This is a genomic window from Segetibacter sp. 3557_3 (genome assembly GCF_004354985.1).
Classification (GTDB): Bacteria; Bacteroidota; Bacteroidia; order Chitinophagales; family Chitinophagaceae; genus Segetibacter.
In genome coordinates, this window is record NZ_SMSK01000005.1 from 173015 (window position 1) to 288357 (window position 115343).

91 protein-coding genes (2 of these 91 running past the window's edge) are annotated in these 115343 nt (G+C 45.7%); 39 read left to right on the plus strand and 52 right to left on the minus strand.

Annotated features, from left to right (window positions below):
• Positions 1 to 1887 carry the 3' portion of a TonB-dependent receptor gene (locus EXU57_RS10330; RefSeq protein ID WP_133268122.1) on the plus strand. 498 nt of this gene lie to the left of the window's left edge, so only the last 1887 of its 2385 coding nucleotides appear in the window; the start codon falls outside the window, past its left edge; it ends in the stop codon at positions 1885 to 1887.
• A gap of 242 nt (positions 1888 to 2129) precedes the next feature.
• Here the strand turns inward: EXU57_RS10330 and EXU57_RS10335 are convergent, their stop codons facing one another.
• Positions 2130 to 2963 carry a S1 RNA-binding domain-containing protein gene (locus EXU57_RS10335; protein WP_133268123.1) on the minus strand — a complete coding sequence of 278 codons (834 nt, stop codon included), beginning with the start codon at positions 2961 to 2963 and terminating at the stop codon, positions 2130 to 2132.
• 91 nt (positions 2964 to 3054) lie between these two features.
• On the opposite strand from EXU57_RS10335, the gene EXU57_RS25075 reads away from it, so the two are divergent.
• Positions 3055 to 3219, plus strand: a complete 165-nt coding sequence (locus EXU57_RS25075) for a hypothetical protein (protein ID WP_165958098.1) — start codon at positions 3055 to 3057, stop codon at positions 3217 to 3219.
• Positions 3220 to 3233: 14 nt separating this feature from the next.
• On the opposite strand, the gene EXU57_RS10340 is transcribed toward EXU57_RS25075, so the two are convergent.
• Positions 3234 to 3605: a DMT family protein gene (locus EXU57_RS10340; RefSeq protein ID WP_133268124.1), complete on the minus strand. Its 372-nt coding sequence runs from the start codon at positions 3603 to 3605 to the stop codon at positions 3234 to 3236.
• On the minus strand, positions 3598 to 4767 hold the full coding sequence (gene nhaA, locus EXU57_RS10345) for a Na+/H+ antiporter NhaA (RefSeq protein ID WP_133268125.1): 1170 nt from the start codon (positions 4765 to 4767) through the stop codon (positions 3598 to 3600). Before nhaA ends, EXU57_RS10340 begins: the two co-directional genes overlap by 8 nt.
• A gap of 147 nt (positions 4768 to 4914) precedes the next feature.
• Here nhaA and EXU57_RS10350 point away from each other — a divergent pair, with 147 nt between their 5' ends.
• Positions 4915 to 5247 carry a hypothetical protein gene (locus EXU57_RS10350; protein ID WP_133268126.1) on the plus strand — a complete coding sequence of 111 codons (333 nt, stop codon included), beginning with the start codon at positions 4915 to 4917 and terminating at the stop codon, positions 5245 to 5247.
• 170 nt (positions 5248 to 5417) lie between these two features.
• Positions 5418 to 6386: a YitT family protein gene (locus EXU57_RS10355; RefSeq protein WP_133268127.1), complete on the plus strand. Its 969-nt coding sequence runs from the start codon at positions 5418 to 5420 to the stop codon at positions 6384 to 6386.
• 39 nt (positions 6387 to 6425) lie between these two features.
• Here EXU57_RS10355 and EXU57_RS10360 read toward each other — a convergent pair whose 3' ends face one another.
• Positions 6426 to 6809 carry an SET domain-containing protein gene (locus EXU57_RS10360; protein ID WP_133268128.1) on the minus strand — a complete coding sequence of 128 codons (384 nt, stop codon included), beginning with the start codon at positions 6807 to 6809 and terminating at the stop codon, positions 6426 to 6428.
• Between the two features lie 80 nt (positions 6810 to 6889).
• Between EXU57_RS10360 and mgtE the strand changes: the two genes are divergently transcribed.
• A complete protein-coding gene (gene mgtE / locus EXU57_RS10365) occupies positions 6890 to 8278 on the plus strand; it encodes a magnesium transporter (protein WP_133268129.1) in 1389 nt (462 codons plus the stop codon).
• A gap of 60 nt (positions 8279 to 8338) precedes the next feature.
• Entirely contained in the window at positions 8339 to 8995 is a 657-nt protein-coding gene (locus EXU57_RS10370; RefSeq protein ID WP_133268130.1) for a YdeI/OmpD-associated family protein, read from the plus strand.
• 37 nt (positions 8996 to 9032) lie between these two features.
• On the opposite strand, the gene msrA is transcribed toward EXU57_RS10370, so the two are convergent.
• The gene (gene msrA, locus EXU57_RS10375) at positions 9033 to 9689 is read right to left on the minus strand and encodes a peptide-methionine (S)-S-oxide reductase MsrA (RefSeq protein WP_133268131.1); all 657 of its coding nucleotides are present in this window, start codon (positions 9687 to 9689) and stop codon (positions 9033 to 9035) included.
• Positions 9690 to 9865: 176 nt separating this feature from the next.
• On the opposite strand from msrA, the gene EXU57_RS25080 reads away from it, so the two are divergent.
• Entirely contained in the window at positions 9866 to 10012 is a 147-nt protein-coding gene (locus EXU57_RS25080) for a hypothetical protein (RefSeq protein WP_165958099.1), read from the plus strand.
• 12 nt (positions 10013 to 10024) lie between these two features.
• On the opposite strand, the gene EXU57_RS10380 is transcribed toward EXU57_RS25080, so the two are convergent.
• Positions 10025 to 10609, minus strand: coding sequence for a peptidylprolyl isomerase (locus EXU57_RS10380; protein WP_133268132.1), 585 nt, complete (start codon positions 10607 to 10609; stop codon positions 10025 to 10027).
• Positions 10610 to 10789: 180 nt separating this feature from the next.
• Here EXU57_RS10380 and EXU57_RS10385 point away from each other — a divergent pair, with 180 nt between their 5' ends.
• Entirely contained in the window at positions 10790 to 12772 is a 1983-nt protein-coding gene (locus EXU57_RS10385) for a KUP/HAK/KT family potassium transporter (protein WP_133268133.1), read from the plus strand.
• Positions 12773 to 13068: 296 nt separating this feature from the next.
• Here the strand turns inward: EXU57_RS10385 and EXU57_RS10390 are convergent, their stop codons facing one another.
• Together EXU57_RS10390 and EXU57_RS10395 are read right to left on the minus strand one after the other, a co-directional pair.
• Entirely contained in the window at positions 13069 to 17601 is a 4533-nt protein-coding gene (locus EXU57_RS10390; RefSeq protein WP_165958100.1) for a T9SS type A sorting domain-containing protein, read from the minus strand.
• A gap of 68 nt (positions 17602 to 17669) precedes the next feature.
• Entirely contained in the window at positions 17670 to 18113 is a 444-nt protein-coding gene (locus EXU57_RS10395; RefSeq protein ID WP_133268135.1) for a hypothetical protein, read from the minus strand.
• A 1761-nt stretch (positions 18114 to 19874) separates the two neighbouring features.
• Here EXU57_RS10395 and mutS point away from each other — a divergent pair.
• Entirely contained in the window at positions 19875 to 22487 is a 2613-nt protein-coding gene (mutS, locus tag EXU57_RS10400; protein ID WP_133268136.1) for a DNA mismatch repair protein MutS, read from the plus strand.
• Positions 22488 to 22703: 216 nt separating this feature from the next.
• The gene (locus tag EXU57_RS10405; protein WP_133268137.1) at positions 22704 to 23216 is read left to right on the plus strand and encodes a hypothetical protein; all 513 of its coding nucleotides are present in this window, start codon (positions 22704 to 22706) and stop codon (positions 23214 to 23216) included.
• On the opposite strand, the gene pepT is transcribed toward EXU57_RS10405, so the two are convergent.
• Positions 23217 to 24464: a peptidase T gene (pepT, locus tag EXU57_RS10410; RefSeq protein WP_133268138.1), complete on the minus strand. Its 1248-nt coding sequence runs from the start codon at positions 24462 to 24464 to the stop codon at positions 23217 to 23219. It abuts the gene before it with no gap.
• Between the two features lie 164 nt (positions 24465 to 24628).
• Between pepT and EXU57_RS10415 the strand changes: the two genes are divergently transcribed.
• A complete protein-coding gene (locus EXU57_RS10415; protein ID WP_133268139.1) occupies positions 24629 to 25552 on the plus strand; it encodes a CPBP family intramembrane glutamic endopeptidase in 924 nt (307 codons plus the stop codon).
• A gap of 7 nt (positions 25553 to 25559) precedes the next feature.
• Here the strand turns inward: EXU57_RS10415 and EXU57_RS10420 are convergent, their stop codons facing one another.
• Positions 25560 to 26015 carry a peptidylprolyl isomerase gene (locus EXU57_RS10420; RefSeq protein ID WP_133268140.1) on the minus strand — a complete coding sequence of 152 codons (456 nt, stop codon included), beginning with the start codon at positions 26013 to 26015 and terminating at the stop codon, positions 25560 to 25562.
• 554 nt (positions 26016 to 26569) lie between these two features.
• On the opposite strand from EXU57_RS10420, the gene fmt reads away from it, so the two are divergent.
• The 4 genes from fmt (at position 26570) to EXU57_RS10440 (ending at position 32979) form a co-directional block, all read left to right on the plus strand.
• The gene (gene fmt / locus EXU57_RS10425; protein ID WP_243745566.1) at positions 26570 to 27514 is read left to right on the plus strand and encodes a methionyl-tRNA formyltransferase; all 945 of its coding nucleotides are present in this window, start codon (positions 26570 to 26572) and stop codon (positions 27512 to 27514) included.
• Positions 27515 to 27736: 222 nt separating this feature from the next.
• Positions 27737 to 28711: a Gfo/Idh/MocA family protein gene (locus EXU57_RS10430; protein ID WP_133268141.1), complete on the plus strand. Its 975-nt coding sequence runs from the start codon at positions 27737 to 27739 to the stop codon at positions 28709 to 28711.
• Between the two features lie 8 nt (positions 28712 to 28719).
• A complete protein-coding gene (locus EXU57_RS10435) occupies positions 28720 to 30144 on the plus strand; it encodes a sugar transferase (RefSeq protein ID WP_133268142.1) in 1425 nt (474 codons plus the stop codon).
• A 51-nt stretch (positions 30145 to 30195) separates the two neighbouring features.
• On the plus strand, positions 30196 to 32979 hold the full coding sequence (locus EXU57_RS10440) for a M1 family metallopeptidase (RefSeq protein WP_133268143.1): 2784 nt from the start codon (positions 30196 to 30198) through the stop codon (positions 32977 to 32979).
• A gap of 156 nt (positions 32980 to 33135) precedes the next feature.
• On the opposite strand, the gene EXU57_RS10445 is transcribed toward EXU57_RS10440, so the two are convergent.
• From EXU57_RS10445 to EXU57_RS10460, 4 genes are all read right to left on the minus strand, one after another.
• Positions 33136 to 33453: a rhodanese-like domain-containing protein gene (locus tag EXU57_RS10445; protein WP_133268144.1), complete on the minus strand. Its 318-nt coding sequence runs from the start codon at positions 33451 to 33453 to the stop codon at positions 33136 to 33138.
• Between the two features lie 18 nt (positions 33454 to 33471).
• The gene (locus EXU57_RS10450; RefSeq protein WP_133268145.1) at positions 33472 to 34311 is read right to left on the minus strand and encodes a PASTA domain-containing protein; all 840 of its coding nucleotides are present in this window, start codon (positions 34309 to 34311) and stop codon (positions 33472 to 33474) included.
• A 24-nt stretch (positions 34312 to 34335) separates the two neighbouring features.
• On the minus strand, positions 34336 to 35322 hold the full coding sequence (locus EXU57_RS10455; protein WP_133268146.1) for a D-alanine--D-alanine ligase: 987 nt from the start codon (positions 35320 to 35322) through the stop codon (positions 34336 to 34338).
• 508 nt (positions 35323 to 35830) lie between these two features.
• Positions 35831 to 36178, minus strand: a complete 348-nt coding sequence (locus EXU57_RS10460) for a 4Fe-4S dicluster domain-containing protein (RefSeq protein ID WP_133268147.1) — start codon at positions 36176 to 36178, stop codon at positions 35831 to 35833.
• A 61-nt stretch (positions 36179 to 36239) separates the two neighbouring features.
• Between EXU57_RS10460 and EXU57_RS10465 the strand changes: the two genes are divergently transcribed.
• Both EXU57_RS10465 and EXU57_RS10470 read left to right on the plus strand, forming a co-directional pair.
• Positions 36240 to 37262 carry an acyl-CoA reductase gene (locus EXU57_RS10465; protein ID WP_133268148.1) on the plus strand — a complete coding sequence of 341 codons (1023 nt, stop codon included), beginning with the start codon at positions 36240 to 36242 and terminating at the stop codon, positions 37260 to 37262.
• Between the two features lie 200 nt (positions 37263 to 37462).
• Positions 37463 to 38974 carry a trypsin-like peptidase domain-containing protein gene (locus EXU57_RS10470; protein ID WP_133268149.1) on the plus strand — a complete coding sequence of 504 codons (1512 nt, stop codon included), beginning with the start codon at positions 37463 to 37465 and terminating at the stop codon, positions 38972 to 38974.
• A gap of 115 nt (positions 38975 to 39089) precedes the next feature.
• Here EXU57_RS10470 and EXU57_RS10475 read toward each other — a convergent pair whose 3' ends face one another.
• Positions 39090 to 40358, minus strand: coding sequence for an alpha-amylase family glycosyl hydrolase (locus tag EXU57_RS10475; RefSeq protein ID WP_133268150.1), 1269 nt, complete (start codon positions 40356 to 40358; stop codon positions 39090 to 39092).
• A 162-nt stretch (positions 40359 to 40520) separates the two neighbouring features.
• Between EXU57_RS10475 and EXU57_RS10480 the strand changes: the two genes are divergently transcribed.
• The gene (locus EXU57_RS10480; protein ID WP_133268151.1) at positions 40521 to 41747 is read left to right on the plus strand and encodes a 4-hydroxy-3-methylbut-2-enyl diphosphate reductase; all 1227 of its coding nucleotides are present in this window, start codon (positions 40521 to 40523) and stop codon (positions 41745 to 41747) included.
• 219 nt (positions 41748 to 41966) lie between these two features.
• On the opposite strand, the gene cmk is transcribed toward EXU57_RS10480, so the two are convergent.
• Together cmk and EXU57_RS10490 are read right to left on the minus strand one after the other, a co-directional pair.
• The gene (gene cmk / locus EXU57_RS10485; RefSeq protein ID WP_133268152.1) at positions 41967 to 42662 is read right to left on the minus strand and encodes a (d)CMP kinase; all 696 of its coding nucleotides are present in this window, start codon (positions 42660 to 42662) and stop codon (positions 41967 to 41969) included.
• 127 nt (positions 42663 to 42789) lie between these two features.
• The gene (locus EXU57_RS10490; RefSeq protein ID WP_133268153.1) at positions 42790 to 45318 is read right to left on the minus strand and encodes an ATP-dependent Clp protease ATP-binding subunit; all 2529 of its coding nucleotides are present in this window, start codon (positions 45316 to 45318) and stop codon (positions 42790 to 42792) included.
• Between the two features lie 92 nt (positions 45319 to 45410).
• Here EXU57_RS10490 and EXU57_RS10495 point away from each other — a divergent pair, with 92 nt between their 5' ends.
• The 4 genes from EXU57_RS10495 to EXU57_RS10510 all read left to right on the plus strand — a co-directional run bounded on the left by EXU57_RS10495 (position 45411) and on the right by EXU57_RS10510 (position 50308).
• On the plus strand, positions 45411 to 45815 hold the full coding sequence (locus tag EXU57_RS10495) for an STAS domain-containing protein (protein ID WP_133268154.1): 405 nt from the start codon (positions 45411 to 45413) through the stop codon (positions 45813 to 45815).
• Between the two features lie 233 nt (positions 45816 to 46048).
• Positions 46049 to 46954: a ribonuclease Z gene (locus EXU57_RS10500; RefSeq protein ID WP_133268155.1), complete on the plus strand. Its 906-nt coding sequence runs from the start codon at positions 46049 to 46051 to the stop codon at positions 46952 to 46954.
• Between the two features lie 1070 nt (positions 46955 to 48024).
• Positions 48025 to 49011, plus strand: coding sequence for a 3-dehydro-L-gulonate 2-dehydrogenase (yiaK, locus tag EXU57_RS10505; protein WP_133268156.1), 987 nt, complete (start codon positions 48025 to 48027; stop codon positions 49009 to 49011).
• A 55-nt stretch (positions 49012 to 49066) separates the two neighbouring features.
• A complete protein-coding gene (locus tag EXU57_RS10510; RefSeq protein WP_133268157.1) occupies positions 49067 to 50308 on the plus strand; it encodes a multidrug effflux MFS transporter in 1242 nt (413 codons plus the stop codon).
• Positions 50309 to 50477: 169 nt separating this feature from the next.
• Here EXU57_RS10510 and EXU57_RS10515 read toward each other — a convergent pair whose 3' ends face one another.
• Together EXU57_RS10515 and glgB are read right to left on the minus strand one after the other, a co-directional pair.
• The gene (locus EXU57_RS10515) at positions 50478 to 50750 is read right to left on the minus strand and encodes an acylphosphatase (protein WP_133268158.1); all 273 of its coding nucleotides are present in this window, start codon (positions 50748 to 50750) and stop codon (positions 50478 to 50480) included.
• A 112-nt stretch (positions 50751 to 50862) separates the two neighbouring features.
• The gene (gene glgB, locus EXU57_RS10520; RefSeq protein WP_133268159.1) at positions 50863 to 52923 is read right to left on the minus strand and encodes a 1,4-alpha-glucan branching protein GlgB; all 2061 of its coding nucleotides are present in this window, start codon (positions 52921 to 52923) and stop codon (positions 50863 to 50865) included.
• A gap of 238 nt (positions 52924 to 53161) precedes the next feature.
• Between glgB and EXU57_RS10525 the strand changes: the two genes are divergently transcribed.
• Positions 53162 to 55951, plus strand: a complete 2790-nt coding sequence (locus EXU57_RS10525; protein ID WP_133268160.1) for a TonB-dependent receptor — start codon at positions 53162 to 53164, stop codon at positions 55949 to 55951.
• A gap of 65 nt (positions 55952 to 56016) precedes the next feature.
• A complete protein-coding gene (locus tag EXU57_RS10530; RefSeq protein WP_133268161.1) occupies positions 56017 to 56769 on the plus strand; it encodes a GLPGLI family protein in 753 nt (250 codons plus the stop codon).
• 159 nt (positions 56770 to 56928) lie between these two features.
• Here the strand turns inward: EXU57_RS10530 and EXU57_RS10535 are convergent, their stop codons facing one another.
• The 4 genes from EXU57_RS10535 to EXU57_RS10550 form a co-directional block, all read right to left on the minus strand.
• Positions 56929 to 58776: a glycoside hydrolase family 13 protein gene (locus EXU57_RS10535; RefSeq protein ID WP_133268162.1), complete on the minus strand. Its 1848-nt coding sequence runs from the start codon at positions 58774 to 58776 to the stop codon at positions 56929 to 56931.
• Complete coding sequence (locus tag EXU57_RS10540) at positions 58773 to 60179, minus strand: MFS transporter (protein ID WP_133268163.1); 1407 nt, start codon at positions 60177 to 60179, stop codon at positions 58773 to 58775. Before EXU57_RS10540 ends, EXU57_RS10535 begins: the two co-directional genes overlap by 4 nt.
• Before the next feature lie 177 nt (positions 60180 to 60356).
• Positions 60357 to 61637: a glucose-1-phosphate adenylyltransferase gene (locus EXU57_RS10545; RefSeq protein WP_133268164.1), complete on the minus strand. Its 1281-nt coding sequence runs from the start codon at positions 61635 to 61637 to the stop codon at positions 60357 to 60359.
• Positions 61638 to 61716: 79 nt separating this feature from the next.
• Positions 61717 to 63132, minus strand: a complete 1416-nt coding sequence (locus tag EXU57_RS10550; RefSeq protein WP_133268165.1) for a glycogen synthase — start codon at positions 63130 to 63132, stop codon at positions 61717 to 61719.
• A gap of 457 nt (positions 63133 to 63589) precedes the next feature.
• Between EXU57_RS10550 and EXU57_RS10555 the strand changes: the two genes are divergently transcribed.
• Positions 63590 to 64570, plus strand: a complete 981-nt coding sequence (locus EXU57_RS10555) for an ROK family protein (RefSeq protein ID WP_133268166.1) — start codon at positions 63590 to 63592, stop codon at positions 64568 to 64570.
• A gap of 23 nt (positions 64571 to 64593) precedes the next feature.
• On the opposite strand, the gene EXU57_RS10560 is transcribed toward EXU57_RS10555, so the two are convergent.
• The 3 genes from EXU57_RS10560 to EXU57_RS10570 form a co-directional block, all read right to left on the minus strand.
• Positions 64594 to 65562, minus strand: a complete 969-nt coding sequence (locus tag EXU57_RS10560) for a phosphodiester glycosidase family protein (protein ID WP_133268167.1) — start codon at positions 65560 to 65562, stop codon at positions 64594 to 64596.
• A gap of 276 nt (positions 65563 to 65838) precedes the next feature.
• Positions 65839 to 66774, minus strand: a complete 936-nt coding sequence (lipA, locus tag EXU57_RS10565; RefSeq protein WP_133268168.1) for a lipoyl synthase — start codon at positions 66772 to 66774, stop codon at positions 65839 to 65841.
• A 151-nt stretch (positions 66775 to 66925) separates the two neighbouring features.
• Positions 66926 to 67735 (minus strand): hypothetical protein, encoded by an 810-nt coding sequence (locus tag EXU57_RS10570; protein WP_133268169.1) that lies wholly within the window; start codon positions 67733 to 67735, stop codon positions 66926 to 66928.
• Positions 67736 to 67779: 44 nt separating this feature from the next.
• Between EXU57_RS10570 and EXU57_RS10575 the strand changes: the two genes are divergently transcribed.
• Positions 67780 to 68193 carry an OsmC family protein gene (locus tag EXU57_RS10575; RefSeq protein ID WP_133268170.1) on the plus strand — a complete coding sequence of 138 codons (414 nt, stop codon included), beginning with the start codon at positions 67780 to 67782 and terminating at the stop codon, positions 68191 to 68193.
• A 215-nt stretch (positions 68194 to 68408) separates the two neighbouring features.
• Here the strand turns inward: EXU57_RS10575 and EXU57_RS10580 are convergent, their stop codons facing one another.
• The 5 genes from EXU57_RS10580 to EXU57_RS10600 all read right to left on the minus strand — a co-directional run bounded on the left by EXU57_RS10580 (position 68409) and on the right by EXU57_RS10600 (position 73152).
• Positions 68409 to 69686 (minus strand): DUF2851 family protein, encoded by a 1278-nt coding sequence (locus tag EXU57_RS10580; protein WP_133268171.1) that lies wholly within the window; start codon positions 69684 to 69686, stop codon positions 68409 to 68411.
• Between the two features lie 272 nt (positions 69687 to 69958).
• Positions 69959 to 70549, minus strand: coding sequence for a Maf family nucleotide pyrophosphatase (locus EXU57_RS10585; RefSeq protein WP_133268172.1), 591 nt, complete (start codon positions 70547 to 70549; stop codon positions 69959 to 69961).
• 152 nt (positions 70550 to 70701) lie between these two features.
• Complete coding sequence (locus EXU57_RS10590) at positions 70702 to 71640, minus strand: geranylgeranylglycerol-phosphate geranylgeranyltransferase (protein WP_133268173.1); 939 nt, start codon at positions 71638 to 71640, stop codon at positions 70702 to 70704.
• A 53-nt stretch (positions 71641 to 71693) separates the two neighbouring features.
• Positions 71694 to 72215: a KdsC family phosphatase gene (locus EXU57_RS10595; protein ID WP_133268174.1), complete on the minus strand. Its 522-nt coding sequence runs from the start codon at positions 72213 to 72215 to the stop codon at positions 71694 to 71696.
• A 148-nt stretch (positions 72216 to 72363) separates the two neighbouring features.
• Positions 72364 to 73152: a Rossmann-like and DUF2520 domain-containing protein gene (locus EXU57_RS10600; RefSeq protein WP_133268175.1), complete on the minus strand. Its 789-nt coding sequence runs from the start codon at positions 73150 to 73152 to the stop codon at positions 72364 to 72366.
• A 25-nt stretch (positions 73153 to 73177) separates the two neighbouring features.
• On the opposite strand from EXU57_RS10600, the gene EXU57_RS10605 reads away from it, so the two are divergent.
• Positions 73178 to 74056 (plus strand): alpha/beta hydrolase, encoded by an 879-nt coding sequence (locus EXU57_RS10605; RefSeq protein WP_133268176.1) that lies wholly within the window; start codon positions 73178 to 73180, stop codon positions 74054 to 74056.
• 303 nt (positions 74057 to 74359) lie between these two features.
• Positions 74360 to 76702: a type I DNA topoisomerase gene (gene topA, locus EXU57_RS10610; protein WP_133268177.1), complete on the plus strand. Its 2343-nt coding sequence runs from the start codon at positions 74360 to 74362 to the stop codon at positions 76700 to 76702.
• Positions 76703 to 76823: 121 nt separating this feature from the next.
• Here topA and sppA read toward each other — a convergent pair whose 3' ends face one another.
• Positions 76824 to 78578, minus strand: a complete 1755-nt coding sequence (sppA, locus tag EXU57_RS10615) for a signal peptide peptidase SppA (RefSeq protein ID WP_133268178.1) — start codon at positions 78576 to 78578, stop codon at positions 76824 to 76826.
• A gap of 64 nt (positions 78579 to 78642) precedes the next feature.
• Between sppA and folK the strand changes: the two genes are divergently transcribed.
• The 3 genes from folK (at position 78643) to EXU57_RS10630 (ending at position 81219) form a co-directional block, all read left to right on the plus strand.
• Entirely contained in the window at positions 78643 to 79125 is a 483-nt protein-coding gene (folK, locus tag EXU57_RS10620) for a 2-amino-4-hydroxy-6-hydroxymethyldihydropteridine diphosphokinase (protein ID WP_133268179.1), read from the plus strand.
• A 210-nt stretch (positions 79126 to 79335) separates the two neighbouring features.
• Positions 79336 to 79968 carry a deoxynucleoside kinase gene (locus EXU57_RS10625; RefSeq protein ID WP_133268180.1) on the plus strand — a complete coding sequence of 211 codons (633 nt, stop codon included), beginning with the start codon at positions 79336 to 79338 and terminating at the stop codon, positions 79966 to 79968.
• A gap of 3 nt (positions 79969 to 79971) precedes the next feature.
• Positions 79972 to 81219 carry an MFS transporter gene (locus EXU57_RS10630; RefSeq protein WP_133268181.1) on the plus strand — a complete coding sequence of 416 codons (1248 nt, stop codon included), beginning with the start codon at positions 79972 to 79974 and terminating at the stop codon, positions 81217 to 81219.
• A 228-nt stretch (positions 81220 to 81447) separates the two neighbouring features.
• On the opposite strand, the gene EXU57_RS10635 is transcribed toward EXU57_RS10630, so the two are convergent.
• The 7 genes from EXU57_RS10635 to EXU57_RS10665 all read right to left on the minus strand — a co-directional run bounded on the left by EXU57_RS10635 (position 81448) and on the right by EXU57_RS10665 (position 91255).
• The gene (locus EXU57_RS10635; RefSeq protein WP_133268182.1) at positions 81448 to 81933 is read right to left on the minus strand and encodes a YkgJ family cysteine cluster protein; all 486 of its coding nucleotides are present in this window, start codon (positions 81931 to 81933) and stop codon (positions 81448 to 81450) included.
• Positions 81934 to 82298: 365 nt separating this feature from the next.
• Positions 82299 to 84701, minus strand: coding sequence for an endopeptidase La (lon, locus tag EXU57_RS10640; RefSeq protein ID WP_133268183.1), 2403 nt, complete (start codon positions 84699 to 84701; stop codon positions 82299 to 82301).
• Positions 84702 to 84876: 175 nt separating this feature from the next.
• Positions 84877 to 85458 (minus strand): porin family protein, encoded by a 582-nt coding sequence (locus EXU57_RS10645; RefSeq protein ID WP_165958101.1) that lies wholly within the window; start codon positions 85456 to 85458, stop codon positions 84877 to 84879.
• 495 nt (positions 85459 to 85953) lie between these two features.
• Positions 85954 to 88218 (minus strand): ATP-binding protein, encoded by a 2265-nt coding sequence (locus EXU57_RS10650; RefSeq protein WP_133268185.1) that lies wholly within the window; start codon positions 88216 to 88218, stop codon positions 85954 to 85956.
• Positions 88208 to 88837, minus strand: coding sequence for a biliverdin-producing heme oxygenase (locus EXU57_RS10655; protein ID WP_133268186.1), 630 nt, complete (start codon positions 88835 to 88837; stop codon positions 88208 to 88210). The genes EXU57_RS10650 and EXU57_RS10655 overlap by 11 nt, the downstream gene beginning before the upstream one ends.
• Positions 88838 to 88846: 9 nt before the next feature.
• Positions 88847 to 89272, minus strand: a complete 426-nt coding sequence (locus EXU57_RS10660) for a response regulator (protein WP_133268187.1) — start codon at positions 89270 to 89272, stop codon at positions 88847 to 88849.
• Between the two features lie 186 nt (positions 89273 to 89458).
• A complete protein-coding gene (locus tag EXU57_RS10665; protein WP_133268188.1) occupies positions 89459 to 91255 on the minus strand; it encodes a right-handed parallel beta-helix repeat-containing protein in 1797 nt (598 codons plus the stop codon).
• A 146-nt stretch (positions 91256 to 91401) separates the two neighbouring features.
• On the opposite strand from EXU57_RS10665, the gene EXU57_RS10670 reads away from it, so the two are divergent.
• From EXU57_RS10670 to EXU57_RS10685, 4 genes are all read left to right on the plus strand, one after another.
• Positions 91402 to 92397, plus strand: coding sequence for an SDR family oxidoreductase (locus tag EXU57_RS10670; protein WP_207955457.1), 996 nt, complete (start codon positions 91402 to 91404; stop codon positions 92395 to 92397).
• A 201-nt stretch (positions 92398 to 92598) separates the two neighbouring features.
• A complete protein-coding gene (locus tag EXU57_RS10675; protein WP_133268189.1) occupies positions 92599 to 93288 on the plus strand; it encodes a helix-turn-helix transcriptional regulator in 690 nt (229 codons plus the stop codon).
• Positions 93289 to 93391: 103 nt separating this feature from the next.
• Positions 93392 to 93889: a DinB family protein gene (locus EXU57_RS10680; protein WP_133268190.1), complete on the plus strand. Its 498-nt coding sequence runs from the start codon at positions 93392 to 93394 to the stop codon at positions 93887 to 93889.
• Between the two features lie 276 nt (positions 93890 to 94165).
• Complete coding sequence (locus tag EXU57_RS10685) at positions 94166 to 96934, plus strand: glycoside hydrolase family 127 protein (RefSeq protein WP_133268191.1); 2769 nt, start codon at positions 94166 to 94168, stop codon at positions 96932 to 96934.
• Positions 96935 to 97065: 131 nt separating this feature from the next.
• On the opposite strand, the gene EXU57_RS10690 is transcribed toward EXU57_RS10685, so the two are convergent.
• Positions 97066 to 97707: a DNA-3-methyladenine glycosylase gene (locus EXU57_RS10690; protein ID WP_133268192.1), complete on the minus strand. Its 642-nt coding sequence runs from the start codon at positions 97705 to 97707 to the stop codon at positions 97066 to 97068.
• Between the two features lie 71 nt (positions 97708 to 97778).
• Here EXU57_RS10690 and EXU57_RS10695 point away from each other — a divergent pair, with 71 nt between their 5' ends.
• Together EXU57_RS10695 and EXU57_RS10700 are read left to right on the plus strand one after the other, a co-directional pair.
• Entirely contained in the window at positions 97779 to 98540 is a 762-nt protein-coding gene (locus EXU57_RS10695; protein WP_133268193.1) for an EI24 domain-containing protein, read from the plus strand.
• Between the two features lie 283 nt (positions 98541 to 98823).
• A complete protein-coding gene (locus EXU57_RS10700; RefSeq protein ID WP_133268194.1) occupies positions 98824 to 99534 on the plus strand; it encodes an SAM-dependent methyltransferase in 711 nt (236 codons plus the stop codon).
• A gap of 10 nt (positions 99535 to 99544) precedes the next feature.
• On the opposite strand, the gene EXU57_RS10705 is transcribed toward EXU57_RS10700, so the two are convergent.
• The gene (locus tag EXU57_RS10705) at positions 99545 to 99943 is read right to left on the minus strand and encodes a hypothetical protein (protein ID WP_133268195.1); all 399 of its coding nucleotides are present in this window, start codon (positions 99941 to 99943) and stop codon (positions 99545 to 99547) included.
• 90 nt (positions 99944 to 100033) lie between these two features.
• A complete protein-coding gene (locus EXU57_RS10710; RefSeq protein WP_133268196.1) occupies positions 100034 to 101407 on the minus strand; it encodes a M20/M25/M40 family metallo-hydrolase in 1374 nt (457 codons plus the stop codon).
• 264 nt (positions 101408 to 101671) lie between these two features.
• Between EXU57_RS10710 and bshA the strand changes: the two genes are divergently transcribed.
• The gene (gene bshA, locus EXU57_RS10715; protein WP_133268197.1) at positions 101672 to 102805 is read left to right on the plus strand and encodes an N-acetyl-alpha-D-glucosaminyl L-malate synthase BshA; all 1134 of its coding nucleotides are present in this window, start codon (positions 101672 to 101674) and stop codon (positions 102803 to 102805) included.
• A 96-nt stretch (positions 102806 to 102901) separates the two neighbouring features.
• Here bshA and EXU57_RS10720 read toward each other — a convergent pair whose 3' ends face one another.
• The 6 genes from EXU57_RS10720 to EXU57_RS10745 form a co-directional block, all read right to left on the minus strand.
• Positions 102902 to 104269, minus strand: a complete 1368-nt coding sequence (locus tag EXU57_RS10720; RefSeq protein ID WP_133268198.1) for a murein hydrolase activator EnvC family protein — start codon at positions 104267 to 104269, stop codon at positions 102902 to 102904.
• 47 nt (positions 104270 to 104316) lie between these two features.
• Positions 104317 to 105138 carry a DUF4292 domain-containing protein gene (locus EXU57_RS10725; protein ID WP_133268199.1) on the minus strand — a complete coding sequence of 274 codons (822 nt, stop codon included), beginning with the start codon at positions 105136 to 105138 and terminating at the stop codon, positions 104317 to 104319.
• Positions 105139 to 105144: 6 nt separating this feature from the next.
• On the minus strand, positions 105145 to 105588 hold the full coding sequence (gene dut, locus EXU57_RS10730; RefSeq protein WP_133268283.1) for a dUTP diphosphatase: 444 nt from the start codon (positions 105586 to 105588) through the stop codon (positions 105145 to 105147).
• Between the two features lie 57 nt (positions 105589 to 105645).
• On the minus strand, positions 105646 to 106128 hold the full coding sequence (gene ispF, locus EXU57_RS10735) for a 2-C-methyl-D-erythritol 2,4-cyclodiphosphate synthase (RefSeq protein WP_133268200.1): 483 nt from the start codon (positions 106126 to 106128) through the stop codon (positions 105646 to 105648).
• A 274-nt stretch (positions 106129 to 106402) separates the two neighbouring features.
• Positions 106403 to 107572, minus strand: coding sequence for a type IX secretion system outer membrane channel protein PorV (gene porV / locus EXU57_RS10740; RefSeq protein WP_133268201.1), 1170 nt, complete (start codon positions 107570 to 107572; stop codon positions 106403 to 106405).
• Between the two features lie 377 nt (positions 107573 to 107949).
• The gene (locus EXU57_RS10745; protein WP_165958102.1) at positions 107950 to 108537 is read right to left on the minus strand and encodes a YhcH/YjgK/YiaL family protein; all 588 of its coding nucleotides are present in this window, start codon (positions 108535 to 108537) and stop codon (positions 107950 to 107952) included.
• Between the two features lie 247 nt (positions 108538 to 108784).
• On the opposite strand from EXU57_RS10745, the gene EXU57_RS10750 reads away from it, so the two are divergent.
• A complete protein-coding gene (locus tag EXU57_RS10750) occupies positions 108785 to 110011 on the plus strand; it encodes a PQQ-dependent sugar dehydrogenase (RefSeq protein ID WP_133268203.1) in 1227 nt (408 codons plus the stop codon).
• Between the two features lie 476 nt (positions 110012 to 110487).
• Here the strand turns inward: EXU57_RS10750 and EXU57_RS10755 are convergent, their stop codons facing one another.
• From EXU57_RS10755 to EXU57_RS10770, 4 genes are all read right to left on the minus strand, one after another.
• Complete coding sequence (locus EXU57_RS10755; protein WP_133268204.1) at positions 110488 to 112068, minus strand: DHA2 family efflux MFS transporter permease subunit; 1581 nt, start codon at positions 112066 to 112068, stop codon at positions 110488 to 110490.
• 218 nt (positions 112069 to 112286) lie between these two features.
• Positions 112287 to 113399: an HlyD family secretion protein gene (locus EXU57_RS10760; RefSeq protein ID WP_133268205.1), complete on the minus strand. Its 1113-nt coding sequence runs from the start codon at positions 113397 to 113399 to the stop codon at positions 112287 to 112289.
• A gap of 20 nt (positions 113400 to 113419) precedes the next feature.
• Positions 113420 to 114754: a TolC family protein gene (locus EXU57_RS10765; protein ID WP_133268206.1), complete on the minus strand. Its 1335-nt coding sequence runs from the start codon at positions 114752 to 114754 to the stop codon at positions 113420 to 113422.
• Positions 114744 to 115343 carry the 3' portion of a TetR/AcrR family transcriptional regulator gene (locus EXU57_RS10770; RefSeq protein ID WP_133268207.1) on the minus strand. It continues 30 nt past the right edge of the window, so 600 of the gene's 630 nt are visible here — the last part of the coding sequence; its start codon lies beyond the right edge, outside the window — the gene reads right to left on this strand; its stop codon occupies positions 114744 to 114746. The genes EXU57_RS10765 and EXU57_RS10770 overlap by 11 nt, the downstream gene beginning before the upstream one ends.

Sequence of the window (115343 nt, forward strand, 5' to 3'; positions counted from 1 at the left end):
ATTCGCATCCGCGGAAGCGACGGCACCCGGGTAAACGTTACCATGAACGGAATACCTTATAATGATGCGGAAAGCCAGGGCAGCTATTTTGTAGACCTGCCGGATATTGCATCATCGCTCAACAGCATACAGATACAAAGAGGGGTCGGAACATCTTCCAATGGGGCAGGTGCATTTGGCGGAACAATTAACCTGAGCACCAATGAATTCAACGAAAAAGCGTATGGTTCTATAAGCAACACCTTTGGCTCGTTCAACACCTGGAAGCATACCTTACGGGCCGGAACCGGATTAATAGATGAACATTTTACCGTTGATGCCCGGCTAAGCAAAATATCTAGTGATGGTTTTATAGACCGCGCCGCCACCGACCTCAGGTCATTGTACTTATCTACTGCTTACTTTAATAAAAAATCGTCGGTTCGATTTAACCTGATTACCGGCACCGAAAAAACTTACCAGGCCTGGAATGGTATACCGGAAAGCATGTTGCATACCAACCGTACCTATAATTCAGCAGGCACCGAAAAACCGGGTGAGCCTTATGAAAACGAAACCGACAACTACCAGCAGGATCACTACCAGTTGTTTTTCAACCACCAGTTCGATGAACGGATTTCATTTAACACTGCGGTGTTCCTTACTAAAGGAAGTGGATATTATGAACAGTTTAAGGCAGGTGCAAAATTTTCAGGTTACGGTCTTACTAACCCGATCGTAGGCGGAACGACTTTAGATCGCACCGACCTGGTAAGACAGTTGTGGCTCGACAACGACTACTATGGCCAGATTGCTGCACTCAGGTATAAGAAAGACAAAAACGAGATTAATATCGGCGGCGGGTGGAACGTTTATGATGGCCGTCATTTTGGTACAGTTATCTGGGCCGGTACCAGTATACCAAAAGACTATGAATGGTATAGACTACCTGCTAGGAAGAGCGATGAGAATATCTATGCCAAGTGGCAGCACAATGTCGACGCCAGGTGGCAGCTTTTTGCGGACCTGCAATACCGCCACGTTAATTACAAAATTGATGGCTTTCGCGACAACCGCGACGCAAGGATAAACCGCAACTTTAATTTTGTAAACCCGAAAGCCGGTGTATCGTATACTTCCGGCGGAATGCAGGCTTACTTCAGCTATGCTGTCGGCAACAAGGAGCCAAATCGTAATGATTACGAAGCAGGTATATCTGAACAACCAAAACACGAGACCTTACACGACTTTGAACTTGGTATAGATAAAAAGACCACAATCTACAGCTGGGGGGCAACTGCCTACTATATGCACTACAAAAATCAACTGATTCTTACTGGCAAGATCAACGACGTAGGGGCATACACAAGAACAAATACACCGGCGAGCTACCGGCTTGGCATTGAGCTCCAGGGTGGGGCCACCTTTGCTCAATGGATTAATGCAACGGGAAATCTTGCCTTCAGCAGGAATAAAATCAGCAACTCCAATGAATTTGTCGACGACTATGATAATGGCGGCCAAAAGCTGATCGTGCATGGAAACAAGGACATCTCCTTTTCACCCTCCGTGGTTGGTGCACTGTCCCTTAACCTCTTGCCGGTAAAAAATCTTGAAATCAACCTGCCGGCCAAATACGTAAGCAGGCAGTATCTTGACAATACCCAGGATATCGCAAGAAGTCTAAACTTTTACTATGTGCAGGATCTTCGGGTGGCATACACCTTGAAAAACAAGCTATCGAAACAGTGGAGTTTAGCAGCCCAGGTTAACAACGTGTTCAACAAGATGTATGAACCAAACGGATATACTTTTAGCTATATCTCCGGGGGCGCTCTCTCAACAGAAAATTATTATTTTCCTATGGCAGGAACGAACTTCCTCCTTGCACTTAATGTTACTTTCTAATAAGATTTTGAAGGAACAAGGGCCCTTAAGCACATGCAGGCAATTAAGGATAACCTTCAGTCCTGAATGGTTCAACCGCCCACGGGTTAACTAACAACAAAGGGTATAAACCAGCAAGTAAGACATATAGCTTTTAAGATAGCAGTATAGCTATTGCAAACTGATGAAAAACCAAACGCCAGGTTAGCCCTTCGCAACCTGGCGTAATTCGTTATAGAAACGGACTTTTGGTAAACCTGCCATTAGTCGTCGATGAGTTTTATGCCGGTTTGCGCAAAAATGATTTTTCGATCTTTATAAAGTTTTCCGGTGGTCATTTTAAAGGTCTTTTTACTCATACCGAAAAACGAATAGATGTCAGCAGGATCAGACTTGTCGTTATAAGGAAGGTAGCCATTGCTCTCGCGTAACAATCGAAGTACCTTATCTGTTTCGCCCTCAACACGCTCATATCCTGGTTTGCCAACAACCACATCTATGGTATTTTCGGGACCAATCTTTTTAATGTAGCCACTAAAGCGGTCCCCAAGCTGGATATCACGATAAATTTCATTGAAGTGAAGCACACCCGTATGCTGGTTGTTGATGATGACGACATAGCCAATTTCCGACTTACGGTAGACCAGCAAGTCTACCTCATCCATCTCCTTAACGGTTAACACCTCGTTGCTCAACAGGGTTTCTATTTTCTCTGTCGCAGCAACCCGGCCGGTTTTTTCGTCTATATATAACTTAACGATGTAGTCACCACCGGTCCGCATTCCCGATAACTGTTTCGACTTGGGAACAAAGATGTCTTTCATAAGCCCCCAGTCGAGGAATGCTCCCTGTTTCGTTACCGAAACCGCCCGAAGCATCGCGATGTCACCCACCCTTGCTTTTGCTTTCTGGGTTGTTGCAATAAGCCGGTCCTCGCCATCATGGTAAACAAATACATTGATCTCGTCGCCAATTTTTGCGCCTGCAGGAGCGAACCTTTTTGGAAGTAGTATCCCTTCGTTGCCATCATCGAGAAAAAGACCGAAATCAACGGTTCGTAAAACCTTCAGGTTATTATAATCACCCACGTTAACCATGTGCATTGTTATTTATGTAAAAGCAAAATCTTTGTTTCAAGGCTGTGGAATTGCCAGCCAACTATGAACCCTAAAATATCCTGCCGGGTAAATGATACCCTCGCCGTTGAAAGTGCTTCACCGTTTTTCGGTAACGGTGATATGGTTTGGGAAAGATGCCGGCTGTACCGCCGTTGAACGCAGCGTCGCCCGTCCGAATGGCGCAGCCGGGCGGGCAAGCAAAGTAGCCAGGCCAACTACTGCCGGTTACAAATAAAGTGTCAGAGCAATTCACTTCTTAAATATAAAGTAAACTGCTGCGATGAGCAGGCAAAATCCGATGAGATGATTTAATCTCAAACTTTCATTCTTGAAAAAAATAAGGGCAAATGTGGTAAATACAACCAGCGTTATTACTTCCTGTATAACCTTTAGTTGCCACAAATTAAAGGGACCACCATTCTCTGAAAAGCCGATTTTATTTGCGGGAACCTGGAAGATGTACTCAAATAATGCAATCCCCCAACTAATAAGAATAATACTGGCCAGGCCAAGCTTTCCAAACCAGGGCAAGTCTTTCATTCGTAAATGACCGTACCAGGCAAGTGTCATGAATACATTTGAGATTACCAGCAGACCGACGGTAATAATTGATTTACTCATACTTTCTCTTTAGCGATCTTAAGATAAGCACGCCAACAACTGCTGCGATTGTTGAAGCAACCAATATGCTAAGTTTTGCCGACGAGATGATTTCAGGATCGGAGAAAGCAAGATTTGTGATGAAGATGCTCATCGTAAAACCAATACCCGCAAGTATACCCGCGCCGATCATATGAACTTTGTTGATTTCAGGTGAGATGCTGGCTAATTTTGTCTTTAGGGCGATAACAGAAAAGAATATAACACCCACAACTTTGCCAATCAGCAGGCCCGCCAGAATACCCAGACTACTTCGGGATTGCAGCGAACGGAGGACATCTCCGGGAATTAAGATGGCTGTATTTGCAAGCGCAAAAAGCGGCAGGATTACAAATGCGACAGGAGCATGCAGCCAGTTTTGCAACTTATAGGAAGGATTGTCTTCATCGTTTTTTGTAAACGGCACTGCAAAAGCCAGCAGGATACCGGCAATAGTGGCATGTATACCTGACTGCAACATCAGGTACCAAAGAACAACACCGGGTACCAGGTACCACTTTAGCGCCGATACACCCATACGGTTTAGCACGAGGAGAAATGCAAAAACCACCAGCGCCAACCCAAAGTAAAGCAATGAAAATCCCTGGGTGTAAAATATGCCAATGATCAGTATTGCACCGATATCATCGATGATCGCAAGCGCCGTTAAAAAAACCTTCAGCGAAGCCGGAACCCGTTTACCGGCAAGGGAAAGCATTCCTAATGCAAAAGCGATATCAGTGGCCATTGGAATTCCGAAACCCGACTGGGTGGGCAACTTGTAATTCAGGGCAAAATAGATCACTGCCGGGATCAACATGCCGCCTATTGCTGCAAATATGGGGAGAAGCGCCTTTTTTAAATTTGAAAATTCTCCAACATAAATCTCGCGTTCTATCTCCAGCCCCACCAACAAAAAGAATATCGACATCAACCCGTCGTTTATCCAGTGCTCGACCGTTGACGGCAGTTGTAAAAACCATGGAGAAGGTGCATCACTGTGCCAAAAATGAATATAATTTTCGCCGATGCTGCTATTTGCGACGATGATCGTGACGATGGTGCAAAAGATTAAAACAAATCCTCCCGCCATTTCACTGCGAAAAAAACGCTTAAATACTCCCTGGCTGATTGATGACTCCATACGATGATTATTTCCGGGAAGAGAACGACAAAACGCTTCCCCCAATGTATATTGATCTTGTTTGGTATCTACCAGATTGACGGTTGCATCACCGGATATTACACCTATTTTCACAGCGTGAAAGTCTTCCTGCAAATAACATTCATTATGCTCCTCGCCAATTTCGGCGGAGGAGTTAATAAATGTTATGGATCAGGTCACCAGAAAATATCGGCCTCGCCAACTGGATTTCTTCCATTTTGCCGCGAAGGTCGGGTATTCCCGGAAAAAGACCTTTATCATTCGGCAATAGATATTGTATCAGCAGTATTCCGGGTGCCCTCATTCCCGCCCGTTGAAAAAAAGCACCCTCCAGCTGATAACAGCCGGCTAAGCACGTCTACACTTGTTTGCTGTGGCACTTCCCCGTCCGGCCATCAGAATCATCACCATCAATCGGGCACTTTCGCCATCCTGTTTCCATTTCACTATTATTGGTAGCAAAACCCTAAATCATCAACTTTTGTAAGCGGCAGCTCAACAAACACGAATTGTCCGCAGGTCACCCCCATTAATCAATAACCTTCTTTTCTATTCAGCGGCCATTGGCCTGCCTACAGGTTTTTTGATAGCAACGCTGATTAGGCTCGAAATCAAATAATCTGCAATGAATGCGTCCCATATTTAAAAGAATAATCATCAGTACCATTTTGCGCGATCAGGTATCGGGCAATGCGGATGTATCGTCGTACCAGCTTTCGAAAGCATTCATGCAATTCAAAACGCTAACGATCCGCATGATCAAGGACGTTATGCAATTGCTCCTTGGGATCAGTTTTGCCACACTGGGTTTACGGGGATTCCTCATGCCAAATGAAGTTATCGATGGTGGTGCAACGGGAATGGCGTTGCTCGCCAGGGAAATAACAGGTACCAAGCTTGCCGTTTGGCTGGTATTGATTAATCTTCCCTTTGTGTTCCTCGGTTCTCAAATTATCGGGAGGGAGTTCGCCATAAAAACGGTGTTGGCAATTATCGGCCTTGCATTGTGCGTCACCTTTATCGAGGTCCCGCGTATCACCGAGGACAAACTGCTGGTCGGCGTTTTTGGCGGCATATGTCTGGGTGCCGGCATTGGGCTTGCCATTCGGGGCGGAGCGGTAATTGATGGCACCGAGGTGCTTGCGATTTACCTGAGCCGCAAACTTGGTACTACTATCGGCGACATCATTATCCTCATCAACCTCCTGGTCTTTAGCGCAGCTGCTTACCTCTTGTCGGTAGAAACTGCGCTGTACTCTATGATAACATACCTATCGGCTGCAAAAACGATGGACTTTGTAATCGAGGGAATCGAAGAGTATATCGGCGTAAATATCATTTCGCTAAAGCATGTCGAAATCAGGAACATGATCATCAACAAAATGGGCAGAGGGGTTACCGTTTATCCGGGAACTCATGGCTATGGAAGAAGTGGAAACATCAAAGACACCAATGTTCTGTACACGGTAATTACAAGACTGGAACTTAGTAAATTAAACGCCGAGATCGAACGTATAGACAAGGACGCATTTGTAGTGATGACAAGTATCAAAGACACCAAAGGCGGCATGATTAAGAAGCGGCGGTTGAAGCATTAAGCCATAAAGTAACAACCCCGGTCTTGCCGGGGTTGTTAACTATTTCGCATCAAACCACACCGGTGTGGTATCATTTGGAACCGCGTTGTAATTCAGGTAAAGCTCTTCCCCTTTTGATACTTTGCGAACAGTACGTACGGTAATAAGCTCAGCTTCAAAGTCCATTTCATATTCGCAGTTGGCATCGTACGAATGATTATACATCGACACATAACCCAGTGCCATACAAATCTTTTTACGGGTTTTGCCCCATTCGAAAACATAATGGTACAACTTAGTCTGCTCAATAAAAGTTCTGTCTTTTGCTGATAATACAATTACAGGAGAGATTTCGATGTTCGTGCCAGCGGGTATTGTTTTGGTGGTAAAAACCCCACGGCCCCTGCTTTCGGATGGCGCTACAGTTAAATAAGGTTGCAACATAGTTTTTTGTTAGCGGTGAAGATAAAGAAAAGGAAAAAAGGCCTGCAAAATATTAACGGGGCAAAATACTAATTTGCAGCATGTCTTTGGAAATAGAACAACACTCGATCAGCGAACAGTTTGAAGAACTGATCGCGCGTAATGACAGCCTCGCGATAAGAGAATTCCTCGACGATCAAAATATTGCCGACGTGTCGGAATTAATATATGAGTACCCAGACTTTGAGGCACAGATTATTGCAAACCTTTCCATCCACCGTGCTGCAAGCACTTTCAAAATCCTGGATTTCCCCACACAGAAGCGTATTGTAACCGAATTACCTTCTTTTAAAACGGCTGAACTGCTTAATGAACTCCAGGCCGACGACCGCACCGACTTTCTGGAAGACTTACCCAAGGAGGTGCTTAGGGACCTTATCAAACTCCTGGAACCCGAAGAACGAATGATCACCCTTTCGCTGCTCGGGTATCCCGAAGGTAGCGTTGGCAGACTAATGACCCCTGACTATGTTTACGTTTATGAACACAACACCGTTCAGGAGGTATTTGGCATCATCAGGAAATATGCAAAAAACAGCGAGACCATCGATGTCATTTACGTGATCAACGAAAAAGGCGAATTGATCGACGATTTACGGATTAAGGAATTCATACTGGCAGCCCCCGATAAAAAGGTAAACGAGCTCATGGATGAACGGGTGATTGCATTGAATGTAAACGACGACCAGGAGCACGCCAACCAGGTTTTTAAAATGAACAACCGTGTAGCATTACCGGTGGTAGACGATAACAATGTACTGCTGGGTATCATCACCATTGACGATATCCTGTGGGTAGCCAGCGAAGAGTTTAGCGAAGACATGCAGAAGATGGGGGGTACCGAAGCGCTGGATGCACCCTATCTCGAAATGCCGATATTCCGGCTTTTTCGCAAACGCATTGGATGGATGATTGTATTGTTTCTTGGTGAAATGCTTACGGCAACTGCCATGGGTTACTTCGAAGACGAGATCGCCAAAGCCGTCGTACTTGCCATGTTTATTCCATTAATCATATCAAGTGGTGGCAATAGTGGTTCGCAGGCCTCTACCCTTATTATTCAGGCAATGGCGGTTGGCGAAATTTCGCTCGAGGATTGGTGGCGGGTTTTACGTCGGGAAATTATAAGTGGACTTATGCTCGGCAGCGTATTGGGCGTTGTTGGTTTTATAAGGGTAGCCGTTTGGCAGCAGTTTACCCATATTTACGGAGCGCATTGGATGGGTGTAGGCCTGACGGTAGGGGTTTCCCTGGTGGGCGTAGTACTGTGGGGTACTTTAAGTGGCTCAATGCTCCCCCTGTTACTCAAAAAGCTGGGCGCTGATCCCGCCGTATCTTCCGCACCCTTTGTTGCGACCCTTGTAGACGTGACGGGCCTCGTAATCTACTTTAGTGTCGCCTATATTTTCCTTGCCGGGCTCCTGCTCTAATGCAGTTGAAAGCAGACACGTGACCACGTGAGTTCCGACACTGAATAATAAACGATCCACATGCCAAATACAACTACACAGAAGCTCAAGATTAAACCCGGTATGGTGCTAAGGCTACTGCATGCACCCGACGACTTCGAGCGGAAGCTGCATGAACTGCCGGCAGGGGTAAAAACCAGCACCACTGCAACAAATTTCGACCAGGTGCATTGGTTTGTCCGCGATAAAAGCCAGTTGCTTAAAGAGATTAACCAGGTAACGGGTATGTTAGCAGCAAACGTATTGGCATGGATATATTTTCCCAAGGGCAGCTCCGGCATTCAAACCGATTTAACAAAAGACACCGGCTGGGAGGTATTGCAAAAGAATACTGACCTGAAATTTTTGACGCTGATCTCCTTCGACGGAACCTGGTCAGCCTTTGGTTTCAGGCTGAAAACAGCAGCTGACGAAGTCAAGGCTGCCGTCCCAAAAACCAGGGAAATCTTTAAATATGTTGATCCCTTGAACAAAACGATTACTCTTCCTGAAACATTGGAACAGGCACTTGCAGCCGACGTTGCGGCCAAAAAGACCTTCGATGCGCTATCTTTTACAAATAAAAAGGAATATGTAGAATGGATCGTTTCCGCTAAAAGAGCTGAAACTAAACTTGAGCGGGTGACAAGCAGCATCGAGCGGTTGCAGAAAGGATGGAAAAATCCTGCAAACAGGTAGCGAACGAACAACCTATAACAACGTAATACAGGACAGCTTAATATACGGCTTCGGGCTTCACCAATTGAGGAAACGCCTTTTGTACCTTTTTAATCTCGGGAATACTAACCATCTGAACATAGCCGCCTCCGGGGTTTTGTTCAATATAGTTCTGGTGATAAGCCTCCGCCTCCCAGAATTTTGTCAGGGGCATCAGCTGTGCCGCAATCGGTTTTCGATATTGGGGCTGTAGTGCCTTGATATAATCTTCTGCAAGTTTTTTCTCTCCTGCATTGCGGTAAAACAATATCGAACGGTATTGGGTTCCACGATCTGGTCCCTGGCCGTTTACCTGGGTAGGATCCTGCCCGGCAAAGTACAGCTTGAGCAAAGTTGGGTAAGTGATGATGGTGGAGTCATAGTAAACATTTACTGTTTCAGCATGACCGGTGTTTCCCGTTTCTATGCTTTCGTAAGTTGGATTCTTGGTGCTGCCGCCGGCGTAGCCAGATACGACTTCCTTTACTCCCTTGATGCTCTCAAACATCGCTTCTTCATGCCAAAAACAACCGGCTGCAAACGTAGCCTGGCTGTATTTCTTCAAATCTTTTGCAGGCGGATGTTTTGTTTTAACGGGCAGCTTGCCTCGCTGACCACAAGCATCGAGTGCAACCACCATAGTAAAGGCAATTAAAAATGTAGCAATTGATTTCATGATCAACAATTTTAAAAACTTACGAAGCAGGTAAGGAAAGGGTTGTTAAAGCGGTTAAAACAAATGCAAACTGCAGTCAGCATAAAAAGACGGCTTTGTCTGAAATTCAAATTAAAAGCACACCTGTTTGAAATAATCTACCAACGAATGAAGTTATAGGTTGAAACCGTACCCATATGAGCTCCTGGAAAACCACCCAATACGAACACTTCATTGGCAAGAAAATCCTGTTTTGTCACCGGTATAAAGTAGATAAGTTCTATGTAACCTACCAGCGTTACGACGTTTGGTTCGAAATGAAATTTGAGCACAACCTCAATTAACTTACCAACGGCTTAGAGCCGCTTTATATCAAATATTTCAACAGGGGGATCAAAAGCCTGTTCATATTCCCTTCGATGATATATCGCCATAACCACGTCGAAACCCTTTACTACCCTTCCGAATGCAGCATAACCTTGTTTATCGGGGTTGTTGCCTCCGCCATAGTCGAGCCCCGGCTGATTGCCGATACAAATAAAAAATTCAGTCGTCGCCGTTCCCGGCTCCAGCCTTGCCATCGAGATGGTTCCATTTTCGTGTTTTAGCCCCGACTGGGCGGTAGTTTCATGCGGCAAACCCGGCAGCCTCGACGAAAGCTTATTGTTCGTATGGTAGATGCCACCCTGGATCAACTCGGTCTTTTCAGCATCAATCGGCTGATTATCCTGGCTGAGCACCCGGTAAAAATTTGAATTGTTGTAAAATCCCGAGTCTATATAAGATAGAAATGCTGCTACCGTCTTTGGCGCCTTATCCGGGTAAAGCTCCACCTCAATATCACCCAGCTTAGTTTGTATTTCTATATGCGGATTTTTATAGTCCTTCCCTCCGCAGGCAGTAAGTAATGCGATCCAAATTAATAAGGAGAATACTTTCATTTCACATCATTTAATGAGTAGCCGGTAAATGTAAATGCAATAGCCAACCGGCTGCCGGCGAACAGGTCAACGTAAGTTTTCAAGGTAAGTTTTTCCGGCTTAAGCAGAAAATCCATAGTACTATTCAAGACCATACCTTTGCGCCTCAATTCATACCAGGCTGCTTAAATTTTTTAACCTATGAGTTCCCACGGTAATAGCAAAGTTTCGGCTGCAGGGGTGTTAATAGCTTTAGGAATCATCTACGGCGATATCGGCACCTCTCCTTTGTACGTATTAAATGCTATTTTAAAAGATCGCCTGGTTACAGATACGCTTATCCTTGGGTCGCTTTCCTGTGTCATCTGGACCTTAACATTACAAACCACCATCAAATACGTCATTCTTACCTTAAGGGCCGACAACCGTGGGGAGGGTGGAATTTTCTCACTGTTCGCGCTCGTTCGGCGAAGGCGCAAATGGCTGGTGTACACTGCAATGATCGGTGGAGCCGCCCTGCTTGCCGATGGTATGATTACCCCACCTATCTCCGTTACTTCTGCCGTAGAAGGGCTTAGAAACATCGAAATTCTTAGTGAGATCACCGATACCACGATCGTGTGCATCGTATTGGGCATCATATCAGGCCTATTTTTTCTCCAGCAGTTCGGTACGGCGTCGATCGGGAAACTTTTCGGGCCCATCATGACCCTCTGGTTTGTAATGCTGGGCATACTCGGGACCGCACACCTGGTTGATTATCCGGGTATATTTAAAGCGTTCAACCCGTACTATGCCATCAACGTTCTGACCAACTACCCCGAGGGCTTTTGGTTGCTGGGTGCGGTCTTTCTATGCACCACGGGGGCTGAAGCATTATACTCCGACCTTGGACACTGCGGCAGAAGCAACATCAGGGCTTCGTGGGTATTTGTAAAAGCTTGCCTCATTTTAAATTACCTCGGCCAGGGTGCATGGCTGCTTGCAAACCACAAAGACAAACTGATATCTGAAGCAATGATCACCGAGGGGTTTAACCCTTTTTATGGCATCATGCCTTCATGGTTTGTTATCGCCGGAATTATTATCGCCACCAGTGCAGCAATCATTGCTAGCCAGGCTTTGATCAGTGGTTCGTTCACCCTTATCAGCGAAGCCATCCGGCTCAACCTGTGGCCGAAAATGCGGATCAAGTACCCTTCGGAAGCACGGGGTCAGCTTTATGTTCCCGGCATAAACACCATGCTTTACATTGGCTGCTGTGCAATCGTATTGCACTTTCAAAAAGCAACCAATATGGAAGCAGCTTATGGCCTCGCAATTACCATGTGCATGTTGTCCACAACAATTTTGTTTGCCAACTTCCTCGTACTCCATCGCGCCCGGCCTGTCTTAATCTACCTCTTCCTTACCGTTTACTTCTCCATCGAAATTGCCTTCCTCATTGCCAATCTCGAAAAGTTCCCGCATGGCGGCTATGTTACCCTGGTTGCGGGCGGTGCCCTTTTTATCATTATGTATGTTTGGTTCCGGGCAAGAAAGATCAAAAACAGGTATGTCGAATTTGTTCGTCTTGAAGATTATGTTCCCAACATCCGCGACCTGAGTGGCGACCGGAGCATACCCAAATATGCTACCCACCTCGTTTACCTGACCAGTGCAGACAATCCACGCGAAATTGAGCATAAGATTATCTATTCGATACTCAACCGAAAGCCCAAGCGTGCCGACATCTACTGGTTCATTCATGTCGACACCCTCGACGATCCCTACACTATGGAATATAAGGTCACGCATGTAATGCCGAACGACATCATCAGGGTAGAGTTCCGCCTTGGTTTCCGGGTTCAGCCACGCATCAACATCCTTTTCCGAAAAGTTGTAGAGGACCTTGTGAAGAATAAAGAAGTAAACATCACCAGCCGCTACGAAAGTCTTGAGCGCAGTAATGTTGTTGGTGATTTCCAGTTCATCGTGCTGGAAAAATACCTCAGCCAGGATAATGAATTACCGTGGATAGAACGGTTAATCATGCGACTACACCTCTGGATTAAAGATCAAAGCCTGTCAGAAGAACGGGGCTTCGGACTCGACACCAGCAACGTTGTGGTGGAAAAGTTCCCGCTGATTGTAACTGCGGTTACAAGGCCAAACCTGCACCGAGTTTTCGACGAAGAACAGTAGGCTTTAGCTAATCAGATGCAGCAACGCTGCCGCCAATCAGGTATGCACTAACTTTTATAAAACAACAAGAGGCTGCTCCATGGGCAGCCTCTCGTTTTGGATCTTTACTCAGTCCCGCATATGCAGGTTCTTTTTTGAGACGGGCAGAGGAATCTCTATTGAACATCCTTGCGTCGCACTCTTGTACTTTGGTTCTGGCACGCAGCTTTAAGCTTTCGAACCGACCGCAAAAACAAGGTTGTAAAATCGACAGCGTTTTAAAAGCGATGGCCCGGTCACCAACACCATAAATCGTTTTAGTGTTGTAAGATAACCCGCTTGGTCTGCTGGTAACCGGCACCCGTAATCTTCACCAGATAAACGCCCGCAGGATGCTTCGATATATCAAATTGCATGGTCAAGGATGCTGTTTTACCCGTAAGCCGGGTGGACTGCTGCTCAACCACAGAACCGTTTTGATTGAGTACCTGCACGAAAACCTGCGGGCTTTTCAGATCAAACAGTTTCAGCGTAAACCTTCCCGATGTAGGATCAGGAAAAACAACCGGTTCCCTGCTGCTGTTACCGCCGGGGCTTACAACGGCGCTCACAGGAGTGGCTTCCCTGGTGGGCGCCACCATAGTTAACCGGTTAGGGTTTGACGTGCAGGCACCTGTAGGATCCGTCACCGTTACGTTTGCAGTTACCCGTGTGGTATTTCCGTGTACATCACTTGCTGATATCAATACCTGGCTTACAGACGGTCCAACGGGATTGTAAAGAAATGTTCCGGCAAGATAGGGTACCGGCTTGCCGGCATCTCCTGAAAAAGTCGGGAACCCAAAACCCTGCACGTCATTCGGACCCCAGTAAGCCGTCGTTAGAAAGCTGATGCTTCCGGAACCGTTATCCCCTGCCGGGTATTGAGCACCGTTTAGGTTCGCGTTTCCATTTAACTCTTCAAGGTTGTACCCCTTTGCAACAAGCACATACTCGCCGGCCGGCAAACGAACAGGCGCGATATCTTTCAACCTGAAATTGTACGAATATTGATCAGCCTGGCCTATGATAATTGCATCAAGGCCTGGCACAATGGTGCGGGTATCTTTATTAAAGATCGCTACCCTCACTCCTCCATTCTGTGTTCCCTTAATGCCATTGCCAAGGTGGTCGAAGGCGCCCAGTTGGTTAATCATGATACCCATCGCGGAGTTTACCCTAAAGGCAACGCCCAGTTCGCCAGCGAAAACCTGGTTACCCGTATTCGTATTAGAAGTGTACGCCTGGTATGTGTTGCCGGAACCACCTCCCGAAAGGCTTGAACAATTAAACCGACTTGGGGTGAGGGTGATACTTGAGGCCTCTACTTCGCAGTTGTCCCTTACAGAACGGATTACGTCAACAGCACTAATGGTTGCGTTACCGGAAGCATCCAGTTTAACAACAATGTCGCTTATGGGTACGATAACCGGCGGGGTATTGTCTACTACGTTTACGAATGCGGTTGCTCTCGTGGTATTGCCGTTGATATCGGTGGCTGTGATTGTCACGGGTACTCCACTTCCACCCGAACCCGCGTAAACAAAAGTTCCTGCAAGGTAAGCATTGGTTGTACCAAGGTTTGCCGTGTAGCGTGGAAAACTGAAACCGGCACTGCTGTTTTCGCCATAGTAAGCTGTACTAAGGAAACTGATTTTTCCGCCATCGTTGTTTCCCTGCGGGTAAGTGATACCTGGTTGCTGGTTAACATTGCCGTTTAATTCTGCAGCATTGTAACCCTTTGCAACCACAACATATTCACCGGCAGGCAGCAGTACGGCTTGAATGTTCACGAGCCTGTAGTTACCGGAGTACTGGTCTCCATTACCGCTTATAATGGCTTCGAGACCGGGTACAATCGTGCGGCTCGTCTTATCGAAAATGGCCACCCGCACTCCACCATTTTGCGTTCCGGCGATCCCATTTCCCTGGTGATCAAAGGCACCCAGTTGCGTGATGGTAATACCACCTGGATTGTTCACCCGGAAGTCCAGGCCCAGTTCACCTCCAAAGTTTTGGTTACCCATATTGGAGCCTGCGATATATGCCTGGCGGGCAGGTCCGGCGTTTCCACCCTGCCCTACATTAGAACAGTTGAAGGTAGAAGGGCTTATGGTAATTTGTGCATTGTTGATCGCACAATTATCGGTAACACTTTGTATTACATCTGCCGCAGCAATGGTCACTTGCCCGCTTTGATCCAGGTAAACGGTGGCATTTTTGGGTACGATTACAGGAGCCACAACATCATTCAGACCGCATCCTGCCGGGCCGCTGCATGAGCCTGGCACAGGTTGAAAACCCGGCTGCCCCGGATCATTGTCATTGCCGGTAGTTACAAATGGAGTAAAGTTAACCGGGCCGTTCATCCTGGCAGACACGGCGGAAATATCAGCTGATCCGTTCCAATTGCAGCTTGCATTTAAGGTGCCTGTTCCCCCGTGATAAATAGCTTTATTTGCATTTGACAAGTCGAAAGCGTTATTGTTAACCTGGATGTTTTTACCCGAAAGGTTCTCATTGTTCAATACAGCAAATCCGTTGTATGATGTTTTAACCAGGTTATTGGTCACGGAAACGGTTCCGCTAAATGCTGATCCATGGATTTTAATACCGCCTGCATCTGCAACCTTATCGGTGTTGGTGTTTTCAATGGTATTCTGGCTTACAAGGGCATTTGCCATTCCGCCGGCAAGCAGTATACCGGTATGCCTGGTATTGGAAATGGTGTTGCGCAATACTTCGGCATAAAGCAGGTTATCCAGCAGGATACCACCAAAGTTGGTTCCCGAAATCACGTTATCGGTGATTGAAGCAATCACGGTAGGTCCGTGCTGGGGCGCCGGCGGGGGTTCATTAAAATCATGAAGCCTGATGGCACTGGTAAAGGGTTCGGCGAACATATTCTCAAACAGGTTATCCCTGATGCTCACATTTTTCCACCTGGTTAATGTTCCGGCAAACAGGTTAATTCCATTACTTACCCGGTTCTTTTCAAAAACAACCGTGATATCCTGGAGGGGATTGCGATGCACATTACCATCGGTCAGTGGATAACCGTTCACCAGCGTAAAGCCTTTAATCTCAACTGAAGTACCAGGTGTGTGTACATCGAAAACAGTGGGACCGGCAATCAAGGGTGTTTTCACCGCACTGATAATTGCCTCGGGTTGACGCGTACCAGAACCATTGGGTGAATGCAGGTAATTTGGCCCGAGTATCTTTAACGACTTGGTTACATTTACATATTCAGCATAGCTTCCGGCAAGCACTAATACGGTATCTCCACTTTTTACACCCGAAAAATCATTTGCGTATTGAATCGTGCTCCATGCTGTCGCAGGCGACTTTCCGTCATTTGCGTTATTTCCAGTGGTCGAAACATACCAACGTTGATTGCTGATTGAAACAGCTAGGATGGAAACCAATTTTGATGCGGGTGCGCTGTTGGCAGTACCATCGTTCACCACGAAACTAATGGTGCGGTCACCGGTAGTCGGTGAAATAGCGCTATTGCTGTAGGTTACCGCACGCAGCGCCTGTTGCCATTGCTGGATTGTTGCTGTCTGACCGGCAGAAATGAGGGTGAGTACACCGGTAGAAGGGTCGTAAACCCCGGTAATGTTCCCCGTGTTTGCATTCGGGTTAAAACCAAGCAGGTCTTCACCCGCGCGAAAATTGTTCGAGACAGATACCGATGCTCCGGCAAGGGTTGTATGATCAAGATCTGTTACAGAAATCAATGTGTCGACAATTACCGGCACAGCGGGCACATTAACCACCTTTGAAAATGCAGTCGTTCCGGGAGAGGTTATTACCATCGGATCGTCGTTGACCGGCACGGCAATTATCGGCCTCAGTGGACCGAAAATCGTGAAGTTTGAATTATCCAGGGCGACCACCTGTACGAAGGCGGTAGTTCCCAAAGGGTTATTGGAGTTATTATAAAACATTATCGCCCTTAGAGCGGCCTGCCATTGTGCAAGTGTGGCGGTTGCGCCGGGTGATGTTAATTGTAAAGGGGGCCCGGTTGTGTTTGCAACAATGTTCCCCATAGTAGCAGGATCACTCACAAACAATAAGGAGTCGTTCCTGTCGCGGGAGGTAAGGTGAACCACTGCAAGCGTCAACGTGCTGTTACCATCAGGATCAGTTAGTGTATAAGCAGGATCCACAGGAACCGGAGGTTGAATTACATTGTTCCCTTCATTGAAGATCAATGGCGCCGGCGTACCCGTTAATGTCGGAGGTGCATTGAATGGCAAAACCGCAACCTGCTTGTGGGCCGGGCTGCTTTCCCCGGTTCCATCGTTTACCACAAAAGTTACCATCCGGGTAGCAGTGTTCCTGTTATTGAAAGCTGTTGAAAAATAAACCCTTCTGAGCGCATCCTGCCATTGGGCAACTGTTGCGGGCGCACCCGACGTGGTCATATTCAGCGTGCCGGTTGCGGCATCAAATACCGCTGTAATGCTCCCAGACACCCCGCCATGAAGAAAGCTTAACCGGTCATCTGCAGCCACATAGTTGCCGGTGATCTGAACAGTGGCAGAGACCAGCGTTGATTGGTCAGCATCAACAACAGTAATTGCGGTGTCGACCGGTACTGAACCAACCGAAAAAGTAGATGAACCCGGAGAGGTTGTAATTATGGGGAGGGTGTTCGTGGTTCTTGTGGTTTCGCCTGCAAGAAACGAAGGAGTAGTTAATTGTGCATGGGTGACGGAGATAAGTACGATCAACGCCAGCAATAAGGTAAAGAATTTAAAAGTTTGGGGTAGATTTTTAATGCATGTAGATGTTTTTTTCATGGTGGTTTTTTTATGAATGGCAGGGTTTGCACCTGCCATAAGGGTACGGTTAGGGAATGTATTCCAGGTCAGGCAAACGCCAGATTGGAAACCGGATAGCGCATATGGTGAACAACATTGATAGTGCTGCACAAATTCATAGTTGAAGCATTTACATTTAGGTCAATAGGGCAGTGCGCAGTTTGCATATCCTTCCTTGAAAAAGCAGCTCCGGGCATAAACAATAAAACCGAACGAAACAGCGTGAGGATAAGGGATCCTAAAATTAAGAAGGCGATAGTAATCAGTCCTATACCACGAAATTCGCTGACAGCGCACTTAGGGTAATTTCCAGTTTGTCGAAATTCAACTCTCCATAGCAACGATAATGCCATGAAAACGTTAATTGCAAAGAATGAAGAATTAAATATTTGCCATTGATCGGCAGTTTTAATTTTCGTCAACAGACTCAAACAAACAAATCCATCAGCATCTGCAAAAGCGTTATAAAGCATGACAAGTATCGTCGACAATTCGGTATAAATAGGTTCAGGTGACTCAATAGTAATCCATTGTAATCGCCATATATTTTTAGACAGCCAGGTTATCGCATATAGTAAAATGTTTTATAGATTGATAAAACAAAATATAACCGGGCGATTGGCTTTAATTAATTTTCTAAACCTCCAGTCGCGCCCGCTATCAAAGAAAAGTTGATATAAACCAAAACTTTATACAGATGGTTAGCAGTAATTATGCACTAACGAAGTTCAGCCGTCTGCAATACTACAAAACCAGGATCAATTATGCTTGGCCACCAGTAGCGTAATACCATGCCTTAAAGATGTGAGAAGCCTGTTTTCCGTTGCTTAAGCTATATAGATTATTGGACTACCAAATCCCATGGATATTTTATTCAATGGTTTCCGGAAATTTGGCACCAGCACGTTGGTTCATGGATGTACATTGAAGCTGACTAGTCAATGATCGATTTTGTTGATTGAGTTTGTCGCCTAACGTATAAATACCAACCTTGAATTGTAGTCTGTATGCAGCGCAATAAGCTCCCCTACTCACTTTTGTAAACCATTTCGCTCGAAAGTTGCTGATTACCAGTAATGGTCTAAACAAACAGCTATGATTTTAAAACCGGGCTAATTCATGTATTCCGAATCATCGTCGTTTAATTAAGGACTTTATCATCCAAACGAGAATTAAATACGCTGAACATTCCGCGATACACCTTAACGAAATTTACCAGAGCAAGCATCGATAATTTCGACCGTCAAACAAAAGAATTCTGAAGTAAACGACATTATGATCGAAAAGAATACCACCCCTGATGAAAACCCGCAAACACGCATTTTCGCGAATGTACCCGGCAATCTAATTTATTAATCAAAGCAATATTGAACAATCAGGCAGAAAGATCGACCCAGGGATATCCCACGCTTAAAACATAATTCCAAGCTTAAATTCAATTCACAACAAATCGCTTAACGCTTTATCAAAAATAGCCGTAATCGCATCCTCTTTTATAAACCTAATTAAACAACCGGCTGCGATCATATTGATCAAACTTTAACTCAGCGATGGATAGTTATCGTAAATACACCAGCTTCCAGGCGCTGAACATTACGCGTATTTTTACTGGCGAAAAACAAAATCACGCTACATTAATTGCGTGTTTAAACATCAAAACTATAGCCGGTGCTAAATATCGTTTTTTAAACTTCCCGGGATTTTTCTTCCCGCAGTTATGTGGTAAATACTAGCCCGGATTGCTATACAATATACTTAATGTTTGTGCAGCAGCCAAGATTAATCAACGACCGTTTTAAGGGACCGTTCGCGCACTAGAATAAACTTTGCCCCTTGCTGTAATTACATCGCAACGCTGGTTTAAGGTGCTTGTATGCCGTAAAATTACCAGCCACATTGGCACCGTAATATGACATTTACGGTGCAGGTGGGTACGGCCGGAAATCATTCCGCGGCGGTTAATATCCGTATTTCAGCGTTTCTACTTTCCAGGATATCAGGGAAAATATCCGGCGGGTCGTTAGAACCCTTGGGCGGCCAGGACCCACCAATGCTTCATTTTGATCCCGGGTGAGTTCACAGTATCTGTCCCCAGTGGTGATAATTGTAAGCCAGGCCTGAAACGGCATTTACTTTGTCTGTTTCAACCTTGAAATTGACATTGCCAACACCAGTTTTCAAGCAATTGCAGGGGATCCACCTTACGAATGATTGACCTGAAAAGTAGTGGGCAATCTATTATTTTTGCCGCTATGGCAAAGAACAGCCCCGAAACTCCCTTAATGCAACAGCATAACGCCATCAAAAAGCGATATCCTGACGCAATCTTGCTGTTTAGGGTGGGAGATTTTTATGAAACCTTTGGTGAAGACGCTATCATTACCAGCAGGGTTCTGGGCATTACCTTAACAAAAAGAAATAACGGTGCGGCATTTAGCAGTGAACTGGCCGGGTTTCCCCATCATGCGCTCGACACCTACCTCCACAAGCTGGTTAAGGCTGGTTACCGGGTGGCCATTTGCGACCAGCTCGAAGATCCAAAACTGGCGAAAGGTATCGTAAAAAGGGGTGTTACTGAGATGGTTACGCCGGGAATTGCTACCGGCGACAAAATGCTTGAGCATAACAGCAACAACTTTCTCGCGGCAATACATTTTACCAACGACAATGCGGGGATTGCCTTGCTCGATATCAGCACAGGCGAGCTGTTCGCAAGTGAGGGCGACCTGGAGTATATCGATAAATTGCTTCAAAGTCTTAAACCGGCAGAGGTTATCTTTCAACGCAATTACCAGAAGCACTTCAAAGAAACGTTTGGAAACAAATTTTATACTTATACCATCGATGCCTGGGTTTTCGATGAAACCTACGCAAACGAAAGTTTGCTGAAACACTTTCAAACGCATTCACTTAAAGGTTTTGGCGTTGAAGCAATGCCACTGGCAATAATTGCCTCCGGTGCGATATTTCATTACCTAAAAGATACCGAACACCCCAATCTTCACCATATTACGTCCATTCAGCGGCTTGAGAAAGATGATTACCTGTGGATGGATCGCTTCACCATTCGCAACCTTGAATTGCTTGGCAGCGGAATCGAAAATGGTCAGAGTTTGCTTAGGGTTCTTGACAATACATCGAGCCCAATGGGAGCCCGGCTGCTCAAAAGATGGATCGTATTGCCCCTCAAAGACATCGGAAAAATCAATGAACGGCTTGACCTGGTGACCTTTCTCATTAAAGAAACCGACCTGCGCCTTAAAATCATACAGCACATTAAACAGGCAGGGGATGTAGAAAGGCTTGTAAGTAAGATCCCGCTTAAGAAAATTAACCCACGCGAGGTTTTGCAAATTGCCCGTGGCCTGCAACAGGTCGATTCCATCCGGCAATCTGCGCTGCACGCCTCGAACGATTACCTGAAGCGGCTTGCAGACGCACTTAACCCCTGCCAATACATTCTTGATAAAATATTACGGGAAGTCGTGGAAACCCCACCGGTACAGGTTGCCAAAGGCGGGGTTATCCGTACTGGTGTACATTCTGAGTTGGATGAACTCCGTGCAATAGCAAGCTCCGGTAAAGACTTCCTGGTGCAGCTGCAGCAGAAAGAATGCGAGCAAACGGGAATCTCTTCACTTAAGGTTGGCTTCAATAATGTATTTGGCTATTACCTGGAGGTTACCAACCTGCATAAGTCGAAGGTGCCCGACACCTGGATGCGAAAACAAACCCTAGCCAACTGCGAACGTTATATTACCACTGAATTAAAATCCTACGAAGAAAAGATCGTTGGCGCCGAAGACAAAATCCTGGCGATTGAACAGGAGCTTTACGAAAAGCTGCTGCTTGAACTCCAGGATTATATTGCACCCATGCAGGTAAACGGCAATGTACTGGCCATGCTGGACTGCCTCTGCTGCTTCGCCGAAAACGCGCTGCATTTCAATTACAAAAAACCAACCCTTCATAATGGCCTCGATTTCGACATCAAAGAAAGCCGGCACCCGGTAATCGAACGCAACCTGCCGCCTGGTGACGCCTATGTGTCCAATGACATTTCACTTGATCCGGTCAACCAGCAGGTAATCATTTTGACCGGCCCAAACATGAGTGGAAAAAGTGCATTACTGAGGCAAACCGCCTTAATCACTTTGATGGCACATATGGGTAGTTTTGTTCCGGCTTCATCGGCAACCATACCTCTTACGGATAAGATATTTACAAGGGTGGGTGCAAGCGACAACCTGAGTGGTGGAGAGAGCACCTTTATGGTTGAGATGAATGAAACCGCGAGTATTGTAAACAACCTGACACCGCGTAGCCTGATCCTGCTGGACGAAATCGGTCGTGGTACAAGTACCTACGATGGTATCAGCATCGCCTGGAGCATTGTTGAATACCTGCATGGCTCGCCACATACCCCAAAAACGCTTTTCGCGACCCACTACCACGAACTAAATGAGCTTGAAAATAAACTCCCCCGTGTAAAAAATTACCACGTCACCAACAAGGAGGTAGGCAACAAGATTATCTTTCTTCGCAAGCTTGCACCTGGTGGCAGCACACATAGTTTTGGTATTCATGTAGCAAGAATGGCTGGAATGCCCCCAAAGTTAATTGAGCGCGCAAACGAAGTGCTGCAACAACTCGAAAGTAAACACGTGGAAATGGAAGAAAGCGGCACAACGCTAGCCGGCAACGTAAAAAAGCTTTCGGCACCAAAGTTACAATTGAGCATCTTCGATATGCATAGCGAAACCTTTGACGAAATCAGGACGATGCTGGGTGATATCGACATTAATCGCCTTACTCCGGTTGAAGCGCTCATGAAGCTAAATGAGATCAAAAACAAGATCAAATAACCGCCTGCTGGATGAATTTATGGGGGCATGTGGAGCCCCCAATTCGAGTCAAGTAACTGGTGCTATGGCTTGTTCACAGTCTCTCCCTTAATTATGCACGAACACTTCAGTAAACAACATTGCAGCCGGAGATCTCCTTTGATCTTAAACTTTAGCATGAGAAATAAATGAGTACACCAGGTTTGATCTTCGACCGCTGAACGGTTATATTTGGTAATGAGATGCTTTTTAATATTTGCCCTTCTTTTTACCGCAGCCTGGTGCCAGGGCGCCCGACTTGAATCGTCCGTAGGGTGCTCCGATCTTGCGCAAATCAGCAGCCCGGCATACAATCCTGATTTTCCACTATCGGGCCCCCGGGCCGAAGTTACCGGCGCGATCTCGGCCAGGAAATTAACACTTCGCGAAAAGATCGGCTATTGGTTCATCAGCCGCAAATTCAGGAAGGCTTCGCCCGATAAGATTAGTGCTGAACGGGGAAATACAAATGCGATCCTTGGATTTGTTTTTGCGTGTTGTGGGCTCTTTATAACACCACTATTTGCTATCCCGGGGCTAATCTTGTCGGGTAAGGCCATAAAACTTGAAAAGACCTTTCCAGGAACCATCACCAAAAGCAATCACAGCCTGGCTAAGGCCGGCGAGATTATGAGCTATATTATGCTAGGGCTATTGGCCGTAGGATTGATCATCATTTCGGCTTATTTCCTAATCATGGCAAACAGGTGATCAACTGTTTTCTTCCCAGACTTTTACCAGGTTTACCAACATTTCTACTGCTTTTTCCATGTCTTTTACCCCCACCCATTCCAGTTTGCTATGAATCGCCTGCATTCCGGTAAAAAGATTTGGACAGGGCAATCCAATAAAGCTTAGCCGGCTACCATCAGTTCCGCCCCTGATACTTTCCTTCCGCACTTTCAGGCCGCTACGTTTATACGCCTGTTCTGCATAGGCGGTAACCTGGGGGTGAAGGTCAAGCACCTCCTTCATATTGCGATATTGTTCCTGGAGTTTAAACTCCATTTTCGCTTTTGGGTGCTTCAATAAAACTTTCTCGGCTATTTCCTGCAGGCGTTCTGCATTAGATGCCAGTCCTTCACGGGTAAAGTCCCGCACGATAAACTCCAGGGTTGCTTTTTCGGCGATTCCCTCTATACGCACGGGGTGAACAAATCCTTCCCGTTTTCCCGTTGTTTCCGGACTAAACCCCTTTTTCGGAAGAGCAGCCAGCATTTCACCCGCAATCTTTAGCGCGTTAACCAGTTTACCTTTTGCATAGCCCGGGTGAGCAATAACGCCGTGGATGGTAATAATCGCCGCGTCGGCGCTAAACGTTTCGTCTTCGAGCATCCCGGCTTCTCCCCCGTCTAATGTATAGCCGTAATCAGCGCCAAGTTTTTTGATATCGACCTTTGCGGTTCCTCTTCCAACTTCTTCGTCGGGTGTAAACAATATTTTGATGGTGCCGTGTTTAACTTCCGGGTGATTCACCAGGTAGTTTGCCATGTCCATGATTTCAGCAACACCGCTTTTATCATCAGCACCCAACAGGGTACTTCCGCTTGCAGTGATAATCCCATGCCCGATATGCTTTTTCAAGTAGGGGTAATCTTTGGTGCTTAGCACCTGTGTATGATCGTCGGGCATTACAATATCGCTGCCGTCGTATTGGGTGTGCAACAATGGCTTTACGTGGGTTCCGCTGCAATCAGGCGCAGTATCCACATGACTGCAAAAACAGATTACCGGCACCTGCTTTTGGGTGTTTGCAGGGATGGTAGCGTATACGTATCCATATTCATCCATGTGTGCGTCGGTGAGACCGAGTGCCTGCAGCTCATTGGCAAGCATAAGCGAGAGCTCCTTTTGCTTACCGGTAGTGGGCTGCAAATTGCTTTGCGGATCGGATTGCGTATCAACCTGCACGTACCTTAGAAAGCGATCTACGACGGTAAATTCGTAATCTGTAAACATCTTTTGAATTTTGAGCAAGTTAACAGAATTTGCAAAGGCCAGGGTAGCAATTAACCCTGTTAACGCACAAAATAAAGCTGCGCAATGCGTTGCCGATGAACGGAATGCGACGCAACAAAAGCTAAATAGAATTCATCGGCCGGTACCAAAAAAACATTATTCTTATGGCGAACCATTCGGGACCGCTTATTAAACAAGGTTGGATCAGGGCACTCCTGTTTATTATAGGGCTTTTTACAACGATGTTCTTCCTGGAACCTTTGTCGAGACTTTTGCTTGCACAACTGGCGGGCGGCGCCGAGCCCTCTATTAATGATCCGGCGAACTTCCTGGTTATGTATGCGATTACAGGCATCGCGATGTTGCTGATTACCTTTGGTTACCGCCGCATCGTTGACCGGGCAACCTTTGTATCCCTGGGTTTTGCCTGGAAGGGATTTACAAATGAAGCCTGGCTGGGCTTTTTTACCGGTCCGGCCATACTTGGGATTGGCTCGATTATACTGGTACTGGCAGGGTACATTGGCTACTCCGCAGTGGAATGGTCGGCACCTTCATTCGTGATTGCAATTGCCGCAATGATATTGGTTGCTTTTGTAGAAGAGACGATTTTCCGGGGATACGTGCTGAACAACCTGATGTCATCGTGTAATAAGTGGGTTGCCCTTGCAATCTCTGCACTTTTGTTTGGGCTTGTACATGGGGTAAATCCGGGGGTAAGTTTGCTTGCGGTAACGAACATTTTTATCGCAGGCGTATTCCTGGGCATCAATTACATTTATACCCGTAACCTTTGGTTCAGCATCTTTTTCCATTTTTCATGGAATTTTTTCCAGGGTCCGGTTTTTGGCTACCAGGTTAGCGGCCTGCAACTTCCCGCAATTTTTCAACAGTCGCAAACGGGGCCGGAATGGTTTACGGGTGGATCGTTTGGCTTTGAGGGTTCCTTGCTCTGTGCTTTGTTACTGATTGTATTCTTGCTGCTCTACAACCGGCTTTTTGCAAAACAATATGGCGCTATTGACCCTGTTGCACTGCCGGCGGCAAACAAAAAAGCCCCGGCTGGTGCCGGGGCCGCGATTGTTTAAAACTGCATTATGGGGTAATGATCAATGAGGGCGTTCCTTTGATGTCGACCAGTTCAAGATCGAATACAAGGTCCTCACCTGATAAAGGATGATTTGCATCAAGCACCACCGTTTCTTCCCTAACTTCTGCAATGACAACCGGGAAGTTTCTACCCTGGCCATCACTCATATTCAGTTGCATACCTACTTCTGGTTTCATCTCTGCAGGAAAGCGATCAATGGGGAATTCCATAAAGAGATCGTCCTGCTTTGCGCCATACGCTTCATCAACAGGAATGTGAATGGTTTTTTTATCACCTACTGCCATGCCGGTAACACCGTTATCAAATCCGGCGATTACGGCTCCGCTCCCTACCTCGAATTCAAGCGGTTCGCGGCCTTCACTGCTGTCGAAGGTGGTTCCGTCGGTAAGTTTACCATGATAGTGCACCTTTACAGTATCACCGTTTTTTACTTGTTGCATATGCTTGTTTTTAATTGTTCTTTCAATCGGTGTTGCGTACTATCGCTACTCCGCTAGCTCCCTGCAGGTTGAAGCACAGGTATCTACACCCATGCAGGAAAGTGCCAAAACTACGGGTAAACCCCGGTAATTTGTCCTACTCCAAAGTTGAGCATCTGCGATCAATGGCCAGGGATCAACCATAGCCAGATTATCCGCAGCATCAATGCTCCGCACTCATCAGCTCAATGCCGGAATTCTGATGAAGATTAAACTACAAAAAATGTTCCCTGAAGAAAGAGCGAATGCAGATCATCTGCAGACCATACATCTAATGGCAAAGACATCTTCTTTTGCCGCACGGTAAAGAGTTGCCATATTTGCGGGGTAAACTACTTAGATCAACTGCGATCAGTCATAAATCCTGACATGAATTAAACTGAAACACTTAACTACGGTATGAACGGTTAAGTAAGCTGCAGAAATCTGTAATAGTTTGTTTCAACATGCGAGGGGCAAAGTTGACCAACTAAACAGTAACCCAAATTGTTATACTCGTTTAAAAAAGGGAAATTATGGATGCGACCAGACACCGGATTGTTTTTATGGGTACACCAGAATTTGCGGTCGCCTCCCTTGATGCGCTGCTCAAGGCAGGGTTTAATGTGGTTGCTGTGATTACTGCGCCGGACAAGCCTGCAGGCCGGGGAATGAAAACGACAGAAAGCGCGGTGAAGAAATACGCTGTTGAGCATAGGTTGAACATACTACAACCAGAGCGCCTGAAGAACGTGGAATTTCTTGACCAACTGCAACAACTTAAAGCTGACTTGCAGGTAGTTGTTGCATTCAGGATGCTGCCTGAAGCTGTTTGGAATATGCCACCCCTGGGCACAATAAATCTTCACGGTTCACTCCTGCCGCATTATCGCGGGGCTGCTCCAATCAATTGGGCGATTATTAATGGTGAACATGAAACTGGGGTAACAACCTTCAAACTCAAGCACGAAATCGACACTGGGAACATCCTGCTGCAGGAAACCATCCCGATCGGGCCGGATGATACTGCCGGCGAGCTTCATGATCACATGAAGGAAATTGGCGCCGCACTACTGGTGAAAACTGTTGCAGGAATCAGCACGGGCACGTTGGGGGAAACCCCTCAGTCAGCCAGGTTGTTCCAACCAGAGCACGCGCTCAAACATGCGCCAAAAATTTTCACCGAAACATGCCAGCTCATTTGGTCGTTATCGTGCAACCAACTGCATAATCATATTCGGGGACTCTCACCTTATCCCGGCGCGCTGACCCAACTGAACGGTAAAATGCTAAAGGTTTACCGGGCAAGCAAGGAACTTACCGTGCCCACACATTCGCCGGGAGCCGTACTAACCGATCATTCCTCCTACCTGAAGTTTGCCTGTGCAGATGGATACATAAACATACTGGAATTGCAGCTGGAGGGAAAAAAGCGAATGGCGGTGCAGGATTTTCTCAGGGGCTACCGGCTACAAGGATGACGCCTTGTTGTTGTTGGCAAACAGGGGTCCCATGTGTTTTGGCCGGCTTAATACCCTCTACTTGTTGCTTAACATTAGTCGCAGCGCAGTCATGATCGTGGCTGCTACGTAGGGCGAAATTGCCCCGGAACAACACCGCAAACCCCTTTTCCTGCCTACTCCGTTGTTTTCCTGCAATCAGTTTCAACGTTTATCTTTACAACCATTAAACCACTAACTAACATGCTGAAAATTGGGGTATTTGGCGTAGGTCACCTGGGGAAGTTTCATTTGAATAACTGGAAAGAAATCAGCGGTGTTAAGATCGTGGGTTTTTACGATCCGTATGACGAGATTGCTAAAGAAGTAGCCGAAAAATATGAACTTAAACGGTTTTTAGATGCGGATAAACTTATTGATGCTTGTGACGCCATTGATGTAATTGCACCGACAAACCATCATTTTGCATTATGCGAAAAAGCGATCCGGAAAGGTAAACACGTTTTTGTTGAAAAGCCGCTTGCCCACACGATTGAAGAAGGCAAGCTTTTGGTCAATATGGCCAAGGAAGCAAATATTAAGATGCAGGTAGGGCATGTAGAGCGGTTTAACCCGGCTTACCTCGCGATAAAGGGTATCCCGATCAATCCGATGTTTATCGAGGTTCATCGCCTTGCACAGTTTAATCCGCGCGGCACGGAAGTAAGCGTAATACTGGACCTGATGATCCACGACATCGATATTATCCTGAACATGGTTAAAAGCGATGTAAAAAACATTGTTGCAAACGGAGTGGCCGTGATGACTGAAACTGCGGACATCGCAAACGTAAGGATCGAGTTTAACAATGGTTGCGTGGCAAACCTTACCAGCAGCAGGATCAGCATGAAGAAAATGCGTAAAATGCGGCTCTTTCAAAAAGACTCCTACATTGGAATTGATTTTCTTGAGAAAAAAACGGAGATCACCAAATTGCTGCACGAGCCTGATAAAGATGCTTTTTCTTTCGACATAGAAACGCCGCAAGGAACAAAAACAATTGCCATCTCCAAGCCGGTGATCCCGGAGGTAAATGCCATTAAACTTGAACTAACCTCTTTTGTAAATTCAATTGTAGAAAATAAACCGACTGTGGTTAGTGAAATCGATGGCTTCCTGGCCATGGAAGTTGCGCATCAGATATTGGAGAAAATTTCCAACACAAATATCCTGGTGTAAGTACATTCATGAAATCCTTCAAACCCCTGCATATCGGCTGGTATGTATTCAGCGATGTACTCGCTGCTGCGATTTCATGGTGGTTACTTACATTAATCCGGAAGATTTTGCTGGAGGAGACTGGCACTACCCTGCTTCAGATATTAAGTACTGACCCAGCCTTTCATGTGACCGTTATTTTCATTCCCGTATTTTGGATTTTGTTTTATGCGCTTACGGGAACATACACCCAGTCACTTTACAAAAAGTCGCGGCTAAATGAGTTTACCAACACCTTTATCATTTCGCTGATTGGTTGCCTGATGATCTTTTTTGTGTTCATGCTAAACGATCATTCTAAAGACTACACTTACTACTACACCGTATTTTTCAGCTTTTTTGCGCTGCAGTTTACGCTCACCTTCCTGGGCAGGTCAGCCATACTCAATGTTACCAAGTCGCATATACTCCAGCGTAAGATAAAGTGGCCAACAATTATTGTGGGCAACAATGCCGGGTCGGTGCGTGTGGTAAACGAGATACAAAAAAACTTCAGTACGCTAGGCTACGAAATGGTGGGATACATTCCAACGGATTACGCCAACAAAAACGGGCTCAGTAAACTACTTAAGCCCGCAGGTGACCTGGACGCTCTTGAGACGGTAATCGACCAGCACAACATACGACTGGTGATTATTGCGCTTGATAAAAAGCAGGATCATATGACTGAGAGCATCGTTGACCGCCTGAGTGAAAAAGATGTTGAAATCAAGTTGGTCCCCAATGCGCTCGACATTCTTGCGGGTTCAGTAAAAACCAGCAATGTACTGGGGGCAATGCTCATTGAAATTCACAACGGCCTTATGCCGGAGTGGCAACTGAATGTAAAAAGGCTGATCGACGTACTTGCTTCTGTTTTTGGACTTGTTGTACTAAGCCCCTTGCTGATCCTTGCTATTGTTCGAACAAGGCTCTCCTCTCCGGGGCCCATCTTTTATTCACAGGAACGTATCGGATATAAAGGCAAACCCTTCGCCATATATAAGTTCCGCAGTATGATTGCTGATGCTGAAGCAAATGGCCCCGCATTGTCGAGCGATTACGACAACAGGGTCACAAACTGGGGTAGGTTTATGCGAAAGTGGAGGATCGATGAATTGCCACAATTGGTCAACATCTTGAAAGGCGAATTAAGCCTGGTAGGCCCGCGCCCTGAACGCAAGTACTATATCGACCAGATCATGGCAATCAACCCCTATTACAAATACCTGCTTAAAGTTAAACCCGGGCTTACCTCGTGGGGAATGGTGCAGTTTGGTTATGCCTCGTCGGTAGAACAGATGATTGAGCGCATGAAATACGACCTTGTATATATCGAAAACATCTCGCTCCTGCTTGATTTTAAAATCATGATTCATACCTTAAGAATCATCTTCAGGGGTGTCGGCAAGTAAGGCTTTAAATTTGCCATATCTACCTAACTTCAAATAAAAATTTCCGCTCTTTTGAAACAAATACTCTGTGTCCTGTTAAGCTTTGGCTTCGTTTCAACCTACAGCCAGTCACAATACTGGCAACAGGAAGTCAACTACAATATTAAAGTCAGCCTGACCGATAGCAATCACAGCCTTGATGGATTTGCAAGAATTGAATACATAAATTACTCCCCGGACAGCCTTTCATTTATTTGGTTTCACCTATGGCCGAATGCCTACAAAAATGATAAAACTGCCTTTAGCGAACAATTACTAAAACTGGGCAGAAAAGACTTTTATTTCTCAAAGCCGGAGGATCGTGGATACATTAACCGGCTCCAGTTTAAAGCAGACGAAATTGCTGCCCGGGTAGAAGAAGACTCTGCCAATATCGATCTCATAAAATTGATTTTACCGCGTACCCTGCCCCCCGGTGCGAAAACGATCATTACGACTCCGTTTCATGTTAAACTACCTTTCAATTTTTCGCGTGGTGGTCATGTGGGGCAAGACTACCAGGTAACCCAGTGGTTTCCAAAACCTGCAGTATACGACAGGTATGGCTGGCATCCGATGCCCTATCTTGACCAGGGAGAGTTTTATAGCGAGTTTGGCAGTTATGATGTGGAGCTTACCGTGCCTTCGATTTACCAGGTTGCAGCCACCGGGGTACTCCAGGATACAGAAAAACTTAACGAGCTTAAAAGCAAGGGTAAGGTAAGTACAACCGATTCAACCACTACCTGGCGTTACAAGCAGGATAGCATTCATGATTTTGCATGGTTTGCAAGCAAAGATTTCTTAGCCAGTTACGACACGGTTATGCTATCATCAGGAAAAAAAATTGACGTTTTCTCCTATTATCACGATAAGGATAAAGCTAAATGGGGTAAAACGATTGATTATGCAAAACAGGGTATAAGGCATTATAGTAACTGGATCGGGGATTACCCCTATACGGTTGCAAAGGTTGTGCAGGGAAGCGAAAACGAGAACAGCGGCGGTATGGAATACCCGACCATAACATTAATTACCACTGAAGAAACGGGCCATGAACTTGACGCCACCATCGTGCATGAAATCGGCCACAACTGGTTTTATGGAGCGCTTGCAAGTAACGAACGCAACCACCCGTGGATGGACGAAGGCATGAACACCTATTATCAAAAGCGTTATGAACTTAGAAAATATAAAACGTATGGTTTCCTTCCAACAAGGGCGAAGGGACTTGCACGGAAAGCACCTGAAGACGAAGAAGAGCTGTTCTTAAAGCTGATTACAAAGTTAAACCAGGACCAACCCATTGAAACCCCATCTGCGAAGTTTACAAAAGTTAACTATGGTATCATCGCCTATCTTAAAGCAAGCCGCTGGATGGCGCTGCTGGAAAAACAAGTGGGTACGACCACGTTCGACAGTTGCATGAAACAATATTACCGCGAATGGAAGTTTAAACATCCCTACCCGGCTGACTTCAAAGCATCAATGGAGAAAAGCAGTGGCAAAAACCTTGACTCCGTATTTACCTTGTTACATAAAACGGGATCCGTTACAGGCAGCAACTACAATCGTGCTCCCCGGCTTACGGTACTTGGCAACCTTAATGCTACCGATAAATACAACTATGTTAGCCTGCTTCCTGCAGTTGGTTATAATGCTTACGACAAAGCGATGTTTGGGGCCATGTTGCACAATTACCAGCTTCCGCTTAACCGCTTACAGTTTTTCGCCGGTGCAATGTATGCAAGCGCCACTGATAAGCTAAACGGGTTTGGCAGGATTGGCTATAACACCTACAAGAAAAAGTATCACGTTGAAACCGCACTGAGTGCAATCAGCTACTCACAAAACAACTTTACCACCGAGTCGGCAACAAAACTAAATCTTAGGGTAAACCGGTTAGTACCATCCGTTAAGTTGACCCTCTTCGATAAGGATCCGCTGGAACAAAGAACATTTGCGATCCACTGGAAAACTTTTCTGATCAATGAGGATGCGCTTCAATTTCAAACCATCATAGAACCCGGCCCCCCTGCAGATACAAGCGATATAGTGACTACCGCAAAACAGCACCGGACAATTAACCGGCTTAGCTTAACCTATGCCGACCAACGCGCACTCTACCCTTACAGCTTAAACCTGGTGGCGGACCAGGGTAAAGACTTTATCAGGGCCGGTTTTACCGCTGAGTATTACTTCAATTATGCAAACAACAAAACGGGTTTAAGTGCCAGGTTATTCGCCGGTAGATTCTTTTACCTGAATGAGCAAACGTTCCAAAGCCAAAGTGCCACCGACCGTTATCACCTGAATATGACGGGTGCAAAAGGCTATGAAGATTATACCTACAGTGATTACTTTATCGGGCGAAATGAATTCGATGGCTGGATGAGCCAGCAGATTATGCAACGGGACGGTTTCTTTAAGGTTCGTACCGACCTGTTGGGCAGCAAAATTGGCAAAACCGATGACTGGTTAATGAGTTTAAACCTGGTAACCGACTTTCCGGAAAAGATAAATCCTTTAAGTATATTGCCGATTAAAATTCCGCTAAAAGTATTTGCAGATTTTGGTACCTACGCCGAGGCATGGCAACAAAACCCGGCGAGCGGTCGATTTTTGTATGATGCAGGTTTGCAGCTTTCGCTGTTGGGAAGCCTGGTGAATGTTTACCTGCCAATCCTATACAGCAAGGTTTATCAAAACTATTTTAAGTCAACGATCACCGAGAAGCGATTTCAAAAAAACATAGCTTTTTCAATCGATATTCAAAAGCTGCAGAAAAGTAAATTATTGCCCGGTTTGTCCCTGTAGCAGCAAACCGATCTTTCTGGTTGAGCTGCTGAGTCGAGGAGCAAAGAATTCCTACCTTAATCGTGTGGGTGCGCTAACCCTTTAGCCGGCTTACACCGGTGCGGCGCGTTTCTTCACCGCAATTAATCGCGACACTACTAAACAGCAGGCAGCAACTTAGGGTTGTAGGTTGCCGAACTTGTTTGTCCATTCCAGCATACCACCGGAAAGATTATGGGTATTGGTAAAACCCTGGTGCTCCAGCATCAAACATGCCATTTGGCTCCTGTTTCCGCTTCTGCAGTAACAAATCACTTCCTCGTTTTTCAGGTTTTCAATCTCCTCGATATCCATATCCTGGATCTTTCTAAGCCTGATGTGCCGGCCACCGATATGGAACTCACTGCGCTCGATATCCTCGCGAACGTCGATCAGGTTTAATTGTTCCCCGGCTTCGATACGGCTTTTTAATTGATCAACGGTGATGTTTTGCATCGTAAGTTTTTTAATTCGTTATTGAATGTCGTTTGCAGGCTCCTGCTGTTCAGGCCGGGCTGCTGCGCTATCTAACACCGGCTTTTCCTTACTTAAGTACAGGTCTATTGTTTGACCCGGCTTAATCCGGTTGTGTTGCTTTTGCCCCGCTTCTTCACCACTGTATACATTTGGATTCTGACGGTAAACAAAAGCATTTTCAGTATCGGTAACATCTAGGTCGGCAACGGGGATATAGTTCAAATTAACGTTGCGCAAGTAACTCTTTGCCTGTTCGTAAGTTTTGCCAACCAGGTTTGGCACCGGCATTTCTGAATCGCTTACGCCATTTCCAAGCACAAAACCGATTTCACTGCTCATATGGATTTTGGTGCCCGCTTTTATGGGCTCACCTTTATAGAGCTGTTCAAGTACCGCGTTTTTAGCAATATCGGGGCGGAAAGTCGTATCACCCATCCGAAGTCCCAGGTTTTCGAGATACATCTGCGCATTGCGTATTGAAAAGCCGATCAGGTTTGGCATTTCTACCAACGGCGGCTCCGAACGGTTAATGGTAAGGTAAATCGTGCGGTTTACTTTCACCGACGACTCTGCTTCGGGGCTTTGTTTTACAACTGCAGACGGAGCAATCGAGTCGATATAAACCGAGTCCTGTATCTCAACTTCAAAACCCTTTTGGTTCAATATGGATGTTGCTTCAGTAAGGGTTTTACCAAGGATCGATGGAACCCGCTCGTATTTACCATGTTTGGTAATAAAGTCAAGCGACCCCAGAAACAACATAATGAGAATAGCCGTTAGCAAGATCACCGCGAGAATATTCACCCATAACGGCTTGTGTGTAAGAAATTTGAACACGTTTGGATCTTTAAATAAAAATAATTAATAATTAAAACACTCCTCGATAAGCGCCGTATAAAAATCCTTCAGGTTCCACCCCATGGCTCTAACCTGCTGTGGTACAATACTGGCCTCGCTTTGGCCGGGAACAGTGTTCACTTCCAGCATATAAGGCTGGCCGTCTTGCTCGTTATAAATAAAATCAATGCGTACGATCCCCCGACAATTCAATAGGGAGTAGATCTTGCTGGCGGCTTCCTGTACTTTCTTCACAACATCATCAGGCGCCTGTGCGGGTGTAACCTCTTCACTCATCCCGGCCACATACTTTGCCTCATAGTCGAAAAAGTCTTTTTTGCTGATCACTTCGGTAATCGGCAAAGTCACAATCTTGCCGCCAGATCGAAACACGCCTATTGTAAATTCACGACCAGCGATAAATTCTTCAACCAATACCTGGTCATCCTCTTTAAATGCTTTCGCAATTGCTGCTTCCAAACCGGCGGGTTCTGTAACTTTCGACATCCCGATACTTGAACCACCATTATTGGGCTTTACAAAAACCGGGAACTTCAAACTGCCAGGCTCTTCAGCTCCGGTGGCTGTTTTCTTCAGCAACAAAACCGAACGTGCAACCGATATTCCACCAAATGCAGCCACTGCCACGGTGTAGCGTTTATTAAAAGTCAGGGCAGAGGTTGAAGCATCGCAACTGGTATACGGAATTTTAAGCAGGTCGAAATAGCCCTGCAGCTTGCCGTCTTCACCAGGAGTACCGTGAATACCGATCAGGACAGCATCAAACGTAATTTTGTTATCGTTTACTGTAATTGAAAAGTCGTTCCTGTCTACCGGGATATCCTCTCCGTCCTCATTTTCATACCACCAACCCGATGGATGAATGTCAATCTTGAAGACGTCGAATTTGTCTCTGTCAAGATTGTTTTCAATGGTAATTGCACTCTTGTAAGAGATCACCGCTTCACCACTATAACCACCTGTTACAAAGGCAATGGTTCTTTTGCTCATGCTGTTTTTTTACTGCGGCAAAGAAAGGAAAAAATAAATATAGCGGGTAGATGTATATGGGTGACCCATAGCCCCAATGCCGCCCGGACATGAAAAAGGTGAAGAAACAGTATCCTTCACCTCTATATTCCGGGAAATATCACCCGGCTGTATGAATGTCGCCGTTCATGGCAACAAGTATGGACCTGGTAAGCGGCTCGTTTCGCCGACGTTTTTTTTGGCCCGGCTTTAGTGGTTCTATTAAGCATCCTTGCGTCGCACTCTTGTACTGCAACTCATTACGGGGCGTGGTTTACAAATCCTGAATTAAACCGCTGACTTAACGCTTTCAAAATTAGCCTGTTTTGAAAATCGCCGCAAGCTTTTAGAAGCGAAAAGTTTTGCACATTTCCAACGTATCATTGGCCTTTTCAGGTAGTTGTTCCTGGCAAAGACACGCCATGGCAAGCATTATAACCTGGCCCTGCCAGCATCCCAATCAATAAGAGATGCCGACGGTCCTGCTGCACTAAATGTGCATTTTCTCTTTTTTCTCTAACAGTTCTTCTACGGTCTCACGGTACATCTCATCGGGTACACAGCAATCAACCGGGCATACGGCCGCACACTGGGGTTCTTCATGAAAGCCCTGGCATTCGGTGCATTTATTTGGAGTAATGTAGTAGGTGTCAACAGCTATCGGCTCCATACGTTGGCTGGCCTCTACAACTGTACCATCCAACAATACAAATGTGCCTTTAACCGCAGTACCATCTGCCATTGCCCATTCAACTCCTCCCTCATAGATCGCATTGTTTGGACATTCCGGTTCACAAGCACCGCAGTTTATACATTCATCAGTTATTTTAATAGCCATGTTAATCGGTTTATATGCTTTTTATCGTTGTAAGTTTGTATAGCAAAAATAAGGGTGACAAATGATTTTACAAGAACGAATTGACTTGTTGGTGAGACTTGGTGAATACCTTTCGGAAAACGATGAAAGTTGGGTGCGGACAAAGGCAAAAGCATACAGTAAAAATCCCTGGTTTATACCTGAATTTATAGATCACGCTGCAGCCAATATCAAAGAGCAATTTCTGCAACGAGCCCAACTTGAACATTGGGCAACCTCCTACGGTTTAAACGCGCAGGTTGTTCCTCCTAAAAGGGTCGGGCTGGTGATGGCGGGTAACATACCGATGGTTGGTTTCCACGACATGCTTTGTATATTTATTACCGGGCATGAACAGCTTATAAAACTGTCTTCAAAAGATGAGGTACTCATCCCTTTTTTGTTGAACAAGCTTAACGAGTTTGACCCGGCTGTAAGCAACTACATCAACGTTTCAGAAAAACTAAATGGCTGCGAAGTGTATATTGCTACCGGGGGCAATAATACCGGCCGCTACTTCGAATATTATTTCGGCAAATACCCCAACATCATCCGTAAGAACCGCACAAGCGTAGCTGTTCTAACAGGTGAGGAGTCAGTTGAACAACTGGAAGCCCTCGCTGACGATATACAGCTCTATTTCGGGCTGGGCTGCAGGAATGTGACCAAGCTATACGTGCCCGACCATTACAACTTCGAACCCTTACTGCAGGCTTTAAGGAAGTACGATCATTTTATGGAGTTCCATAAATACCGCCATAACTATGACTACCAGCTTGCCTTACTGATGATGGGTAACAAGTTTTACATGACAAACGACTCAATATTATTTTCGGAAAACAAATCCCTCTTCTCAGCTGTTAGCCAGGTACACTTTGAATATTACAGCGACAAAAATGCATTAACAACGTCATTGGGCTCAAACACCGATTTGCAATGTATCATAGGGAACGATTTTGTACCTTTTGGACATGGGCAGAAACCTCGACTTGCCGATTATGCAGACGGGGTTGATACGATGAAATTCTTGCTCAGTTTGGATCCCGAGATGGCAGGAAAGGCCTGATTGATGTTCCGACGAAAAGGCGTATAGTTGATGCGTAAACATTTGAAAGCGACATTTTTGCTATCCTTCGCCGCAAATACGACAGTCTTCGTCAAACATTTGTTAATTGGGCAAGGGCTTATTTGCTTAAATCAGGGTCATTCGTTTATTTGCTTTAGCAGGCATGTATTTTGAGAAAATAACATTAAACCAACTTGAACATGAAATTCAGAAACATCTTATTGGTAGTGCTGTTGAGCTCCACCACAGCGCTGTTGAGTGTTTGGGGTTACAATAAATACGACTCATACCAACAAGCCGGAACACAGGAACCTGGTAAACTGCCTGTGAACTATGCCAAATTCTTTGATAAAGATCTTGCACCGGCCGGGGCCATCGACTTTACTGCTGCTTCCATGTCAGCTACTCCTGCAGTGGTACATATTAAAACAAAAACCAAGGCCCGGCAGGTATCAAATAACCTTCCCCGCGGCAGGAACCCGTTTTCAGATTTATTTGGCGATGGCTTTGAAGACTTGTTCGACTCACCACGTTCACGTACTATTCCGGAGCAACGTGCAAGCGGTAGCGGTGTCTTCATTAGCAACGATGGGTATATTGTTACCAACAACCACGTAATTGACGGGGCTGATGACATTAATGTCACCCTTCCAAATCGTCGTTCCTATAAAGCTACTCTTGTAGGTACAGATCCCAGTACCGACATTGCCGTATTAAAGGTGGAAGGAAAGAACTTTCCTTATATCGTTTATGGTAATAGCGACGAAGTAAAGCTTGGCCAGTGGGTTCTTGCAGTAGGTTATCCACTTACCCTTGATGTAACAGTTACAGCTGGTATCATCAGTGCTAAGGCCAGGTCAATCGGTATCAACAGCAGGCAGAGTGAGTCTCCCATTGAGAGCTTCCTTCAAACTGATGCGGCAGTTAACCCCGGAAACAGCGGAGGTGCCCTGATAGATACAGAAGGCCAGCTGGTCGGCATTAACTCAGCCATTGCTTCTCCTACCGGAAGCTATGCCGGTTATTCTTACGCTATCCCTGTAAACATTGTTAAAAAGATAGTTAACGACCTGATCAAATTTGGCACTGCACAACGCGCTTACCTTGGAATTCAATATGCACCGGATAATATTCCCGAAGAGCGGAAGAAAGAAATGGGTATTAAAGAGGGAGATGGTGTATATGTAACAGAAGTTCCTGCAGGTGGTGCAGCGGCAGCTGGTGGCATCAAGAAAGGAGATTTTGTTACCAAGATCAATGGAATTGCAGTAACCACCGGCCCTGAAATGGTTGAGCAGGTTACCCGCTATAAGCCCGGTGATAAAGTAACCATCACTTACGTTCGTGAAGGTAAAGAGAACACAACTACCCTCACACTGAAGAATAAGGTTGGGAATACCGATGTTGTAAAATCACAAACCATCATCGATAAGCTCGGGGCTGAACTCGTAACCCTGGAAAAACAAAAAGCGGCAGCTTACGATATTCCTGGTGGTGTAGTTGTAAAAAAGGTTGGATCGGGTGCTTTTAAAAACACACGTATCCAGGATGGATTTGTAATCACCATGGTAAACGGAAAAGAGATTACCAGCGTAGAGCAGTTAAAACAGGCACTTGACGCAAACAAGGGTACTACTGTTAAACTCGAGGGCATTTACCCCGGCTACGAAAGCAGCTATGGCTATCCTTTGAATCTATCAGGTCTCGACTAATTTGAAAACTTCAAGTATAAAATAAAAACCCGGATGAAAGTCCGGGTTTTTGTTTTATAGCACTTTCAGAAAGCTTCCGGGCAAAGAACGTAGCATTAAGATGAGCAGCACCGCCTTATTTGTAGTATACCAGGTAATCCCATGCCTGTAATTCAAAGCTTACATTTTCGTCGAAGTAATAGGGTATGCCTGAAAATGCGCCGGTGTACGTGCCCGATAACGACGCCTCGGGAAGTAGAAAGCGCTGCCGTCCGGATGCGGATAAGTTCAATATCACCACAACTTCCCGATCGCCCTTGCTCCGTTTAAAGGCGAAAATATTTGCACTGGAAGCGTAAAGGCGGGTAAGGGTTATACCAGGATCGCCATTTTGCATGGCAGGATGTTCCCGTTTCAAGGTCAGCAGTGCCCTGTAAAATTGTTCCAGCGTATTGGTTCCTGTCCATTGAATAGGGTCTTTTTCAAAAAAGGCGAGCCTTCTTTTATTTGGCAACTCCTGCCCGCTATAAACAAGGGGTATGGCGTTCTGCCAGGTAGCACATAATACGGCAAACGGTTTCGCAGCGTCGCCTAACCGCTCATATTCACTACCGCTATGCGAATTCTCGTCGTGGTTCGAGGTAAAAAAGGCCTTCACGCCATGATGACCTGCATCCGGTTTAAGCGCGTCTTCAAGCCCATGCATGTTGATCTCTTTTTTCCAATACGCTTCCATCGTATGCAGAAACTGCCACGCATACACTGCGTCGAACACCTGGAAATAGGCTTGCTCCTCCGTTTCTGCCAGCCAGAATAACTTCTTTGTATTGTCCAGGCTCAACCTGGCTGATCTCCAAAAATCTATTGGAACGAGATGGGCCATGTCGCAGCGGAATCCGTCAATCCCGGTCTCCTCAACCCAAAACCGCATTGCACTCAGCAACGCTTCACGCATTTCGGGGTTATTGTAGTCAAGGTCAATCACGTCCTTCCAGCCGTTTGAGTCGTAAAATTCTCCCAGGTCGTTTTTCTTATAAAAATGAGGCTTTGCCTGTGTCCATTCGTGATCCCATCCGGTGTGGTTTGCTACCCAGTCTATGATCACTTTCATACCCAGGTCATGTGCACCCTGCACGAGCAGCTTAAACTGCTCAATTCCGCCAAATTCAGGGTTGGTTTGCGTATAGCTGCTGCAGGCATAATAACTTCCCAAGGATCCCTGCCGTTGTTTTACACTAATGGGTGTAATTGGCATAAACCAAAGAATATGAACGCCCATGTGTTTAAGCCGGGGCAACTCCTTTGCAAAAGCTTCGAAAGTGCCCTCCGTTGTATATTGCCGCAGGTTAACTTCATAAATATTTGCACCTGCTGCCCAGTCCACCGGGATAAATTTTTCGTCCATAAGGATAATGATTAGCTGTTGTACAAAGAAAGGTTATTGGCATCAACTCACGCAGCCAATCCCAAGCAATTCAAGAAAGCCATTAACATAATAATCGTGGGCATCGTTGTAACTTCGCACGATATGTAAGCCGGGTATCAGCCGGAATTTAAATGCAAATGAATGAAAACGTTTAATGTTCCTGTAACTTATCGGTCACCCCTTATCAGCGCAATTAAGGCTAAGCGGAAACAACAGGATAAACTTAAAAAAGACTTCACCCCAACAAAACTCGACTTCGGACCGGTTCAAATTTATCTTGCACGTCATTTTGGTTTTTGTTACGGGGTGGAAAATGCAATAGAGATTGCCTTCAGGACAGTTGAGGAAAATCCCGGCAAACGTATATTCCTGCTTAGCGAAATGATCCACAATCCGCAGGTGAACAGAGACCTTTTAGACAAAGGCGTGCGCTTTCTACAGGACACGTTAGGAAAACCCCTTATTCCTTTTGAGGAAATCACCGGCGATGATATTGTATTGATACCAGCCTTTGGCACAACGCTGGCGATGGAAGAAAAACTCCGGCAACTTGGCATTCGAACCGAAAAGTATAATACCACCTGCCCATTCGTAGAAAAGGTATGGAACCGTAGCGAACAGATTGCAAAGAAGTCGTACAGCGTTGTATTGCACGGCAAACCGGAACATGAAGAAACAAGGGCAACCTTTAGCCATTCAGCTGCCAATACCCCAACCGTTGTGGTGTACAACATGAAGGAAACTGTACAGTTGGCGAAATACATCACCGGTGAAAAAGCACCAGCTGATTTCTATGTTGAATTTAGTGGCCGATATTCGAAAGGTTTTGATGTTCAAAAAGATCTGCAAAGAATTGGGGTAGTTAATCAAACCACTATGTTGGCTAGTGATACCCAGGCGATAGCTGATTACTTGAAGCAGGTGATGGTCACCACTTTTAATTTAGATGCTGAGCATGTTCATGAACGATTTGCAGATACAAGAGACACGCTATGTTATGCGACAAACGATAATCAAAGCGCGGTTTATGGCTTACTCGAGGCCGATGCTGACCTGGCAATTGTTGTTGGCGGATATAATAGCAGTAATACCTCGCACCTGGTAGAGTTATGTGAAGAAAAGCTTCCAACCTATTATATCGACGCCGCGGATAAACTCATCTCAGCCTCTGAGATACTACATCATAATTTTCATACTAAACAGGAACTGCTCACCGGCGGCTACCTTCCCGCTCATAAACCGGTAAAGATCCTGATCACGAGCGGCGCCAGTTGCCCGGATGCCGTAGTTGAAGAAGTAATGCGCAAGCTCATATCATTTTATGGTATAACCTCCGGTCTCGAGGAAATGAAGGCATGTTTTCAATAATCTGCTCTGGCGAAAAGGTGATACAGGAGAATGAACTTCCATTTAAAAGGAAGCTAAGCTGAATTCTGCGTTGCCGTACAAGCGAGCCTGCCCGGATGACTCCGGTCGGACGAGCGTGGCAACGATGATGCAATAAAACACAACAGACGGTCCCAAAACCGGCTTTGAAGTAACCTTACTTTAGCTTAAACAATGTTCTTTGTGAGGGCCAAACATTCCTCAGATTGCCTCCTCAACGGTCGCAATCTTTTCTTTTGCAAGTTTCAGCGCTATCTTGAGTTGTTCTTCGGTAGTTAATTTAGAGTTGTCGAGTACAAAAGCATCTTTTGCCTGGCGCAATGGACTAAACTCACGATTGCTATCGATATAGTCGCGCATCTGAAGATTGTCTTTTACTTCTTCCAGCAAAACGTTGGGATTTTTTTCAAGCATTTCGCGGTATCTTCTCTCCACCCTGATAACGGGATCAGCAACCATGAAAATTTTCAACTCTGCTTTAGGAAAAACGGTTGTCCCGATATCTCTTCCATCCATAACGATACCTTTTTTCTTACCCATTTTGCGCTGCTCCTTGACGGCAAACTCGCGTACTTCCTTAACCGCAGCTACTTCACTCACCTTTTCAGCAACAAGCATGTCGCGAATCAGGTATTCCACATCTTCACCATTCATCACCATTTCGCTTTTACCCGTTTCGAGATTGTAGTGGAAATCAAGATTGATCTGTTCAAGAGCCTTTACCACCTCTTCACTGTTGTTCCAATCAACATGGTTCCTGAGAAAAAACAAAGTAATTGCGCGGTACATGGCGCCGCTATCGATGAAGACATAATTTAACTTACGGGCAAGTTGTTGAGCCAGCGTGCTTTTACCGCAAGAAGAAAATCCATCGATGGTTATTATGATTTTTCTCATGGGGTACTTCTGGTTTTTGCAAAAATGAAAAACTAATTTGATTGGTCAAAATCAAAGTGAATCGTAAGGAGGGTACAATAAAAAAGCCATCACTTTGTGGGTGATGGCTTTTTGTTGAGCGGTAAGCTTAAGCGATACGCTCTTCAACTTTATCTTTCAGCGCAAACTTGATTTTCATCGTTTCCTTATCAAGATCTGCGATCAGTACGTCTCCCTGCTTGATCTGCATTCCAAGGATCTCCTCGGCTAAAGGATCTTCAAGGTATTTCTGAATGGCGCGGTGTAAGGGCCTTGCACCAAACTGCGAGTCGTACCCCTTATCGGCAATAAAGTCCTTGGCTTCTGGTGTTAGCTCAAGACTAAAACCAAGTGTTACCAGGCGCTTCATAACACCTTTCATCAGGATGTCAATGATCTCGAAAATATTATCCTTGCTAAGTGAATTGAAGATGATTACATCGTCGATCCTGTTCAGGAACTCGGGAGAGAAAGTACGCTTTAACGCTTTTTCGATTACAGCTTTATTGTTCTCTTCCGCATTCTGAACACGGTTAGCGGTTGCAAATCCTACACCTTCACCAAAATCTTTCAACTGGCGAACACCGATGTTAGATGTCATGATGATCAGGGTGTTTTTGAAGTCAATTCTTCTACCCAGGCCATCCGTCAGTTGTCCATCATCCAAAACCTGCAACAGGATGTTGTAAATATCGGGGTGCGCTTTCTCAATCTCATCCAACAAGATTACGCTATACGGCTTACGACGTACCTTTTCGGTAAGCTGTCCGCCTTCTTCGTATCCTACATAACCCGGAGGTGCACCAACCAAACGGCTAACGGTGAACTTCTCCATGTATTCACTCATATCGATCCTGATGAGTGCGTCTTCGCTGTCGAACATATAGCGTGCAAGTGCCCTTGCCAACTCTGTTTTACCAACACCGGTGGGACCTAAGAAAATGAATGTTCCGATTGGTTTCTTAGGATCTTTAAGACCTACCCTGTTACGCTGGATTGCCTTTGTAATTTTGGAGATAGCTTCTTCCTGACCCACTACCATTGCCTTCATGTCTTCACCCATCCTGCGAAGCTTATCGGTTTCAGCCTGCACCATACGCTTCACCGGAATACCCGTCATCATGCTTACTACTTCAGCAATCGCTTCCTCATCAATCGGGTAACGCTTGTTTTTACTTTCTTCTTCCCAATTGTTCTTAGCCTTTTCAAGGGCTTCACCCAGGCGCTTTTCGGTATCACGAAGCGCAGCAGCTTCTTCGAAACGCTGACTTTTAACGACCTTATTTTTTTCAACTTTGATGTCTTCAATCTTCTTTTCAAGATCAAGGATATCCTGTGGTACGTTAATGTTTTTCAAGTGAACGCGGGCACCAACTTCATCCAAGACGTCGATAGCTTTGTCCGGCAATAAACGGTCGGTCATATACCGGTCGCTCAGTTTCACACAAGCATCAATCGCGTCTTCAGAATAAGATACGCTGTGGTAATCTTCGTATTTGCTTTGGATGTTGGTTAAGATCTGAATGGTTTCCTCGATAGAAGGGGGATCTACCATTACCTTCTGAAAACGCCTGTCAAGTGCACCATCTTTTTCGATGTACATGCGATACTCATCGAGCGTTGAGGCGCCGATGCACTGGAGTTCTCCCCTAGCAAGGGCCGGCTTGAAGATGTTTGAAGCATCCAGTGAACCACTGGCACCACCAGCGCCCACGATCGTATGAATTTCATCGATAAACAGGATAACGTCCCTGTTCTTCTCGAGCTCATTCATGATTGCTTTCATCCTTTCCTCGAACTGACCGCGGTATTTGGTACCGGCAACCAGGGCTGCAAGGTCAAGGCTGATTACGCGTTTGTCGAAAAGAACCCTGCTGACTTTACGCTGAACGATACGGAGTGCAAGACCTTCGACAATGGCGGTCTTACCCACACCGGGTTCACCAATCAAGATTGGGTTATTCTTTTTCCGACGGCTGAGGATCTGGCTTACCCTTTCAATTTCTTTCTCCCGTCCTACGATCGGATCAAGAGAACCGCTTTCTGCAAGCTTGGTAATGTCGCGGCCGAAATTGTCCAGCACAGGGGTTTTACTTTTTGTGTTGCTTGCCTGTTTTGCTTTTTGCTGCGCAGAATAACTCTTCCTTTCATCATCGAAATCATCATCGTTGTCCTCGGTGTATTCGTTGCGCGGATCGTTACTTCTTACCATACCTAATTCGTTTCTGAAGATGTCATAGTCTACATCAAACTGGTTAAGGATTTGGGTAGCTATATTTTCTTTGTTTTTTAATATTGACAACATCAGGTGTTCTGTTTCTACAAGGGGGCTTTTCAATGCCTTTGCTTCCAAAACAGTAACCCTAATCACTTTCTCGGCCTGCTTTGTCAAAGGCAGGCTGTTGATGTTTGCAATGTTCTTACCCGTTTTATCTTTTACTGCCAATTCAACTTCTTTACGTAATTCGTACAGGTCTACATTCAACGTTTTTAATATGCGGATAGCTGTATTTTCTCCCTCACGTATCAAGCCAAGCAATAAATGTTCGGTTCCAATGAAATCATTCCCCAACCTGAGAGCTTCCTCTCGGCTGAATGAAATGATCTCCTTTACCTGGGCTGAAAAATTATTATCCATGATGTTTAAGTTACTTGATACAATAATAACGAATAAATTTGATGCTTAGTTGTGTGCATTTATGCACACGTGTTAATCTAAAACTAAAGAATATGGAGGTCAAAATTGATACCAAAGAGAAATTTCATGTTGTAACACTGAATGAAGCAGACCTCTCTGACAATATAGCAGCAGCCCTTTCAAATGAGATAAGTGCATACCTCCATAAAGATATCAAAAACGTTGTGCTTAAGCTACCTGCAACAGAAACCATCACCGAAAACGCTGCTGTACAACTTAGCAGGTTGCAGCAAAAATTCTATGACAACAGTGCATCTTTTGTAATCTGTGAACTTCAGCCACCTGTTGAAAGCAGGCTCGACGAGCTTGAACTTTTGGAATTCATGAATATTACCCCCTCCGAAAGCGAAGCTTGGGATATTGTTCAAATGGAAGAAATCGAACGTGAAATGATGGAAGACAACGACATCACATTTAACAGCCATGGAGAGAGTTAATCCTGTTTTCAACTACAGTCAGGTGGTCCATAGCGCACGTTAGTTTACCGTACTCCCAATAACCTTCAACCAGCTGGCCCATTAGCACATTACTAATTGCAGGGGCAATTAGCTGATCTGCGTGCCCTTTGCTGCTCCACCCCGGTTTTCCGCCATGAACAATGCATCAGGGTTTTGTATTTATTGGGTGATTTGGTAATATCTTTGGCCAAACCGATATATTTAAGCAGCACATGTTTGGAGTTACGATCTTAGGCAACAATTCAGCGCTACCTGCATATGACAGGCATCCAACTTCGCAGGTTGTGACCTTAGATCAGTTCCAGTTTCTTGTCGACTGTGGTGAGGGCACACAAATGCAGCTTGCGCGTTATAAAATCCGGCGCAGCCGCATCAATCACATCTTTATTTCCCACCTGCACGGCGATCATTATTTCGGTCTTATCGGCTTGTTAACCAGCATGGGTTTGCTTGGCCGGGAAGCCGATCTGCACATTTTTGCAACTGCCGGTTTACAGGAAATCTTAAACCTCCAGTTTAAAGTAGCCGATACCCGCTTACCCTTTACGCTTCATTTTCATCCTCTCGTAGAAGAAGGTGTGCTCGTGGAAGATCCCCGTTTTTCGGTGGAAACCTTTCGTGTAAACCATCGCATTGAATGCTGGGGGTTTGTGTTCCGCGAAAAACGAAAACCCAGGAAAATTGACAAAAACAAGATTGGTGCATACGATGTATCTGCAGCTTCATACGAAAAACTAAAAAACGGGGATGATGTTATTGGGAACAACGGAGCCGTCATCAACAATGAATGGGTAACAACGCCTAATAGCCCGCCAAGAAGTTATGCGTATTGTGCAGACACCTTGTTCAATGCAAAAATCGCGGAGAAGATTAAAGGTATTACGCTGGTTTACCACGAAACCACTTACCTGAAAGACCTTGAAGAACGCGCCGCCAGCCGCTTTCATTCAACTACTGAGCAGGCCGCAAAAATTGCGGTACTTGCTGATGCGAAACGCCTGCTTATCGGGCACTTTAGCAGCAAATACGAAAAGCTCGACGAGTTTCTCCAGGAAACCCAGGATGTATTTCCGGCTACTGAATTAGCACTGGAAGGTTGTACTTACCGGATTTTTTAGTATTCGTTTTTGAGGTATCGGGTATCAGCATTATCGGATTACAGATTAGCGAATTGCGGTTTTAGAGAGGGAGAGATTGGGTATGGAATTGCGTATTGCTTTACCATTTTCGTTCTTTTTTTGACTGAGCAGATGTATTTCAATTGTAAATCGTTGCGTCGCACTCTTGTACTGTATCGCGGTACGGGGCAATTCAAAGCTAAGGGCTTAGGCAGTGGCTTGTACTTAAAGCGAATCAATTAACCAGCAAGCGATTACTTGTGAGACAAGCAATCACGTCTTTTACATTTTTAATTCTGCATTTTACATTTTCTCTCACCCATTTTCCGGCTTTCAAAGCCATGATCTTGCCATCGACTTAAACACGACAAGGTGATGCATGGCTGCAACTTCACCGTTTACCAACAGCGATCCCGCATAACTGAATTTAAGGTCCTTCCTTTTGCTTAAACTCGTCTGATGACACCTCAGCATGCACCAGCACCACCGCCTCTGTCATCGATTGAACCCACCTGTGTTAACGACGCTGGAGGCACCGCTAGAGTCTTGTGCAAAAGATTTCCTTCAGGAACAAACGTCTCGGTTTCAAAACCCGGGTGCGGAGGGCCAAAGGAAAGTCTGCTGTTGTTGGATTTATCATGTTGACGACCATTGTGGTTCAGGAAGCTGAATGGACCAGTATGTTGGGCGGCAAGCGGCTATTAGGCATTGCTCTGTAGGTGACAAAGTCGCCAATTGGTTTATAATGTGCTTTATAACTTCCCTTACTTGTTTTTATACGAACAGTAAGATCAAAACCAGGGCTCGTGTAGTTAAATGTATGTTGTTGGGGTCACGGTGCAAGCGCAGCTTTGAGAAAGTGGTTTTTCTAAGCTAATTGCCACTTGTTGAGCCATACTTACCGGGTAATAAAAGGGGGAAGCAACTTTCTTGAATAATTTGTTCTTTTACCGATCTACGGAAAAGCATCTGACACATTTGGAAAGTTGTAATATCAGGAAAAACACTCCGTAGACTTTTGTGGGGAACTAAAGCAGCAGAGCAATGTACATAAATCTCAACACTCGCATATGAGGATCACTTACGAAGAACTACAGGAAACATTTACCAGGGTATTAATAAAACTTTCATTTTCGGAAGAACGCGCAACGCTTTGCGCCAATATTTTTGCGGCGAACAGCCGCGACGGCGTTTACTCGCATGGACTAAACCGCTTCCCGGTGTTTGTGGAATATGTAAAAGAAGGGCTGGTGATACCGGATGCAGAGCCCATCCAGGTTTCTGAAAATGGGGTAACCCAGGTGTGGGATGGGCATCTTGCCCCCGGAATGTACACCGCCACCATCGCTATGCAGAAAGCAATAGAACTGGCGGGAGCAAACGGGATCGGATGTGTATCGGTGAGAAATACCAATCACTGGATGCGCGGTGGAACTTACGGCTGGCAGGCAGCAGATGCAGGTTGCATAGGCATCTGCGCATCCAACACAATCGCGATTATGCCTCCGTGGGGCGGGGCCGATCCGAAGCTAGGCAACAACCCATTAATCATCGCGGTACCCAGGACAAGAGGCCATCTTGTACTTGATATGGCCATGTCGCAGTTCTCGTATGGCAAAATGCAGGAGTATGAGCTAAGTAACAAACCGTTGCCCGTTGATGGCGGCTATGATACGCAGGGAAACCTGAGCCGCGATCCGGTAGCAATAAAAACTTCAAAACGAAGCTTACCGATAGGTTTTTGGAAAGGTTCCGGACTCTCCTTCATGCTCGACATCCTGCTCACCAGCTTAAGCGGGGGCAGATCCACACCGGTAATTACTGCTGGTGGAAAAGAGTTTGGGCTATCCCAGTTCTTTCTGTGTATACAACCTGCCCACCTTGATGAAGGTTTAATTGAAGAGATTGTGAAGTATACGCAAAGCAGCACCCCTGTGGAGCAAGGCAAAAGTGTGCGGTACCCGGGGCAAAGCACGCTGAATACAAGAATTGATAATTTAAAGAACGGTATACCGGTAAATGAGGCCATCTGGCAAACGGTATTACAAATGCAATAACCCGGCGGCCCTGTTCCGCTTGAAACACTGGCATAGATTTGCGCTAATCAACCACATGACTACCCGAAGAAAATTTTTCCTGATACTTATACTTGGCATGTTGTCGGCAATAGGCCCCTTTTCTATTGACATGTATTTGCCGGGTTTCCCGGCTATTGCGGCCGATTTGAATACCACTGTTGCCCACGTTTCCCTTTCATTATCCAGCTTTTTCATCGGGATCTCTACCGGTCAACTTATTTATGGGCCATTACTCGACAGGTACGGTCGAAAAAGACCGCTTTATACCGGGCTCATCATCTACCTCATCGCTTCAATCGGATGTGCCTTGGCTACATCGGCTGATGCATTGATCTGGTTCAGGCTCATCCAGGCACTCGGCGGTTGTGCAGGAATGGTTGCCGCGCGCGCAATGGTTCGCGACCTCTTTCCGGTTGAAGAAAATGCAAAGGTATTTTCCACTCTGATGCTTGTTATCGGGGTTTCACCGATTATTGCCCCAACGCTCGGTGGCTACATCTCTGCTGAATTTGGCTGGCACTACGTATTTGTGGTACTGACAGCAATGGCGGCATTTATTCTTATTGCAGTGCACTTTTACCTTCCTGAAAGTCGCAAGCCGGATACAACGCTGTCGCTACGTCCAAAGCCAATCATGCGCAGCTTTTTGGCTGTTCTAAAAGAACCGCAATTCTATACCTATGCCTTAACCGGTTCTGCAGCTGCAGCTGGTTTATACGCCTACATATCGGGCTCACCATATGTATTCATGGAATTGTTCAAAGTATCGGAACAACAATACGGCTGGATTTTCGCACTTGTTGCCATTGGCCTCATTGTGGCGAGCCAATTGAATAGCTTACTGCTCAGAAGGTATAAAAGTGAGCAAATCATCCCGGTTGCATTGTTCTTTCAAAGCATCACCGGGATCACCCTTTTTTTCGGTAGTATTTATGGCTGGCTTGGACTTTTTGGTACTGTAGGGCTGATATTTTGTTTTCTTAGTTGCCAGGGCTTCACGTTTCCCAACTCTTCAGCTTTATCACTTGCACCCTTCTCGAGAAACGCAGGTAGCGCGTCTGCATTAATGGGCGGCATCCAGATGGCAATTGGTGCATCAACATCCGCATTGGTCAGCTTGCTTAGTAACGGGACTGCCCTTCCAATGACTGGGGTCATGGCTGCTTGTGCAATATCAAGCTTTAGCATCCTGTTGATCGGGCGAAGAATCATCTACTCCAGGGCAACGGTGGAGAAAACACAGGAAGAAAGCGCCGAGATGCTTATTACATCCTGATTCAATGTCGTTTACTTAAGAGAAATCTTTGGTGACCAGCTGTGGGAATTCTATTTGTCATCGTTGTGTCCTCCCTTGTACCGCATGCCTTTATTCACCTTTTTCTGCCACTTTTCTTAAGTAAACGACATTGCCTCCTGATCGTTCATTATTGCGGCGAGCCCTGGGCCTAATCTCTTTTAATTGAAAAACGATCGAAATGTTGGTCGTCCACCTTTGTGATGACTACATTGCGAACCATTGCCCGGTCGGGTCCCTTCCAACACCATTTGATAAAATCCTGTAGCGCTTCTTCCGATCCTGTTGCCAATATTTCAACCTCGTCATCATTGGTATTTCTTACCCAGCCGATCAAACCTTTTTCGACAGCTACCTCCTTAGCAGTTGCCCGAAAGAACACACCCTGAACTTTTCCGCTTACCACCAGGTGATACGTAGACATTAGTATGGTAGATTGATCTAAATAATAAGTCACTCTTGCGTGACCAATTGTTCAAAATTCAAGGCCGGGATTACGCTGTTACCTTTGGCCCAAAACAAAACAGGTAGAGCATTTACGACAGTACTACAGCTCCTAATGGTGGCAGGTGAAGCCGTAATTTATAACGATCCTCTTTTTTATTGATCAGCTCTGCATTGATGTCGGGGTTGTAAACATCCCCGCTGCCCCAGTAGCTTTTGCTGTCACTGTTAAATACCTCTTTCCATCGTTTCTTTTCTCCCACCTCAATTTCAAAATCAAACCTGGGAATAGCTGTCATGTTTAGGATGATTAGAACATCATCCCTTTGCTTCAATCCCTTGCGCTTGTAAACCATGATGCTTTCCTGCCGATGGTTCAGGTCTACCCACTCAAAGCCTTCAGGCCCGAACTGCTTTTCGTGCAATGCGGGTAATTTCCGGTAAAGCATGTTCAGGTCACGAACGCAATGTTGCAATAACTTATGACTATCGTGTTGCAAAAGATCCCACTGGAGTTCCGAACGATAGTTCCATTCGGAAGTTTGTCCAAATTCATTGCCCATAAACAGGAGCTTTGCTCCGGGATGTGTAAACATGTAGGTGTACATCAAACGGAGGTTCGCAAACTTTTGCCAGGTATCGCCCGGCATCTTGTAGATCATCGGACTTTTACCATGCACAACTTCATCATGGCTCAGGGGCAGCATAAAGTTTTCGTCGTTGAAGTACATCATGCTGAACGTGAACTTATCCTGGTGAAACTGCCTGAAATAAGGATCCATTTTAAAATAGTCGAGCGTATCATGCATCCAGCCCATCATCCACTTCATGCCAAATCCTAAACCGTCTGAAAATGTTGGACGGGTTATGCCAGGCCAATCGGTTGACTCTTCCGCAATTGTTTGTACATCCGGGAAGTCGCGATATATGGTTTCATTAAGGTCTTTGATAAATGCGATAGCTTCCAGGTTGCCGTTGCCGCCAAATTCGTTTGGTTCCCACTCTCCTGCATTCCTGCTGTAGTCAAGCCGCAACATCGACGATACTGCGTCGACACGAATACCATCGATATGAAAACGTTCGAACCAAAATCTTGCACTGCTGATCAGGAACGATTTTACCTCGCCTCGTTTGTAATTAAAAATATAAGAGTTCCAATCGGGGTGAAAGCCCTTACGCATGTCGGCGTACTCATAGGTATGGGTACCATCAAACATAAACAACCCATGCGCATCATACGGAAAATGCGACGGCACCCAATCGAGGATAACCCCGATACCGGCCTGGTGGAAAGCATCCACCATTTGCGCAAACTCCTGTGGTGAGCCAAAACGACTTGTAGGTGCGAAAAAGCCAGTGCCCTGGTAACCCCAGCTTCCATCGAAGGGGTGTTCCATAACCGGCATAAACTCTACGTGCGTAAAGCCAAGGTCCTTCACATACGGAACGAGCAGCTCCGTGATTTGCCCGTAAGAGTTATACCGTTCTTCATCATTTTTATCGGGCCGCATCCAGCTGGCCAGGTGCACTTCGTACACCGAAAACGGCGCCGACAAGGCATTGTTTTCAGCGCGTCTTTTCATCCATTTCGAATCTTTCCATTCATAGTTGGTTGCCCAGGTAATGGATGCGGTATGCGGACGGTGCTCCCAATAGTGGGCATAAGGATCCCCTTTATCGAGCAAGGCGCCATTAAAGCCATGTATGTGGTATTTGTATGCTTCACCTGTGTGCACATGTGGTATAAATCCTTCCCATATACCCGAGTTATCGGTTCGCACATGCAGCGGGTGACTTGTTTTATCCCAATGGTTGAAGTGCCCGATAACCGAAACAAATGTGGCATTTGGCGCCCATACTGCAAAGTAGGTTCCTTTAGTATCTAAAACTTCCAGTTGCTTATTGCCAAGGAAGTTGTACATACTATAGTGGGTGCCGTTCTGAAAATTCCGAACATCCTCGTCGGAAAAAAGCGAATAGTTCCACACCGGCTGGGTTGCATTCACAAAGTAAAGCTCCTCGTATTTTTTACGCTCAGCAGGTATAGCCGACTTTATACGCTTGCTTCGTGAAGCATCTTTTTTTTGCCTGTCTTTCTCTTTTCGTTCGTCCTGATCCAGGTTGACGTTGTCCGTACTTTTTCTGACAGCCATAACAGTTAGGTTTATGCGTAAAGATAGGAAATCAGCCGGGCAATTTTCAGCCGTACCATGTAATATAAAGTTGGTCTTAATTCCTGTAAAACATAGCATTCGATGCTTTACAAACCTGTAACGCGAGGCAATTCACCTGTTAAAAACGGTGCATTTGCTTTTATCCATTTATTAACTTTTACGATACAAAGACTTCGAAAATTAAACACGTTCTTGTAGTTAACCACAACTAACTGCCATGAAATTTGCCTGTATTCTGCTAGGTCTTTTCCTTTCAGTCAGCCCCTTATTGGCGCAAAAAGGCTCCATTACAGGCACAATAAAAGACACCTTCAATAATGTACTTCTCGAAAATGCAGTCATATCCGTATTGCGGGCCAAAGACTCTGTACTGATTAGATTTACCAGGTCCGGCAATAAAGGGAACTTCAGTTTGCAGAACCTTCCCCAACAACGCAACATATTAATGATTACTTATCCTGGTTATGCCGATTACTTTGATGAGGTAGATCTATCTGCGAAGGCAGAAAGTATGTTGGGCGAAATTGCCCTTTCTACAAAAGCACGGCTGCTGGCTGATGTAACGGTGCGACAGAAGATCGCGGCAATCAGGATGCGCGGCGACACGATTGAATATAACGCAGACAGCTTTAAAGTAAGGGAAGGAGCATCTGTAGAGGAGATGATCCGAAAGATGCCCGGATTACAGGTTGACAAAGATGGAAACATTACCGCCCAGGGTACAAAAGTGGAGAAAGTGTTGGTTGACGGCGAAGAATTTTTTGGCGATGACCCAACAATGGCGACTAAAAACCTGCAGGCTGATGCTATCGATAAAGTGCAGGTGTTCGACAAGAAAAGTGATCAGGCGGCTTTTACAGGAATTGACGATGGTTCAAAAACAAAAACCATCAACCTTACCATGAAGGCCGACAAGAAAAAAGGATACTTTGGAAAACTTGATTTGGGTGCAGGGCCGAATGACCGGTGGAACAATACATTAATGCTTAATGCCTTCAAGGATAAGCGAAAGTTCAGCGTTTACGGGATCATGAGCAGCACCGGCAAAACCGGGCTCAGCTGGGACGAAAGCAGTAGGTACGGTAGTGACAACGGAATGCAATATGATGCCGATGGAGGGTACTTCTTTACGAGTGGTGGCGGCGACGATCTTTCCGGATTTGATGGAACATATGGCGGTGAGGGCATTCCAAAAAGCTGGAGTACCGGTGTTAACTACGGCAATAAATTTCACCTGGATAAACAAAGTTTGAACGGAAGCTACCGCTACACCAAATTAAATACCGAAGGTGCGGGCAACACCATTACGCAGTCCATTCTGCCAAACAATACCTTCACCAACCTCGAAGATCGCAGTTCATTCAACAGCCGCGAAAGGCACTCAATAAATGGCACTTATGATTGGCAACTGGATAGCTTCACCTCCATAAAGGTTACAGCCAATGGCTTCCAGGGTACCAACTTTGGCACAAGCGGCTATCGCTCTCAGTCGCTTGACAGCCTTGGCCAAATGATCAACAGCAGCAATCGTAATGCGTATAGCAATGGCACAAATAACAGCCTCAGTAGTAATTTTCTGCTCAGGCGCAGGTTCAAAAGAATAGGTCGCACCGTATCGTTAAGTTTCGATCAGCAAAGCAGGAACACCGAATCCAATGGTTATTTGTATTCCTTCAATCAATTCTTTTCCAAAGCCGGGTTGATCAACACCGACACGATAGACCAACAGAAAATAAACGAGGTTTCAAATAGTGGCTACTTTACTAAAGCCGTGTTCACTGAACCGCTGGCAAAAGCAATCTTCCTGGAAATAAATGCCGGCTACCGGGTGAGTAATAGCGAGTCAAGAAAGCTGTCGTACGACAAAGGTTTTGGAGGCAAATACGATGTGCTCAATGATACCTTCAGTAATCATTACGATTTTAAAGTACTTACCAGCAGTGCCGGCACAATGCTGCGTTTTAATGGTAAAAAGCTCACCCTCGCCGGAGGAGGTGAGGTGGCGTTTGCTGATTTCAGACAAGAAGATGTTATCCGGAAAAGCGTTATCAATTACAACTACACCAACTTTTTTCCACGCAGCCAATTCAACTACAAATTCAACACCAACACCCGCCTTTCGATAAACTACAATGGCAATACCCGCCAGCCTGCAATTGAACAACTTCAACCCATTCGCGACAATACCAACCCACTAAATATTGCAATCGGCAACCCGGATCTAAAGCAGGAGTTCAGACATTCTTTCAATATGAATTTTAATTCTTACAAAGTGCTTTCGCAACGTGGACTTTATGTTTACGGCTCCTTTTCTACGGTTTCAAATGCGATAACCACAAATGAACAAACAGCTACCTCGGGCGACTCTATTGGCCGCAGAACTTATCAATACATAAATATGAATGGCAACTACAATGGCTTTTCAGGTGGGGGCTACAGTATGAAACTGAAGAAAGCAGATATGAATATCAACTTCGGCTTTAGTATCAACGTTAACAGCAACAACAACATCGTCAACCGGCTAAGAAACACAACCCGCAACAATTCATTCGGGCTTAACCTGGGAGCCTCAAAGTTCAAAGAAAAAAAATATGATGTCAACTACAATGGGCGCGTTCAGTACAACACTTCTGTCTCGTCTATTCAGCCCGGCAGGAAAACAAATTATTACACCCATGGGCATGACGTGTACCTCAACATATCCCTTCCGTATAAATTAGAATTTAATACCAGCGTTAATGCAAACTTTCGTCAGCGGATCAATGCATTTGACCGCAACAACGACCAGGTGGTTTGGAATGGATATATCGGCCGGAAGTTGATGAAAAACGATAAAGGTCTGATCAGTCTTGCAGTAAATGATATCCTCGATCAAAACCGCGGTTTTAACCGGGTAATCAATTCTACCCTGATAAGGGAAGATAATTATGAAACGCTCCGGCGCTACCTGTTGTTAAAATTCACCTGGAACTTTAGCAAAACGCCGGGGGGAATGCAGCCACGATAATGCAGATTGAAAGTGGCTATTAGGAAAGTTGTTCACCAGATTGCGCTTGATTTAAATACAACACCATGAACCCAACAAAATTGATTGCAGTTAGTGTATTGCTATTTTTTATCTACCAGGGAAAGGCACAACAAACATTTATTCCCCAGGGTAAAATCGAATTTGAGAAGCGGGTAAATCTTTATAAAAACCTAGAGGCAGAAGAAGATGAAAGCTGGAGAAACATGCTCAAACAAACCGTTCCGCAGTATAAAGTAAACTATTTCGATCTCTACTTTACCCGCGATAAAGCAATTTACCAGCCGGGACGTGAAGCCGTTGGCACACAAAAAATTCCCGACTGGGTCGAGGGTCCAGCTAACGACAACATTGTTTTTACCGATTTTTCAACGGGGTTATTCAACAGCCAGAAAACTGTGTTTGAAAGCATATTCAACATCCAGGATACGCTTCAGAAGATTGACTGGAAAATTTCAACAGACTCAAGAACCATCGCGGGTTTTGAATGCCGTAAAGCAACTGCAATCATTATGGACTCTGTTTTTGTAGTCGCATTTTACACCGACCAAATACTTACGTCAGCTGGTCCCGAGTCTTTCACCGGGTTACCGGGAATGATATTAGGTCTCGCCCTACCCCGGCTAAATACCACCTATTTCGCTACTAAGGTGGAACTGGCTGAAGTAAAGGCAAGCGTACTTCTGCCACCGAAAAAGGGTAAAAAAACAAACATTCCCGCATTGAGATCACAGCTGAAAGAAAGTATGAAATCATGGGGTAAATGGGGCGACAGAAACATTTGGCTTATCATGATCTAATCAACTTACACATGAACGAGCCTACGCTGATCAGACTTTTTTTGTCACCAGCATTTGAACTTCGTCGCGACATCGTTGGCCGCCCGGCTGCGCCAGTCCGACGGGAGACGCTCCGTTCTGCTATATCTTTTCATGGCAACCGGAATAATATGTTCAAAGCTATTTTTTGAGCTCAAGTACCCACATCTGTTTTGCAGGGATTGCAGCAGCTTTGTCCATAATCAGGGTCGATTTATTTACAACGTTTTGTGCACTGCGAAAATTTGCGGTGCCCTGTTCAAACTTGCTCCAGTCAATTGTTTTAAGTGTATCCGCAGTGTTCATTACGCACATAATTGATTGCTGTTGATCGTACCGGAAGTACACATACAATCCATCATCAGGTACGTACTGCAACATTCTTCCCGTTTTTATTGCAGAGGAGTTCTTCCTGAAATTAGCCAGCTTCGTAGTAAGATCATGTATACTATTTTCTGCTTTAGTTCTTCCCTGAACCGTAAACTTATTCAAACTGTCCCCTCTCCATCCACCTTCAAAATCAGCTCGCACGAGGCCATCGGGATTGCTTACACCCTTCATTAGGATTTCTGTACCATAATACAACTGCGGTATACCACGGCAGGTGAATAACCAGGCCAGTGCCATCTTAAGCTTTGCTGTGTCGTCGTTTACCTGCGACAAAAAACGACTTACGTCGTGATTATCCAAAAAGATCACATGCTTCATAGGATCCTTATACAGGAAGTCGTTCGTTAGTGTCTGGTACAACTTGTTCACGCCATCCGTCCAGCCAAAACCCTGGTTTAATGCCGGAGCAATGCCATAAAGGTTGGTTTGAAAATCAGTGACACCCGGCAGGTTGCTTTTAAAGGGTAAAACGAGATTATTGAGTGTGAAATAGGCCTGGTTAGCGGTTCCGTGTACCCAGGTCTCGCCAAATAAACTAAGCGAAGGGTACTCATCCAATAGTGCCTTGTTGCACCGGTTCATAAATTCAAGGTCATTATAGATGTACGTATCTATACGCCAGCCATCAACGCCAAAAGTTTCAACGCACCACAAAGCATGCTGAATAAGATAGTTGGCAGCAAAAAGATTCGATTGGTTGATATCAGGCATTTCCCTGGTAAACCAACCATTACTCATACGCGCTTTATCGGCTGCTGCTGCATAAGGATCAAACAGCGACTGGTCTTTATAACTTGTTTGGGTATACTGTGGCCATTGGTGTAACCAATCTTTCATAGGTGGATCCGTTACGGTAAAATGGTGAGCGCCGATGTGATTGTAAACTGCATCCTGAACCAGCTTCATTCCACGTTTATGTAGTGCATCGCTCAGTTGATGATAGGCATTGGCTCCACCGAGGCGCGGATCAATTTTATAATGATTCGTGAAGGCATAGCCGTGTTCCGTTCTGTTTGGCATGTCGTTTTCTAAAACAGGTGTCATCCACAAGGCCGTTACACCCAAGTCCTGCAAATAGTCGAGCTTACTGATCACACCCTGCATGTCTCCTCCATGCCGATGGTACATTGAGTCACGGTTCAGCGACTGATCTTTCATACCTGCAACCCGATCATTGCCGGTGTCGCCATTACAAAACCGGTCCGGCATTAATAAATAAATAAAATCAGCAGATGTTACGCCTTGCGCGAATGCTGTTCCTTTACCCTTTCGCCTTGGTTTGATTTCGAAAACAACCTGTCGGCTATCTGACGGGCGAGCCGACTTAAAAACCAGGCTACCAGGCTTTGCCGCCCGGCTGATGACCAGGTCAATAAAAAGGTAATTGGGACTCTCAACCTTACTGATCTTCTCAACCCGTACACCCGGGTAATTAGCCGAAAGTTTAAGATCACGAACGTTATCTCCATGCAACATCAGTTGTACTTTCGGGTTCTTCATCCCCACCCACCAGTTTGATGGGTAAACCTGTATTGGAGTTTGTGCGTAGGAACTGATAAAGCCGAATACAAAGAAAAGAAGCAGTACAAAATTTTTCATACAACAGAAGGTTTTAAAGCATTAGCCTGTTTAATTTCCATTGCACCAGAGTCGTGAACAAAGAGAACACTAATGGCTGCACATATCATGAAAAAGCCCGCCAGCACGATAGCATAAATGGGTTGACCTCCATAAAGGTTAGTAACGATCCATCCACCAAATAAGCCATTTACAATTTGCGGAAGGGTAATGAAAAAGTTGAATATGCCCATATAGATGCCCAGCTTTCCCGCAGGTATCGAGCCAGACAGGATAACATAGGGCATGGCCAATATACTTGCCCAGGCAAGCCCAACACCAACCATCGAGAGGTTGAGCATCGATGGATCCCGGACGAAGTAAATTGAAATAAGACCTATACCACCGGCGATCAACGAAATAGCATGTGTTAGCTTTCTTCCAAACTTTCTTGCTACTGCAGGCAAAAGCAAAGCATACAACATTGCTACAAAATTGTATACGGCAAACGAGGTCCCGACCTTATTGCCGGCTTCGTTATATGCAACCGTTTTTGAGTAATCACCGGAAAGGCCATAAACATGTGTGGCAACTGCATCAGTGGTAAAAACCCACATACTAAAGAGGGCAAACCAGCTGAAGAATTGTACTAACCCGAGTTGACGCATGGTCTTTGGCATATGCCTGAAGTCCGACAATATTTCACTAAGGCCGGACCCTTTTTCTTTACGTTCGACCTTACCATGATAGCGCTCGTATTCAGCAGGAGGGTACTCAGCGGAAAAAAATATGGTAACCAGTATTGCCGCCATAAATACTACCGCCCCGATATAAAAAGAATATTTTATATTATCAGCTATGCCATCCGCACCAGCGGTAAGGCTCACACCCAGGCCGGCTAAAATATCGGGCAAAGCTGAACCCGCTACTGCTCCAAGTCCGATAAGAAACGTTTGGATACTAAAACCAAGTGTTCGTTGTGTTTCGGGAAGATTATCTGCAACCAATGCGCGAAAGGGCTCCATAGCGATGTTAAATGAAGCATCCATGATCATCACCATTCCTGCACCGATCCATAAAGCCGGGATAATACCGGCGAGCCCGCCGGAATTTGGCAGAAAGACCAGTGCCGCGCTTGAAAGAAGCGCACCGGCTAAAAAGTAAGGCTTCCTTCTTCCGAGCCGGTTCCATGTCTTGTCGGAGTAGTGGCCGATAATGGGCTGAACGATCATGCCTACAAGCGGTGCAACAATCCAGAAGAGCGGCAACTGGTCCACATCGGCTCCAAAAGATCGTAAAATACGGCTGGTGTTTCCGTTTTGAAGTGCAAACCCAAACTGGATGCCTAGAAAACCGAAGCTCATGGTGAAGATCTGCCCGATGGATAAGCGCGGTTTTGAAGAGACAGCGGTTCCCGGTGAAGTGATGACAGTGTTAGATGACATAGCAATCGTTGGTTACAATGTGTAATAATTACATCATCTAAATATAGCACGAAAAAAACATCCGGTTAAGGATGTTTTAAAAATTTTGTTGTTGCTGTAATCTACTGTGCAGGTTAAAACAATTAGCAATGCCATTGGTTCACCTGAACATAAAAAGCAGCTAATAAGCAGGCAAGCTTACTGGATCGTAAAGCCGTCAGGCAGAATTGCGTTTTTCTTGATGACTACAATTTCATCCTTCACACTATACAATTCATGGTCTTTGTTCTCTATGCCATTCCCGCCAATGATCTTAACGTCGTTACCAATGCGGCAGTTTTTGTCGACAATTGCCTGGCGGATATAACACCGGTCTCCTATACCAATTTTTGGTGTACCCCTGTTCATTTGCATTTGTTCGATGGTTTCGTAATAATCGTTACCCATTAAGTAACTGCTTACGATGTTTGTTCCATACCCGATACGCGAACGAATGCCGATTACGCTGTTTTCAATTCTGCTTGCATGAATGATTGATCCTTCTGCTATAATTGTTTTTTCAAGCGTGGTTCCGCTGATTTTTGCAGGCGGCAACATGCGAGGGTTGGTATAAACACTCTGCGTATTGTCGAAAAGATTAAAGGGTGGAATTTCGTCTGTGAGGGCAAGGTTAGCCTCGTAAAAAGAATAGATGTTACCAATATCTGTCCAGTACCCTTCGTATTGAAAACTCACCACCTTGTATTTACCAAGGGCAGTTGGAAGGATTTCTTTTCCGAAGTCGGTTGCGTCCTTCATCTTGTCTTCAAGAAGATCGAAAAGTGTGGAACGGTTAAAGACGTAGATGCCCATTGATCCAAGGTGGTTTCTACCCTGCCTTTGCATTTCCGCTCCTGTATCACTGGTCCATTGCGGTAGAAGGTCGCGTCCCGGTTTTTCTGTGAATGATGTGATGTTTCGTTCTTCATCGGTTTTCAGGATGCCAAATTCAGTGGCCTCTCTTTCAACAACAGGGATGGTTGCAACCGTAATTTCGGCGCCTGATTTTTTATGGGCCTGGATCATTTCGCCAAGGTCCATCTGGTAAAGCTGGTCGCCACTTAAGATAAGTACATATTCGAATTCGTTGATTCCAACATGTCGCAATGATTGCCGCACGGCATCTGCCGTTCCCTGGTACCAACCTGGGTTATCGGGTGTCTGCTCAGCTGCAAGAATATCGACAAAGCCTTTACTAAAAGCACTAAAGTGATACGTGTTTTTAATATGTTTATTCAACGATGCCGAGTTGAACTGCGTCAACACGAACATTCGGTTGATGTTACTATTTATACAGTTACTGATTGGGATATCAACCAATCGGTATTTGCCGGCAATCGGTACCGCTGGTTTACTGCGGCTTGCTGTAAGCGGGTACAACCGGGTGCCTGAACCGCCACCCAGGATCACCGCGACCACTGATTGTGATAATGTTATCATATACTATAGTTATAGATTAAAGAATACGTATCCATGATTATCTTTTTGTAAAGCCAATCTTGCCGAATGTACTGTTCTCTCAGGTAAGGCCCTGGTATAAATTAACGTAGTCCTGTGCACTCTTATCCCAGCTGTTGTCTACCTGCATCATTCTTGCGCGCATATCACCCAGTTGCCGGGAATCTTCATAAGCCTTAACGGCACGGGTTATACCATGAAAAACATCACCCACACTTGCATGATAAAAACGTATGCCGTACCCTCCGGGATCTCCCATGTCGATAACGGTATCTTTAAGTCCACCGGTTGCACGCACCATAGGTACTGTTCCATAACGCATGGCGTACATCTGGTTGAGACCACAAGGCTCTACCCGGCTTGGCATGAGTAAAAAATCTGCACCCGCATACATCTGGTGACTTAATTTCTCATTGTAACCAATCATTACATTATACTGACCCTGGAATTGATGTACCATATTCTTTAGCTGCCACTCCACCTGGGGTTCACCGCTACCAAGTATAAGAAAGTTAACTGCGCCTGGCATACCATAAAGTGCAGACATGATACTGTCGGGGAGAATATCGGCTGCTTTTTCGCCGACAAGCCTGCCAATGAAGATGATCAGCGGTTTCTCAACGTCTAAATTGAATTGGTTACAGAGCTGGAGTTTATTTGCGTGCTTACCCGCGTGTACATTTTCGATGGAATAATTATCGGAAATATAAGTGTCGGTTAAGGGATCCCAAACCTCGTTATCAATGCCGTTTAGAATACCTGCGCACTTACCCCGTTCGTATTCAAACAGGTCCTCGAGTCCGTTTGCAGAAGCCCGCAGTTCATCGAGATAACTCCAGCTAACCGTAGTAATCTTCCATGCACACTTGATAGCACTGGCCAGTGGGTTAATGGTGTTTTTCCATTCAAGCAATCCGGCTTTCCAGCTATCCCATGCGGGTATCATATAACTCTGGTCCCAACCCATCCAGCCCTGGTATTGCGCATTGTGGATGGTAAGCACTGAAGGTATTGAGCCTAACCTGTTGTAGGCATAACAATGCTGCATCATAAAGGGGATCAGCCCTGCATGGTAGTCGTGTACATGCACCACATCGGGCTGGTGTTGCCAGTGTGTAAGCCAATCAACAATAGCAATCTGGAAAGCAACAAACCGTTCGGTGTCGTCGGCGTATCCATAAATCTTTTCACGATCAAGTAATCCGGGAATGTCTATCAGGTATAGATCAAATTCAAGCACATTATAACGTTCCTTGATTACGGTATATTCAAAGAAGCGGTTACCAATATAACTATGCCCTTTAAAGTCTACCACCCATTCATTATCCATCAGAAACTTAGTGCGATACATGGGCATAACAACCTTGGCAATATGACCCAGTTTATTTTGATATTTTGGAAGGGCTCCAACTACATCTCCCAGACCACCAGCTTTAGCTACAGGATAACATTCAGCGCTAACGTGGACTATTTCCATAATTTGCAGGCAGTTAGTGATATAAAATTGTCGTCAAGGTATGAATGCTTTTTGATTTGTTGCACACGCATTAAAAATTTTTTAAAATTCAATATACCATGCAGCGCTGCTTTAAAATATTTGATGAATATGAAAAATCACTTACTTTGATGGCCTGTACAGCACGTTGAAATTCGGACCTGTTGAATGCGAAGTACGGCAGCTAACCCTGGCATCTTAAATGCAACATCATGCAATTTCCAGGATGCAGTGCGGGCAAGTGCTCCACAAATGTTCTCAGCTAATTCATGCATGCAACCAATGCACCAGCCTTATTGGTTTGCCCGATGTTGCCGTAAATAGGACAGAAGAACACCGGTGATTGTATTACTATGATGACCGATTTGCAACATAATACCGGAATTAAAAACGATAGCATCAACTACAGCTTAATCCTGGAAAAAGAAAACTAAAACGAATGAAGGCATTTACCTCGCAACAGCTTGCAATCGGTATCGACATAGGCGGCACTAACACCACTTTTGGTATTGTTGATCACAGGGGCGAAATCAAGTACAGGGGTGCGTTGTCTACAAATAAGTACGCCAATGCAAACGACTATATCGATGCTTTGTACGAGGCTATATATCCATCTATCGACCAGGTGGGTGGCTTCGATCTGATCAGGGGTATTGGCGTGGGCGCTCCAAACGGCAACTTTTATAAGGGCACCATTGAATATGCACCAAACCTGAACTGGAAGGGTATCATACCCTTTGCTGACCTGATGACAAAGAAGTTCGATGTGCCTACTGCATTAACAAACGATGCAAATGCTGCTGCCGTTGGCGAGATGATGTATGGCGCTGCAAAGGGAATGAAAGATTTTATCATGATTACGCTTGGTACCGGTGTGGGAAGCGGGATTGTTGCCAATGGTCAACTGATATATGGGCATGACGGTTTTGCCGGAGAACTCGGTCACACCATCATAATCCCGGGTGGACGACTTCATAAGGGAACAGGCGTACATGGCTCATTGGAAACGTATTGTTCAGCCACAGGGGTACGGGTTACAGCTGTAGAGATGCTGAGCAAATCGCCAGCGGAGAACAGCCTGCTTCGCAGTTACAGTACCGAAGAGCTAAACAGCCGCATTGTTTATGAATGTGCGATGAAAGGCGATCAAATTGCAAATGAAGTTTATCGTTTTACAGGAGAAATACTGGGTAAGGCACTGGCCAATTTCGTGATGTTTTCTTCTCCCGAGGCGATCATCCTTTTTGGAGGGCTGTGCAAAGCCGGTGACCTTTTACTAAAGCCAACCCGCGAACACATGGAAGAAAACCTGCTACCCATCTACCGCGATAAGGTGAAACTTATTTTTAGTGAATTACGCGAAGCAGATTCGGCAGTACTTGGTGCAAGTGCACTTGTTTGGGAGATGAAGCAGGTTTAGTAAATAAGTTACGAACAGATCCGTTATTTTGCCTTAATCATAAATACTGCCGGCACAGGCCGCTGCCCTTCTTTGTCACTGGGCCGGATGGTTTCCTTACCATTTACCAACATACAGCTGCTACCACCGCCGTCAAGATTTAACGCCTCCGCACAGCCGAGATCTTTAAAAAGCTGTGCCTCCTGCACAAGGGTAACGCCCTCTGCAATGCCCGGTGCTCTGCCCTCAACAACCATAATAATCAGCCTGCCCCCGGCAGTATAGCCCATCCCGGTCCTGGGATGTTTATCCTCAATTCCTTTGCCTGCAAACTTTAGTTCTTCGTTATTGGTAATTGCAACGTTGCCATTCTGGAGTAGTACCGGACCTCCACCAACGGCAGTTTGCATCTTCCATTTTTTAAGTTTTGCTGCTTTTTGTTGTTGCGCATCGCTTGACTGATAGCCGGCATTTCGCAATCTTAAAACCTGGTTAGCGTCCTTTATTGGGGGATATATTTCTTGAACGGCATAAGCGCGCCGTTTTGAAGAGTCCGTAAATGTCCACGCTACGTCGGCAGTGCGTTTTTTGCTGATTCCAAGTGCGCTGACAAGCGGATGTGTGTAAGTGAGTGTATCTTTTCCCCTACCTGCAATGGGTGTATTGTAAGCAAGTAATCGGCCCCTGTTTATCACAACGTTCAGGTTCCTGTTATGCACAAACTCAAAAAAGCTTGAATTGACCACCAGCAGTGGCCGGGCATTTTTGGTATAAAATGAAGAAGGTGTAAGGCGCCGATTTAACGTTGTATCGGTGACAAATTCCAGCGACCGTTGATTAAGATCAGCGGACACATAAAAGGCGCGGTTTGGCTTTCCTTCAATAGCGTCATCTGTAAAATAAACATGAACTCCGGCAGGCAGCGGCTGGTAAAGGCTGTCGACATTGTTCCAATGCAATTGAGCAAGGCCATAAGCTGGACACAAAACCAGGAACACCAGAAGTCGGTTCATAACGATTATACTAGGTTAGCAATGCTAATGAAAAATCGGATGTGGAAACCGGATGGCGGATGATTAATACAGGGTTAATCCAAAGCCGGAACAAACAAAGATTACTTACTGTTCGATACAAGAGAATGGATAGCGATGATGGATAGAAATAAGCCAGTTTACATAGAGGAGTAAATAGCCCTATCACTGCGATACCGATGAACGGATTGCGACGCAACGATGATGCCATGAAAGCCAATTGCCGGTAGCCAAAAAAACATTATTGTTACCGGGAATTTATGCCTGAAGCATTGCTTTTTCCTCCTGCCATTTACGACGTCCGTAGCCGGGTATTACATGTCTTTCGCTGTGGTAAGAAGATCTAACCAATGGACCACTCTCAACATAGTCGAAGCCGAGGCTATAACCGATTTCCTTTAGCTCTGCAAATTCTGCAGGCGGAACAAAGCGCTGTACCGGAAGGTGCTTTTTTGTGGGTTGCAGATATTGGCCGAGGGTAAGCACATCAACACCCGCTGCAACAAGGTCCTCCATACTTTGGACCACTTCTTCTTTGTTTTCGCCAAGACCTAACATGATACCGGTTTTGGTACGCATGCCGCCCTGCTTTAATACTTTAAGTACTTCTATGCTGCGACGATATTTTGCCTGTATGCGAACCTGCCTGGTAAGCCGCTCAACGGTTTCCATGTTGTGGCTAACCACATCGGGTGCAGCGTCGATGATGCGTTGTATATTTTCTACCTGGCCCTTAAAATCGGGGATCAGGGTTTCGAGTGTAGTATCGGGATTTAAGGCCTTAATTGCTTTAATAGTATTGAACCAGATGATCGAACCACCGTCTTTGATTTCGTCCCTGTCGACGCTGGTAACAACAGCATGCTTTACCCGCATAAGGTTTATGGCTTCGGCAACGCGTTGCGGCTCATCCCAATCGAGCGGGTCGGGGCGACCTGTAGCAACGGCACAAAAACCACAACTACGGGTACAGGTATTACCAAGGATCATAAAAGTTGCTGTGCCCTCGCCCCAGCACTCGCCCATGTTAGGGCAGTTGCCGCTTTCGCAAATGGTGTGTAATTTATGGGTATCGACAAGCCCGCGAACGTGCTTATAGCTCTCTCCGATTGGAAGTTTAACCCTTAGCCAATCTGGCTTTTTTACTTTTGCGGCTGGTTCTTCAACCCGAGCAACGACCGGAGTATCTATCATGATGAGGAGGTAGTGTGGTGAATGTTCTATAGTACAAACCTGATGTTACAACCATAAACCATTACAGTAACAGCTGCTTTACAAGCTTTCACACGGCAAAAATACGAGAGTTTCCGGTACGAATTCCGGCAGAGATTTCCAGAAGGGAACATTACCTGCGCCTTCCGAATACGATAGCAGCGTAGGCGTTTAAGAACAATTGTCGTTGTTTTTGCAGCAAGAGTATGGGCATTTTTTGAGAATAATATTCGGCGTGTACACCAACTTCAACAGCACTGACCATTTCGTTATACCGGCCATAGTCGAAGCGCATCCCCACTTTTGCATAAAGGCCAGGAACAAACTTGAGTTCATTGAAGCCTTTACCTAAGCCAGATGCACCGTTAATGACACTTGGGTTCAGGAAAACCGAGTCGTTGTCGTTATACTTAACATCTGAACGTTTGCCGGTGCGGCTATCACTGATGTCGAGGAAGTATGGTTTGAGCAACCCGGCACTAAATCCACCGCCATATAAGGCAGTAACGGCTACACCGTTTTTATTGCCTTTTCCACCAATCAAGCGTTGTTGCCCAATGCCAAGTTTGGCATAATAGAAGTTATTGATTTTACCATATATAAAAGGATTACCCACCAGTAAACCAAACGCATCTCCCCTGCTAAGTTTCTCTTCTTTGTCGTGTTTTCTTTCACCTATTTCGAGGCTGTAAAGATTTGTTTTGGTTGGCGTTTTAAGCCTGCCAAGTTCGTAGAATGCACCGTATCCGTCGGAGGTAAGTTTAAGCCCAAAAACGCTTTGTTTATGAAAGATTAACGCGCCTTCTTCCTCTTGTTTTATCAATTGATTAACCTTCTCTTTGCGATCATTCTTCTTTTGCTGCCGGCTGCTGATGGTCCTGTCCTGCGAAAAACTCACAACGACAACCAGGCTGCAAAGGGTGACCAGAATTATCTTCTTCACTTTGTATTACGTTTGTACGGTAAATTTATATAAAAAATACTTCAATGACTTCACAAGTAATTTACGAAGGAAACCTGCGGACGGTTGCTACACATCTTCAAAGCGGCACCAGGATTGAAACGGATGCGCCCACAGATAACCAGGGTAAAGGAGAACGTTTTTCACCCACCGACCTCGTGGCAACGGCCCTCGGAAACTGTATGATGACGGTAATGGGAATTAAGGCAAGGGACATGGATGTAGACTTAAGCGGCACCTCGATTGATATTACAAAAATTATGGCCTCCGAACCCCGGAGAATCAGTGGGATAAAGGCTTTCGTACATTTTCCGGCCGGCGTTAAGGCCGATGAAAAAACCAAAGCAATACTGGAACGCACGGCAAGAACCTGCCCGGTTTTTCAAAGCCTTCACCCCGATCTTGAACAGGATATTCAATTTGAATGGGCAGCCGGGTAATTATTCGGGTACAGTAAAACGTTCGTTCATTTTATAACCAACCCTGCTCAGGAGCCATTGTAACATTTAAACTTTTGCATATCGTTAGGAAGTAAAGACGCGTTTACCGGTGATGAAATGTACTTTTCAGGAGTAACCATCCTGGTTTAAGCGAATTAGCGTGCAGACGCTGCAGGCATGAGCAACCGGCTGCCTCAAAATAAATTACTCCGGCATTAGCCCCGTTGTGTTTTAAGGATTGCAGTTCCGACGGCGCATTCAAGACATCGTTTTGGATCGCAGTACATGTTTTTAAGCTCAATCAGCGCCTGGCTTTCTAACGCATTTGCATTAGAAACGCCATTTTGCGCCCACTTTTTCACCACTTCATTTTGCTCGGGTGGCAATTCTGCAAGCCAGGCAACTGCCTTAAGTTTATACGACTCTTCTTTGGTATGGCTGCCATAGGCAAACAACACCGGAATGATGCCGTTGATAATGATGTTTTGGATCATCTGTTTGCCAATGGGTTTATGGCGGTAATCTTGTCCGTCATCGATGGTATAGTGGTAATGCCAGAAGTCATTTGGTGTTACTTCCAACAATTTACACACCTGGCTTAGTGTTTCGGCCTCCCGTATTTGTGCAAAAAGGTGTAAAGACTGGTGAATGATCATAGCCAGTTGGGCAAGCCGAAGGGTTGGAAAATTTGCCGGCCGCATTCGCAGGAAAAACGGCTTTTTAGTTGTTGGCTGCAACTGGTATTTATTTTTTAAAAACCGATATTCGCGTTGCAGAAGTTGCTGATAATCGCCCTCGAGCTTATCGTTGAGAAGTCCTGCTTGTCCGAGCAGTAATCCCTCGAGCTGGTGTATCTGGTTTTTGTGCCTGCCGAGGATGTTCACCGGGATACTTCGTGCCATAGATTCGAAGATTTCCGTATTGACCTTTGCACCAAAACTCCGGGCCAGCATCCACCAGAAAACTTCCTCCCAGTGATTATTAGCAGCTTTCAGCAAGTTGATAACCCCTGATGCTTTACGCTGCAATCGTTCAACAACAAGCCGCTCTTTCCAGGCCACCCACGCGAGTGGGGCAATGGCGGGCAGATGTGGCTGGCTTGCAACGAAACCGGGAGAAAACATAAGCCCCTCGTAGCGTGCAAGCAAAACCCGGGGCACCCTTGAACCCAGGCATAAAGTCGGCAAAACAGCACCATGTGCGTCGGTAACTTCAGCATCATGCTCCCAAACAACATGCAGGATGATATTGCTATAATTTGAATCGTTGGTATGGCCGTGTGTGTGCCAATCGGAAGATTTTATGTGCAACTCTATATTGCCGATCCAGGTAGTACCACTAATCAGCAGCTTTCCATTAAGAAAATCAGGGCCCTGGTCGGTATTGTGATTTCCCTGGTGTATTACGTGTAGCTGTTCACCTTGTTCTGTTACAAGCGCCGAAGTGTTGAAGTATTGGAATTGCCAGATAAACTGGAGCAAACGTTCTGTCATATCAGGAAGCCCGTTGATTGAACTTCATGAAATATAAACAAGAAATCAGCGAAATCAAAACTATAGCCTGGGCGTTAACCCAAGTAAGTGGCAGCATTGAAACAACAGATTGCTTCAAACGTGTCAGGCTCAGAAGAGTTACTGCACGAATAAACATAGCTGCGCAGGAGAAACAACAATTTCAAGGGTTCTTATACCTGTTGGAATAAACTTTTGATAAATGAGCGAGAATCTGTCCCGGGTTACGGCTATAAACATAGCCGCGTTTGGCTCTATAGTACACCCAACTTGCCGAGTTCGGCAACAACACGGCTAACCGGTAAGCCCATGACATTATAGAAATCGCCATTGATCGACTTGATCCCAACCACCCCTATCCACTCCTGGATGGCATACCCGCCCGCTTTGTCGTATGGAGAGAACTTTTCAACATAGTATTCAATCTGTTCGGAGGTGAGCTCGTTAAATGTGACATCCGTTTTTTCTGAGAAGCAGACCTCACCCGTATGATTGGTAATCACTACCCCCGTGATCACGGAGTGGGTTTTCCCTGAAAGTGAATTTAGCATTTCGATTGCCTCCTTTCGATTTTCCGGCTTGTTGATCACCTGGCCATCAAGTACCACAATGGTATCTGCAGCAAGGATGGTATTTGTTTTATGTTGCTGGTGAAAGGCGGCATCGAGGTATTGATCTACCTGGCGGGCTTTATTCCGCGCTACATAAATGGGCACTTCCTCTACAGGCAGATCCTTTGGAAAGGACTCATCGGTACTTCTTGATACAACTTTAAATGCTACTTCTGCCCATTCCAGGAGCATTTTTCTACGTGGCGACTGGGAGGCAAGAATAATATTTTCCATCTGATTGCTTTGTTAGTGTTAAGTTGGCTGAACCATAATCAGGACACCTGGATAAGCGTAGTTAAAACAATTGTGCCCTACAAAGACTCACATGCCTGCTAACCTGCTTTCGGCAACTCCCTAAAGGTGAAACTATTGCCCTTGTACTGTGCTCAGAGGTATATTCTAAAAAACACCATTGACAATATGCCGGTGAACATAACAATCTTAATCCACGAGCTGAGTTGATGATAATCAGCGCTGGTTCTAGCGGTAAAAAGCTTCCTGAATATCAACAAAAGCGGAACGATAACGAACAGAATACAATAGATGGCACTGAACCACCACCTGAACTGAAGCACATAAAATTGTACGATCAATAAAGCCGCCATTAATACAATCATCCATACCGCAACAAAGACCTTTGAGACGTTAATGCCCCAAACTATGGGCATAGTGCGGCAGCCATAGCGGCGATCACCTTCTATATCTTCCATGTCTTTTACAACTTCCCGAATTAAACTAATCACAAAAGCAAAGCCCGCATATAAGAAGGTGATACGGGTGATCTTTTCCGTGTAGGAACCCGTGTCGATGGTTTGAAGCAGGTTGCTTGTCTCTGCCCAGGTAATTACCAGGATAACCCAGGCCGTGAGCAATGAGATTACGACATTGCCTGACAACAACTTTTTTTTGAGCGAGATCGAGTATAAGAAAAGGAGGAGTACACAACCGAGGTTTGCGATCGTAATAAACCGCGCGCTTGTAAGCCAATCGACGAAAAAGGAAAGTAAAACGCCAAGCAGGCTAAACAATAAGTGCCACAAAATGACTGACCTCCTGTTTATTATTTTGTCAACTACCAGCTTATCGGGTTTGTTTACCCTATCGATGTTGAGATCGAAGTAGTCGTTAATGATATAACCCGCTGCCGCAATCAGCACCGAAGCAGCGGCAAGTGCAAGAAAATAAATGCCGCTAATATTGGGCACGACACCTGCGGCTTCAAATACCGGGTGAACTATGCAATAAACAAACAGCAACTGCGTAATGGCAATAAAAACCAGATTCGGCCAGCGAATCAAACGCATAAAAGCGGAAAGAAGTTTCAAATACGGTGTTTAAACCGGCAAGTTAGCAAATGGTTCAGCAGTGCCTTTGAATATTATTGTGAGCGGATGGTAGTGTCCTCTGCCCAGTGCCCACGAACTTTCAAGACCTTTTCAATAACGTCGCGACCACATCCAAAACCGCCATTGATAGGCGAAATGTATTTTGAAACAGCTTTGATTTCCCCTACCGCATCCGCGGGGCAACAAGGCAGACCCACCTGCTCCATTACTTCAACATCCGGGATATCATCGCCCATAAATAATACCTCTTCGTAACGCCGTTGTTGCTCCTGTAAAAACTTGTCGAGACAGGCCAGCTTGTTTTGAACAGACATAAAAACGTGCCTGATACCCAGCTTATGCAGGCGATCTTCAACGTCGGGGGAATTGCCGCCAGAGATGATGGCTACGGTATAATTCCGTTTTACCGCAAGCTGAAGGGCATAGCCATCTTTTATATTCATACGCCGCGCCATTACACCGGCAGGTAGAATAAGCAATGTTCCATCGGTAAGTACCCCATCGATGTCGAATACCAACGTTGTTATTGATTTAAATATCCCGAGAACATTCATGGATGAACGGTATTTCAGTTTTGAAAATATTGAATTCAGATTCTACCCGGTATTCACCTGCTGAACCCTGGTTCAGGCTGCCCGGAACTCCGGGAGCTATTAAGCAAAAGTATTGGAAAACAAGCCGGAATTGGCCTGTTCATCATGGTTAGCCAGCGTTAACAGCATTAACAAGCTTGTGCTGGTGCGTGGTAATACTCTGGCTCATGGAGGCATAGATGGTTTGTATTGCAGGGTAGCCAGAGAGCAGCTGCAGGTGTTTTTCGATGGTTGCCTGATCTCCCCGGGAAGCTGGGCCTGTTTGGAGTAGTGCCGGGGAAGCCTGGCTTATCCTGCCTGCAATCTCCGAAATAAGGGGAACCAGGCTTTTAAAATCAAGCGCTTCGGCAATGCAATATCGCTCGGTAAGTGCATATAAATGATTGGTGAAGTTAGATGCGATAACCGCGGCCACATGGGTTTTGAGCCGCTCCTCGTCATCCGCTACACGTACACCGGCGGCCCAGGTGCCCGCGAATAACGTAAGCACCTCTATTGTATGCGGGTTGCTGCCGTTAACGAGCACCGGGATGGGTGGCAGGCGGTCAACATCTTTACGCAGGCTTTGTAGCGGGTATACAACCCCGAAGTTATCTCCCGTTTGCTGAAGTACATCCATTGCTACAGAACCTGCTGTATGCACAACGATCTTATTAAGTAGACCTAATTGCTTTGCTACTGCTGCAACCTGGTTGTCGCTGACTGCAATGATATAGATTTCGCCCTCCCTACTTATTTCTTCCACGCCTTCCGCAGCAACCGTGCTCAGTTCAGCCGCCAGCCTGGTTGCCTCGCCCCTGTTCCTCGACACGACCTGGTGTATTTCATGACCTCCTTGGCACACTACTTTACCCAGCACCGTAGCCACATTGCCCGAGCCTATTATTACAACTTTCATCTATTTTTGAGTTGAATTGACCCAAATGAAATTAGCACAAAGAATTATAATCAGGTACTACGTCAATAAGATTAGAACGCTTGCGCTGATATCACCCCGAAGAGCTGCCGAAGAAGCATTCAGGCTCTTCTGCACGCCTTACAGCAAACGAAAAGTTCACAAGGCGCCGGCCATTTTTGAAAAAGCAAACAAGCTTTCCTTTGCTCTTGGCCAGTTTACCATTAATGGATTCAGATGGCAGCCACGGGAACATGCAAATGGTAAGAAAATCCTGATCTGCCATGGCTTCGACAGCAGGAGCTATAAGTTCGACCGGTATATTGATCCATTGCTGAATGAAGGATTTGAAGTACTTGCCTTTGATGCCCCTGCACATGGAACAAGCACCGGAAGCACCGTAAATGCGAACCAATACCGCGACATGGTGCTTGAAATTAACAACCGTTATGGACCCATAGATGGTATAATGGCCCATTCTTTTGGATGTATTGCTGTTGCGCTTGCCATTGAGCAACTGGAAAACAATACCGAAAAACGTCTTGTGTTGGTGGCCCCGGCTACGGAAACTACCCGCGCGATTAACACCTTCCTGAGTTATGTACCTGTAAGCCTGCGTGTTCGCGAAGAATTTGAAAAGATTATTGAGGAGCTTGGTGGAAACCCTGCATCCTGGTTTTCGGTGAGCCGTGTGATACAACAAATTAAAACCCCTACGCTTTGGGCACACGACCAGGAAGATCCTGTTACCCCGTATGAAGACATGAAACACCTCGTTGATAAAAACCTTTCGCACCTGCAATTCGAAATTACCCGGGGTCTTGGACACAGCAATCTTTATAAAGACAGCCGGGTTGCCAAAAGAATCGTTTCGTTTTTAAGCGAATTGAAACAAAAAACGGCTTAAGCCCGAAGCGAACCCAGGAGCAAATCCGTTTTTAACGTAATGTGTTTGTTGGCTTAATTCTTATAATCTTATCATTGTACGAGGTTTGCAGGTACCTTGGGTTTCATTGTTCCAAACCTGCCTCCCCCAAAACCAAAAATCTTGCTTTATACACTTATACTGTAATATTGCAACGGCAGCACAAGCCTGCCGCTTTAAAATTATACGGTAACATCGCGCACCGGCCGCCCGGCTAGCTATAGCGGGCAGCGGCTGATCCACAACGAACAACAGCCGGTAACTTAAAATTATCTGAACGAAAGAATGTCAAAGAACCTATTAATAGTGGAGTCACCTGCTAAGGCGAAAACCATTGAAAAAATTCTCGGTAGCGACTTCGAGGTAAAGAGTTGCTATGGTCATATCCGTGACCTGGAGAAAGACGATATGGGAATTGATCTGAACAACAATTACCTGCCAAGATATAAGGTACCGGAGGACAAGGAAAAGGTGGTAAAAGAGCTGAAGCAAACCGCAAAAAAGGCAAAGGAAGTCTGGCTGGCATCGGATGAGGACCGGGAAGGAGAAAGCATAAGCTGGCACCTTTCTGAAGTGCTTGGCCTGGACCCTGCAACAACAAAGCGGATCGTTTTTCACGAGATCACGGCACCTGCAATCAGAAAGGCTGTAGAAAACCCGCGGTTGATTAACATGAATCTTGTTAACGCCCAGCAGGCCCGGCGCGTGTTGGACAGGCTGGTTGGATTTGAACTCAGCCCGGTGCTGTGGCGTAAGATCGGTATGCAAAGAAGCCTGAGCGCAGGCAGGGTACAAAGTGTTGCTGTTCGCCTGATTGTTGAAAGAGAACGCGAAATCAACCAGTTTAAATCCGAAAGCAGTTTCAAAGTAGAAGCTACTTTTTCCGCCAAAGACGTTAATGGCAAGGCGGTGAATTTCAAAGCGGAAAGCCCGGCAAAGATTAGCAAACAAGAAACAGCTGAAACATTCCTGGACAGTTGCAAAGGTGCTGATTATACTGTTGCAGATGTAATTGTAAAACCTGCAAAACGTTCACCTGCAGCTCCGTTCACTACGTCTACTTTACAGCAGGAAGCAAGTCGGAAGCTGGGTTATGGTGTAAGCAAAACCATGTTGCTGGCCCAACGTCTTTACGAGAGTGGAAAGATCACTTATATGAGGACCGATAGCACCAACCTGAGCGAAACAGCCCTGGCAGACATTCAAAAAGAGATCACGGGTAGCTACGGCGACAAATATCACCAGGCAAGGAAATACAAAAGCAAGAGCGCCAGTGCTCAGGAAGCGCACGAGGCCATTCGCCCCACTTATATGGACAGCCGGACTGTTGATGATGAAGACGGTCGTAGGCTTTATGAACTCATTTGGAAAAGAACCATAGCATCACAAATGAGCGATGCAGAATTTGAGAAAACCACTGCCCGCATCAACATTTCCACGAACAAGGAAACCTTGAATGCCAATGGCGAGGTCATGAAATTTGATGGGTTTCTTAAGGTTTACCTCGAAGGAAAAGACGACGAAGACGAGGAAGATACTGAAGGTATACTTCCGCCACTCGCAAAGGGTCAGCAGCTCGAATTCAAAGAGATGACGGCGACAGAAAAATTCACCAGGCCCGCACCGAGGTATACCGAAGCGTCGCTGGTTAAAAAGCTGGAAGAGTTGGGTATCGGCCGGCCATCGACCTATGCGCCAACGATCTCAACCATTATCAAAAGAAATTACGTTGAGAAAAGGGATAAAGAAGGGGTAAAGCGAAATGTAAACCAACTGCGACTTAGGAAAGATAACGAGATCGAAAAACAGGTGCTGGTGGAAAATACCGGTGCAGAGAAGTCGAAATTATTTCCTACCGATCTGGGGATGGTTGTTACCGATTTTCTGAAGCTCCATTTTAAGCAGGTGATGGACTATGGCTTCACTGCCGGTATAGAAGAAGAGTTCGACGAGATTGCCGAGGGTAAGATGAAGTGGAGCAAGATGATCGATGACTTTTACAAACCTTTTCATGGCAACATTGAAGAGACACTTGAAAAAGCAGAGCGTGCAAAAGGCGAGCGGGAGTTAGGAATAGACCCGGTGTCGGGCAAGAAGGTGATAGCGAGAATGGGCCGCTATGGTCCGATGGTTCAGATTGGCGACACCAGTAACGAAGAAGATAAAGCCCGATTTGCGAAGTTGAAGGCTACACAAAGTATTGAAACCATCAACCTCGAAGAAGCAATGGAGCTTTTTAAGTTACCCCGGGCGCTTGGTAATTTTGAGGGGTCGGAAGTAGCTGTTAATATCGGCCGGTTTGGCCCATATGCGGCGCATGATAAAAAGTTTTATTCGCTGAACAAAGAGATGGATCCCTATAATGTTACCCTGGAAGAGATCGCTCCTATGATTACGGAAAAGCGCCAGGCAAAAGACGACCGTACGATAAAGGTGTTCGAAAAGGAAAAGATCCAATTGCTAAAGGGACCATATGGTCCATATATCAAACAGGGATTGCGCAATTATAAACTCAGCAAGGAACAACAGGAACGGGCTGCAGACCTTACGATAGAAGAAGTAAAAGCAATTATTGAAGAACTGAAGGCGAACCCTCCAAAAAAGGTTGCGCGCAAAAAGAAGGCATAACGGACAGCAGATAAAAAAAGCCGGCTAACGAATAACGTTGGCTGGCTTTTTTGTTTTAGCGTCTACTGATCACGATTGCGCTTCCATTCTCCCTTTTAGAAGTGATAAGGTAGATTTAGCGTTATTGAATATTAAGGTCGTATGGCAACCTGGTTTGCGGGATAGCAACCATTCTTTTAACCCTTTGCAGGTGTTTCAGGAGCTCGTATTGCTCATCACCGATGTCCTCCCTTATCATCTGCGCTTTCATTTCATTCTTCTTTTCACCGAGTATACTTTCAAGAAAACCCTTCTTTTCAGGGTAAGCTTTCAGGCTATAGTCTTTCAGCTTTGCCATACGTGCAGCACAGTTTACGGCATCCTGTATCGATCCCAGCTTGTCTACAAGACCGATCTGCAATCCGCGGGTTCCTGTCCATACCCGACCTTGTGCAATGCTGTCTACATATTCAATTGGTTTCTTACGGCCTTCGGAAACCCGCTGCTTGAAACTCAGGTAAATTGTATCGATCGAGTTTTGTACAAAACGCTTTTCGGGTTCGGTTAACGGGCGACTTATGGTCAGCATATCGGCAAATGGTCCAGTCTTCACTCCATCGAAGGTCATCCCCAATTTGTTTTTAAAGAATGCCTGCATATTCGGGATAATACCAAAAACGCCTATCGAACCCGTAATGGTAGTGGGGTTTGCAAATATACTGTCAGCCTGGGCCGCGATATAGTAACCACCGGAGGCAGCCACGTCGCCAAAACTCACCACCACAGGTTTCAACTTGCGTGTTTCAGAAATCTCGCGTAGGATAACTTCGCTTGCAAGTGCACTTCCACCGGGAGAGTTTACGCGGAAGACCACGGCTTTTACATTTTTATCGAGTCTAACTTTGCGAATAATGGCCCGGAACTCATCGGAAGCAATGCTGCCGCTTTGACCGCGCCCATCAATGATTTCACCTTCGGCATATACAACGGCGATACGTTCAGCCTTGCCAGCCGGCAGATTAACCGTTTTTGCATATTTGCCGGGAGATATAAAGTTGATTTTGGAATCTTTATCAATTCTGAGCCTGCTGATGATTTCAGATTTAACCTGGTCGTCGTACCTGACCCCATCAATCAATCGATAACGCAGGGCATCATATGCAGTCTGTATACTTCCGGAGTTGGCGAGTTGATGAAGGCTTGCAGTGTCGGAGCCGGAATGTGCGGCGGCGGCTAATAAAACGCTTGCATAAAGATCATTCAGGTAAACCGTAGTCTGGATCTTGTTTGCTTCAGTCATCTGGTATTCGCGCAAAGGTTCCGTTGCACTTTTAAACTTACCGGCGTAAAAGATCTGCGGTTGTATCTCCAGTTTCTCAAGTGTTCCTTTCAGGAAAACCAGGGTTGACTCAAGACCACGCCAATCAAGCGTGCCCTTTGGATTGCAATAAACTTTATCCGCAGCTGAAGCAATATAATAAGCTTTCTGGCTGAGCACTTCTCCATAAGCGATTACAAATTTGCCGGATTTTCTAAAGTCAAGGATGGCGTTCCGCAGCTCGTCGCTTGTAGCAAAGCCGTTTGGATTAATGCTGCCTTTTATATAGATACCCTTTATGTTTTCATCTGCTTTCGCCGCGTTCAGCATTCTAACTAATTCGTATAAACCTGGTACATTATCATCATTGTCACCAGTAAACTCTGCAAGGGGGTTCTCCACTTCCTGCTCATGGATTTCCCGATCCAGGTCTAAAACCAATACGGCATTGGAACCTACCTCAGGCTTATCCGCCGACATAGCCATCCCGATGAATCCAAAAAGAATCATCACGGCGAGTATGGCAAATACCACCAACGACAGAAAGGATGCAAAAAATACTTTGAAAAAGCTTCTCATGTGTGTTTTGAAATTAAGTAGGCGAATTTAAACATATTTGAAGGCTTTGTGTGTACGTTTGATTATGGCAAGGGTTTATTTGTTAATTGGTGGTAACATGGGTGAGCGGGAGCTGAACCTTAAGGCTGCCCGTACGATGATAGCCGGTGCAGTTGGTGAAATCTTAAGTGCATCTGCCGTGTACGAAACAGAAGCCTGGGGGATTACTGATCAGCCCCTGTTTTTAAATCAGGCCATCCTGGTCGAAAGCCAATATGATCCTCAGCATATTCTCGAAAACATTCTCTCAATAGAAACCCGGATCGGTCGAAAACGGGTTCAAAAATTTGGTCCGCGTACCATTGATATCGACATCCTCTTCTATGATAACCTCGTGTTAAATAGCTCAAGCCTCACCATTCCACATCCTGAAATGCAGAACAGGCGCTTTGCCCTGGCGCCGCTGTACGAAATTGCGGCCAGCCTGCAACATCCTGTGCTAAACAAAACAATTGCGCAGTTATTTGATGAATGCCCAGATAAGCTCGTGGTAAAGCGCATCAACTAAATTAGCTATGGCAGTGCTTCACCCATTCTTTACCGGGTATCTTTCTTACAACCTACGGCTTATTTCCAGGCAATACCAGTGATATGTTAACAGCGGCCGTTTTCATTGATGTACAGCCTGTATACTAAACGACTACATCACCTGGCATAGCATGGCATGCAAATCATTGCTTCCGGGATATAAGGCCGAGCACCTACTTTTGCAACATTAATGAAGCATCATTTTATCACCATAGAGGGCAACATCGGCGCTGGTAAAACAACGCTTGCACACCTGCTTTCAAAAAAACTCAATGCCCGGTTGGTTCTTGAAGAGTTTGCTGACAATCCCTTTCTGGCGAAATTTTACCAAAACCCCGAACAATACGCATTTCCGTTGGAGCTCTTTTTTATGGCTGAGCGTTATAAGCAATTGAAGGAATTGCTGCACATGAAAGACCTTTTTCAGAATATTACGGTTAGCGATTACCTGTTTACCAAGTGCCTGCTTTTTGCCAAAGTAAACCTTCCCGTTGAAGAGTTCCTCCTTTACCAAAAGTTGTTTACAATTATTCACAGTCAACTCATGCACCCCGATATACTGGTATACCTTCATGCCCCGGTGCAAAAGTTGCAGGAAAACATCCGTAAACGCAACCGCGAATTTGAGCAAACCATTTCAAACGAGTACCTGTTTCGCATCCAGGAAACGTATACAAACTATATCAAACAACATAATATCACCACCATCTTTGTGGATGTAAGCAACGCCGATTTCCTGGGAAATGAAAAACACCTACAGGTAATTACCGACGCCCTCGACAAAAATTACGAATCAGGTCAGCACTACTTTACACTACCCTAACCCATGAACACCAACGTAAGCAGGCACGACCCGCTCGCCGCCGTCAGAATACCAGAGTACAGGTTTTTAATGATCGGACGATTTTGCTTTATCATGGGGTTGCGTATGCTAAGCACGCTGGTGGGCTGGTGGTTATACGAATTAACAAGCGCCCCCCTGGCACTCGGGCTGATCGGGCTTGCTGAGGTGGTGCCCGCATTATCGCTGGCCCTTTATGCCGGTCATGTGATCGATATCAGCGAAAAGAAAAGGCTTTTACTTAGGGGTATTTTTTTCTACCTGCTTGCTGCGGCCACCCTGCTCATCTTGTCTACGCATTACATTAGCAATACCGCAGGTAAACCATTTATTATTGGCGCTATTTACTTCGTCATTTTCTGCACCGGCATTCTTCGCGCATTTACCGGTCCAGCGTTTTCGGCAATCGTCGGACAAACGGTATCCAAAGAACTGCTGCCCAACGCTACTACCTGGAACCAGGGCACATGGCTTTCAGCTTCGGTGATCGGGCATGCCTCGGCCGGTTTCCTGATTGCCGCCTTTAGCAATACCGGCACGCTGATGCTTGTTGTATCGCTGATGATCCTTGCACTATACGTACTTTCAAAAATGCACAAAAAGCCCGCGGTGCATACCGCCGGCGAAAAGCGAACCTGGGAAAGTGTGAAAGAAGGACTCACATTTGTTTTTTCAACCAAGGAAATCCTGGGTGCACTTTCACTCGACCTTTTTGCCGTATTGTTTGGCGGCGCCGTTGCACTTGTTCCGGTTTATGCGAAAGACATTTTAAACGTTGGCGCTATTGGCTTTGGCTGGCTGAATGCTGCAACCGACATTGGCGCAATTACCGTAGTCATATTGCTAGCACTGTTTCCATTACGCCGAAACCAGGGCAAGCTGCTGTTTTTCGCTGTTGCAGGGTTTGGCTTGTGCATCATCATCTTTGGTATCTCAAAAATCTTCTGGATATCCTTTCTTGCACTGATGTTTGGCGGAATACTCGATGGTATCAGCGTTGTAATTCGCGGAACGATTCTTCAGCTTAAAACTCCTGATGAAATGCGTGGCCGGGTTATGAGTGTTAATTCCATGTTCATCAACAGCAGCAACGAACTTGGGCAATTCGAAAGCGGGGTAATGGCTAAGTTCTTGGGGGTTGTGCCTTCGGTGGTATTTGGGGGTTGTATGACCATCTTAGTGGTAATCGCCACCTGGTTTAAAGCGCCAAGCCTTAAAAAGATGGAATACTAACCAGCATTACGGTTAGAATAACAAATCTTTTTTGTGACCAGCAGCAACATTTTGGGCATCGGCCGTTGCCACGTCCGCCCGGCCGTAAAATGATTTTGCAAAAGATGTGAATAGCCCTTCGGACGGGCTCGGTTCAACGGCATTATTTCATAGCATCGGGGGAACATCTGCCTGGATGGAGATCGGTTACATTACAACAGCATTTAAGAAAACTTTTGAAACCATTGCTCAAGGCTTTACGGGCAACAATGCTTCCAAAACATGCACTACGATAGGACAAACGGAGGAATTCTTTAGCGTAAGTTGCGGCCTCTTTAACAACACGTCTTCGTCGGTATAAGGATAACGGGCGCAATCGCTTGGCCTTTCGTCGTAAATGTCGCAGGTATTGTCTGCACCTAAGAACGGGCAGGGTTTTGTTCTCACAACATAATCCCCGTCTTCATCAAGCACAAGGTAAGTATCTATAAAAACACTTTCCTTCATCCCCAGGTACTTGCTAATTCGTTTTATATCGGGTGTTTTAAACCGTGGAGAATAATTCTTACAACAATTTGCACACTTCAAACAATCAATGTCCCTGAATGCGTTTTCATTTAGTTGAGGCAACTGCTTCAGCACCTTATTTTTGTCGGCCCGCTGCAACAATTGCTTGTACTGCTTCTGGTGCTCAGCCGACCTTTGCTTCCACTTGTCTAAACTAAACTCGGGCATTATAATTTGTTGGCGTTAAGGGCCCGACCAGATTAGCCATCGGGCTGGCAAAGGTAAGTTGTTTAACGAGCCCGATATTGATGCAGATACCTCTCCTATATACTACAGCGGCTTTTTACCATTTCGTTATCGACCCCTCCTGGCAAAACAAACGTTGCCGCTACAGGAACTCCACAATGAGTGGTACCTCGTCCAGTTTGGGAACCGAGCAATCGAAAACTGCCGCTGATAGCTGCAACCGGGATTTGCGAATGACGGTTTTATGCAAAAAAAAATCCCCCGTGCAAACGGGGGATCAACTACTAAAACATCTAACAATGAAACGTCAGATAATAACATCCAAACTGGTAAAAAGGTTGTAACGATTATACAAGCGAAAGCTCCAGTACCTGCTGCATATTTTTTACGTAGTGAAAGTTTACCCCCTTTATAAAGGTGCTGTCAATTTCCTGTACGTCTTTTTCGTTTTGCCAGCACATCACGATATCTTTTAAACCTGCACGTTTTGCAGCCAACACCTTTTCTTTAATTCCACCCACAGGCAGTACCTGCCCACGAAGCGTAATCTCACCGGTCATTGCCAGGTAAGGCTTTACTTTCCTGCCCGTGAAAGCGCTGGTTAAAGAAGTTAGCATGGTGATGCCTGCGCTTGGACCGTCTTTGGGAACAGCGCCTTCGGGTACGTGCACGTGAATGTTCTTCTTTACGAAAGCTTCAGGATCAACCCCATACTTGCGTGCATTGGCCTGTAAATAACTCAGGGCAGTTGAGGCGCTTTCCTTCATCACATTTCCAAGGTTACCGGTAAGCTTTAGTTCTCCCTTTCCGTCGCTTAAAATTGTTTCTATAAAAAGAATATCTCCACCTACATAGGTCCAGGCAAGCCCAACGGCTACCCCGGCCATGTTCGCTGTTTTATAAATTTCGTTGCTGTAGCGGGGCGAACCAAGTATGCGTTCAACGTCGGCAGTCATCAGTGTTGGTTTGATCTTACCTTTAATCGCCATCTCTTTAGCCTGGTTACGCATAATAGATGCAAGCTGCCTGTCGAGTTCACGAACCCCACTTTCGCGGGTAAAGTTTTCGATAATTTTTTCGAGCACCTTATCGGCAATCTTCAATTTGCCCGGTTTCAGGCCATGGGCCTCCAGTTGTTTGGGAACGAGATGACGTTTAGCGATCTCTACTTTTTCTTCGATCGCATAACCACTCAGGTCGATGATCTCCAGGCGGTCGCGTAAAGCTGGCTGAATGGAGTTGATGTTATTTGCTGTAGCAATAAACAACACCTTGCTCAAGTCGTATTCCAGCTCAAGATAGTTATCGTAAAAGGTATTGTTCTGTTCGGGGTCGAGCACTTCAAGCAGCGCGCTGCTAGGATCGCCGCGCATATCGCTACCGATCTTATCAATTTCATCCAGGATCATAACCGGGTTACTGGTTTTGCTTTTCCGGATGTTTTGCAATATCCGGCCTGGCATTGCCCCGATATAAGTTTTACGGTGCCCGCGTATTTCACTTTCATCGTGTAATCCGCCAAGGCTCACCCGTACATATTTGCGGTCAACAGCATGGGCTATGCTCCTGCCCAAGGAGGTTTTACCAATACCTGGCGGGCCAATAAAACAAAGGATCGGGCTCTTCATATCGCCCTTCAATTTTAACACAGCGAGGTACTCCAGTATGCGCTCCTTGATCTTGCCCATGCCGTAATGATCGTTGTCGAGTACATCTTTGGCCTTTTGCAAGTCGTAAGTGGCCTCGCTATATTCATCCCACGGCAGGTCGAGCATCAGGTCGAGGTGATTGTACACTACCGAATAGTCCGGAACACTGGGATGCATTCTTTCGAGCTTTTCAATGCCGTTTTTAAACATTGTTTTAGCTGCCTGTGGCCACTTCTTTGTTTCGGCGCGCTTCTTCATCTCGGCAACCTCGCGGTCGTTGATGTCGCCACCAAGTTCTTCTTTAATGCTCTTTAGCTGTTGCTGAAGAAAGTAGTCGCGTTGCTGCTTATCAAGTTCGGTGCGGGTTTTTGCGGTCACCTTATTTTTTAACTCAGCGAACTGCAGTTCCTTTTGCAGAATCTGCATGAGTTCTTCCGCGCGATTATTTACATCGTCAATTTCAAGCAGGCGTTGTTTCTCAGCAATTTCACTGTTAAGGTTACTGCTAACAAAATTGATGAGGAAAGAAGGGTTCTCAATATTTTTGAGGATGATTGAAGCTTCAGTTGGCATGTTTGGCGACAACTGCACAATCTGCGATGCAAGGTCTTTTATATTGCTGACGATTGCTGCAAAGTGTTCGTCAGTCGGGATAACATCGTCTTCAACCAAACGAACCTTTGCTTTAAAGTAAGGTTCATCCGTTACGATAGCCTCCAGTTCAAAGCGCTTTTTACCCTGTATGATAATGGTAGTGCCACCATCGGGCATTTTAATAAGCTTAACTATACGGGCAACCGTTCCTATTTTACAAAGGTCGGCTGTCGTGGGATCTTCTATTGTGCTGTCGGTTTGCGCCAGCACGCCAATAAGCTTGTCGGACTTGTAGGAGTCGGTAACAGCTTTTATGCTTTTATCGCGACCAACGGTAATCGGTAATACAACACCGGGAAATAAAACTGTGTTTCTTAAAGGTAGAACGGGCAATTCATCGGGAACCGACGTCAGGCGATCGTTTTCATTATCTGTTTCGTTAAGGGGAATTATTGGTATGAAATCAGTGTCATCCTCGGGTTTGGCAAAATAATTTTTTTCGAACATGGTTTAAGTTTCAATGGACATATTGTCACCATAAGTCGCAAGGAAATTGAGATTTGTTGAGTATATCACTGGTCAATATTGGTGCCAGTGAAACCATTTCCCGGAGCCCCTACAAAGTTGACATATAAAAAAAGAGCATCCTAACAGATGCTCAAAAACAATGACAAAGATATGCCTAGAGAAGCTTTAAACCAACGCCAACTTGAAGCTGCTGGTTTTTCCATTTGTTTGAATTACCAATGTCGTTAATGTTATTCAGACCGATATTATAGCGGCCATAAAGGCGCAACATGCTAAAGTTAAGCTGTACACCGCCGACGGCTGCAAGGTCGCCTTTTTTAAACGCGTCTTTACCATTCTGAAGTGTAGTTTCATGAGGGTTTGTAAGAATGCTGAATTGGGGACCAAGATGAAGGGTTAAAAACTTACCGCTGTTGATTCTTAGTAAGACTGGAATACTCAGGTAGTTTAGTTTGATGTTATCGCCAAGATTTAAATCCAGGATATCACTGGTATTAGCCGTATACCTCGACTTGGTTTGACTGAAAAGAACCTCGGGCTGTATACCCCATTTGCCAAAATCAATTTCGGCAAAACCGCCTGCCTGGTAGCTTAGATTGTAACCATCGTTAAAAGATACACCATCAATTTTTCCAAGGTTTGCACCAGCTTTTACACCAAGGTTAAACTTCTGTGCAAAAGACCCAGTGCTGAGGAGCAGAAGGGTTGTGAACATGCATAAAAAAACTCGTTTCATAGTAGTTGATTTTTCGGTGAAGAAGTCAAGCATCATGCCAAATGAACGCTTGAAAGCTGCTCCGGATGATACATGTTTTGTTAAAAAATTTAAGTAACTGTAAATTGAAAATCAATGCATTCTAGTTGTACGCCGCACGGTCAATTGCCATGTCTTTATTCAATTTTACACCATCATAAAAGCCGGTCGAAATGCGGCCATAGTTAAGTGCAGACGAATGTTTTTGTATCATTTTTTTTGCAAAGCTAGCGCAGCCTGGCTGGCAAGGCAACCACATAAACATGTACATCCTCGGCTGAAAACAACCACATTAGCACCTAATTAATAGACGTTTACGACGCGTACTTCTTTCAGCCTTTGGGAAAGTTGCAGCAGGTGGTTAAAGCTGTTCTTTGCTGCGTATTGAACAAAAAGTACAAGAGTGCGAGGCAACGGCAGCCGCTCACCGCTTAAATGCCGGGTCCATAATGCTAAACGAAATCATTAGCAGGAGTATTATTGTTGGGGAAAGTAAAGCGAGAATGTTGCTCCCTCGCCAGGCATGCCATTAGCCGTAATCAGGCCATTGTGATTTTTCATAATCTTACGGCAGAGCGCCAGGCCAATGCCGGAACCCGTATATCGATCGTTGTTGTGTAAGCGTGTAAATACGTTGAAAATGGTTTCATTGTGCTTGTTATCGAAGCCGATGCCGTTATCGCGCACATCTAGTCTATGGTATGCTGTCTGCAACCCGGTGTTAGCGGAAGGGGTTGACAAGCCGGGGTACCCGATCGTAATCACGGGAGGAACATTTTGCCGGCTGAATTTAATTGCGTTCCGAAGCAGGTTTACCAGGAGTTGTTTGAGTAAAAATGGGATGCCCTTTACGTGCGGCAATTGTTCAATAAAAATTTCTCCGTTGCTTTCGTGTAGTTCGTGAGAAAGCTCAGCGATAACCTCGTTTGCAAGGCTGTTCAGGTCGATAGCAACCTGGTTGTCCTTAATATGGCTGATTTTTGAGTAGGACATAATGTCGGCAAGCAGCCGCTGCATCCGCGATGCAGCGTCGTTCATTCTGCCAACCGTACTCAACATCTTTTCGGTGGAAATCCGGTCCTCGTCTTCAAGTATACGTGAAGCAAACATCTGGATTTTCCTGAGTGGTTCTTTCAAGTCGTGCGTGCTGATCCAATTTACGTTTTCGAGCTCCGAGTTGGCTTCTTTTAGTTGCTCACTTAAGTTCCGGTACTTAAGTTCCTCGCGCGAAATAAATAAGGTGTAAACATGTTTTTGCAACGCATTGGCAAAGTTTGCTGCGGCGTTTATCTCAGGTTTTAGCCACTGGTTACTTTCTCCCCGTTTGGTTTCGCGCCAAAGTGCAAATGATTTCCGCGGGGACAATCCTTTTTCGTCTTTTACGATAGCCTTTGTGGGGTCACCGGCCCAGTTTACCTGCTGCAATACCTCGGGGCGAAACCAGATAATACAATTGTTTGCACCACTGCCCAGGGAGTAATAAAGAACGCCTGCTGCTATGCCAATCCACTGTTTTGCGCCGTCAAACACATTGGAGATGTTTGCCGTAACGTAAGCTGAATTGGACTCCTGCTTATACAGGAATTCGGCCAGGGCTCTGATTGCATCCTGATCGGGAACCAGGCCGTTTGTATAAACATCGTGGCCGGCAACAAGGGCGACACCTGTGGCATTAGCAACCCTGAGCAACTCAGGTTGGGCAACAACCTCGGGCAATGTTATGTTTCCAGCGGTATCGAAACTGGTAAGTAAAGTATCAAGTTCCTTACTGACCTCTTTTGAAACATCATATTCTTCGGCAAGTTGCCGCACATTTATCTGGGAGGTTAGAAAGTGTCCCTGCAACTGGGCAGCAATGCGGATATGCCGGCTGATATATTTTGCCGAATAATGATGACAGGTTATAAGGCCCCAGAGCTTGCCTTCGTGTATTAGTGAGATGGTGAGGGTAGCGCCAACCCCCATATTGTGCAGGTATTGTACGTGGATCGGCGATACACTACGCAGGGTTGAAATGCTAAGATCGAGATTTTTGCCCGGCTGATCGTCGATCGTAAATATCGGTACAGGGGTGTAGTTGACATCCACAATCAGGCGCAAGAGATTTCGCACATACAGTTCACGTGCCTGCACCGGTATGTCGGTATGCGGATAGTGCAGCCCTAAAAATGGCTCAATGGTGTCAATACAACTTTCTGCAAACACTTCGCCGTTATAAGCTTCGTCGAAGCGGTAAATCATTACCCGGTCGTAACCGGTTAATGCTCTTGTTTCGTCGGCTACTGCCTGGCATAGTGACTGCAACGAATGCATGCTTTCCATATACGCAACGAAATTTTTTGTTTGCGCATATATATTGTTAATAGAATGCTGGTTGGTTGAGGCAAGCTCGAATTCGAGCACGTGCAGGTTAGCGCTTTTGTGTATTGCACATGTAAAATCCTTGTTGTTAAACGCCGGCTCCCATGGTGAAGTATAGGAATGATCGCTTGATAGATAACTTTGTAAATTGTTGTGAAGGGGGTTGCCGAAGACTGATGCAAAAGTCTTCCCCAGCATTTGCGCTACATCGATGCCGGTAAAGTCGAACACGTTAGCACTGCAAAAATCGATGGTAAAGTGCTCATCGTGTAAAGCAAGCAGGAAGCCAAAAGGCTGTATGCTACCGGGAATATGAATGGGCTCAAGGTCGCAGTTGGTAAGGTTTACCAGGTCGCGGTTAACAATATCTTTAATGTTCATTAACCAATTGGTTTTTCTCCAGGAAATTGAATATGGATGAGAATGCAAAGCGGGCACCGGATACAGCATCCTCTGCCCCGCGATTTAGAAGGACGTAATGGCTGAAATGCTGGAGGAAATCTTTCCATGACGCACCCGTACTTGAGCCGTTTCCCGCCAGGTAAGCGGCCCCGGTTTCTTCATCGAAACCAAGATGCCGGTTGATGTGTTTGAGTATCACTTTTCCTCCTAGTTTGGATCCTTCCATGACATAGGCAAAGCCCAGTAAAAACGACGTAGAGGTTGAGGGAAGATCCAGGTTGAAGGATATTCTTTGCCCTTGTTCCGGACAATCCAACTGTTCGATATCACGTTTGATTACCTGACCTACGGGGATAAGCCTGTAGGGAAAGTTGGTAAGGCCCGGCAAGACAACAGCTTCGAACACCCTGTGAACCTCACCCATTATTGAAAGGTAGGTACAATAATCTTTGGTAAGGACCCCCGGATCCATTAAAACAGCCATGTAGGGATGCGCCTCGAGAGCAGTATGGAGGTCGGCAGTACCTTGTTTGATGATACCTAAGAATAGACGATGCGCCTCCTGCCCTCCGGCAGTATATAACTCCTGGAAATCCATATCGATCAGTTAAACTCTGTAAACGTAGGTATCTTGTGTGGGCGCAAAGGTTTGCCAATCGATTGACAGGCTGTGCCGGATTACTTTTTTCAGGGAATTAAAAGAAGAAGGTTTTGGAATGTAAAGATTCGCCCCAAGTTGGCGTGTTGTATTAATTGCTTTTTCGTCGTCGCTGGTTGAAAATACGACAACAGGGAAATCTTTTAACTGCTCGGTTTCTCTAATCTCCTTTAGAATTTCATAACCGTTTCTAATCGGCATATTCAGATCCAGAAAAATAAGGTGTGGTTGTGGAGGTGGGTTCTGGAGCAAATCTATGAGCTCGCCACCAGTATTTTGTGTCCACAATTCAATAGGTTCTGCCAATTCGTTGATTGCATCCTTGAAAATATCCTGGTCGTCAGGGTCATCATCGGTATAAAAAATCTTCATCATACTATTGATGTTTTTCTTGAGGTAGGCTGTTCTGCAATTCCAAGGTCCAAATTGAAGCCCTGATGATAAGAGCTGCGGCTTTTTGCGGTCGCAGCTCAAAATATTGGTTAACAATAAGTGTTGTGGCAAAAGTCCTGCCATCGACGCCTGCGTTATTAAAGCCAGACCGGCTTTAGTCACCAGTTTCTACCATAGCTTAACCACCTGCAGGCTTTCCTGTAAATCACGACAAATAAACTGCAAAACGAATGTTCCGGATTTTAGTTGACCGGGCACCGCCAAAAATACCTGGTTTCTGCCTTTTACCAGCTCTTTTAACGATGTGGCAACAACACTGCCATCAGCAGCCAGCCACCTGACCGTTACCGGTTGTTGTTGGTTGCTCGTGATTTCTGCCGTTACCTGGCCTGGCCCTAAAATTACGGTTGGGTAAACCTTGACATGTGATCCCATTTCATTTTGAAGTTTGATAACCAGGACACCCGAATAGCTTACCTGGTTATCCCGATCTATAGTTTTGAGGCGGTAATAAAGTTTGCTGTTCTTTCCGGGAGTCCTGTCCGTATAGTTGTAGTCACGTGCCGTGGTGGAAGTCCCGTTTACCGCTATTGTACCTATCCTGCTAAACCGTTGCCCGTCGGTACTTTTTTCTATTTCGAATACCTTGTCGGTAAGAGAAGCCGTTTTCCAGGAAAGATAAACCTCATTTGTTAACAACTGACCGCTAAACCGCAGCAACCCTGATGGCAAAGGCGAGCTGTTCATAAACGGCAGGTAGTTTACAAAGCCAAGCGATGCATTATCAGGAGTATGGAATATCCGAGCCTCGACGGCATTTGGTTCAGTTGTTCCCCAATAATTGTTTTGTGCGTAGATCGAGTCGACGGTATTATTGTACAGGTCGATAAAAGGCGTGGTTGCGTTTGTATTGCCGATGAATATGTTCTTCCCGTCATCGGTGGTATCGGTATTGGTTATGTTACCAAGTATAGGCTGTGCCCTTTGCTGTATAGTAATGCCCCAAAGGTTCCCCCTGAAAAAGTTGCCGGTTACGACACTGTTTTGGTGGCTGGTTGCGGTACCTCCTGTAAATGCGATACCGCTTCCTCCGAGGTTTGGATCATTCTGGATGTTATTGCTATCGATAACATTGTAGCTGATCAGCGTATTGATGTTTGCCCCGCCATTAAGGGATATTCCATAACGGTTATTTTTGATGAGGTTGCCGCTGATTACTGCATATACGCTCCCACCAACGGGTAAAAACCCGATTGCGCCTGCCATAAGTGGTCCGCCAACTATCCGGTTATTCAATATTTTAACGGTGTCTGTCCCATTGCCTGTTGAACCCAGGTTTATCTGGGGAACATTCAGGTTCATGGTGTTGTTATTGGAAAAAAGGCAGCCGATAATGGTTGGTGCATTATTGATGTTTGCGCCACCGGTAACTGCTGCGCGGTGATTGTCGATGAACTGGCTGTTGGTAATCACGGGCGACGACCTGAACAGGGAGATGGCGCCGTTACCAAAGGTAGTCTGGGCAGTGTTGTTCCTGAACACACAGCTATCTATTCGAATGTTCGAGTCGAAAAGCCAGACAGCGTTGGCGTATTCCATGGTGAGCTTCCTAAGGACAGTTGAGTGACTTGACTCTACCCTGATACCATTGAAACGCGCGGACACATCCACCGGAGTAAATATTACGCTGGATGGTGGATTGATGATTAAGGTACCGAATACGTGAAAGTGGGTTGCAGCAGCAAATTTTACCGTTGCATCAGCGAGGATCTGAAGGGTATCGGTTGCACTGATGAAGATGGTGTCGTTAACGGTATACACACCGGAAGCGAAACTAATGTTGCCGTTGGCATTGGTAACGAGGTCGGCAATGCTCCACCTTACCCCGGTACCCGGGCTAGTGTAGTTCGCGTGTGCTGCAGTTGTGGCGAAAATGAGCAGGAAAAGAAAGTAGCGTAGTCGCATAAACTAAGTTTTGGCTGGAGGGTTCAGAAAAATGAACCCTCCAAAAATAAACTTAAAAATAAATTAAACGCGCATGCAGATCGGTAGAGAACCTGATTTGCAAGGTGGCACACTTCTTTTCGCAGGTTTGCTATAATTCTTTAATCATGAAAATGTTTCCATATGCAGGTCGCCTGAAAGGCAAAATCGTAGTTATCACTGGTGCTTCAAGCGGGGTTGGCAGGGCTGCTGCGCTGGCATTTGCCCGTAGCGGGGCATCGCTTGTGCTGGCGGCCAGGCGACAAGAAGCTATTGCGCAGCTGGCTACAGAATGCAGGGAAATGGGTTCGAATGCGATTGCTGTACCAACTGATGTAACGGATTACGAAGCCATGAAAAATCTTGCAAAAACCGCATGGAATTTCGGGGGAAAAATAGATGTTTGGGTAAATAATGCGGGGGTACTCGCTGCCGGCAGATTTGAGGAAACCCCAATTGAAGTACACAGCAGGGTTATAGACATTAACCTCAAAGGCTATATGAATGGCGCCCACGCTGTTATGCCTTACTTCAAAAAGCAGCAGTACGGCATACTGATAAACAATATCTCTGTTGGCGGCTGGATGCCAGTACCATATGGGGTTGGTTACAGTGCAAGTAAGTTTGGCTTGCGTGGTTATTCAGAAGCACTGCGGGGCGAATTACACAAGTGGTCCGACATACATGTGTGTGACCTTTTTCCTCCATTCCTGGATACACCTGGTATACAACATGCCGCAAATTATACCGGTGTAATACTTAAACCAGCCCCGCCGGTTTTTGACCCTCTACAGGTGGCTGTTCAAATGGTTAAACTCGCAATAGATCCAAGAAGCAGCACTGTTAGCCTGACCTCAAATTTCATCCGGCTTGCGCATGCGCTAATGCCAGGATTTACCCGGTTTGTAACTGCAAAACTGATTGAAGGTTATGTAAAGGTGGCCGATCCGGTGCCGACAACAACCGGCAACTTGTTTCAATCACCGGCATATGGTACCAGCGTACATGGCGGATGGGATCTTCCTATGGACTCACGAAAGAAGTCACTTACTACAGCGCTCCTGGTTGGTGGAATTGCAGCTGGTTTATTGCTGCTAAAAAAGCCCGGAGCGGGTAAACAGTAGCCCGCATTTTACATGCGTGGCAATGCCAGGCAGTTCTAAACAAAGCCATTCAGTCCAATGATATTTTACCCCAGTCGCCATCCTACATGAGCGCTGGAACAAAATAACCCAACACCAGAGCCGGAAGCCCTGAGGGCTGCTTTTAATTGCTGGTTTTATCTGTTTATATTTGGCTTTCGCCCTAAATAAACAAGTCATTCCATGAACAGGATCGACCGGCTCTTTGGAATAATCACCCTGCTGCAATCAAAAAAATATGTAACGGCTGATAAGATCGCTGAAAAGTTTGGAATTAGTGTTCGCACAGTGTACCGCGACATTAAGGCGATCTGCGAGCAGGGCATTCCGGTAAGCTTTGAGCAACCGAAAGGGTACTTCATCGTGCAGGGTTACTTTCTTCCACCGGTATCGTTTAATACGGAAGAGGCAAATGCACTCCTGTTGATCGAATCGATTGCAAGTGGTTTCACCGACAAGTCTATTCACGCGCATTATTCCTCTGCGCTCAATAAAATCAAAAACGTGTTGGGGACCGCCCAAAAAGAGCGGCTTGAACTGCTCAACAGCAATATCCACTTCCAGCTGCCATCCTGCTATCAAAACAATTTTGCGTACCTAACCAAATTACAAAACGCGATTTCAGCAAAAAAGGTATTGCGACTCGAATACAGCAACAACAGCGGCGAAGTAAGTACACGGGAAGCCGAACCAATCGGGTTGGTATTTTATGCATTTAGCTGGCACCTGATTGCCTGGTGCCACAAGCGTGGTGATTATCGCGACTTCAAAGTAAGCCGTATCCGGGATATCCTAGAAACGGATGAACCATTCCGTAAAGAAGACCACATCCTGATGGGAGATTATATGAAACACCTTCCTGTTCCTTACTAGCGCGTATAGGATCAATTTCAAAAAATATTTACTCCACCTTGGGCACACTGCCATAGGGCTGTCAGCGGGGGTCATTTACTTTGAAAAATAAAACCTCTAACATATGTCAATCGTTGAACTGCTATCAAAGGAACTGCACCAGGAAGCTGAGATAACCCGCAAAATGCTTGCGCGTTTACCCGAAAACAAATGGGACTGGAAGCCGCACGAAAAAAGTATGACTATGAAGAGTCTTAGCACCCATGTGGCGGAACTACCCGGGTGGATCGCCATGGCGTTGAACACGTCGGAACTTGACTTTGCTGCCAGCAATTACGAAGCTCCCCCGATCAACGGTGCTTCGGACGTAATGAATATTTTTGAAAAGTCCCTGGGTGAGGGAACCGGTGCACTGCAAAGTGCAAAAGAAGAAGACCTGCTACCAACGTGGACGCTCCGAAACGGAGACCAGATTTATAGTGTTATGACCAAATACGAAGTCATCCGGCATTCGCTGGCACAAATGATCCATCATCGTGCTCAACTTGGAGTTTACCTGCGCCTGCTCGATATTCCCATTCCCGGTAGCTATGGACCAAGCGCCGACGAAATGAACTTCTAAATCTTATAGTCGCCCAGTTTAAAAGGAAGCCTCTCACGGGGCTTCCTTTTTTTTTCCGCTACTTCAGCAATATAAGGGACCAAAAACCTGGATTAACAATTGCCAAAATCAAATAACTATAAGTCAATAAATGAATAGTGGCTTGTTGCGCGGTTCAGTAGTTTTAGCTTTCAAATGCCACTTTATTTTCGATTGCTGTATAATTACCCATACCTGCTCTTACGTGGAAATGAAACCTGTTCCATTTTATCTTACAACTAAGTCATATTTAACCAAATGAACACCATCAGATCACTGTGTGTTAGTGCCCTGACCGTTTTCGCGGGCACATCTACAATACCTGCAATTGCACAATCTGACTCCAGCCGGGGCAACCTGGCTATTGTTGCAACTACTTCAGCAGCCGGCCGGTTTGGCGGAAACTTAAACGCGCTTAATGACGGGGTTATACCGGCAAACACGGGTAACTTCCGCGGAGGTGGTGGCGGTGGAAACCGTGTTATGCCCCGGACAATGCACTGGGTGCAGTACGACTGGACCCAACCTGTGAGTACAAAAGAGGTGGCGGTATTTTTTTACAATTACAATAATGCCATACGCTTACCTGAAGCTTACCGGCTTCAATACTGGGATGGCAGCAATTTCGTTGACGTAAAGAATGCCAAGGGGCTAGGATTAAATAACCGGCAGTATAACACTACGACGTTCGACGAAGTAAAAACAACCAAATTGAGGCTTGCCCTCGATTCGGCTGATCGTGCTTCTGCAACTGTGCTCGAGTGGGCAGTTTATAAATCGCCAAATTCGCCCGATCACCCGCCGATTATCTCGGCTGGCGGCGACAGAGATGTAATGGTTGGTGGCAAAACTTACCTTGCCGCTACAGCAAAGTCAGTAACGCCGATCAACAAGTTAACCTGGAGCAAAGCTTCAGGACCGGGTGAGGTGACCTTTAGCAATGCCAGCGCAAAAGATGCCACTGCTACTTTTACTACCCCGGGTGAATACACTTTGAAACTTACCGGAACAGAAGGTTCTCAATCTGCATCCTCCACCCTTAAAGTACTGGTGCACGAACCCCCGAAAGAAAAGCGCCTTGATGTTGTTTACACCAAGCGGTACAAAATCGACAGCAAACTCTGGAATGATCGCGCAAAAGCAATGATCGTTAACTGGATACCGTGGTGTATCGAACAAAATGAGCGCACCGATCTCACCACAGGCGAAGGTGGCCTCGACAACTTCATTGAAGCAGCAAAAGCAATCCGCGGTGAACCTGCGGCCAAACACAAGGGCTATGTATTCTCAAATGCATGGGTTCACCAAACGATAGAGTCAATTTGTATTGCCTTGATGGTTGATCCGATGGGTGATAAAGACATTATTGCATCACAGCAAAAAATGAAGAAGACGCTTGACAACTGGATCCCGATAATTCTTGCTGCCCAGGAGCCTGATGGCTACCTGCAAACAGCCTACACCCTGCGCGATACAAGCCGTTGGAAAGAGCGTTGGTCACCGGCAACCCGTGGCAACCACGAAGGTTATGTTGCAGGCTATTTCATTGAGAGTGCGATTAATCACTATACGCTTACCGAGGGCAAAGACAAACGCTTATACAATGCAGCTAAAAAACTCGCGGACTGCTGGGTTGCCAACATTGGCTCCGGTAAAAAAGCTTGGTACGATGGCCACCAGGAAATGGAGCAGGCACTTGTACGTTTTGGCCGCTTTGTGAACGATATGGAGGGTAAAACCAGTCATGGCGACAGCTATGTTAAACTTGCCAAATTCCTGTTGGATAACCGCGATAAAGGCAGCGAATACGACCAGAGCCATGTGCCTGTACAACAGCAATACGAAGCCGTTGGACACGCTGTTCGTGCAACCTACAACTATTCAGGGATGGCCGACATCGCTGCTGAAACGGGCGACATCGACTACCAGAGTGCTGTTATGTCGTTGTGGAACAACATGGTAAATAAAAAATACTACCTCACCGGTGGCATTGGCAGTGGTGAAACTTCGGAAGGTTTTGGTGGCAATTACTCGTTGCGGAACAATGCATATTGCGAGTCGTGCTCCAGCGCGGGATTGATCTTCTTTCAATATAAAATGAACCTGGCATATCATGACGCCAAATACGCTGACCTTTACGAGGAGACCATGTACAATGCCTTGCTCGGCTCACTAGACCTGCCCGGTAAAAATTTCCTGTACACCAATGCACTTAACACATCGCAGGGCCGCTACCAGTGGCACGTATGCCCTTGCTGTGTTGGCAATATTCCACGTACCCTGCTGATGGTTCCTACCTGGACATATGTTACCGGTAATGATGGTTTATACGTTAACATGTTTGTCGGCAGCACCATTAAAGTGGAGAAAGTTCCCGGCACCGGCACAGAAGTGGAGATGGTACAGAAAACCGACTATCCTTGGAACGGCAATGTTGCCATAACGGTAAATCCTGCGGTTTCAAAGGAATTCACCGTTTACGTTCGCGTACCCAACCGTACTACCAGCGAATTATACAAACCCATTCCGGCAGTAAATGGATTGAAATCGATGACCGTTAATGGCAAAGTGGTGACACCAACCATTAAAAACGGCTATGCAGCCATCAGGCGTACCTGGAAGAAAGGCGACAAGATCGAAGTGGTTTTGCCAATGGAAGTTCAGAAGGTAAAAGCTGATGAGCGTATAGAGGCTGACCGCGGACGGGTTGCACTTCGTTATGGCCCGCTGGTGTACAACGTTGAAAAAGCTGATAATGCAAACATCGACCAACCCATCGGCAAAACCCCACTTACTACAGAATGGAGAGGTGATCTTTTAAATGGGGTTATGGTGATTAAAGGAACATGGGCCGACGGCACCCCATTGCTTGCTATTCCAAACTATGCAAGGTTAAACCGGGTACCAACAACACCAACTCCCCAGGCTGCTTCGCCGGCACAGGTAATCCAATCAACCATGGCAAATGAACCGCCACAGGTTAGGGCCGACCGGGTTGCTACATCAATCGTCTGGATAAAGGAATAGTTCCTTAATAAATGGATAAAAGCCCTTCAACAACCGTTGAGGGGCTTTTGATTTTCAAAGCTAAGACACAGTTAACGGAACCAATCTGCAAAAGCATTCGCTTTTGTAACAGCCAATGCCTTATTAACCAATTACCCCTTTAATTTCTTACCACTAACATATGGATTACCTTTTACCACAAAACGGTAGGGCAGCAAGGCGTCTTCACCTGCATAGTCGACACCAATCCGGGGTGTTGCTATAACAAGGCTCGCAGCATAACTAAAGCCATCATCCACGATAAACATTTCATCGCCGCGCAGATCCACACCCGTGTGGTGTGTTCGAATACCCAAAGCTTTGGAAACATTACCGGGCCCTCGTGTAAGATCAAAACCATGAACGGCTTTGAAACTTCGCAGTAGCATCTGTTCGATGCCCGCAACTGGCTCCAGTGCGCGGATCAACACGGCATGTGGTGTATCCTTAACATTTGTAACTACGTTGAATAATTGATGGATTCCATAACACAGGTACACATAGGCTACGCCCCCATTTTCATACATAATTTCCGTGCGGTTGGTTCGCCTGCCCCCACTTGCATGCGATGCCTTGTCTACAACCCCGTTGTAAGATTCCGTCTCCACGATCCTTCCGGCGGTAAGCTTCCCATCAAAACGGGTGGCCAATATTTTTCCAATGAGTTCCCTGGCAATTGTTACCACATCCGTTCGCTCATAAAAAGCTGCTGGTAATTTCTCCCATGTTGCCGGCAAATCCTGCGTTATCACCATGCTTGTTTTCGTTAATATTATAAGGCGTTTGAAAATACCAGTTAAATTTAGGGCCAGATAAAACAACCTTATTGCTTAAAGACATTGTACTTGCGATACAAAGCTACGGACAAGCCCACCAATTTGTCCGGCGTCATAATCTGTGGAAATGGATTATTGTACCAGGTATCATCTACATGTTGCTGTTTTGCGTAAGCATGTACTTCTTTGGTAAAAGTGTCAATCATATTATCGACTTCCTGTTTATTAAATCAGGGCTCCGGGTTTGGGTTACCAGCATGAGTAGCCGTTTGCTTGGGTTCATTTTTACCATCGCGGGCATGATACTCTGGCTCATCCTGATGTTGTTTTACTTCTCGCTGTTTAAATATTTGTGGCTGATTGTGGGCTCTCCGATTTTTGCGTGGCTGAGCGAAAAAACAGCGGCAATTATCGAAGGGAAGGACTACCCGTTTAGTTTCCGCCAATTGCTAAAAGATATACTCAGGGGTATCCGGATCGCCATACGTAATACATTGTGGCAAACGGTGTACACGGTATCGATACTTATCCTTTCTTTTATTCCCGTTGTCGGCTGGGTTACCCCCGTATTTGCCTTACTTATCGAATGTTATTATTATGGCTTTTCTATGCTCGATTACAGTTGTGAGCGTAATAAAATGACGGTGGTTCAGAGTATCGCCTTCATCGGCGGGCGTAAAGGACTTGCGATTGGAAATGGGCTCGTGTTTTACCTCATGCACCTGGTGCCTGTTGCAGGTTGGGTGCTCGCTCCTTCGTATGCCGTAGTTGCAGCCACGCTAAGTATGCACCCGATGAGGGAAACAAGGTAAGGGTTGAGGTATTGGGTATTGAGGTATTGGGTATTGGGGTAGTGGGTATTGAGGTAATGGGTATTGAGGTATTGGGTGAAAAGTTGATAGGTTGAGAAGTTGATTAGTTGATAGGTTGATTAGTTGAGAAGTTGGTAATTGAGTATTTGAAGTTAACCTCCGGAGTCTACAACCCTGCTTTGAGAAAGTCAGCTTGCGTTGTGGCCATAAACTGTTTTCACATTGTGGAGTTGTATTCTACATTTTTGAATTTTGACTTTTGACTTTTGAATCTTTAATTAATATGTCCATCGGAACCGTTTACCTTATTCCAACTGTATTGCATGAAGATGCGCCGAATGTTATTCCCGCATACGTAACAGACGCGGTGAAAGCATGCGGCGTTTTCTTTGTCGAAAATGAACGTACAGCAAGGCGATACCTGAAAAGCATCTGGCGCGAAATGGTGATTGACGATTATCAATGGTTCACAATACACAAAGCGGAAGAGCAGGTGAAAGACAAGTTCAGGATTTTACTCAAGGAAGGAAAAACAATTGGGATCATCAGCGAAGCCGGATGCCCGGGCATAGCTGATCCGGGGCAAGTTCTTGTTGAAACTGCACAACAGGTGCACGCACACGTGGTGCCTATGGTTGGTCCAAGTTCAATATTGTTGGCCCTGATGGCAAGTGGAATGAATGGCCAACGCTTTCAGTTTACCGGATACCTTCCCATACAACCAAACGAACGAAGGGTAGCTATAACAGATCTCGAAGCCGAGTCGCAACAAAAGGGAACTACCCAGGTATTTATAGAAACTCCTTACCGTAATAATCAACTGATCAAAGACATCGTTGCCGTCTGCAGGCCGCAAACCCGTTTGTGTGTAGCGGTCGACATTACTGCACCCACTGAACGTATCAGTACCCGGACAATAGCAGATTGGAAAAAAGAAAACGTGGATATACACAAGCGGCCGGCAATCTTTCTAATGCTTGCCGGCCGCTCCTGATTGGTTATCCTTATTGAAAAGGAGCGTTCAGGTTAGTTTTGGCATTGCCGATACGATAAACACTGTCTACAACATAAGACTGCATACCGCGCCATGGCAGAGCGCCCAGGTACCGGTTGTAATGCAGTTCCATTTCTTTGCCGCTGTTTTCCATCAGGATTTTTGCAACCCGCTCACTGGAAACACTAAAGTCGAAATAATTACTTTGTATTGCAGCATTGGGGCTATTCGAAAAGCCGGTTTGGATAATCTTGCCTTCATATGTTTTAAAGATGAAGCCCTTTTTCTGAATGGTGTTTAATACACCTGCCTTTGTGCCTTCTGCATAAACAAAGAAGTACCGCCAGTAGAGAAAGCCGAATAAGGCAATCAACACTACAACGATAATGATGCTGAATATTTTTCTCATACTGCTTGTTTTTGCCCCTGGTAGTCTGGCTGTGCTCATGAATGATTTGTTTTTCTGTTTTCGAATGGTATTTACTACAGATACTGCAATTTATAATCCGTGTTTATCAACAAGGTAAATAAGTGCAGCCATGTTAATGGCACCAAGCAAAAGCTCTCTCTTGTTTACGGCCTCAAATACGTCAGTTTTGGCGTGGTGAAGGTCAAAATACCTTTGGCCATCCGGCTGAAAGCCCGCGAGTACCGTTCCGAAAGCCGTGTTCAAAGGTGCAATATCAGCTCCACCGCCGCCGGCAGTGAGCTCGTAAACGCCATATGGCTTGAGCAACTCTACCCAGGGTTGCATTTTTGTAAGAACATCCGCCGGCGCAGTAAAGCCAAAACCCCGTGGTGTAAAACCGCCAGCATCACTTTCAAGTGCAAAAAGGTGTTTCTCACCCCGCGCCTTTGCTTCCTCCATATATTTTGCAGAACCACGTGAGCCATTTTCTTCATTGGCAAATAACACAAAACGAATGTTGTGCCTGGGTGTATATCCGAGTGCCTTAAATACTCGAAGAACCTCCATGGTTTGCACAACACCTGTACCATCGTCGTGAGCGCCTTCATTTACATCCCAGCTATCCAGGTGACCACCGATGGTAATATATTCGTTGCTCGCGGTATTGGGCCTGAGTTCGGCTATGACATTGTGCCCTGGGGTATCTGGCAAAAGCTTACCATTCGTTGTGAGTTTAACGCTAACAGGGGCACCCTGCCGTGCTACATTCCACAGGTAGTCGGCATCACGATTACCAAGTGCAGCTGCGGGGATTTTTGGAAAACTATCGTTATAGGCCATCACACCCGTATGCGGATGGTTATCCGTTGCTTCTGTTAGTGATCTGATGAGGATTGCAACGGCGCCATACTTTGCGGCACGGCTTGCACCTATGCGACGGTAGATACCCGTTTCGCCATAAGATTTCCCCGGACGCAAGTTGGTAGGATTGAAAGCAGCATTATAGTAAACAATTTTTCCTTTAACCTCGCTCCTTCTTTGCTCAAGTTCATCGAAGTCTGCAACTGCAAGCACCTGCCCGGTAACACCCTTGCTTCCGCTCCCCAACGAATTTCCTAATGCCAGTACATTCAGCGACCGTAGCTGCTTTTTATTTCCAATAGCCACGACTTCTGCTTTGTCTTCGCCACCTCTAACCCAGTGCGGTAGCATACAGGATTGCAGGAAAACGGTGTCGGGCTTTAGCGTGCGCATCGATTGCTCGCCCCATTGTACGGCACGTGCAAATTGTGGTGAACCGGAGAGACGTGCACCTATTTTCTTGGTCAATTCACGTAAGAGGTCATAAGCCCTTCCATTGCGCAAGACATCATCTGAAATCTGTCGAATGAAGGTTGAGTCAGGCACTTCCTGTGCATAGCCGGCTAACGGACTTAGAAAAAGAATGACCAATAGTTTCTTCATAGTTTCCATTGTTGCGGGCAAATTACGCAAATGTTATTGTTTAACGGTTGAGCCGGGATGGTCAACCTAATCAATATTTAGTTGTTACTTCGTGCGTTCTGTAAAGCAGGGTTCCGCATCAACCGGGAGCAATGGACTAACCCGTTTAGCATTGCACAAAGTGAAGCTGTAGTTAGCAACTCAACAGGCTTGTGGAAACAAGACAGGAGGGAATAACAAACGGGTCGGCTTAGCGGATCAAATACAACATAAATAACCACTAACATGCGTATCGGGATTGTTTGCTACCCCACTTTTGGCGGTAGCGGAGTGCTGGCAACTGAACTTGGAAAGGCCCTGGCCGACAAAGGACACTCCGTTCACTTTATCACCTACCAGCAACCGGTAAGGTTAAATGTGTTTAGTGCTAATATCTACTATCACGAAGTTAGGGTTCCGACCTACCCGCTGTTCGACTACCCGCCTTATGAGGTGGCACTGGCCAGCACAATGGTGGATGTAATCTTGAACCACGATCTTGATTTATTGCATGTACACTATGCTATTCCACATGCCTCTGCAGCTTACCTCGCGAAACAAATACTCGAGAAACAAGGGGTAAAAATTCCTGTGATTACAACGTTACACGGTACCGACATCACACTTGTAGGCAAGGACAAAACTTATGCGCCGGTAGTAACGTTTAGTATCAACGAAAGTGATGCAATCACTGCGGTGAGTAGTAACCTCCGCGAAGAGACTTATCGTTCCTTTAAAATCAATAAGGAAATTGAAGTCATCTACAACTTTGTTGACGTTGAAAGGTTCAGTAAAAAACCTATTGACGCGTTTCGCCAGGTAATTGCCCCACACGGCGAGAAGATTATTGTGCACGCCTCGAACTTCAGAAAGGTAAAAAGGGTGAACGACGTAGTGCAGATTTTTGCCGAGATCCGTAAAAACATGCCTGCTAAATTGTTGATGGTCGGCGACGGACCTGAACGCCCGGTGATGGAAAATCTTGCCCGCGAGTTAAATGTTTTTGACGACGTGCGCTTTCTCGGAAAACAGGACCAGATAGAAGAAATCCTGGTGGTAAGTGATTTGTTCCTTCTTCCTTCAGATTACGAAAGCTTCGGACTTGCAGCCCTAGAAGCCATGGCGGCAAGAATGCCGGTAATCAGCAGTAATGCAGGCGGCTTGCCGGAGATCAATATCGATGGGGTAACAGGTTACCTCGCTAATGTTGGTGATGTACAGAAAATGAGCGCTTCTGCAATAGAGCTCCTTAGTGATCCTGAAAAACATGCCCGGTTTAAACAACAGGCTTTCGATCATGCCGGCACCTTTGCAATTCAAAACATTATCCCGATCTACGAGAAGCTTTACAGCCGCTTTTGCAGGATGGATTGCCAGTAACGCTGACAAGGAAGGCTCCAAAACACAAACCACTTGTAACATAAACAGAAAGGTCGCCTCAATGAGGCGACCTTTCTGTTTATGTTGATTTTCTTCTTATCTCTTTTTTAACCAGGCCTGCGGATTTAGCGACTGGCCCTTTTCGTTTGTCACCATAAAGAGCACTTCTCCTTCCCCATCGTCGTTTGCGGCTGCACGACCCACCACCGTTCCTGCACGCACCTGCTGGCCGCGACTAACGTTAACAGAAGAAAGGTGACTATAAGTGGTAAAGTATTTACCGTGTCGCACGATAACCGCCTGTTCTCCTCCAAGATCAAAAACCGAAGATACATCGCCATCACTGACCGACTTTACAGAAGAACCTACTGGCAGGGTAATGGTATAACCGTCGCTTTGCCCCGTCAACGTTGTTCCGGGTATCTTGTAGTTCCCGAAAGGAATACTTACATAACCGGCGTCAACCGGCCAGGGCAATCGTCCACGGCCACCTTCAAAACTTAATGACTGGGCCTTTCCTTCTTCTGTTGACTCAAATGCACTATACGTTCGCTCTCCGCCGGTTCGCTTTGCAACACCTTCTTTCACCGGTTCCGGCTCAGCAGCTTTTGGAGCGGCATTGTTTCCATTGTTTGCTGCGGTGTTATTAGCAGCCGCTGCAGCAGCTGCACGCGCTTCTTTTTCTTTCTTCAATTTTTCAGCCTCCCTCAGCTTTGCAACCCTTGCTCTTTCCATAGCTTCTTTCTGCTCGCGACGGATGATCGATGCAATCGCTTCACGCATCTTCTGGCGTTGCTTCTCACGGGTTTTGATTTCGGAAGCAAGACTGCTCTCCTTGGTTTTCAGTTCCGCAACCGCCTGGTCCTGCTCTTTCTTATCTACCTCAAGCACCTTTAACTGCTTGCCCTGGTCCTGCAGGGCAACACTCTTTTGTTTTTTATTATCGTTTAGTTGTGCAATCTTGTCTTCTATCAATTGCTGGGTCTCAAGAATGTTGTTTACCTGTTGCTCCCGGTATTGCCGGTAACTCTTCAGGTAGGTAATTCGCTTTATCGCATCATTGAAAGTTGCGGCGGAGAATATGAAGTTGAGGTAGTCGTAATTGCTGCGGTTTTTATAAGCGAATACCAGGCTCTTTGCGTACTCAGCCTTTAAGGTATCCAGCTCCTTACGAAGCTTATTAATCTGGAGTGAAGAAAGGTATATGTTATCGTCGAGTGACCTGATGTCTTTGTTGATATTCTGGATCAACTCTTCCCGGGCACGTATCTTTTGCTTGTACAATTCAAGTTGACCAATCGATTGCTTCTTGCTTTTCCGGATCTCTCTCAGGGTGCGATTGAGTACTTCGATTTCGCTTATCAGGTCTTGTTGCTTACGTTGAAGGTCTTCTTTTGATTGTTGGGCATCCGAAGAACCTACGATGCAAGACAACAACAGGATAAAGATTATTTTTTTCAGCATGCCTGTGGGTTTAATTATATCTGCGTAACGTAGTTGACCAGTAAAAATTATTTGACCTTATAATTTTTAGGAATATTAAATGGAAAAGTTAAAGGTTCGTCAAAAGAATATTGCTTGAATTCAAGGTCAATATCAAGCTTGGATTTTTCTGCAACTGAAATCTTCCGCCGTGTCGAAAACTGTCTTCCTCCACCCGATGCATAACTGCCAAAAGTAATGTCGCAGGTACGATTGCGAACAGCATCCACGTCGTCTAATTTGCTGTGTAGCACTTTAAAATCCTGGTTGTCCAGGGTAAGCAGGTGTTTAAAGAGTTTACCCGCCATTAATATCAGCAGTTCATTATTCGCATTGGCTTTATACGAGATGATATTTGAGTCGAGGTAAACGGGATTACCTACAACAAGGTCCTGTAGAGTAGAAAAATCAAAAGGTAGTTGGGTAATCTCTTTCAGGTAATCGATGCTCCTGAACTGCACCTGCTTTTTTAGCAGGTTCATTACTTTTACGCTGTCTTTTGTAACAAGGACCCTGAAACCTTCGATGCCAAGGGCACCACGAAGCGATAACCACATGGCTTTATCTTTTTCCAGCCGGATAAACGCTGTTGCTTCATCACCACCATCTTTCCCTTCGTAACCAACCCGCACTTTTGCTGAAAAGGTTTTGAATTCTATTCGCTTCGCCAATACTTTCCCATATACTTCCCTAATCCCGGCAAAAGAGTCTACTGCAGCCTTATCATTTACAACGATAGATGTTGTTGTGTCGATTTTAGATATTGCCGTATCGATCTTCTGCACCTTCCTTGCGGGGCGGCACGAAAAAACGATTGCTGAAATAAGAATAAGGAGACTGCTGAATTTCATATCCGATTAATTTTTGCCGGTATGGCCAAAGCCACCTTGTCCCCGGGTTGTTTCTGTGAGTTCGCTTACTTGAATAAGTTCTACCCGCTCAACCTGCTGAATAACCATTTGAGCGATCCGGTCGCCGGCATGAATGGTTTGCGGTTCATTCGACAGGTTTACAAGAATTACTTTTAGCTCACCGCGATAGTCGGCGTCTACAGTTCCGGGACTATTCAGGCAAGTGAGACCCTGTTTGGCGGCAAGCCCGCTTCTTGGCCTTACCTGGGCCTCAAATCCTTCCGGCAGCTCAATGTACAAACCGGTAGGCACCATTACACGTTCAAGGCTGTTGAGTGTAATCACGCCATCAATATCGGCACGAAGGTCCATGCCCGAGGAACCTGGGGTTGCGTACCCGGGCAATGGGTTTTTTGAACGGTTAATAATTTTTATGGCCTGACGTTTCAAGATCGACAAAAATAGCTATTGAATAATGAAGCAGCCTGTTTTGTTAGCAGGTAAATGTTAAATTCCTTGCTTTTGCAGTAGTACGGTAGCATATGCAACCAGGCCTTCTTCCCTACCCACGAAGCCCATCTTTTCAGTTGTGGTTGCTTTAACAGAAACGTCGTTTATGGTAACGCCTATGATGGCTGATATGGCCTCCCGCATCTGGTCGACATAGGGTTTGATTTTTGGTTGTTCGAGGCAAAGTGTACTATCCACGTTTACGACCTTGTACCCAGCGTCAGCCACCAGGTCGTAGGTTTTTCGAAGCAGGATTTTGCTGTCGATGTTTTTATACGCTGCTGAAGTATCGGGAAAGTGGACACCAATATCGCCAAGGCATAAGGCACCCAGCATTGCATCGCAGATAGCGTGTAGCAATACGTCGGCATCGCTGTGGCCAAGAGCACCTTTGGTATGTGGCACCAGCACTCCGCCGATCCACAGTTCGCGCCCCTCGGTTAGCTGGTGAAAGTCGACACCCGATCCTATTCGGTACATATAATTTTTTTATGGTGGTTTTGGCAAGTTCACTCCGGTGATCGACACCTGCCCCCCCGTTGATTTGTTCGCGGTCCGGCTGTTTGAAAGCAAAACACAAAAACAGCTGCGCTAAGCTCAATTGTACAAGAGTGCGACGCAAGATAAGCCACACCAAAGACAAAATGCCCGGTCCATAAGTATTCTCAACCGGGTCGCGGGCATTTTCGGGTGGGCACAACACATAAAAAAAGCGAAGGTTACCCTTCGCTCCGTTGTTAATTGCCCTGATCGCTTATTGCATACCGCCTTCTTTGTCGAGGTCGAACACGAGGCTGAAGCGAAGGGTATTTGATAAGGGGTTACGGTTTACACCATTACCCGAAGGAATTAAGTAAGAGAAGTTTAAACCAAATACATTATAGTAAATACCGGCACCAAGGGTGAAATACTTACGGTTGCCCTTTAATTTATCTTCGTAAAAATAACCGGCACGAAAGGCGAATTGATCGTTGTAGGTATACTCTGCACCAAGCGAAGCCTGAAATTCTTTTAGCTCATTGCCAAAGCTGCCAGCATCACCAAAAGAGCTAAACCAGCTGTTAATCACCGTTTTGTTACGGTAAGCAAGCAGGTTTGCATCGTCGCGGGTAGGATCGTTGGTTAAAGAGGGCGGGGTGGGAACGAGTAACTTATTTACGTCTGCACCAAATGTAAGTTTGCTGGTTTCATCGAATACCGATGTATAGGCAGCACCCAGTCCAAGGTTTGCAGGAATATAATCCTTTTGTTGAGCATCGCTGGTATAGGAAATTTTGGTTCCCAGGTTGCTTAAGGTTGCACCCCAGTTCCAGCCAGCACCAGTTTCATCAACACCGGAATGAAAGAGGGATAAGTCGCCGGCAACCGCGTTTCCAGCTTTATAGGATACGCCATTTACCGCCTGTCCGCCGGCAAGGTTTGAGTTGATATACCGTAGAGCAACACCTGCACTTAACTTTTCGCCCAATCTGCGGCTATAACCGAAGTCGATGGAAAATTCACGCGGCCTGAACGACTGAAGATCATTACCTGCAAAATCGGTAAACTGAATATTGCCGAGGCTAAAGTACCGGATGGAAGAAGATATTGCCTGGTCGTCGTCTAACTTATAATAACCGGCTAATGAAGCCAGGTATACGTCGTTAAGACCAAGGTCTTTTAACCAGGGTGTATAAGTAGCGGTAAGCGATGATCGGCTGGTAGCAAAAGGCGTTTTTGCAAGGTTCCAAAACGACGAGTTTGCGTCGGGTGAAGTTGCGATACCCACATCCCCCATTCCGCCGGCGCGTGCATCTGGTGATATCCGTAAAAAGGGGACTGCAGAAGTAACGACATTAATAGAATTTGGATTCTGAGCTTCCGCAAACCCCACAGATAACGCCAGTAAAAGAGCAGAAGATAGTTTCAGTGTTAATTGTTTCATCAAACGCATTGTTTAAGTTGTAAAAATAGCTGAATATTTCTAACAGGCAACAAATTACTCGGGGTGAAAACGACCTCAAAAAGCCCAAAATCACGTGATTTTACCGGGGCTTTTTTACCCGCAAACAATGGTTTTAAATGATCCGCTTTCCACTATTTATTTTGCCGGGTTGGCTTTCGCATCACTCTCGTTGTTACCTGATGGACCACAACGTTTGTCACGTTGTTGTTGCGTAAAATTTCTTGCTATAAGCTATGCGTTTCTATGTTGAAGACGGCTGGGTTGCTGCGAGCCGGCGCAGTAAAAGAAGGACACCCTGATGCGTAAAATTGTTGCTTTAGCAAGCCATATTTTTCAAGTTAAGCCTGCCGATCCTATCAAGGAACTGCTTTCACCTTAATAACGACTTTACGTACGGGTTTATTACCTCCCGGTGTAATATTTGGCCGATGCGCATCGCCGGGGAAAAATATAAAAAAGGTGCCGGGTTCCCCCGTGTATATTTTACCCGTGGCGGAATAATTTGCTACGTCACGTTTTTGATCATACGGTTTTGTAACGGTTGCCTCCCGAACGGGAACAACGCCCATTTTCTCCACCCCGGTAATAATACATTGTACGTCGATGTAATTTTGATGCGACTCCCAACTGGTTTTTTCAAAGTTTTTGGAGGAGTCGACGGTTACGGATGCATAAACCAGGTCTCCGTCGATAGGGTGGCGCCCTTTAGCAAGTGTTTGCAGGTTTTGTTGGCTCAAAAAGGCAAAAGCTTTATCCCATACTGCCCGGTTAAGATGGTATTGGCGCGCAAACTCAGCCTTATTGATCGTTTGATGTGGTTTTAAAGGCGCAGATTGCAGCCAGGCTTTTTTATTGAACCATCTGTTGGACTGCTTACTGGAAAGCCGGGTAGAGTCAGTCTGCCGGGCACCAGCCTGAAACGAGACTAAAGCGGCTATCAACATAGATACAGATAAGCATTTCCTTTTGGCTGTTTGCATACGAAACCTGAAAGTACGCCCTGATCAGGCTTTATTCCAAATGATTTCCGGATTACACGATATAAACCCGCAAAACCAGACAGCAAACACTCATACGCAATGGATTAATTCATCGTAACTGCAAACACATGGTCCGGTTTTTTGTCTCTATACGGTAGAGTATTCCTGGTTCTTTCAACAATAATTCACTTAATACATCAATTGGTCCGTTATGAAAAGAAATTGGCTTTTAATGGTAACGCTTCTGGCTGGCAGCACCACGTTTTCACAAAAGCAGACTGGTGCTACAAAAACAGTTGACTTACCAGCACCCTTTGCCACACCAGCAGCACGAAACAGCCCCCGGGTAATTGGCTGGAAAGATGGCAGAACACCCATTGCTCCCGCAGGTTTTGTGGTAACCAAATTTGCCGATAGCCTTGAGAACCCACGCTGGATATATGTAGCACCCAATAACGACATTTTTGTAGCCGAGTCAAGAACGGGAAACCGGAGTCCAAACCGTATCACACTTTTTCGCGATAATGATCTTGATGGAAAGCCGGAATTCAGGTCGGTATTCCTAACCGGTTTAAAGCAAAACCTGGGAATGCTGGTGCTGAACAACTCGTTTTACGTAGGCAATACCGATGGGCTTATGCTGTTTCCTTACAAGGCCGGCCAAACCAATATCAGCGACTCGGGTAAAAAGATCCTGGAGTTGCCTGCCGGTGGCTACAACAATCATTGGACACGCAATGTGATTGCAAATAAGGATGGCTCAAAATTGTATATCTCCGTTGGCTCAGGTAGCAATGTTGCCGAAAACGGGATCAACAATGAAGCCCGCCGGGCGAACATCCTCGAGGTAAATCCCGATGGCACCGGCGAAAAAATCTATGCAAGCGGATTGCGAAATCCTGTTGGCATGGCCTGGGCTCCGGGAACAAGCACCTTGTGGACAGCCGTTAATGAACGCGACAACCTTGGCGACGATCTTGTACCCGACTACCTGACGAGTGTAAAGCCGGGTGCGTTTTATGGCTGGCCCTATGCTTATTTCGGACCTAATGAAGATCCGCGTCGCAAAGGCGAACGACCCGACATGGTGCAAAAAACCATAGCCCCCGATGTTTCCATGGGTGCGCATACTGCATCCCTCGGGCTTGCCTTTTACGATAAAGATGCTTTTCCGGCAAAATACCGCAACGGCGCTTTCGTGGGGCAACACGGATCCTGGAACCGATCAGTGCTGTCGGGATATAAGGTTGTGTTTGTTCCATTTGCGAACGGTAAACCTTCGGGTAAGATGGAAGATTTCCTCACCGGCTTCATCAATGAAAGCAACGGTAACGAGGTTTATGGACGACCGGTTAGTGTAGCTGTATTACGTGATGGTTCAATGCTGGTAAGCGACGACTCAGCTAACACGATCTGGCGGGTAAGCGCGAAAAAGTAAAGAAAACCTTATTATGTTGAATTTTAAATTTTGAATGTTAAATGCTGAAAAATCTCGGACTATAATATTAAATGAACCCGGAACATAAAGGGCATTTCAGCAAGGATTACTGGATGTGAGTCAGGAAGAAAAAGATCGTTTTTTTGGGACCGGCATTTGAATCTTTTTTCGACATCGTTGTGTCACTCACTTTTACTGGTGGTAATTCTATTCGGCAAATATCAAACGCAACTATAAAGCATGGACAAATGAAACTCTTGCATTTGACTTTTGCATTTCGACTTTTTAGTTTCGGCTTTACACTCTCTACTATTCACTTTTTCCAAAAACAAAAGGCTGTCAATTACGACAGCCTTTGTTTTTTGCTCCCCATCCTGTTTCTATATCCTACCTGTTGGCATTATCAACCGGAGCAATGCTTTGGTTTTCCGGAAATATATTAGTCTCCCATTTTCGGGTTTATCTTAAAATTGATCTTAGTGCATAGCCTCGGAGAGGTCTACTTTTTTTTGCTTGTTTGCCTTAACAAAAAGAACGAATGGTACGCAAATGAGGAACATCAAACCGAGGTATAAAAACACATCCATATACGACAATACAACGGCTTGCTTCGCCACCATGTAGTCCAGCGCTTTATACCCCGAATTAAGTGCTGCATCCGGAGTCATGCCTTTACTCATAAAATTGTGTTGCATCGCCTGCACCCTTTGTTGAACAGCAGGATCATTTACATCAAGGTGACTAACCAGTGCACTGCGGTGAACCATGTTTTGCCGGGAAATGTAGGTAGAGATTGCAGCTATCCCAAACGATCCGCCGAGTTGCCGCATCATACCGGTAAATGAAGCGCCCTGGCCAATCTGCTGCCCTTTTAAGGTCGACAAGGATAATGTAGTAATTGGAATGAACAACAGCCCAAGCCCGACACCGCGAACGATCAGCATCCAAAAGAATGCATCCTTTCCCGTATCCGGGGTCAGTATCCTGTAACCCCAAAAACTATACACAAAAAAGATGATCATGCCGGTGGCTACCAGGTATTGTTGTGGTATACCCTTCTGAAGTAACCGGCCAATAATGGGCATCATAAAGGCGGTTGTGAGCGCAGCGGGAATCATCAAGGCACCGGATTGCTGTGCCGTCCAACCGAGGGTCGACTGTGTGTATAATGGAATGATAAACGTAGAGCCATATAATCCGAAACCAAGGATAAAAGACAGTATCGTACCTACGCGAAGGTTGCCGTTTTTCAGTACCCGCAAGTCGACGATCGGATTTTTGTAGGAAAGCTCACGCCAGATAAAAAAGAAGATACCAAACACCGCCGTAACTGTTAGCAACGTAATGGTTGAGCTGTTAAACCAATCATCTTCCTGCCCGCGCTCGAGTACATATTGAAGTGAGCCTACCGATAGGGTAAGTAACCCTATGCCCAACCAGTCAATTTCGCTTGAACTTTTCTTTTCTGCATATTTAGGACTCCGTACAAATTGCAGCGTTAGCAATGTTGCAATTACGCCAATCGGTATATTGATGTAAAAGATATATGGCCAAGAGAAATTGTCGACGATATAACCACCAAGTGGTGGGCCCAGTGTTGGACCGATGATCACGCCTAGTCCGTAAATTGCTTGCGCCATTCCCCTCTTTTCAACCGGGTAAACTTCGGTGATAATTGTCTGAGAGGTTACCAGCAAGGCGCCGCCGCCAAGCCCCTGCAGAAAGCGAAAAAATACGAGTTCCCAGATGTTTGAAGCGTTACCGCATAAAAAGGAGCACAATGTAAATAGCACAATGGAGGCTGCAAAATAATTACGACGTCCAAATTGCTGCGATAACCAGCTGGTCATGGGAACGATGATAACATTACCAATCGCGTAAGCCGTAATGACCCATGCTACCTCGGTAAGCGTTGCGCCCAGGTTGCCGCGCATTTCGTTTAATGCAACGTTTACAATGGTGGTATCAACGATCTCCAACAAGGCGCAAAAAATAGCCGTGATCGTGATGATCACCCTGCGGCTACCATATTCAACCAATGACTCGGGATTGTTCATGTAAGTGCAATTCTGGGGTACAGCGGTTGTAAAAACCGGTTCACCAACTACTCAAATAAGGTGTTATATAAAGTGGCATAAGTCATTGCGGAAAGATGCCGATCAAATCTCAAACGCCCAGATTAACAATAATGGCTGTTATCAATCCGCCCTCCGCTAATTCGCAAATCCGTAATCCGCCAATCCGCAATTCACTAATCCGCCAATCCGTTAATTCGTCAATCAAGGTGTACATCTACATTCACGTTCATCCCTGGACGTAGTTGTTTCAGCAACGGATCCTTCTTAGAAAATTCAATTTTCACCGGTAAACGTTGTACAACCTTTACAAAGTTGCCACTGGCATTATCGGGAGGCAACAGCGCAAAACGTGCACCCGTTGCCGGAGAAAAAGAGGTCAGGGTTGCTTCAAAGTCATGGTCAGGATAAGCATCTACATGTACAACTACCTTTTGACCAATCTTCATCTTATTAAACTGGGTTTCCTTGAAGTTTGCGACAACCCAAACATCCTGGTTTAAAACCACGCTAAACAATCCCTGTCCCGCTTGTAAAAACTGGCCGGGCTGAACATTTACTTTGGATACCAGCCCGTCTGCGGGCGCCGTAATAACCGTATAAGAAAGGTTCAGCTTTGCATCTTCAACATCAACTTCGCGTTGCCGGATAATAGCGCTTGCTACACCAATTTGCTGCGAGGTGGCGCTGCTTTGTGACGCCACTGCAGTAGTTTGCTGGGCCGCCTGGTTTCTTTGCTGCTGGAGTACCTGTAACTGGCGTTCTGCAGTTTGTTTTGCAGCAAGCGCCTGGTCGTATTGTTGTTGTGTAATCGAGTGATCCTTTATCAGGTTAGCATAACGTTCAAAGTCCTGGCTTGCACGGCCGAGGTTGATTTTAGCCACCTCAATCTGCGCTTCTGCTGTTGACACGTTAGCCCTTGATGTACCAATGTTTGCACTTGCAGCGCTTGTTGTTGCCCGTGCAGCACCAAGGTTGCTTTTTGCCGTTAACAACGCGGCCTCTGTTTGTTCAACTTTCAGGCGGAGGTCGCGATCATCAAGCACAACCAGGGTATCGCCTTTTTTAACCTGCTGATTGTCTTTAACGCGAATCTCTTTTACATAGCCGCTTACTCTTGGTATAACCGGGCTGATGCCTGCATCAACCTGGGCATCATCCGTTTCTTCGTGGTGCTGACCGTGAACATATTTTGAGATGCCAAACCAGCCACCAAGGATGATTAGTAATGCAAGCACGATGATAAATCCTTTGCTCTTTTTCTTTGGAGCCTCAACCGGTTTAACCTGTTTGTTTGTTGTTGTCGTTTCCATAAAATGAACGCTTAATGCTTTTACTTAGTTGTTGTTGGTGATGTAAGCAAACCTGCAGTTTGCAAGAGCTTGTTGTATGCGAGTGCAGCATCTGCTTTGGCAAACTGGTAATTTAATTTCGCCTGCAATTGCGCAACGTCGGCATCCAGCAGGTCTGTTGTGGTCAACAGGGCATTGTTATACTTGTTTTTCGAAATCTTGTAGTTTTCTGTGGCCTGTTCAACAGCTTTTGCATATACCTCAATTTTCTTACGGCTCGATAAGTAATCCTGGTACGCTTTGTTGATCTGCAGGTGTATGGCGTCGGTAAGTTGTTCCTGGCTTGCAATCACCTGTTTCTCTCTTGCTTTCGCCTGCTGCACTTTTGCGCTCTTCCACAAGGAAGCTATATTGTATTGTACTCCTACACCTACATTTACCGCATTGGTTATGGTAAGAAAATTAGGAACATGTGCTGCAACATAACCGCCGGTGAGTGCAATGGAAGGAAGCGCCTCTGCTTTGGTGGCCATCACCGCGGTACTTGCCGCCTTTTTACGATAGTCCAGGGCTTCAATGTCTTTGCGATGTTGATTTGCCAACTGCTCGTATTCTGCAATGGATTTTACGGAAATCGTGTTATCCAGGTTGATGGAATCTGCCGCGATCTCTGTTGTTTCAGGCAGCCCCAGCATAAGGTTCATGTTTACCATGGCCATCTTCCAGTTGTTTTCTGCATCAAGCAACGACAGTTCGATGTTCGACGTTTGAAGTTCTGCTTTCAACAATTCGTTTCTCGCCAACAGCCCATTTTTTTCGAGGTTGGAAAAGTCTTTTACGCGTTGCTTCGACTGCTCAAGGTTATCTTTAACCAGGCTTGTTGCAGCACGCGCCTTGTACAGGTTGGTGTAGGCATCCATGGTGTTCAGTACTACTTCTTCACGTTGGCTCTCACCGTCGAGAGCAATGGCCTGTTCAAGGTACCTGGCGGATGCGATCCCGTAACGGATGCGGTGACCTGCATAGATCGGAAGGGATAAATTTACAATTCCGTAAACCGCTTGTGATACCGAAGGACCTCCGGCGCCTGCTGTACTGCTATCTTTACCGGTCAGCAATTTGATATTTGGTTGCGCCAGCCTGAGGTATGAGCCGGAGGCGGTTGCATCAGGGAGACGCCTGTCGATTGCTTCACGCACGGTTGCCGCCGCCTCTTCCACCTGAGCCCGGTTGATCTTAAGTTGTTTGCTGTTTTTTATGCTCAGGTCAATTGCTTCCTCCAACGAAATGTGTTTTACATTCTGGCAAATGGCTGAGTTGATAAAGAACAGCAGGCCGGAAAAGAAGAGCAAGCCCCTGAAAATCTTAACCTTCATAACTGAGTATTTCTTTGAAAATTGTTTTGATGTATGTTCCTAGCTTCTTTTTGATGTGGGTATCAAATTGTTCGTCAGAGAGCGATTGCAGGTTATGGAACTCACGGTAATAATCCTGGCTGATCATTACCTGTGTTATTGTACCAATCATTGTACTCATCATGAATACCACGTCGATGTTCTTTTTAAAGGCCCCGCGTTTCTGGCCGTCTTTAATGAGCCTGGTAATGCTTTCAGCGTTTTTGAATTTGAGCTCATTGATGAGTTTGATGATCACCGGGTTTTTGTTGACCACCTGTTCACAAAGCATGATCTTAAAAAATTGTTGCTTTTCCATTACCCGTGAGATGTACTCGTCTACCAGGAGGTACATCTTGTCCATAGGTTCCAATGCTGAATTTTGCAGGAGGTGATCAACGCGTTCCCGCACATTCATGGAGCGTTTTTCGAAGATGGCTTCCATTAGTTTGAGCTTGGAGCCAAAGTAATAGGAGATCATGGCCAGGTTTACCCCTGCTTCTTCTGCGATGTCGCGAACGGAAGTACCGTCAAACCCCTTCGATGCAAACAGCTTTTCTGCCGTTTCCAA

Coding starts and splice junctions, on each gene's coding strand:
- EXU57_RS10585 (WP_133268172.1), bottom strand. CDS start 70,549: ATGGAAAATATTATTCTTGCCTCCCAGTCGCCACGTAGAAAAATGCTC.
- bshA (WP_133268197.1), top strand. CDS start 101,672: ATGCGTATCGGGATTGTTTGCTACCCCACTTTTGGCGGTAGCGGAGTG.
- EXU57_RS10535 (WP_133268162.1), bottom strand. CDS start 58,776: ATGAAAAATTTTGTACTGCTTCTTTTCTTTGTATTCGGCTTTATCAGT.
- EXU57_RS10625 (WP_133268180.1), top strand. CDS start 79,336: ATGAAGCATCATTTTATCACCATAGAGGGCAACATCGGCGCTGGTAAA.
- EXU57_RS10515 (WP_133268158.1), bottom strand. CDS start 50,750: ATGTCTACGTATCACCTGGTGGTAAGCGGAAAAGTTCAGGGTGTGTTC.
- glgB (WP_133268159.1), bottom strand. CDS start 52,923: ATGGCTGTCAGAAAAAGTACGGACAACGTCAACCTGGATCAGGACGAA.
- topA (WP_133268177.1), top strand. CDS start 74,360: ATGTCAAAGAACCTATTAATAGTGGAGTCACCTGCTAAGGCGAAAACC.
- EXU57_RS10380 (WP_133268132.1), bottom strand. CDS start 10,609: ATGAAAGTATTCTCCTTATTAATTTGGATCGCATTACTTACTGCCTGC.
- yiaK (WP_133268156.1), top strand. CDS start 48,025: ATGAGGATCACTTACGAAGAACTACAGGAAACATTTACCAGGGTATTA.
- EXU57_RS10370 (WP_133268130.1), top strand. CDS start 8,339: ATGCCAAATACAACTACACAGAAGCTCAAGATTAAACCCGGTATGGTG.
- EXU57_RS10680 (WP_133268190.1), top strand. CDS start 93,392: ATGTCAATCGTTGAACTGCTATCAAAGGAACTGCACCAGGAAGCTGAG.
- EXU57_RS10335 (WP_133268123.1), bottom strand. CDS start 2,963: ATGGTTAACGTGGGTGATTATAATAACCTGAAGGTTTTACGAACCGTT.
- EXU57_RS10340 (WP_133268124.1), bottom strand. CDS start 3,605: ATGAGTAAATCAATTATTACCGTCGGTCTGCTGGTAATCTCAAATGTA.
- EXU57_RS10660 (WP_133268187.1), bottom strand. CDS start 89,272: ATGATGAAGATTTTTTATACCGATGATGACCCTGACGACCAGGATATT.
- EXU57_RS10525 (WP_133268160.1), top strand. CDS start 53,162: ATGAAATTTGCCTGTATTCTGCTAGGTCTTTTCCTTTCAGTCAGCCCC.
- EXU57_RS10605 (WP_133268176.1), top strand. CDS start 73,178: ATGAAATTAGCACAAAGAATTATAATCAGGTACTACGTCAATAAGATT.
- EXU57_RS10725 (WP_133268199.1), bottom strand. CDS start 105,138: ATGAAATTCAGCAGTCTCCTTATTCTTATTTCAGCAATCGTTTTTTCG.
- EXU57_RS10360 (WP_133268128.1), bottom strand. CDS start 6,809: ATGTTGCAACCTTATTTAACTGTAGCGCCATCCGAAAGCAGGGGCCGT.
- EXU57_RS10650 (WP_133268185.1), bottom strand. CDS start 88,218: ATGAACATTAAAGATATTGTTAACCGCGACCTGGTAAACCTTACCAAC.
- EXU57_RS10700 (WP_133268194.1), top strand. CDS start 98,824: ATGTCCATCGGAACCGTTTACCTTATTCCAACTGTATTGCATGAAGAT.
- folK (WP_133268179.1), top strand. CDS start 78,643: ATGGCAAGGGTTTATTTGTTAATTGGTGGTAACATGGGTGAGCGGGAG.
- EXU57_RS10385 (WP_133268133.1), top strand. CDS start 10,790: ATGAGTTCCCACGGTAATAGCAAAGTTTCGGCTGCAGGGGTGTTAATA.
- EXU57_RS10490 (WP_133268153.1), bottom strand. CDS start 45,318: ATGGATAATAATTTTTCAGCCCAGGTAAAGGAGATCATTTCATTCAGC.
- EXU57_RS10705 (WP_133268195.1), bottom strand. CDS start 99,943: ATGAGAAAAATATTCAGCATCATTATCGTTGTAGTGTTGATTGCCTTA.
- EXU57_RS10465 (WP_133268148.1), top strand. CDS start 36,240: ATGATTTTACAAGAACGAATTGACTTGTTGGTGAGACTTGGTGAATAC.
- EXU57_RS10575 (WP_133268170.1), top strand. CDS start 67,780: ATGACTTCACAAGTAATTTACGAAGGAAACCTGCGGACGGTTGCTACA.
- EXU57_RS10445 (WP_133268144.1), bottom strand. CDS start 33,453: ATGCAAAACATCACCGTTGATCAATTAAAAAGCCGTATCGAAGCCGGG.
- EXU57_RS10595 (WP_133268174.1), bottom strand. CDS start 72,215: ATGAATGTTCTCGGGATATTTAAATCAATAACAACGTTGGTATTCGAC.
- EXU57_RS10495 (WP_133268154.1), top strand. CDS start 45,411: ATGGAGGTCAAAATTGATACCAAAGAGAAATTTCATGTTGTAACACTG.
- EXU57_RS10470 (WP_133268149.1), top strand. CDS start 37,463: ATGAAATTCAGAAACATCTTATTGGTAGTGCTGTTGAGCTCCACCACA.
- EXU57_RS10760 (WP_133268205.1), bottom strand. CDS start 113,399: ATGGAAACGACAACAACAAACAAACAGGTTAAACCGGTTGAGGCTCCA.
- EXU57_RS10430 (WP_133268141.1), top strand. CDS start 27,737: ATGCTGAAAATTGGGGTATTTGGCGTAGGTCACCTGGGGAAGTTTCAT.
- EXU57_RS10545 (WP_133268164.1), bottom strand. CDS start 61,637: ATGATAACATTATCACAATCAGTGGTCGCGGTGATCCTGGGTGGCGGT.
- EXU57_RS10630 (WP_133268181.1), top strand. CDS start 79,972: ATGAACACCAACGTAAGCAGGCACGACCCGCTCGCCGCCGTCAGAATA.
- porV (WP_133268201.1), bottom strand. CDS start 107,572: ATGAAACAATTAACACTGAAACTATCTTCTGCTCTTTTACTGGCGTTA.
- EXU57_RS10480 (WP_133268151.1), top strand. CDS start 40,521: ATGAAAACGTTTAATGTTCCTGTAACTTATCGGTCACCCCTTATCAGC.
- EXU57_RS10655 (WP_133268186.1), bottom strand. CDS start 88,837: ATGGATTTCCAGGAGTTATATACTGCCGGAGGGCAGGAGGCGCATCGT.
- EXU57_RS10690 (WP_133268192.1), bottom strand. CDS start 97,707: ATGGTGATAACGCAGGATTTGCCGGCAACATGGGAGAAATTACCAGCA.
- sppA (WP_133268178.1), bottom strand. CDS start 78,578: ATGAGAAGCTTTTTCAAAGTATTTTTTGCATCCTTTCTGTCGTTGGTG.
- EXU57_RS10745 (WP_165958102.1), bottom strand. CDS start 108,537: ATGTTGATAGCCGCTTTAGTCTCGTTTCAGGCTGGTGCCCGGCAGACT.
- EXU57_RS10685 (WP_133268191.1), top strand. CDS start 94,166: ATGAACACCATCAGATCACTGTGTGTTAGTGCCCTGACCGTTTTCGCG.
- fmt (WP_243745566.1), top strand. CDS start 26,570: ATGGATGCGACCAGACACCGGATTGTTTTTATGGGTACACCAGAATTT.
- EXU57_RS10720 (WP_133268198.1), bottom strand. CDS start 104,269: ATGCTGAAAAAAATAATCTTTATCCTGTTGTTGTCTTGCATCGTAGGT.
- EXU57_RS10530 (WP_133268161.1), top strand. CDS start 56,017: ATGAACCCAACAAAATTGATTGCAGTTAGTGTATTGCTATTTTTTATC.
- nhaA (WP_133268125.1), bottom strand. CDS start 4,767: ATGGAGTCATCAATCAGCCAGGGAGTATTTAAGCGTTTTTTTCGCAGT.
- pepT (WP_133268138.1), bottom strand. CDS start 24,464: ATGTTTACAGATTACGAATTTACCGTCGTAGATCGCTTTCTAAGGTAC.
- cmk (WP_133268152.1), bottom strand. CDS start 42,662: ATGAGAAAAATCATAATAACCATCGATGGATTTTCTTCTTGCGGTAAA.
- EXU57_RS10405 (WP_133268137.1), top strand. CDS start 22,704: ATGAGATGCTTTTTAATATTTGCCCTTCTTTTTACCGCAGCCTGGTGC.
- EXU57_RS10675 (WP_133268189.1), top strand. CDS start 92,599: ATGAACAGGATCGACCGGCTCTTTGGAATAATCACCCTGCTGCAATCA.
- EXU57_RS10510 (WP_133268157.1), top strand. CDS start 49,067: ATGACTACCCGAAGAAAATTTTTCCTGATACTTATACTTGGCATGTTG.
- EXU57_RS10580 (WP_133268171.1), bottom strand. CDS start 69,686: ATGACAGAACGTTTGCTCCAGTTTATCTGGCAATTCCAATACTTCAAC.
- mutS (WP_133268136.1), top strand. CDS start 19,875: ATGGCAAAGAACAGCCCCGAAACTCCCTTAATGCAACAGCATAACGCC.
- EXU57_RS10670 (WP_207955457.1), top strand. CDS start 91,402: ATGAAAATGTTTCCATATGCAGGTCGCCTGAAAGGCAAAATCGTAGTT.
- EXU57_RS10665 (WP_133268188.1), bottom strand. CDS start 91,255: ATGCGACTACGCTACTTTCTTTTCCTGCTCATTTTCGCCACAACTGCA.
- EXU57_RS10550 (WP_133268165.1), bottom strand. CDS start 63,132: ATGGAAATAGTCCACGTTAGCGCTGAATGTTATCCTGTAGCTAAAGCT.
- EXU57_RS10460 (WP_133268147.1), bottom strand. CDS start 36,178: ATGGCTATTAAAATAACTGATGAATGTATAAACTGCGGTGCTTGTGAA.
- EXU57_RS10765 (WP_133268206.1), bottom strand. CDS start 114,754: ATGAAGGTTAAGATTTTCAGGGGCTTGCTCTTCTTTTCCGGCCTGCTG.
- EXU57_RS10475 (WP_133268150.1), bottom strand. CDS start 40,358: ATGGACGAAAAATTTATCCCGGTGGACTGGGCAGCAGGTGCAAATATT.
- EXU57_RS10635 (WP_133268182.1), bottom strand. CDS start 81,933: ATGCCCGAGTTTAGTTTAGACAAGTGGAAGCAAAGGTCGGCTGAGCAC.
- EXU57_RS10645 (WP_165958101.1), bottom strand. CDS start 85,458: ATGAAACGAGTTTTTTTATGCATGTTCACAACCCTTCTGCTCCTCAGC.
- ispF (WP_133268200.1), bottom strand. CDS start 106,128: ATGTACCGAATAGGATCGGGTGTCGACTTTCACCAGCTAACCGAGGGG.
- EXU57_RS10540 (WP_133268163.1), bottom strand. CDS start 60,179: ATGTCATCTAACACTGTCATCACTTCACCGGGAACCGCTGTCTCTTCA.
- EXU57_RS10560 (WP_133268167.1), bottom strand. CDS start 65,562: ATGAACCGACTTCTGGTGTTCCTGGTTTTGTGTCCAGCTTATGGCCTT.
- EXU57_RS10750 (WP_133268203.1), top strand. CDS start 108,785: ATGAAAAGAAATTGGCTTTTAATGGTAACGCTTCTGGCTGGCAGCACC.
- EXU57_RS10420 (WP_133268140.1), bottom strand. CDS start 26,015: ATGCAACAAGTAAAAAACGGTGATACTGTAAAGGTGCACTATCATGGT.
- mgtE (WP_133268129.1), top strand. CDS start 6,890: ATGTCTTTGGAAATAGAACAACACTCGATCAGCGAACAGTTTGAAGAA.
- EXU57_RS10435 (WP_133268142.1), top strand. CDS start 28,720: ATGAAATCCTTCAAACCCCTGCATATCGGCTGGTATGTATTCAGCGAT.
- lon (WP_133268183.1), bottom strand. CDS start 84,701: ATGTTCGAAAAAAATTATTTTGCCAAACCCGAGGATGACACTGATTTC.
- EXU57_RS25080 (WP_165958099.1), top strand. CDS start 9,866: ATGAGCTCCTGGAAAACCACCCAATACGAACACTTCATTGGCAAGAAA.
- lipA (WP_133268168.1), bottom strand. CDS start 66,774: ATGATAGATACTCCGGTCGTTGCTCGGGTTGAAGAACCAGCCGCAAAA.
- msrA (WP_133268131.1), bottom strand. CDS start 9,689: ATGAAATCAATTGCTACATTTTTAATTGCCTTTACTATGGTGGTTGCA.
- EXU57_RS10755 (WP_133268204.1), bottom strand. CDS start 112,068: ATGAACAATCCCGAGTCATTGGTTGAATATGGTAGCCGCAGGGTGATC.
- EXU57_RS10350 (WP_133268126.1), top strand. CDS start 4,915: ATGCTCCTCGCCAATTTCGGCGGAGGAGTTAATAAATGTTATGGATCA.
- EXU57_RS10710 (WP_133268196.1), bottom strand. CDS start 101,407: ATGAAGAAACTATTGGTCATTCTTTTTCTAAGTCCGTTAGCCGGCTAT.
- EXU57_RS10600 (WP_133268175.1), bottom strand. CDS start 73,152: ATGAAAGTTGTAATAATAGGCTCGGGCAATGTGGCTACGGTGCTGGGT.
- EXU57_RS10415 (WP_133268139.1), top strand. CDS start 24,629: ATGGCGAACCATTCGGGACCGCTTATTAAACAAGGTTGGATCAGGGCA.
- EXU57_RS10355 (WP_133268127.1), top strand. CDS start 5,418: ATGCGTCCCATATTTAAAAGAATAATCATCAGTACCATTTTGCGCGAT.
- EXU57_RS10390 (WP_165958100.1), bottom strand. CDS start 17,601: ATGAAAAAAACATCTACATGCATTAAAAATCTACCCCAAACTTTTAAA.
- EXU57_RS10455 (WP_133268146.1), bottom strand. CDS start 35,322: ATGAGCAAAAGAACCATTGCCTTTGTAACAGGTGGTTATAGTGGTGAA.
- EXU57_RS10500 (WP_133268155.1), top strand. CDS start 46,049: ATGTTTGGAGTTACGATCTTAGGCAACAATTCAGCGCTACCTGCATAT.
- EXU57_RS10555 (WP_133268166.1), top strand. CDS start 63,590: ATGAAGGCATTTACCTCGCAACAGCTTGCAATCGGTATCGACATAGGC.
- EXU57_RS25075 (WP_165958098.1), top strand. CDS start 3,055: ATGATACCCTCGCCGTTGAAAGTGCTTCACCGTTTTTCGGTAACGGTG.